The sequence below is a fragment of the Kitasatospora sp. NPDC036993 genome (assembly GCF_055607525.1).
Map to the genome: position 1 here is coordinate 1 of NZ_JBVJRP010000013.1, position 113,165 is coordinate 113,165.

100 protein-coding genes and 3 pseudogenes (1 of these 103 running past the window's edge) are annotated in these 113,165 nt (G+C 72.9%); 37 read left to right on the forward strand and 66 right to left on the reverse strand.

What is annotated here, in order from left to right; all coding sequences use genetic code 11:
- Positions 1-625: 625 nt before the first annotated feature.
- Positions 626-1,102: a hypothetical protein gene (locus tag ACZ7C5_RS26265; protein ID WP_401088882.1), complete on the forward strand. Its 477-nt coding sequence runs from the start codon at positions 626-628 to the stop codon at positions 1,100-1,102.
- Positions 1,103-1,211: 109 nt separating this feature from the next.
- Here the strand turns inward: ACZ7C5_RS26265 and ACZ7C5_RS26270 are convergent, their stop codons facing one another.
- Entirely contained in the window at positions 1,212-2,723 is a 1,512-nt protein-coding gene (locus ACZ7C5_RS26270; protein ID WP_401088880.1) for an AfsR/SARP family transcriptional regulator, read from the reverse strand.
- A 133-nt stretch (positions 2,724-2,856) separates the two neighbouring features.
- On the opposite strand from ACZ7C5_RS26270, the gene ACZ7C5_RS26275 reads away from it, so the two are divergent.
- The 3 genes from ACZ7C5_RS26275 to ACZ7C5_RS26285 all read left to right on the forward strand — a co-directional run bounded on the left by ACZ7C5_RS26275 (position 2,857) and on the right by ACZ7C5_RS26285 (position 7,785).
- Positions 2,857-5,775, forward strand: a complete 2,919-nt coding sequence (locus tag ACZ7C5_RS26275) for an AfsR/SARP family transcriptional regulator (protein ID WP_470323583.1) — start codon at positions 2,857-2,859, stop codon at positions 5,773-5,775.
- A 146-nt stretch (positions 5,776-5,921) separates the two neighbouring features.
- Complete coding sequence (locus ACZ7C5_RS26280; protein ID WP_401088876.1) at positions 5,922-6,806, forward strand: CAP domain-containing protein; 885 nt, start codon at positions 5,922-5,924, stop codon at positions 6,804-6,806.
- Between the two features lie 277 nt (positions 6,807-7,083).
- Positions 7,084-7,785 (forward strand): hypothetical protein, encoded by a 702-nt coding sequence (locus ACZ7C5_RS26285; RefSeq protein WP_401088874.1) that lies wholly within the window; start codon positions 7,084-7,086, stop codon positions 7,783-7,785.
- Positions 7,786-7,855: 70 nt separating this feature from the next.
- Here the strand turns inward: ACZ7C5_RS26285 and ACZ7C5_RS26290 are convergent, their stop codons facing one another.
- Positions 7,856-8,506, reverse strand: coding sequence for a TetR/AcrR family transcriptional regulator (locus tag ACZ7C5_RS26290; RefSeq protein ID WP_401088872.1), 651 nt, complete (start codon positions 8,504-8,506; stop codon positions 7,856-7,858).
- A 349-nt stretch (positions 8,507-8,855) separates the two neighbouring features.
- Here ACZ7C5_RS26290 and ACZ7C5_RS26295 point away from each other — a divergent pair, with 349 nt between their 5' ends.
- The gene (locus ACZ7C5_RS26295; protein WP_470323584.1) at positions 8,856-9,326 is read left to right on the forward strand and encodes a DUF6542 domain-containing protein; all 471 of its coding nucleotides are present in this window, start codon (positions 8,856-8,858) and stop codon (positions 9,324-9,326) included.
- A complete protein-coding gene (locus ACZ7C5_RS26300; protein WP_401088869.1) occupies positions 9,319-10,956 on the forward strand; it encodes an LCP family protein in 1,638 nt (545 codons plus the stop codon). Before ACZ7C5_RS26295 ends, ACZ7C5_RS26300 begins: the two co-directional genes overlap by 8 nt.
- A gap of 99 nt (positions 10,957-11,055) precedes the next feature.
- Here ACZ7C5_RS26300 and ACZ7C5_RS26305 read toward each other — a convergent pair whose 3' ends face one another.
- The 20 genes from ACZ7C5_RS26305 to ACZ7C5_RS26400 all read right to left on the reverse strand — a co-directional run bounded on the left by ACZ7C5_RS26305 (position 11,056) and on the right by ACZ7C5_RS26400 (position 35,246).
- Complete coding sequence (locus ACZ7C5_RS26305) at positions 11,056-12,120, reverse strand: 2-oxoacid:ferredoxin oxidoreductase subunit beta (RefSeq protein WP_470323585.1); 1,065 nt, start codon at positions 12,118-12,120, stop codon at positions 11,056-11,058.
- Positions 12,117-14,114, reverse strand: a complete 1,998-nt coding sequence (locus ACZ7C5_RS26310; RefSeq protein WP_401088867.1) for a 2-oxoacid:acceptor oxidoreductase subunit alpha — start codon at positions 14,112-14,114, stop codon at positions 12,117-12,119. Before ACZ7C5_RS26310 ends, ACZ7C5_RS26305 begins: the two co-directional genes overlap by 4 nt.
- Before the next feature lie 351 nt (positions 14,115-14,465).
- A complete protein-coding gene (locus ACZ7C5_RS26315) occupies positions 14,466-15,128 on the reverse strand; it encodes a response regulator (RefSeq protein WP_401088866.1) in 663 nt (220 codons plus the stop codon).
- 122 nt (positions 15,129-15,250) lie between these two features.
- Complete coding sequence (locus ACZ7C5_RS26320) at positions 15,251-16,261, reverse strand: polyprenyl synthetase family protein (protein ID WP_401088863.1); 1,011 nt, start codon at positions 16,259-16,261, stop codon at positions 15,251-15,253.
- 311 nt (positions 16,262-16,572) lie between these two features.
- Positions 16,573-18,210: an NADH-quinone oxidoreductase subunit NuoN gene (nuoN, locus tag ACZ7C5_RS26325; RefSeq protein ID WP_470323586.1), complete on the reverse strand. Its 1,638-nt coding sequence runs from the start codon at positions 18,208-18,210 to the stop codon at positions 16,573-16,575.
- Positions 18,207-19,850: an NADH-quinone oxidoreductase subunit M gene (locus ACZ7C5_RS26330; RefSeq protein WP_470323587.1), complete on the reverse strand. Its 1,644-nt coding sequence runs from the start codon at positions 19,848-19,850 to the stop codon at positions 18,207-18,209. The genes nuoN and ACZ7C5_RS26330 overlap by 4 nt, the downstream gene beginning before the upstream one ends.
- Positions 19,851-19,884: 34 nt before the next feature.
- Positions 19,885-21,798, reverse strand: a complete 1,914-nt coding sequence (gene nuoL, locus ACZ7C5_RS26335) for an NADH-quinone oxidoreductase subunit L (RefSeq protein ID WP_401088857.1) — start codon at positions 21,796-21,798, stop codon at positions 19,885-19,887.
- 14 nt (positions 21,799-21,812) lie between these two features.
- Positions 21,813-22,112, reverse strand: a complete 300-nt coding sequence (gene nuoK, locus ACZ7C5_RS26340) for an NADH-quinone oxidoreductase subunit NuoK (protein ID WP_035798594.1) — start codon at positions 22,110-22,112, stop codon at positions 21,813-21,815.
- A complete protein-coding gene (locus tag ACZ7C5_RS26345; protein WP_401088906.1) occupies positions 22,109-23,053 on the reverse strand; it encodes an NADH-quinone oxidoreductase subunit J in 945 nt (314 codons plus the stop codon). The genes nuoK and ACZ7C5_RS26345 overlap by 4 nt, the downstream gene beginning before the upstream one ends.
- Positions 23,053-23,661: an NADH-quinone oxidoreductase subunit NuoI gene (gene nuoI, locus ACZ7C5_RS26350; protein ID WP_188297703.1), complete on the reverse strand. Its 609-nt coding sequence runs from the start codon at positions 23,659-23,661 to the stop codon at positions 23,053-23,055. The genes ACZ7C5_RS26345 and nuoI overlap by 1 nt, the downstream gene beginning before the upstream one ends.
- Before the next feature lie 6 nt (positions 23,662-23,667).
- Positions 23,668-24,999 (reverse strand): NADH-quinone oxidoreductase subunit NuoH, encoded by a 1,332-nt coding sequence (nuoH, locus tag ACZ7C5_RS26355; RefSeq protein WP_401088854.1) that lies wholly within the window; start codon positions 24,997-24,999, stop codon positions 23,668-23,670.
- The gene (locus ACZ7C5_RS26360) at positions 24,996-27,578 is read right to left on the reverse strand and encodes an NADH-quinone oxidoreductase subunit G (RefSeq protein ID WP_401088852.1); all 2,583 of its coding nucleotides are present in this window, start codon (positions 27,576-27,578) and stop codon (positions 24,996-24,998) included. The genes nuoH and ACZ7C5_RS26360 overlap by 4 nt, the downstream gene beginning before the upstream one ends.
- The gene (gene nuoF, locus ACZ7C5_RS26365) at positions 27,575-28,936 is read right to left on the reverse strand and encodes an NADH-quinone oxidoreductase subunit NuoF (RefSeq protein WP_470323588.1); all 1,362 of its coding nucleotides are present in this window, start codon (positions 28,934-28,936) and stop codon (positions 27,575-27,577) included. Before nuoF ends, ACZ7C5_RS26360 begins: the two co-directional genes overlap by 4 nt.
- Positions 28,936-29,706, reverse strand: a complete 771-nt coding sequence (gene nuoE / locus ACZ7C5_RS26370) for an NADH-quinone oxidoreductase subunit NuoE (protein WP_470323589.1) — start codon at positions 29,704-29,706, stop codon at positions 28,936-28,938. Before nuoE ends, nuoF begins: the two co-directional genes overlap by 1 nt.
- Positions 29,703-31,043, reverse strand: a complete 1,341-nt coding sequence (locus ACZ7C5_RS26375) for an NADH-quinone oxidoreductase subunit D (protein ID WP_188301232.1) — start codon at positions 31,041-31,043, stop codon at positions 29,703-29,705. The genes nuoE and ACZ7C5_RS26375 overlap by 4 nt, the downstream gene beginning before the upstream one ends.
- Positions 31,043-31,828 (reverse strand): NADH-quinone oxidoreductase subunit C, encoded by a 786-nt coding sequence (locus ACZ7C5_RS26380; RefSeq protein WP_401088846.1) that lies wholly within the window; start codon positions 31,826-31,828, stop codon positions 31,043-31,045. Before ACZ7C5_RS26380 ends, ACZ7C5_RS26375 begins: the two co-directional genes overlap by 1 nt.
- Positions 31,825-32,379: a NuoB/complex I 20 kDa subunit family protein gene (locus tag ACZ7C5_RS26385; protein ID WP_188301234.1), complete on the reverse strand. Its 555-nt coding sequence runs from the start codon at positions 32,377-32,379 to the stop codon at positions 31,825-31,827. The genes ACZ7C5_RS26380 and ACZ7C5_RS26385 overlap by 4 nt, the downstream gene beginning before the upstream one ends.
- A gap of 128 nt (positions 32,380-32,507) precedes the next feature.
- Positions 32,508-32,867, reverse strand: a complete 360-nt coding sequence (locus tag ACZ7C5_RS26390; RefSeq protein WP_030060100.1) for an NADH-quinone oxidoreductase subunit A — start codon at positions 32,865-32,867, stop codon at positions 32,508-32,510.
- Between the two features lie 571 nt (positions 32,868-33,438).
- Positions 33,439-34,131, reverse strand: a complete 693-nt coding sequence (locus ACZ7C5_RS26395) for a response regulator (protein WP_401088844.1) — start codon at positions 34,129-34,131, stop codon at positions 33,439-33,441.
- A gap of 35 nt (positions 34,132-34,166) precedes the next feature.
- Positions 34,167-35,246 (reverse strand): sensor histidine kinase, encoded by a 1,080-nt coding sequence (locus tag ACZ7C5_RS26400; RefSeq protein WP_470323640.1) that lies wholly within the window; start codon positions 35,244-35,246, stop codon positions 34,167-34,169.
- Positions 35,247-35,449: 203 nt separating this feature from the next.
- On the opposite strand from ACZ7C5_RS26400, the gene ACZ7C5_RS26405 reads away from it, so the two are divergent.
- The gene (locus ACZ7C5_RS26405) at positions 35,450-36,025 is read left to right on the forward strand and encodes a hypothetical protein (protein ID WP_401088842.1); all 576 of its coding nucleotides are present in this window, start codon (positions 35,450-35,452) and stop codon (positions 36,023-36,025) included.
- 13 nt (positions 36,026-36,038) lie between these two features.
- Here ACZ7C5_RS26405 and ACZ7C5_RS26410 read toward each other — a convergent pair whose 3' ends face one another.
- Positions 36,039-37,025 (reverse strand): DMT family transporter, encoded by a 987-nt coding sequence (locus ACZ7C5_RS26410; RefSeq protein ID WP_470323590.1) that lies wholly within the window; start codon positions 37,023-37,025, stop codon positions 36,039-36,041.
- A gap of 176 nt (positions 37,026-37,201) precedes the next feature.
- A complete protein-coding gene (locus ACZ7C5_RS26415; RefSeq protein ID WP_470323591.1) occupies positions 37,202-37,867 on the reverse strand; it encodes a CatB-related O-acetyltransferase in 666 nt (221 codons plus the stop codon).
- 49 nt (positions 37,868-37,916) lie between these two features.
- Between ACZ7C5_RS26415 and ACZ7C5_RS26420 the strand changes: the two genes are divergently transcribed.
- The 3 genes from ACZ7C5_RS26420 to ACZ7C5_RS26430 all read left to right on the forward strand — a co-directional run bounded on the left by ACZ7C5_RS26420 (position 37,917) and on the right by ACZ7C5_RS26430 (position 39,974).
- Positions 37,917-38,612: a TetR/AcrR family transcriptional regulator gene (locus tag ACZ7C5_RS26420; RefSeq protein WP_470323592.1), complete on the forward strand. Its 696-nt coding sequence runs from the start codon at positions 37,917-37,919 to the stop codon at positions 38,610-38,612.
- Positions 38,613-38,697: 85 nt separating this feature from the next.
- Positions 38,698-39,405 (forward strand): peptidylprolyl isomerase, encoded by a 708-nt coding sequence (locus ACZ7C5_RS26425; RefSeq protein ID WP_470323593.1) that lies wholly within the window; start codon positions 38,698-38,700, stop codon positions 39,403-39,405.
- Between the two features lie 197 nt (positions 39,406-39,602).
- Positions 39,603-39,974 (forward strand): MazG-like family protein, encoded by a 372-nt coding sequence (locus ACZ7C5_RS26430; RefSeq protein WP_470323594.1) that lies wholly within the window; start codon positions 39,603-39,605, stop codon positions 39,972-39,974.
- Here ACZ7C5_RS26430 and ACZ7C5_RS26435 read toward each other — a convergent pair.
- The 6 genes from ACZ7C5_RS26435 to ACZ7C5_RS26460 form a co-directional block, all read right to left on the reverse strand.
- A complete protein-coding gene (locus ACZ7C5_RS26435) occupies positions 39,971-41,281 on the reverse strand; it encodes a geranylgeranyl reductase family protein (protein ID WP_401088831.1) in 1,311 nt (436 codons plus the stop codon). The genes ACZ7C5_RS26430 and ACZ7C5_RS26435 overlap by 4 nt on opposite strands.
- Before the next feature lie 272 nt (positions 41,282-41,553).
- Positions 41,554-42,249 (reverse strand): demethylmenaquinone methyltransferase, encoded by a 696-nt coding sequence (locus ACZ7C5_RS26440; RefSeq protein WP_188301242.1) that lies wholly within the window; start codon positions 42,247-42,249, stop codon positions 41,554-41,556.
- A gap of 139 nt (positions 42,250-42,388) precedes the next feature.
- Entirely contained in the window at positions 42,389-42,976 is a 588-nt protein-coding gene (locus tag ACZ7C5_RS26445; protein WP_188301243.1) for a hypothetical protein, read from the reverse strand.
- 250 nt (positions 42,977-43,226) lie between these two features.
- A complete protein-coding gene (locus ACZ7C5_RS26450) occupies positions 43,227-43,952 on the reverse strand; it encodes an amidohydrolase family protein (RefSeq protein WP_470323595.1) in 726 nt (241 codons plus the stop codon).
- 116 nt (positions 43,953-44,068) lie between these two features.
- Positions 44,069-45,289 (reverse strand): cyclic dehypoxanthinyl futalosine synthase, encoded by a 1,221-nt coding sequence (mqnC, locus tag ACZ7C5_RS26455; RefSeq protein ID WP_188301245.1) that lies wholly within the window; start codon positions 45,287-45,289, stop codon positions 44,069-44,071.
- A gap of 198 nt (positions 45,290-45,487) precedes the next feature.
- Entirely contained in the window at positions 45,488-46,324 is an 837-nt protein-coding gene (locus ACZ7C5_RS26460; protein ID WP_317620486.1) for a menaquinone biosynthetic enzyme MqnA/MqnD family protein, read from the reverse strand.
- A gap of 477 nt (positions 46,325-46,801) precedes the next feature.
- Here ACZ7C5_RS26460 and ACZ7C5_RS26465 point away from each other — a divergent pair, with 477 nt between their 5' ends.
- Entirely contained in the window at positions 46,802-47,005 is a 204-nt protein-coding gene (locus ACZ7C5_RS26465; protein ID WP_188301247.1) for a cold-shock protein, read from the forward strand.
- 340 nt (positions 47,006-47,345) lie between these two features.
- On the opposite strand, the gene ACZ7C5_RS26470 is transcribed toward ACZ7C5_RS26465, so the two are convergent.
- The gene (locus tag ACZ7C5_RS26470; protein WP_401088827.1) at positions 47,346-48,689 is read right to left on the reverse strand and encodes a dicarboxylate/amino acid:cation symporter; all 1,344 of its coding nucleotides are present in this window, start codon (positions 48,687-48,689) and stop codon (positions 47,346-47,348) included.
- Between the two features lie 470 nt (positions 48,690-49,159).
- Between ACZ7C5_RS26470 and ACZ7C5_RS26475 the strand changes: the two genes are divergently transcribed.
- Complete coding sequence (locus tag ACZ7C5_RS26475) at positions 49,160-50,368, forward strand: MFS transporter (protein WP_401088825.1); 1,209 nt, start codon at positions 49,160-49,162, stop codon at positions 50,366-50,368.
- Positions 50,369-50,442: 74 nt separating this feature from the next.
- On the opposite strand, the gene ACZ7C5_RS26480 is transcribed toward ACZ7C5_RS26475, so the two are convergent.
- The 4 genes from ACZ7C5_RS26480 to ACZ7C5_RS26495 form a co-directional block, all read right to left on the reverse strand.
- Complete coding sequence (locus ACZ7C5_RS26480; protein WP_401088824.1) at positions 50,443-51,450, reverse strand: LacI family DNA-binding transcriptional regulator; 1,008 nt, start codon at positions 51,448-51,450, stop codon at positions 50,443-50,445.
- 212 nt (positions 51,451-51,662) lie between these two features.
- The gene (locus tag ACZ7C5_RS26485; protein WP_188301251.1) at positions 51,663-52,007 is read right to left on the reverse strand and encodes a DUF4229 domain-containing protein; all 345 of its coding nucleotides are present in this window, start codon (positions 52,005-52,007) and stop codon (positions 51,663-51,665) included.
- A 114-nt stretch (positions 52,008-52,121) separates the two neighbouring features.
- A complete protein-coding gene (locus ACZ7C5_RS26490) occupies positions 52,122-52,649 on the reverse strand; it encodes a GNAT family N-acetyltransferase (RefSeq protein ID WP_188301252.1) in 528 nt (175 codons plus the stop codon).
- Positions 52,650-52,792: 143 nt separating this feature from the next.
- Complete coding sequence (locus ACZ7C5_RS26495) at positions 52,793-54,109, reverse strand: MFS transporter (protein WP_470323596.1); 1,317 nt, start codon at positions 54,107-54,109, stop codon at positions 52,793-52,795.
- A gap of 121 nt (positions 54,110-54,230) precedes the next feature.
- Here ACZ7C5_RS26495 and ACZ7C5_RS26500 point away from each other — a divergent pair, with 121 nt between their 5' ends.
- On the forward strand, positions 54,231-55,286 hold the full coding sequence (locus tag ACZ7C5_RS26500; RefSeq protein ID WP_401088819.1) for a GlxA family transcriptional regulator: 1,056 nt from the start codon (positions 54,231-54,233) through the stop codon (positions 55,284-55,286).
- Between the two features lie 404 nt (positions 55,287-55,690).
- On the opposite strand, the gene ACZ7C5_RS26505 is transcribed toward ACZ7C5_RS26500, so the two are convergent.
- Complete coding sequence (locus ACZ7C5_RS26505; protein ID WP_401088817.1) at positions 55,691-56,164, reverse strand: ATP-binding protein; 474 nt, start codon at positions 56,162-56,164, stop codon at positions 55,691-55,693.
- A gap of 643 nt (positions 56,165-56,807) precedes the next feature.
- Between ACZ7C5_RS26505 and ACZ7C5_RS26510 the strand changes: the two genes are divergently transcribed.
- Both ACZ7C5_RS26510 and ACZ7C5_RS26515 read left to right on the forward strand, forming a co-directional pair.
- A complete protein-coding gene (locus tag ACZ7C5_RS26510) occupies positions 56,808-57,392 on the forward strand; it encodes a sigma-70 family RNA polymerase sigma factor (RefSeq protein WP_470323597.1) in 585 nt (194 codons plus the stop codon).
- Positions 57,389-58,609, forward strand: a complete 1,221-nt coding sequence (locus tag ACZ7C5_RS26515) for an MDMPI N domain containing protein (protein ID WP_401088813.1) — start codon at positions 57,389-57,391, stop codon at positions 58,607-58,609. Before ACZ7C5_RS26510 ends, ACZ7C5_RS26515 begins: the two co-directional genes overlap by 4 nt.
- A gap of 55 nt (positions 58,610-58,664) precedes the next feature.
- Here ACZ7C5_RS26515 and purU read toward each other — a convergent pair whose 3' ends face one another.
- Both purU and ACZ7C5_RS26525 read right to left on the reverse strand, forming a co-directional pair.
- Positions 58,665-59,531: a formyltetrahydrofolate deformylase gene (purU, locus tag ACZ7C5_RS26520; protein WP_401088811.1), complete on the reverse strand. Its 867-nt coding sequence runs from the start codon at positions 59,529-59,531 to the stop codon at positions 58,665-58,667.
- A gap of 128 nt (positions 59,532-59,659) precedes the next feature.
- On the reverse strand, positions 59,660-60,094 hold the full coding sequence (locus tag ACZ7C5_RS26525; RefSeq protein WP_470323598.1) for an SCO4402 family protein: 435 nt from the start codon (positions 60,092-60,094) through the stop codon (positions 59,660-59,662).
- A gap of 254 nt (positions 60,095-60,348) precedes the next feature.
- Between ACZ7C5_RS26525 and ACZ7C5_RS26530 the strand changes: the two genes are divergently transcribed.
- Positions 60,349-61,644 (forward strand): ABC transporter substrate-binding protein, encoded by a 1,296-nt coding sequence (locus ACZ7C5_RS26530; RefSeq protein ID WP_401088807.1) that lies wholly within the window; start codon positions 60,349-60,351, stop codon positions 61,642-61,644.
- Between the two features lie 61 nt (positions 61,645-61,705).
- Here the strand turns inward: ACZ7C5_RS26530 and ACZ7C5_RS26535 are convergent, their stop codons facing one another.
- Positions 61,706-62,932 carry a hypothetical protein gene (locus ACZ7C5_RS26535; protein WP_401088805.1) on the reverse strand — a complete coding sequence of 409 codons (1,227 nt, stop codon included), beginning with the start codon at positions 62,930-62,932 and terminating at the stop codon, positions 61,706-61,708.
- Positions 62,933-63,138: 206 nt separating this feature from the next.
- Positions 63,139-64,515, reverse strand: a complete 1,377-nt coding sequence (locus tag ACZ7C5_RS26540; RefSeq protein WP_188295709.1) for a tetratricopeptide repeat protein — start codon at positions 64,513-64,515, stop codon at positions 63,139-63,141.
- A gap of 306 nt (positions 64,516-64,821) precedes the next feature.
- Between ACZ7C5_RS26540 and ACZ7C5_RS26545 the strand changes: the two genes are divergently transcribed.
- Positions 64,822-65,523 carry a bifunctional DNA primase/polymerase gene (locus tag ACZ7C5_RS26545; protein ID WP_401088802.1) on the forward strand — a complete coding sequence of 234 codons (702 nt, stop codon included), beginning with the start codon at positions 64,822-64,824 and terminating at the stop codon, positions 65,521-65,523.
- 419 nt (positions 65,524-65,942) lie between these two features.
- On the opposite strand, the gene ACZ7C5_RS26550 is transcribed toward ACZ7C5_RS26545, so the two are convergent.
- Positions 65,943-66,635 (reverse strand): metal-dependent transcriptional regulator, encoded by a 693-nt coding sequence (locus tag ACZ7C5_RS26550; RefSeq protein WP_401088800.1) that lies wholly within the window; start codon positions 66,633-66,635, stop codon positions 65,943-65,945.
- A gap of 221 nt (positions 66,636-66,856) precedes the next feature.
- Here ACZ7C5_RS26550 and ACZ7C5_RS26555 point away from each other — a divergent pair, with 221 nt between their 5' ends.
- The 3 genes from ACZ7C5_RS26555 (at position 66,857) to ACZ7C5_RS26565 (ending at position 69,670) form a co-directional block, all read left to right on the forward strand.
- On the forward strand, positions 66,857-67,621 hold the full coding sequence (locus tag ACZ7C5_RS26555; RefSeq protein ID WP_401088798.1) for a sugar isomerase domain-containing protein: 765 nt from the start codon (positions 66,857-66,859) through the stop codon (positions 67,619-67,621).
- Positions 67,622-67,874: 253 nt separating this feature from the next.
- Positions 67,875-68,792 carry a DUF4231 domain-containing protein gene (locus ACZ7C5_RS26560; RefSeq protein ID WP_401088796.1) on the forward strand — a complete coding sequence of 306 codons (918 nt, stop codon included), beginning with the start codon at positions 67,875-67,877 and terminating at the stop codon, positions 68,790-68,792.
- A 23-nt stretch (positions 68,793-68,815) separates the two neighbouring features.
- On the forward strand, positions 68,816-69,670 hold the full coding sequence (locus ACZ7C5_RS26565) for an alpha/beta fold hydrolase (RefSeq protein WP_401088902.1): 855 nt from the start codon (positions 68,816-68,818) through the stop codon (positions 69,668-69,670).
- A gap of 30 nt (positions 69,671-69,700) precedes the next feature.
- Here ACZ7C5_RS26565 and ACZ7C5_RS26570 read toward each other — a convergent pair whose 3' ends face one another.
- From ACZ7C5_RS26570 to ACZ7C5_RS26580, 3 genes are all read right to left on the reverse strand, one after another.
- Positions 69,701-70,675 carry a 2-hydroxyacid dehydrogenase gene (locus ACZ7C5_RS26570; RefSeq protein ID WP_401088794.1) on the reverse strand — a complete coding sequence of 325 codons (975 nt, stop codon included), beginning with the start codon at positions 70,673-70,675 and terminating at the stop codon, positions 69,701-69,703.
- A gap of 31 nt (positions 70,676-70,706) precedes the next feature.
- On the reverse strand, positions 70,707-74,714 hold the full coding sequence (gene fxsT, locus ACZ7C5_RS26575; RefSeq protein WP_401088793.1) for an FxSxx-COOH system tetratricopeptide repeat protein: 4,008 nt from the start codon (positions 74,712-74,714) through the stop codon (positions 70,707-70,709).
- Between the two features lie 73 nt (positions 74,715-74,787).
- A complete protein-coding gene (locus tag ACZ7C5_RS26580) occupies positions 74,788-76,347 on the reverse strand; it encodes a TIR-like protein FxsC (protein WP_401088791.1) in 1,560 nt (519 codons plus the stop codon).
- A 198-nt stretch (positions 76,348-76,545) separates the two neighbouring features.
- On the opposite strand from ACZ7C5_RS26580, the gene ACZ7C5_RS26585 reads away from it, so the two are divergent.
- Complete coding sequence (locus ACZ7C5_RS26585) at positions 76,546-76,740, forward strand: DUF397 domain-containing protein (RefSeq protein ID WP_188295700.1); 195 nt, start codon at positions 76,546-76,548, stop codon at positions 76,738-76,740.
- A gap of 3 nt (positions 76,741-76,743) precedes the next feature.
- Here the strand turns inward: ACZ7C5_RS26585 and ACZ7C5_RS26590 are convergent, their stop codons facing one another.
- Positions 76,744-77,544 carry a helix-turn-helix transcriptional regulator gene (locus ACZ7C5_RS26590; RefSeq protein WP_470323599.1) on the reverse strand — a complete coding sequence of 267 codons (801 nt, stop codon included), beginning with the start codon at positions 77,542-77,544 and terminating at the stop codon, positions 76,744-76,746.
- Positions 77,545-77,551: 7 nt separating this feature from the next.
- Here ACZ7C5_RS26590 and ACZ7C5_RS26595 point away from each other — a divergent pair, with 7 nt between their 5' ends.
- A complete protein-coding gene (locus ACZ7C5_RS26595; RefSeq protein WP_401088787.1) occupies positions 77,552-77,854 on the forward strand; it encodes a hypothetical protein in 303 nt (100 codons plus the stop codon).
- 54 nt (positions 77,855-77,908) lie between these two features.
- Here the strand turns inward: ACZ7C5_RS26595 and ACZ7C5_RS26600 are convergent, their stop codons facing one another.
- Positions 77,909-79,423, reverse strand: coding sequence for an MBL fold metallo-hydrolase (locus ACZ7C5_RS26600; protein ID WP_470323600.1), 1,515 nt, complete (start codon positions 79,421-79,423; stop codon positions 77,909-77,911).
- 77 nt (positions 79,424-79,500) lie between these two features.
- On the opposite strand from ACZ7C5_RS26600, the gene ACZ7C5_RS26605 reads away from it, so the two are divergent.
- On the forward strand, positions 79,501-80,058 hold the full coding sequence (locus ACZ7C5_RS26605) for a TetR/AcrR family transcriptional regulator (RefSeq protein ID WP_401088783.1): 558 nt from the start codon (positions 79,501-79,503) through the stop codon (positions 80,056-80,058).
- Positions 80,059-80,063: 5 nt separating this feature from the next.
- On the opposite strand, the gene ACZ7C5_RS26610 is transcribed toward ACZ7C5_RS26605, so the two are convergent.
- Together ACZ7C5_RS26610 and ACZ7C5_RS26615 are read right to left on the reverse strand one after the other, a co-directional pair.
- On the reverse strand, positions 80,064-80,306 hold the full coding sequence (locus tag ACZ7C5_RS26610) for a hypothetical protein (protein WP_401088781.1): 243 nt from the start codon (positions 80,304-80,306) through the stop codon (positions 80,064-80,066).
- Positions 80,303-80,671 carry an ATP-binding protein gene (locus ACZ7C5_RS26615; RefSeq protein ID WP_401088779.1) on the reverse strand — a complete coding sequence of 123 codons (369 nt, stop codon included), beginning with the start codon at positions 80,669-80,671 and terminating at the stop codon, positions 80,303-80,305. Before ACZ7C5_RS26615 ends, ACZ7C5_RS26610 begins: the two co-directional genes overlap by 4 nt.
- Before the next feature lie 138 nt (positions 80,672-80,809).
- On the opposite strand from ACZ7C5_RS26615, the gene ACZ7C5_RS26620 reads away from it, so the two are divergent.
- The 3 genes from ACZ7C5_RS26620 (at position 80,810) to ACZ7C5_RS26630 (ending at position 82,230) form a co-directional block, all read left to right on the forward strand.
- Positions 80,810-81,706: a helix-turn-helix domain-containing protein gene (locus ACZ7C5_RS26620; RefSeq protein ID WP_470323601.1), complete on the forward strand. Its 897-nt coding sequence runs from the start codon at positions 80,810-80,812 to the stop codon at positions 81,704-81,706.
- A 2-nt stretch (positions 81,707-81,708) separates the two neighbouring features.
- The gene (locus ACZ7C5_RS26625) at positions 81,709-81,906 is read left to right on the forward strand and encodes a DUF397 domain-containing protein (protein WP_401088776.1); all 198 of its coding nucleotides are present in this window, start codon (positions 81,709-81,711) and stop codon (positions 81,904-81,906) included.
- Positions 81,907-82,029: 123 nt separating this feature from the next.
- Positions 82,030-82,230 (forward strand): DUF397 domain-containing protein, encoded by a 201-nt coding sequence (locus ACZ7C5_RS26630; RefSeq protein ID WP_470323602.1) that lies wholly within the window; start codon positions 82,030-82,032, stop codon positions 82,228-82,230.
- 34 nt (positions 82,231-82,264) lie between these two features.
- Here ACZ7C5_RS26630 and ACZ7C5_RS26635 read toward each other — a convergent pair whose 3' ends face one another.
- Positions 82,265-82,768 carry a GNAT family N-acetyltransferase gene (locus ACZ7C5_RS26635; protein WP_401088773.1) on the reverse strand — a complete coding sequence of 168 codons (504 nt, stop codon included), beginning with the start codon at positions 82,766-82,768 and terminating at the stop codon, positions 82,265-82,267.
- A gap of 194 nt (positions 82,769-82,962) precedes the next feature.
- Here ACZ7C5_RS26635 and ACZ7C5_RS26640 point away from each other — a divergent pair, with 194 nt between their 5' ends.
- The 3 genes and pseudogenes from ACZ7C5_RS26640 to ACZ7C5_RS26650 form a co-directional block, all read left to right on the forward strand.
- Positions 82,963-83,211, forward strand: coding sequence for a hypothetical protein (locus tag ACZ7C5_RS26640; protein ID WP_470323603.1), 249 nt, complete (start codon positions 82,963-82,965; stop codon positions 83,209-83,211).
- Positions 83,212-83,213: 2 nt separating this feature from the next.
- A complete protein-coding gene (locus ACZ7C5_RS26645) occupies positions 83,214-84,257 on the forward strand; it encodes a serine hydrolase domain-containing protein (RefSeq protein WP_470323604.1) in 1,044 nt (347 codons plus the stop codon).
- 236 nt (positions 84,258-84,493) lie between these two features.
- Positions 84,494-84,805: pseudogene (locus ACZ7C5_RS26650) on the forward strand (hypothetical protein); the annotation flags it as partial.
- A gap of 404 nt (positions 84,806-85,209) precedes the next feature.
- Here ACZ7C5_RS26650 and ACZ7C5_RS26655 read toward each other — a convergent pair.
- The 12 genes and pseudogenes from ACZ7C5_RS26655 to pdxH form a co-directional block, all read right to left on the reverse strand.
- Positions 85,210-85,620, reverse strand: a complete 411-nt coding sequence (locus ACZ7C5_RS26655; protein WP_470323605.1) for an NUDIX hydrolase — start codon at positions 85,618-85,620, stop codon at positions 85,210-85,212.
- A pseudogene (locus tag ACZ7C5_RS26660) lies at positions 85,617-85,727 on the reverse strand (NUDIX hydrolase); the annotation flags it as partial. The gene ACZ7C5_RS26655 and the pseudogene ACZ7C5_RS26660, both read right to left, overlap by 4 nt.
- 234 nt (positions 85,728-85,961) lie before the next feature.
- Positions 85,962-86,155 (reverse strand): annotated as a pseudogene (locus tag ACZ7C5_RS26665) (hypothetical protein); the annotation flags it as partial.
- Between the two features lie 246 nt (positions 86,156-86,401).
- Positions 86,402-87,220 (reverse strand): AAC(3) family N-acetyltransferase, encoded by an 819-nt coding sequence (locus tag ACZ7C5_RS26670; RefSeq protein WP_470323606.1) that lies wholly within the window; start codon positions 87,218-87,220, stop codon positions 86,402-86,404.
- A 112-nt stretch (positions 87,221-87,332) separates the two neighbouring features.
- Complete coding sequence (locus ACZ7C5_RS26675; RefSeq protein ID WP_470323607.1) at positions 87,333-89,750, reverse strand: FxsB family cyclophane-forming radical SAM/SPASM peptide maturase; 2,418 nt, start codon at positions 89,748-89,750, stop codon at positions 87,333-87,335.
- A gap of 61 nt (positions 89,751-89,811) precedes the next feature.
- A complete protein-coding gene (locus ACZ7C5_RS26680; RefSeq protein WP_188300997.1) occupies positions 89,812-89,997 on the reverse strand; it encodes a hypothetical protein in 186 nt (61 codons plus the stop codon).
- A gap of 437 nt (positions 89,998-90,434) precedes the next feature.
- Positions 90,435-91,493, reverse strand: coding sequence for an aKG-HExxH-type peptide beta-hydroxylase (locus tag ACZ7C5_RS26685; RefSeq protein WP_470323608.1), 1,059 nt, complete (start codon positions 91,491-91,493; stop codon positions 90,435-90,437).
- A 186-nt stretch (positions 91,494-91,679) separates the two neighbouring features.
- Positions 91,680-92,873, reverse strand: a complete 1,194-nt coding sequence (locus ACZ7C5_RS26690) for an FxsB family cyclophane-forming radical SAM/SPASM peptide maturase (RefSeq protein WP_401088761.1) — start codon at positions 92,871-92,873, stop codon at positions 91,680-91,682.
- Between the two features lie 37 nt (positions 92,874-92,910).
- Positions 92,911-96,924, reverse strand: a complete 4,014-nt coding sequence (gene fxsT, locus ACZ7C5_RS26695; protein WP_401088759.1) for an FxSxx-COOH system tetratricopeptide repeat protein — start codon at positions 96,922-96,924, stop codon at positions 92,911-92,913.
- On the reverse strand, positions 96,914-98,344 hold the full coding sequence (locus ACZ7C5_RS26700; protein ID WP_401088757.1) for a TIR-like protein FxsC: 1,431 nt from the start codon (positions 98,342-98,344) through the stop codon (positions 96,914-96,916). The genes fxsT (ACZ7C5_RS26695) and ACZ7C5_RS26700 overlap by 11 nt, the downstream gene beginning before the upstream one ends.
- Before the next feature lie 228 nt (positions 98,345-98,572).
- Positions 98,573-98,764 carry an FxSxx-COOH cyclophane-containing RiPP peptide gene (gene fxsA / locus ACZ7C5_RS26705; protein WP_049656076.1) on the reverse strand — a complete coding sequence of 64 codons (192 nt, stop codon included), beginning with the start codon at positions 98,762-98,764 and terminating at the stop codon, positions 98,573-98,575.
- Positions 98,765-98,907: 143 nt separating this feature from the next.
- Complete coding sequence (gene pdxH / locus ACZ7C5_RS26710) at positions 98,908-99,540, reverse strand: pyridoxamine 5'-phosphate oxidase (RefSeq protein ID WP_401088900.1); 633 nt, start codon at positions 99,538-99,540, stop codon at positions 98,908-98,910.
- Between the two features lie 440 nt (positions 99,541-99,980).
- Between pdxH and ACZ7C5_RS26715 the strand changes: the two genes are divergently transcribed.
- The 3 genes from ACZ7C5_RS26715 (at position 99,981) to ACZ7C5_RS26725 (ending at position 104,049) form a co-directional block, all read left to right on the forward strand.
- Positions 99,981-101,081 (forward strand): citrate synthase 2, encoded by a 1,101-nt coding sequence (locus ACZ7C5_RS26715; protein ID WP_401088754.1) that lies wholly within the window; start codon positions 99,981-99,983, stop codon positions 101,079-101,081.
- Positions 101,082-101,255: 174 nt separating this feature from the next.
- Positions 101,256-102,374 (forward strand): phosphoserine transaminase, encoded by a 1,119-nt coding sequence (serC, locus tag ACZ7C5_RS26720; protein WP_401088752.1) that lies wholly within the window; start codon positions 101,256-101,258, stop codon positions 102,372-102,374.
- A 394-nt stretch (positions 102,375-102,768) separates the two neighbouring features.
- The gene (locus tag ACZ7C5_RS26725; RefSeq protein ID WP_401088750.1) at positions 102,769-104,049 is read left to right on the forward strand and encodes a hypothetical protein; all 1,281 of its coding nucleotides are present in this window, start codon (positions 102,769-102,771) and stop codon (positions 104,047-104,049) included.
- 73 nt (positions 104,050-104,122) lie between these two features.
- Here the strand turns inward: ACZ7C5_RS26725 and thpR are convergent, their stop codons facing one another.
- Positions 104,123-104,710, reverse strand: coding sequence for an RNA 2',3'-cyclic phosphodiesterase (thpR, locus tag ACZ7C5_RS26730; RefSeq protein WP_470323609.1), 588 nt, complete (start codon positions 104,708-104,710; stop codon positions 104,123-104,125).
- A 65-nt stretch (positions 104,711-104,775) separates the two neighbouring features.
- Here thpR and ACZ7C5_RS26735 point away from each other — a divergent pair, with 65 nt between their 5' ends.
- Entirely contained in the window at positions 104,776-105,312 is a 537-nt protein-coding gene (locus tag ACZ7C5_RS26735) for a GNAT family N-acetyltransferase (RefSeq protein WP_401088746.1), read from the forward strand.
- Positions 105,313-105,366: 54 nt separating this feature from the next.
- On the opposite strand, the gene ACZ7C5_RS26740 is transcribed toward ACZ7C5_RS26735, so the two are convergent.
- Together ACZ7C5_RS26740 and ACZ7C5_RS26745 are read right to left on the reverse strand one after the other, a co-directional pair.
- Positions 105,367-106,920 (reverse strand): MFS transporter, encoded by a 1,554-nt coding sequence (locus tag ACZ7C5_RS26740; RefSeq protein ID WP_470323610.1) that lies wholly within the window; start codon positions 106,918-106,920, stop codon positions 105,367-105,369.
- Positions 106,921-107,068: 148 nt separating this feature from the next.
- Complete coding sequence (locus tag ACZ7C5_RS26745; protein ID WP_188301008.1) at positions 107,069-107,503, reverse strand: MarR family winged helix-turn-helix transcriptional regulator; 435 nt, start codon at positions 107,501-107,503, stop codon at positions 107,069-107,071.
- 124 nt (positions 107,504-107,627) lie between these two features.
- On the opposite strand from ACZ7C5_RS26745, the gene ACZ7C5_RS26750 reads away from it, so the two are divergent.
- On the forward strand, positions 107,628-108,086 hold the full coding sequence (locus ACZ7C5_RS26750) for a VOC family protein (protein ID WP_401088742.1): 459 nt from the start codon (positions 107,628-107,630) through the stop codon (positions 108,084-108,086).
- 130 nt (positions 108,087-108,216) lie between these two features.
- Here the strand turns inward: ACZ7C5_RS26750 and ACZ7C5_RS26755 are convergent, their stop codons facing one another.
- Positions 108,217-109,143, reverse strand: a complete 927-nt coding sequence (locus ACZ7C5_RS26755) for a DUF4231 domain-containing protein (protein ID WP_470323611.1) — start codon at positions 109,141-109,143, stop codon at positions 108,217-108,219.
- Positions 109,144-109,273: 130 nt separating this feature from the next.
- Here ACZ7C5_RS26755 and ACZ7C5_RS26760 point away from each other — a divergent pair, with 130 nt between their 5' ends.
- Entirely contained in the window at positions 109,274-109,723 is a 450-nt protein-coding gene (locus ACZ7C5_RS26760; RefSeq protein WP_401088738.1) for a VOC family protein, read from the forward strand.
- Between the two features lie 73 nt (positions 109,724-109,796).
- Here ACZ7C5_RS26760 and ACZ7C5_RS26765 read toward each other — a convergent pair whose 3' ends face one another.
- Entirely contained in the window at positions 109,797-111,257 is a 1,461-nt protein-coding gene (locus tag ACZ7C5_RS26765) for an NCS2 family permease (RefSeq protein ID WP_401088736.1), read from the reverse strand.
- A 176-nt stretch (positions 111,258-111,433) separates the two neighbouring features.
- On the opposite strand from ACZ7C5_RS26765, the gene ACZ7C5_RS26770 reads away from it, so the two are divergent.
- Positions 111,434-111,760: a DUF2530 domain-containing protein gene (locus tag ACZ7C5_RS26770; protein WP_401088734.1), complete on the forward strand. Its 327-nt coding sequence runs from the start codon at positions 111,434-111,436 to the stop codon at positions 111,758-111,760.
- A 52-nt stretch (positions 111,761-111,812) separates the two neighbouring features.
- Positions 111,813-113,165: the 5' portion of an HAD-IC family P-type ATPase gene (locus tag ACZ7C5_RS26775; RefSeq protein WP_401088732.1), read on the forward strand. It continues 1,110 nt past the right edge of the window; 1,353 of the gene's 2,463 nt are visible here — the first part of the coding sequence; the start codon lies at positions 111,813-111,815; the stop codon falls past the right edge of the window.

Here is a 113,165-nt window from a genome sequence, read left to right on the forward strand (position 1 = left end):
CTGAGGCCGGGGATGTCAACATATCTGGCGTTGACTTTTGGCACGCTGTTGAGTTCTCAAGGAACGGACGCTTCCTTCGGACTGCCTTCCAGCAGGCCCTCCGGGCTTCGTTCTTTCGTGTTTCAAGCTTATCAGATGTTTTCCGCTCCGTTTCCGGGGCTTCGTTCATCCAACTCGCCGGTGTCTTCGGGGCTTTGACGCCCTGTCCGACGTTTCAAACTCTAGCCGATCCCCGCTCCGAAAAGCGAATCCGACCGCAACCCAATAAAACGTGCACGCCGAATGCGCACCAGGCCGCGACGCGAAAACGACGAAGCGACCCGGCCCGAACCGGGAGGTGGTGTTTCAGAGGATTGGCCGCCCCGGGACCGTCCGCGCAAACGCGTGTCCGGTGCTCCCTGTCAGGCGACTAGAGGACAGTACTCCTCCTCCGCTCCCAAGCCAAATGGCCCCGGGCCGCCGTCGCCCCGGCCATCGGCGGCCGGCCCGGCACCCTCACCCCGGACGCCCGTAAACGGCGGCGTTCATCGTTTGTCTACCGCCTTCTCCCAGGATCGTGCCCAACGGCGCCCCGAGGACCTCGCGGGTGCAAACGGGACGAGAGAACCACGAGGTACACGGGGACATGAAGGCAACGAAGGCACTCCGACGCACGGCCGTCGTGGCAGCGACCGCCGCACTGGCACTGACCGGGACGCTGATGGGGGCGGGCAGCGCGCAGGCCGCGTACGACCCGAACACCCACACCATCTGGGACGACGAGCCGCTCTACCAGGGCTGGCACGTCGACTCCTCGACCACCCGCCTGATCATGCAGACCGACGGCAACCTGGTCGTCTACCAGATGGGCAAGCCGGTCTGGGCCAGCAACACCAACAACTGCGGTTACAAGGCCGTCATGCAGAGCGACGGCAACCTGGTCGTCTACTCCGCCAACGGCGGCGTCTGCTGGAACCTCGGGACGTACGGCCACCCGCACGCCAAGCTGATGGTCAACGACAACGGCACCGTCGCCGTCTACTGGGGCGGTGACCGGGTGCCCCACTCCAACGACCCCCAGGCCGTGATCCTGGCCTCCGACCTGTACGCCCCGCGGCCGTAGGCCCCGTCGGAGACCCGCGCCGGGGCACAGGAGAACCAGAGCACAGGAGAACCGGGGTACAGGAGCACCGGGGCAACGAAGCCGGGCCGCCCACACGGCGGCCCGGTCGTCAGCCCCGCTCCGCGAGCCACCTGACCAGCTCGGCCACCGACCACTGTGGCCGCGCTGCCAGCCGTTCCGCCGCCGTCCGCAGCAGCGCCGGCAGGTGGCCGCAGAGCGCGGCCACCTCGGCCACCGCCTCCGGCTCCTGCCGGATCCGATCCGTGCCGACGATCCGGGCCAGCAGTTCGCGGGCGTCCTGCGGCTCCAGTGGTCCCACCACCAGCCGTACGGCGTCGCCGGGCAGGGTGCCGGGCTCCGCGCCCGCCACCACCGCGGCGCAGCCGGGCACCGACGGCAGCAGCGGCCCCGGTTCGGCCACCCCGTCGAGCAGCACCAGGACCCGCCGCCCGGCGAGCGCGGCGCGGTAGCGCGCGGACAACTCGTCGAGGCCGGCCGAGGCGTCCGCCCGCTCCCCCAGCGCCCGCAGGAAACCTGCCAGCACCGCGCCGGGGCCGCCGCCACTCGCGTACAGCTGACCGTCCGGAAAGGCGTCCTGGACGGCGTGCGCCACGTGCACCGCCAGCGCCGACGCCCCGCTGCCCGCCGGCCCGGACAACCCCAGCACCGGCGTCCCCTTTACAGGCGTCCCCTCCGCAGGCCCCTCTACGACCAGCCCCTCTTCCACAGGCGTCCCGGTGACAGCCGCCCCCGGCACCGGCGCCCCGTTCGCCCGCAGCACCCGCTGCGCCTCCCGCAGCTGCGCCGCCCGCCCGACCAGGTCCGGGATGTCCGGCGGCAGCTGGCACGGCCTCGGCAGCCGCCGCAGCAGCACCGGTGCCTCCCCGCACCTGATCTGCCCGGCCAGCTCGACCAGCGCCGGGGCGGGTTCCAGCCCGAGCTCCCCGTCCAGCCGCTCGCGCAGCGCCTCGTACACCGCCAGCGCCTCCGCCGGCCGCCCGCAGCGGTGCAGGGCCAGCAGGTGCAGCCGGTGCACCTCCTCGTCCTGCGGGTGCGCGGTCGCCAGAGCGGCCAGCGGCTCCAGCGCCTCGGCGTGCCGGCCGAGCGCCAGGTCCAGGCCCGACAGCGCCTTCACCGCCGCGAAGCGTCCTGCCGCCAGCCGCTCCCTGACCCGCTCGGCGAACGCCCCGGGCACGCCGTCCAGCGCCCGCTGCCCCTCCCAGGACCCCAGCGCCCGCGCCAGCGACTCGCGGGCCCGCGGCGGATCCTGGTGACGCAGTGCGACGGCCTCTTCCACCGCGGCCTCGTAGGTGAAGAGGTCCACCGCCGCCCGCGGCGCCTCCAGCCGGTAGCCGCCCGCCGCCCCGACCAGCAGCCCGGGCGTGCCCAGGGCACGGCGCAGGCGGTGGACGTGGGTGCCGATCTGCCCCACCGGATCCTTCGGCCAGCGGCTGTCGTCCGCGCCCCACAGGTCTTCGACCAGCCGGTCCGTGGGCACCAACTGCCCCGGCGGGATCAGCAGGGCCGCGAGCACGGCCCGCTGCTGCGGTCGCCCGAGGTCGAGCTCCCGGCCGTCGCACCGGGCCCGCAGCGGCCCAAGCAGGCTGAAAACGAGCCCCACAGCCCACCCCTCGAAAACTCTGTCCATGCACAATCAGTGACAGAGCATAGGCCGCCGGGACACGGGGGCGCCGCTATCCGGACGGAAGTGGCGGGATCCCGGCGCAGAACGACTTTCGGGGACGGGACGTGACATGGGGGAATCCGGGCTGCGGTTCGGACTGCTGGGACCGCTGCGGGCCTGGCACGGGGAGAGGGAGCTCGATCTGGGCCGGCCACAGCAGCGGGCCGTGCTCGCGGCCCTGCTGACCGCCGCCGGGCGGACGGTGGCGGTCCCGGTGCTGGTCGAGGGGGTGTGGGGCGGGGCCGCGCCGGCCGATCCGCGCAAGGCCGTCCAGCTCGCCGTCTCCCGGCTGCGCGCCGTGTTCCGGCCGTACGCCGGGGACGACCCGCAGCGGATGCCGCTGGTCCGGGTCGGCGACGGCTACGCGCTCAGACTCCCGGCGGCCGAGGTGGACACGGCCGTCTGGGAGGCGCTGCTGGCCGAGGCCGGACGGCTGCGCCGGGCGGACGCGCCGCCCCACCAGGTGCGGGAGGTACTGCGGCGCGCCCACCGGCTGTGGGTCGGCGAGGCACTGGCCGGACTGCCCGGTTCGCACGCCGAAGCCGTCCGCTCCCGCCTCACCGAGCAGCGGATCTCGGCCAAAGAGACGGAACTCGAACTGGACGCCGAACTCGGCGACCGCACCGGCCTCACCGCCGCGGCCGCCTCCCTCGCCCTGGAGCATCCCGGCCGGCCCCGGCTCACCGCCGTCCTGATGCGCGCCCTCTACCAGGCGGGGCGCAAGGCCGAGGCGCTCGCCGTCTACGAGGACGCCCGCGCCTCGCTCCCGCCGGGCGAGGAGGGCCCGGCCGCCGTCCAGCTGCGCATCCTGCGCGACGACGCCGCCCTGCTGCCCGCGAACGCCACCACGGGCCAGGCCGAACCGGCCGCCGACCCCGCAGGCTGGCAGGCGCCCGACCAACTCCCCTCCGGCCTGCCCGACTTCACCGGCCGCGCCGAGGAGGCCGAGCTCCTCGCCGACCGCCTCGCCGACGCCGGCGGACGGGCCGTCGTGGTCTCCGCCCTGGACGGCATGGGCGGCGTCGGCAAGACCACCCTCGCCGTGCACGTGGCCCGGCGGGTACGCGACCGCTTTCCCGACGGACAGCTCTTCGCCGACCTGCGCGGCGCCGACCGCACCCCGCCCGACCCGGGCACGGTGCTCGCCGGCTTCCTGCGGGACCTCGGCGTCGCCCCGGGCGAGATCCCGCCGGACACCGGCGAGCGCAGCGCGCTCTACCGCTCGGCCCTGGCCGGGCGGCGCGTCCTGGTCGTGCTCGACAACGCGGCCGGCCCCGGCCACGTCGAACCGCTGCTGCCCGGCTCACCCGGCTGCGCCGTCCTGGTCACCAGCCGCCACCGGCTGACCGGCCTCGCCGGGGCCCACCAGCTGCGGCTGGACACCCTGCCGCCCGGGCAGGCCCTGGACCTGCTCACCCGCATCGTCGGCGCCGAACGCGTCGCCGCCGAACCCGGGGCCGCCGAGGAGGTCGTCCTGGCCTGCGGACTGCTGCCGCTCGCCGTCCGCATCGTCGCCTCCCGGCTCGCCGCCGACCCCGCGCTCACCCTCGCCGCCCTCGCCGACGGGCTGCGCCACGAACACCGGCTGGCCGAACTCAGCGACGGCGAAAGGACCGTGGAGGCCAGCTTCGCGCTCTCCTACCACCGCCTCGACACCGAACTCGCCCGCGCCTTCCGGCTGCTCTCCCTGCCCGACACCCCCGACGTCCCGCTGCCCTGCGCCGCCGCCCTGCTCGACCGCACCGAGGCCGAGACCGGCGACCTGCTCGAAAGCCTCGTCGACCTCAACCTCCTGCACTCCCCCCGGTTCGGCCGGTACGGCTTCCACGACCTCGTCCGCGCCTACGCCCGCGCCCGGCTCGCCGCCGAGGACGGCGCCGCCGAACGCACCGCGGCCACCGACCGGCTGCTCGACTTCTGCCTCGCCACCGCCCGCAACGCCGACCTCGCCGCCCGCAAGGCCGACCAGGCCGAACTCAGCCTGCTCGACGCGCCCGTGCGCCACCCCGGCCGACCGATCGCCGACGGCACCGAGGCGGTCCGCTGGATGCGCGACCAGGCCGAGGTGCACGCCGCCGCCATCGCCCTGAGCTGCGCCGAACCGGCCCTGCCCCTCGACCGCGCCGCCGAACTCGCCGACCGGATGGGCTCGGTGCTCGCCGAACGCGCCCACACCACCGTCATCGCCGACCTCGCCGAACGCCTCGCCGGTGAAGCCGGAACACGCGGCGAGCACGGCCCGCTCGCCCTCGCCCGGTACCTGCGCGGCTCCATGCTCTGGCACGTCAACCGCTACGCCGAGTCGGAGCGGGAGATCCGCCGGGCCGTCGACCTCTGCACCTCGCCGGCCGGCGAACGGGTGCTCGCCAAGGCCCTGCTCACCCTCGGCGGCAACGCCCGCATCCACGGCCGCTACGCCGAGGCCGCCGAACACGCGGGCCGGGCCGCCGAGTTGTTCCGCCACCTCGGCGCCGGGCGCTCCGAGGGCAGCGCGCTCGGCGAGTTCGCGTTCAGCTGCGCCCAGACCGGCCGGCTCGACGAGGCCAGGGAGGCCGCCGAACGCGGCGCCCACCTGATGAGCGCCTCGGGACCGGTCTCCGCCGCGACCGGCCGCTACTACCTCGCCCGGGTGCTGCGGCTGTGCGGCGACCCGGAGGCCGCGCTCGCCCACGCCGCCGGCGCCCGCGAGGAGTTCACCGCCCTCCAGGTCACCGTCTTCGCCGCCGCGTCCGGGGACCTCGCCGCCCGCATCCACGCCGAGGCCGGCCGCTGGCTGCTCGCCGTCGACGCCGCCGAAGCCGTCCTCCCGCTCGCCCGCCGCACCAGCGCCGCCCTGGAGGCGGCCCTGCTGCGCACCCTCGGCACCGCGCTCACCGGCCTCGGCCGCCCGAGCCAGGCCAGGGCCTGCCTGACGGACGCCCTGGAGGTGTACGAGCGGCTGGGGCTCGCGGAGGACTCGGCGCAGGTGAGGGAGCTGCTGGCGCGGTAGCGGCGCGTTGACCGCGCGGCATCAACGACCGTACGGACTACGCGCGTTGACCACACGTCTACCCGGGTGCGGCAGCGTCTCTCCCCTCAGGCTCCGGGCCGCAGCCGCTGCGGCCCGGAGCGACATCACAGACGAGAGGCGCAACCATGCCCACGCTCGTGCGGAACGGCCAGGTGTGGACCCTCAGGTCGGCGAACGGAACGGTCGCCGACCTGAGCCCCGGCCGCCCCGACCGAGGCACCCCGATCCGGTCCCGGGAACCCAACGGCACCTCCACCCAGGGCTGGGTCTTCTGGGCCATGGAGGACAACTGGGTGCTGGAGACCCAGCTGACCCGGGGGATGTACGCCCCCGGCCAGGCCATGGTCATGCGCCACGACCGCGGCACCGGCCGGACCTCGCTGTCCGACCTGGACGGACAGCCCGACCAGCGCTGGTGCCTGGAGGTCGTCGGCGGCGACTGGCTGCGCATCCGGACGATGCGCACCGACGCGGGCAGCCTCTTCCTCACCGCGTCCCTCCCCGGCTCCCCGCTCACGCTGGCCAGGCGGGACCACACCGACCCGGCGCAGCGCTGGCGGCTCGTCCCGGCCGACCGGACCGGCGCGGGCCGGCAGCAGTCCGCGGTACGGCCATGGCCCGCCGGCGGTGACGTCCACCTCGACATGCTGACCGCCGTCAACGCCGAACGCGCCCGCTCCGGCTCGCGACCGGTCCGCCTGGGCGACCGGTTGAGCGCCGCCGCCCAGCGCCACGCCGACGACCTGGCCGCGCACGACCTCACCCAGCAGGACGGCACCGACGGCAGCACCCCATGGCGCCGGGTGCGCTCCGCCGGCTTCGCCTTCCGCTTCTCCGCCGAGAACGTCGCCCCGGCCGACGACGTGCCGGAGGCCATGGGGATGTGGATGAACGGTCCGCGGCAGCGCGAGATCGTCCTCGACCCGCGCTTCAACCACATCGGCGTCGGCTGCGCGCCCCGCCGACGCGGAACCCGGGGCCGCTACGTCCAGACCTTCGGCCAGGTCTGACCCGCGCTCCCGGCGACCCGCCGGACCCGGTTCCCCCGCCGGCGCCGGGCCCGGTCCTGCCGCCGGCACCGGGTCCCCGCCGGTCCGTGCGGGGGTGCCACCCCTCGGACTGGCGGCTGATCACGACTCGATCTCCCTTGTCACGGCCGCGCGGGGAATTCGTCACGACCCTGTCAGGGCGGCACCGTCACCATGGCTCCGGACGTTCGCGCTGCGCTATGAACGTCCCTCAGGAGGATCGCCGGCACCGGGGGTCCGCAAGTACGGGGGACCTCACGTGAAGCCCATCCGCAGCAGTCGCCGCGCCCTGGCCCTGGCCTCGATGGCCGCGGTCGGCGCGCTCACCCTGACCGCCTGCAACGACGACGCCGGGGCGGCCGACACCCCGACGACCCCGTCGGCGACCACCGCGCCCGCCGGCCAGACCGCCGCCCCGAGCACCGCGGCCATCACCCCGGCGGCCACCACCCCGGCCGCCCCGAGCGGCGGCGCTTCCGGCACGGGCGCCGCACCCGCGCCGGCCGGCAGCGCCCCGGCGGCCGGGACCACGCTGAAGCTCGGCGAGGCCGCCACCATCCCGTTCAGCTCGGGCAGCACCAAGGGCACCATCGCGCTCGCGGTCACCTCGATCGAGAAGGGCGACCCGGCCGACCTCGCCGACCTCAAGCTCGGCGACAAGGCCAAGGGCCTGGTGCCGTACTACATCCACTACAAGATCACCAACGCCGGCGGCACCGACCTGTCCTACACCAGCGTCAGCCACATGAAGGGCCTGCTGGCGGACGGCACCGAGGCGCAGGAGCTGACGGTCATCGGCTCCTTCGCCAAGTGCAAGAGCGCGTCGCTGCCCAAGGGGTTCACCAACGGCCAGTCGTCCACCTCCTGCGCGGTGGCGATGTCCCCGGAGGCCTCCAAGATCGCGGGCGCCGAGTACTGGGGCGAGCCGTACACCCTCGGCAAGGGCCTCAACTGGAAGTGATCCGCACGGCCGGGGTGGGGGGCGCGCTGCCCCCACCCCGGCGTCCGGCCCCTGTGTCCAGTCCCTCTTCTCAGTCCCGTGCCGCCGACGGCGACGCGCCGTGGAGCCGCAGGAACGCGTCCACGCCGGCCGCCGCGATCCGCCGGACCTCCTCGTCCGCCACCGGGAGCGCGCCCCAGAAGGAGCGCTCGGCGATGCCGTGGAAGGTCAGCAGCGTGAACTGTTCGGCAGCCGGCGCGGCGTCCTCGACCACGAGCAGCCCGCGCCCGGCGAGCGCCTCGAAGCGGGCCGCGAGCCCTCGCTGGGAGGCCACAGGACCGGCCTCCAGCCAGGCCTCCAGGACGTCCGCCGGAATGTTGGCCACCTCGGCCCGGATCGCCCGGCCGAGCGCACCGTGTTCCCCCGCGGACAGCACCGCGTGGGCCCGCTCGACGGCGAAGTCGGTCAGGTCCTGGCGCAGGTCCACCACCCGGTCGAGGTACTTCGCCATCAACTCGTCGATCCGCTCGGTCAGTTCCGCCGAGTTCCGCAGGGCCACCGACAGGAAGAGGGTCTCCTTGTCGGCGAAGTGGTTGTAGACCGTCCGCTTGGACACCCCGGCCTCTGCCGCGATCGCGTCCATGCTGGCCCGGACGTACCCCTCGCGCCCGAACACCACCGTCGCGGCCTGCGTGATCGCCTTGCGCTTCTCCGGACGCCCCGCTCCACTCGCCGTCGCCACGACCCTCTCCTCCTCCGCCGGCCCATCGGCCGGCCCTCGCGGAAACTACCCGGTGCAGTTTATCCGGGCCGCGGCGAACCCGGGGTTGCCGTCGAACGGGCGTGCTCTATGCTGCGTACGACTTCTACACCGCTGTAGAAGTCACACGGGAGCGCCCACCCCGATCCCGGACAGCCGGACCCTCCAGGGAACCGGCCGACCGGCACCGGCGTCCGGAACTGGCAGCGCCACGAACAGACTTCCGGACCACCCGGACGACCCGGGCGTCCGAACGCATCGGACGTACGGGGACGGTGAGCGGCGCACGCGCCACCGTGGCGCACGGAGCACGGAACACCGGGGTGAGGGCGTGACGGGGCAGCGAGGACGGTCGGCCGACCGGGTGGCACGGCGGCGCGCGGCGCGCAGACCCGCCCTCCCCGCCGGCCACGGACGCCCCCTGCCCGGCGGGCCCGCGCTGCCGGCCGCCCTCGCCCTCGGGCTGCCGCTCGCCGGCGCCGCCGCCAGCGAACTCTCCGGCTCCGGCACCGGCGGCCCGGTCTTCGCACTGGCCGCGGTGCTCGGCACCGGCCTGGCGGTGGCGCTGAGCGCCCGCAACGGCTGGTGGTGGGTGCTCGCCGCCTCGCCGCTGGTCGTCCTGGGTGCGACGGCCGCCGTCGAACTGACCGCCCACCGCGACCGCTACCAGGGCAAGGGCCTGGCCACCGGCGCCGCGAAATGGGTGGTGCACGGCTTTCCCGTGATGGCCGGAGCCGCCGCCGCGGCCGTCACCGTGATCGCGGTCCGGCTGGTCCGGGCGCGGAGGAGGCAGCATGGCTGAGCACCGGACCGACGACCGGACCGGAGATGCCGCCCCGCCGCCGGCACGCCGCCGGCCCTCCTCGCTGCTGATCGCGAGCCGGGTGCTGGCCTGCACCGTCGGTCTGGCGGTGTTCGCCGCCAGCGGGGTGGTCTGGTACGAGTACAAGCAGCTCACCGACGGGATGACCACCTCCGACGCGATCGCCCAGACCAAGAAGGACGCGCCCAAGCACCTGGACAACTCGGTCAACCTGCTGCTGATCGGCCTGGACAGCCGCAAGAACATGGACGGCACCGACCTCCCGCCCGAGTTCGTCCAGGACGAGCTGCACGCCGGCCACAGCTCCGACATCGGCGGCTACAACACCAACTCCCTGATCCTGCTGCACATCCCGGCCAACGGCGGCAAGGTGCAGGCCGTCTCGATACCCCGCGACGACTACGTCATGACCTACAGCGGCGACGGCAAGCAGGCCGGCATGCGCAAGATCAAGGAGGCGTACGGCGAGGCCAAGGACAAGGCCACGCCGGCCCTCCAGGCCAAGGGACTCAAGGGCGCCGACCTGGAGAAGGCCGGACGCGACGCCGGGCGCGCGGCCACCATCCAGACCGTGCAGAAGTTCCTCGACCAGCCCGTCGACCACATCGCCGAGGTCAACCTGATGGGCTTCTACGACATCGCCAAGGCCCTCCAGCCGATCGAGGTCTGCCTCACCCACGACACCAAGGACCCGGCCATGGAGGGCCAGGGCTCCGGTGCCGACTTCCACAAGGGCATCAACAAGCTCAACGCCTCCCAGGCGCTCTCCTTCGTCCGCCAGCGCCACAACCTCGACGGCGGCGACGGCAACGACAGCGACTTCGCCCGCACCCACCGCCAGCAGGCCTTCATCTCCTCGGTCGTGCACAACCTGAAGCAGAAGGGCGTCCTCGGCGACCTCGGCAAGATGCAGGAGCTGATGGGCGTGGTGCAGAAGGACCTCGTCATCGACAACGAGTGGAACGTCCTGGACTTCGCCCAGCAGGCCCCCAACCTCACCGGCGGCAACGCGGAGTTCCGCACCCTCCCGGTCGCCGACCTCAGGAAGGTCAACGGCCAGGACGTCAACATCGTCAGCCCGCCGCAGGTCCAGAAGATCGTCAAGCAGCTCTTCGGCTACGCCGACACCAGTCCGGCCCCGGCGCCGACCGACGAGGGCGCCACCCCGACCGCCGCGCCCGCCCAGCCGGTCGCGACCACGCCCCCGGCAGCCGCCAAGGCCGTCACCGTGGACGTCTTCAACGCCTCCTCGGCCCCCGGCGTCACCTCCGGCGCCGAGTCCAAGGCCCTGGCCGCCATGGGATTCAAGGAGGGCCGCACCGGCCCTGCGGGCACCAAGCCGAAGACCACCACCGTCACCTACGGCAAGGGCGCCAAGGAGGCGGCCGACCGGATCGCCGCCCGCTACGGCGTGACCGCCACCGAATCCGCCTCCACCGCCGCCGACCACGTCACCGTCACCCTCGGCACCGCCTTCACCGGCGTCGCCGCCGACAAGTCCGCCGCCCCCGGCCCCACCGGCACCCCGGCCGATCCGGGCACCAACGTGCCCCAGCAGGGCCCCATGGTCGACGCGGAGTCCGACGGCGGCATCCCCTGCGTCTTCTGACGCGCCACTCCCCGCGGGGCCCCGCTCAGGACCACTCGAACCACGACGGCGCCCCCTGTCCCGGCCGGGACAGGGGGCGCGGCTCGCTCCGCCGGAAGGTCAGTCGACCGTCCAGGTGTCGCCGCCGACGAGCAGCCCGGCCAGGTCGCCGGGGCCGCTCCGGTCGACGGCGGTGGCCAGCTGGTCCGCCATCAGCTCGTCGTACACCGGCCGTTGGACGCTGCGCAGCACACCGATCGGGGTGTGGTGCAGGGTGTCCGCGTCGGCGATCCTGGAGAGCGCGAAGGCGGTGGCGGGGCCGGCCGCGTGCGCGTCGTGGACCAGGACGTCGGCCTCGTTGGCCGCCGTGACCGGGGCGGTGGTCAACTCGCCGCCGGGGCCGCGGAAGACGCCGTTCGCCAGGTCGGTGCCGAACCGGATCGGCTGCCCGTGTTCGAGCCGGATCAGTGCCTCGTCCCGGCTGCCGGGATCCTTCAGCACCTCGAAGGCGCCGTCGTTGAAGATGTTGCAGTTCTGGTAGATCTCCACCAGCGCCGTGCCCCGGTGCTCGGCGGCCGCCCGCAGCACCGACTGGAGGTGCCGGCGGTCGGAGTCGATGGTGCGCGCGACGAAGGTGGCCTCGGCGCCGATCGCCAGCGACAGCGGGTTGAACGGCGCGTCCAGCGAGCCCATCGGGGTGGACTTGGTGATCTTGCCGACCTCGCTGGTGGGCGAGTACTGGCCCTTGGTGAGGCCGTAGATCCGATTGTTGAACAGCAGGATCTTCAGATTGACGTTCCGCCGCAGGGCGTGGATCAGGTGGTTGCCGCCGATCGACAGCGCGTCGCCGTCACCGGTCACCACCCAGACGCTCAGGTCCTGGCGCGCGGTGGCCAGGCCGGTCGCGATCGCCGGCGCCCGGCCGTGGATCGAGTGCACCCCGTAGGTGTTCATGTAGTACGGGAAGCGCGAGGAGCAGCCGATGCCGGAGACGAACACCGTGTTCTCGCGCCGGATGCCCAGCTCCGGCATGAAGGACTGCACCGCCGCCAGGATCGCGTAGTCCCCGCAGCCCGGGCACCAGCGCACCTCCTGGTCGGTCTTGAAGTCCCGGGCGCTCTGCGGGCCTTCGGCCTTGGGCACCAGCCGCAGGGACGGGAAGGCGTGCTCGCTTCGCTCGCTCATCGGTGGTCCTCCTCGTCCAGGGTGCCGATCGCGGCCGACAGCACGTCCGCCAACTGGGCCGCCTTGAAGGGCAGTCCGCGCACCTGGTTGTAGGACTCGGCGTCCACCAGGTACTTCGCCCGCAGCAGCAGGGCCAGCTGCCCCAGGTTCATCTCGGGCACGATGACCTTCTCGTAACTGCGCAGCACCGACCCCAGGTTGGCCGGGAACGGGTTGAGGTTGCGCAGGTGCGCCTGGGCGACCTCGCCGCCGTCCGCGCGCACCCGGCGCACCGCGGCGGTGATGGGCCCGTACGTCGAGCCCCAGCCGAGCACCAGCACCCGGGCGTCGCCGGTCGGGTCGTCCACCTCGACCGGCTTCACGGTGATGCCGTCGATCTTGGCCTGCCGGGTGCGGACCATGAAGTCGTGGTTGGCCGGGTCGTAGGAGATGTTGCCCGTGCCGTCCTGCTTCTCGATGCCGCCGATCCGGTGCTCCAGACCGGGCGTGCCGGGCACCGCCCAGGGCCTGGCCAGCGTCCGCGGATCGCGCAGGTACGGCCAGAAGGCGCCGTCCTCGCGGTTCGGCCCGGTGGCGAACCGCGGGTCGATCTCCGGCAGTTCGTCGACCGCGGGGATCCGCCAGGGCTCCGAGCCGTTGGCCAGGTAGCCGTCCGAGAGCAGGAAGACCGGGGTGCGGTAGGTGACCGCGATCCTGGCCGCCTCCAGCGCCGCGTCGAAGCACTCCGCGGGCGTGGCCGGGGCGACGATCGGCACCGGGGCCTCTCCGTTGCGGCCGAACATCGCCTGGAGCAGGTCGGCCTGCTCGGTCTTGGTCGGCAGTCCGGTGGACGGGCCGCCGCGCTGGATGTCCACGACCAGCAGCGGCAGTTCGAGCGAGACCGCCAGGCCGATCGTCTCGCTCTTGAGCGCCACGCCGGGGCCGGAGGTGGTGGTCACGCCGAGCGCCCCGCCGAAGGCCGCGCCGAGCGCCGCGCCGATGCCGGCGATCTCGTCCTCGGCCTGGAAGGTGCGGATCCCGAAGTTCTTGTGCCTGCTCAGCTCGTGCAGGATGTCCGAGGCCGGGGTGATCGGGTACGAGCCCAGGTACAGCGGCAGCCCGGAGCGCTGCCCGGCGGCGATCAGCCCGTAGGACAGCGCGAGGTTGCCGGAGATGTTGCGGTAGCGCCCGGCCGGGAGCCTGGCCGGCGGCACCTCGTAGGAGACCGCGAAGGACTCCGTGGTCTCGCCGAAGTTCCAGCCCGCCCGGAAGGCGCTGATGTTGGCCTCGGCGATCTCCGGCTTCTTCGCGAACTTGGTGCGCAGGAACGACTCCGTTCCGTGCGTGGGCCGGTGGTACATCCAGGACAGCAGGCCCAGGGCGAACATGTTCTTCGCCCGCTCGGCGTCCTTGCGGGCCAGGCCGCTGTCCTTGAGCGCCTCCAGGGTCAGCGTGGTCAGCGGCACCTTGTGCAGGTGGAAGCCGTCCAGCGAACCGTCGGTCAGCGGGTCCGCCGGGTAGTCGACCTTGGCCAGCGCGCGCTTGGTGAACTCGTCGGTGTTGACGATGATCTCGGCGCCGCGCGGCAGGTCGGGCAGGTTCGCCTTCAGCGCGGCCGGGTTCATCGCGACCAGCACGTTCGGGGCGTCGCCCGGGGTCAGGATGTCGTGGTCGGCGAAGTGCAGCTGGAAGGACGAGACGCCGGGCAGGGTGCCGGCGGGGGCCCGGATCTCGGCCGGGAAGTTCGGCAGCGTGGAGAGGTCGTTGCCGAAGGACGCCGTCTCCGAGGTGAACCGGTCACCGGTGAGCTGCATGCCGTCACCGGAGTCCCCGGCGAAGCGGATGATCACCCGATCGAGTCTGCGGATGGGCTTGCCAGGCTTCACCGGTGGGTCGCCCGGTGCGGGAGGGCCGGCGGGTACGGCCGGGCCGGGCCGTGCGTCGCCGCTCCCGGAACGGGCCTCGTCGCCGTCCGGGCCGTCCACTGCCTCTGACTGATCGACCTGACTGGTCACTGCCGCGGACCTCCTCGTGGGCACACCACCGCGGGCGCGGCCCCGTGCCCCGTCCGCCTGGTGCACCTCTCGCATCCTATGCGGGCCGACACGACTGCGGCCGGAACCACGGCAGTGAATTCACCGGCCCGCGGCTGCACCGCACATGAGCGTCAACGCCCTCCTGTGGGAGATCATTCCGGCTCCGGTGGGCGGGCGCGAGCACGTGGCCGAGATTGCGCCCCCGGTCCGCGCCCCGCGCGCCGGGGCGCGGATTCGGGAGTCGGGGCGCGGACCTCGGGAGTCGCGACGGGGGCCCCGAAAAGGCGGTCGCGGCGTCAGGGGTTTCCCGGGGTCCGCGCGAGGAATTTCTCAGGAGTTGAGGTAGGTGAGCACGGCCAGCACCCGGCGGTGGTCCTCCGAGCTCTGGGCGAGCCCGAGCTTGAGGAAGATGTTGCTGACGTGCTTCTCCACCGCGCCGTCGGAGACCACCAGCTGCCTGGCCACCGCGGCGTTGGTGCGGCCCTCCGCCATCAGTCCGAGCACCTCGCGCTCGCGCGGCGTGAGATTGGCCAGAACGTCGCCCTTGCGGCTGCGGCTGAGGAGCTGCTGCACCACCTCGGGGTCCAGCGCGGTGCCGCCCTCGGCGACCCGGACCACCGCGTCGGCGAACTCGCGCACCTCGGCGACCCGGTCCTTCAGCAGGTAGCCGACGCCCCGGGTGGACCCGGCCAGCAGCTCCGAGGCGTAGCGCTCCTCCACGAACTGCGACAGCACCAGCACGCCCAGCTGCGGGTAGCGGCCGCGCAGCTCGACGCAGGCGCGCAGGCCCTCGTCGGTGTGGGTCGGGGGCATCCGCACGTCGGAGACCACGACGTCCGGCAGCCGGTCCGCCGCGGCCAGGTCGTGGATGGTCTTCACCAGGGCCTCGCCGTCCCCGACTCCCGCGACGACCTCCAGGCCGCGGTCGGTGAGCAGCCGGGTCAGTCCCTCCCTCAGCAGTACGGAGTCCTCGGCTATGACGACGCGACGCATGGCGACCTTCCCGCAGGCGTGTGCTGACGGGAGCCAGTCTCCCCCATCCGGGGGCGTGGCGCGGGCCCGGGCCCGGACGTACCGGAACCGGGCCCGAAGGGGCGGGAACGACCCCGCCCGACTCACATGGTGCGGATCGCCACCGCGTCGCAGAGGCCCTCCAGGGCCGCCTTCGCCGGGCAGGCCGGCAGCGGGGCGAGCAGCGCCCTGGCCTCCTCGGCCCGGCGCAGGGTCTCGGCGCGGGCGCGCTCCAGCGCGGGGTGGGCGCGCAGCAGTCGCAGCGCCTCGGCGTGCGGGCCGTCGTCGGAGAGGTCCTGGTCGAGCAGTTCGCGCAGCCGGGTGTCGTCCGGGTCGGACGGGTCGGCGGGCATCTGCCGCAGCAGCAGGGTGGGCAGGGTCGGCACGCCCTCGCGCAGGTCGGTGCCGGGGGTCTTGCCGGACTCGTGGCCGTCGCTGGCGATGTCGAGCACGTCGTCGGCCAGCTGGAAGGCGATGCCGATCCGCTCGCCGAACTCGCCGAGGGTCTCCACCAGCTCGCGCTCGGCACCGGCCATCAGCGCTCCTATCCGGCAGGAGACGGCGATCAGCGAGCCGGTCTTGCCCTCCAGGACGTCCAGGTAGTGCAGCAGCGGGTCCATGTCCTGGCCGGGGCCGCGGGTCTCCAGGATCTGACCGGTGACCAGCCGCTCGAAGGCCTCGGCCTGCATCCGCACGGCCTCGGGGCCGAGGTCGGCGAGCACCTGGGAGGCACGGGAGAACAGGAAGTCGCCGGTGAGGATGGCGACCGAGTTGTCCCAGCGGGAGTTGGCGCTCGGGGCGCCGCGGCGCACCGGCGCCTCGTCCATGACGTCGTCGTGGTACAGCGTGGCCAGGTGGGTCAGCTCGACGACCACGGCCGCGGGCACCACGCCGGGCGCCCCCGGGTCGCCGAACTGGGCGGCCAGCAGCAGGAGCAGCGGGCGGAAGCGCTTGCCGCCGGCTTCGAGGAGGTGGCTGGCGGTGACGGTGATGAACGGGACGTCGCTCTTGACGGCCTCGCCGAGCGCCGCCTCCACCGCGTCCAGTCCGGCCTGGACGTCCCGGGTCAGGTCGCGGTCCTGCACGCTGAGCCCGAAGGGTTCCACGACGGTCACGAAGACCACTCCTCTGTCCCTGGTCGATCTAGCGGCCTGGTCCCTGAGTGCCGCCGCTGGCCATACAGGCAGGGTATCCGGTCGCGAGTGGATCACTGCACGGGCGTGCGGATCCTGTCATGATCGGGCTTGATGCCCTGGTCAGGGCGGCTGCGCGGGCCGGACGGCGGTGGGGGCGAATTCGGCTGGAAATAAAGGCGGGAGGGCCTCGGAACGCCTCCGGCCCCGGTTCCCGACAAAGAGCCGTCCGGGCCGCGCGGACGGGGCGCGGCCCGGACGGGGCCCTGGTCGGGAACGGCGGACGAACAAGGTCAGCGCACGAACAGCGAGGCCTTCGAGGCGAGGTCGAGGAAGTACTGCGGCAGCAGTCCGAGCCCCAGGGTGACCAGCACTCCCACCCCGATCGCGGTCGCCGTGAAGGCGCTCGGGATCGCCACCGTGGGACCGCCCGGCTGCGGGTCCGAGAAGAACATCAGCACGATGACCCGGATGTAGAAGAAGGCGGCCACCGCCGAACTCAGCACACCGACGACCACCAGCGGGGTTGCCCCACCGCTGGCCGCGGCCTGGAAGACCGCGAACTTCCCGGTGAAACCGGAGGTCAGCGGAATCCCGGCGAAGGCCAGCAGGAACAGCGCGAACACCGCCGCCAGCAGCGGCGAGCGCCGCCCGAGCCCGGCCCAGCTGGACAGGTGGGTCGCCTCGCCCTTGGAGTCGCGCACCAGGGTGACCACGGCGAACGCGCCGAGCGTCACGAAGGAGTACGCCAGCAGGTAGAACAGCACCGAGGAGATGCCCTGCTTGTTGACGGCGATCACGCCGGTCAGGATGAACCCGGCGTGCGCGATCGAGGAGTACGCCAGCAGGCGCTTGACGTCCTGCTGGGTCACCGCGAGCACCGCGCCCACCACCATGGTGAGGATCGCCACGCCCCACATCACCGGCCGCCAGTCCAGCCGCAGGGCGGGGAAGGCCACGTAGAACAGCCGCAGGAAGGCGCCGAAGGCCGCGACCTTGGTGGCCGCCGCCATGAAGCCGGTCACCGGGGTCGGCGCGCCCTGGTAGACGTCCGGAGTCCAGGAGTGGAAGGGCACCGCGGCGACCTTGAACAGCAGGCCGACCGCCAGCAGCGCCAGACCGGTCAGCACCAGCGCGTCGCTCTGGGTGGTGCTCAGCTGCGCGGGGGTGGTCATCGCCTTGCCGGAGATGACGTCCCCGATGTCGCCGAGCCGCACGCTGCCCGCGTAGCCGTACAGCAGCGCGGTGCCGAACAGGAAGAACGCCGAGGCGAAGGCGCCGAGCAGGAAGTACTTGAGCGCCGCCTCCTGGGAGAGCAGCCGGCGGCGCCGGGCCAGCGCGCACAGCAGGTACAGCGGCAGCGAGAAGACCTCCAGCGCCACGAACATGGTCAGCAGGTCGTTGGCGGCGGGGAACAGCAGCATGCCGCCGACCGCGAACATGGTGAGCGGGAAGACCTCGGTGGTGGCGAAGCCGGCCCGGACCGCCGCCCGCTCCTGCTCGCCGCCGGGGGTGGCGGCGGCCTGGGCGGCGAAGGCGTCGGCGGGCAGGCCGCCCGCCTTGGGCTCCAGCCTCCGCTCGGCGTAGGTGAGAACCGCGACCACGGAGGCCAGCAGGATCACGCCCTGGAGGAACAGCGCGGGGCCGTCCATCGCGACCGCTTCCATGGCCAGCAGGTCGACCCGGGTGAAGCCGTCGCTCTGCACGGCCAGCACCACCACCGCCACGAAGGCGCCGGCCAGCCCGGTCAGGGCGAGCGTCACCTGGGTCCAGTGCCGGTACCGGCGGGGCACGAAGGCCTCCACCAGGATGCCGGCCACTGCGACGCCGAACACCACGAGCATCGGGGAGAGTCGGCCGTACTCGATGTGCGGCGCCGGGATGCTGGGGGTGTTGCCGCCGACGGCGGCGAGCACTGCGGTCGCGCTCACTTCTGCTCACCTCCTGAGGTGGCGGCGACCGGGTGGGCCGGCGCCGGGTCGGTCTCGTGCACCTGCGAGAGCGTCGCGTTCACCGAGGGATTGACCAGGTCGGTGAGCGGCTTGGGGTAGACGCCGAGCAGGATGGTCAGCGCCACCAGCGGGGCGACCACGGCGAGTTCGCGGGCCTTGAGGTCGGGAATCGAACGCACCCCCTCCTTCACCGGGCCGGTCATGGTGCGCTGGTACAGCAGCAGGGCGTACAGGGCGGCCAGCACGATGCCGGAGGTGGCCGCGATGCCGATCACCGGGTACCGGGTGAAGGTGCCCACCAGCACCAGGAACTCGCTGACGAACGGGGCGAGCCCGGGCAGCGACAGGGTGGCCAGGCTGCCGATCAGGAACGTCCCGGCGAGCACCGGGGCGACCTTCTGCACGCCGCCGTAGTCGGCGATCAGCCGCGAGCCGCGGCGGGAGATCAGGAAGCCGGCCACCAGCATCCACGCCGCCGTGGACAGCCCGTGGTTGACCATGTACAGGGTGGCACCGCTCTGGCCCTGGCTGGTCAGGGCGAAGACGCCCATGATGATGAAGCCGAAGTGCGAGATCGAGGCGTACGCCACCAGGCGCTTGATGTCCTTCTGGCCGATCGCCAGCAGCGCGCCGTAGACGATCCCGATCAGCGCCAGGACCAGGATCGCCGGGGCGAAGGTCTTCGAGGCGTCCGGGAACAGCCCGAGGCAGAAGCGCAGCATCGCGAAGGTGCCGACCTTGTCCACCACCGCGGTGATCAGCACGGCGGTGCCGGCGGTGGACTCCCCCATCGCGTTCGGCAGCCAGGTGTGCAGCGGCCACAGCGGGGCCTTCACCGCGAAGGCGAAGAAGAAGCCCAGGAACAGCGCCTTCTCGGCGGCGCCGGACAGTTGGAGCCGGCCGTCCGCGATCGCCGAGGTGAGGGTCGACAGGTCGAAGGTGGCGAAGCCCTGCTCCTGCGCGATCACGTACAGGCCGATCACGGCGGCCAGCATCACCAGGCCGCCGAGCAGGTTGTAGAGGAGGAACTTCACGGCCGCGTAGGAGCGCTGGCGCGCCGACTCGGGGCCGCCGGCCCGGTCGCCGAAGCCGCCGATCAGGAAGTACATCGGGATCAGCATGGCTTCGAAGAACACGTAGAACACGAAGACGTCGGTGGCGTAGAAGGAGACGACCACCATCGCCTCCACCGCCAGGATCAGGGCGAAGAAGGCCTGGGTGCGGCGGCTGTTCTCGAAGGTGCCGTCCGGCCCGGCCTGGCTGGGCGCCCCTCCCCCGGCGGCGGGCGGGTCGGCGTCGTGCCAGGAGGCGAGGATCACCATCGGCACCAGCACCGCGGTGAGCAGGGCGAGCACCGCGCCGATGCCGTCCACGCCGAGCGAGAAGGTGATGCCGAAGGACCGGATCCAGCTGTACGACTCGTTCAGCTGGAAGCGGGCGCCGTGCGGGTCGAACCTGGCCGCCACCACGGCGGCCAGCACCAGGGTGACGCCCGAGGCGCCCAGCGCGACGACCTTGGTGGTCCTGCGCCGGCTCTCGGAGGACCCGGCGGGCAGGGCGGCGGTCAGCACCGCGCCGACCGCGGGGACGGCGCAGGTGGCGGTCAGAAGAGCACCCATGGCCTGACCTCCCAACGCATATCAGGACGAGTCATCAGACGGACCTCATCAGGAGAGTCATGGCGACCAGCACCAGCGTGCCGCCGAACATGGAGAGCGCGTACGAACGGACGAAGCCGGTCTGGACCCGCCGCAGCCGGCCGGACAGGCCGCCGATCGCGGCGGCCAGGCCGTTGACCACGCCGTCCAGGCCGCGGCTGTCGAAGAACACCAGCGTCGCGGTGAGCGCCGACCCCGGCCGCACCAGCACCGCGTGGTTGAAGTCGTCCTGGAGCAGGTCGCGGCGGGCGGCCCGGGTGAGCGGGGAGCCCACCGGCGGCACCACGGGAACCGGCGAGCGCCCGTACATCAGGTACGCCAGGCCGACGCCGGCCAGCATGCAGCCCGTGGTCAGCAGGGTGACGGTCAGCGGGGCGAGCGGGGAGTTGCCCTCCTCGTGCCCGGTGACCGGCTCCAGCCACTTCAGGAAGGAGTCGTTGAAGGCGAACAGCCCGCCCGCGAAGACCGAGCCGACGGCCAGCAGGACCATCGGGATCGTCATGGTCCTCGGCGACTCGTGCGGGTACGGGGTGTTGCCCTGGGCGTCGGACTGCCAGCGCTTCTCACCGAAGAAGGTCAGCACCATCACCCGGGTCATGTAGAACGCGGTGACCGCCGCGCCGACCAGCGCGCACATGCCCAGGATCCAGCCCTCGGTGCCGCCCTTGGCGAAGGCCGCCTCGATGATCTTGTCCTTGGAGAAGAAGCCGGACAGGCCGGGGAAGCCGATGATCGCCAGGTAGCCGAGGCCGAAGGTGACGAAGGTGACCGGCATGTACCTGCGCAGGCCGCCGTAGTGACGCATGTTCACCTCGTCGTTCATGCCGTGCATGACCGACCCGGCGCCGAGGAACAGCCCGGCCTTGAAGAAGCCGTGGGTCACCAGGTGCATGATCGCGAAGGCGTAGCCGATCGGGCCGAGCCCGGCCGCCAGCACCATGTAGCCGATCTGCGACATGGTCGAGCCGGCCAGCGCCTTCTTGATGTCGTCCTTGGCGCAACCGACGATCGCACCGAACAGCAGCGTGACCGCGCCGACCACCACCACGGCGGTCTGCGCGTCCGGCGCCAGGTCGAAGACCGCGGCGGAGCGGGTGATCAGGTAGACGCCCGCCGTCACCATGGTGGCCGCGTGGATCAGCGCCGACACCGGGGTCGGGCCCTCCATCGCGTCCCCGAGCCAGGACTGCAACGGCACCTGCGCCGACTTGCCGCAGGCCGCCAGCAGCAGCATCAGGCCGATCGCGGTCAGCTTGCCCTCGCTCGCCTGCGCCACCGCCCCGGCCGTGCCGTCCGAGCCGAGGACCGGCCCGAAGGCGAAGGAGCCGAACTCGGCGAACATCAGCATGATCGCGATGGACAGGCCCAGGTCGCCGACCCGGTTGACGAGGAAGGCCTTCTTCGCCGCCGTCGCCGCGCTCGGCTTGTGCTGCCAGAAGCCGATCAGGAGGTACGAGGCCAGGCCCACGCCCTCCCAGCCGAAGTACAGCAGCAGGTAGTTGTCCGCGACCACCAGCAGCAGCATGGCGGCCAGGAACAGGTTCAGGTACGCGAAGAACCGGCGCCGGCGCTCGTCGTGCGCCATGTAGCCGACCGAGTAGAGGTGGATCAGCGTGCCGACGCCGGTGATCAGCAGGACGAAGGTCATCGACAGCTGGTCGAGCCGGAACGCGACGTCGGCCTGGAAGCCGTTCACCGGGATCCAGCTGAACAGGCGCGTGGTGACCGCCCGGTGCTCGGCCTCGCGGCCGAGCATGCCGGAGAACAGGACCAGGCCGAAGCCGAACGAGAGCGCCGCGAGGGCGGTGGCCAGCCAGTGGCCGAACCGGTCCAGCGCCCGGCCGCCGAGCAGCAGCAGGGCGGCGCCGGCCAGTGGAGCCGCCACCAGCAGCGGAATGAGAGAGTTCACCGAGGGCCCTCCGCCTACAGCTTCATCAGGTTGCTGTCGTCGACCGAAGCGGAGTGCCTGGTCCGGAAGATGGAGACGATGATGGCGAGGCCGACCACGACCTCGGCCGCCGCGACCACCATCGTGAAGAACGCGATGATCTGGCCGTCCAGGTTCCCGTGCAGCCGGGAGAAGGTCACCAGGGCGAGGTTCGAGGCGTTCAGCATCAGCTCCACGCACATGAACAGCACGATCGCGTTGCGCCGGATCAGCACCCCGGACGCACCGATGGTGAACAACAGGGCCGCCAGGTAGAGGTAGTTGACCGGGTTCACTCCGCGCCCTCCTCGGCGGCCGGGTGGTTCACGTTGTTCGCCGGCACCGGCTCACCGTTCGCCGGAACGGGTCCGCCGTCCGCCGGCACGGGCACCGGCTCCAGCGACTTGCGCGGGACGGCCACCGCCGGACGCTCCGAGGACGGACGGCCCAGCCAGTCCGCCGTGGAGTTCTCCAGCTCCGCCATCCGTTGCAGCATCGCCTGGCTGACGTCCCTGACCTGGCCGCGCTCGCGCAGCGTCGCCATCACCGAGTCCTCGGCGACGGTGCCGTCCGGCAGCAGCGCCGGGACGTCCACCGCGTTGTGCCGCGCGTACACACCCGGCGCCGGCATCGGCGGCACCTGGATGTTGTCCCTGACCCGCTGATCCGCCAGCTCGCGCTGCGTCTTCGGCGCCTTCACGTGCTCCCGGTGGGTCAGCACCATCGCGCCGATCGCCGCGGTGATCAGCAGCGCGCCGGTGACCTCGAAGGCCCAGACGTACCGGGTGAAGATCAGCCGGGCCAGGCCGGGCACGTTGCCCTCGGCGTTCGCCTCGGCCAGCCCGGTGAAGTGGTTCAGCTTCGCGTTGGCGATCCCGGCGATCAGCAGCACGCCGAAGCCCAGCCCGCACACCGCCGCGGCGAACCGCTGGCCCTTCAGCTGCTCCTTCAGGGAGTCCTCGCTGGTGACGCCGACCAGCATCACCACGAACAGGAACAGCATCATGATCGCGCCGGTGTAGACCACGATCTGCACCACGCCCAGGAACACCGCGCCCTGGGCCATGTAGCAGAGCGCCAGCGCCAGCATGGTGGCCGCCAGGCAGAGCGCGCTGTGCACGGCCTTGCGCATCAGCACCATGCCGAGCGCACCGCCCACCGCGATCACCGCGAGCACCCAGAACTGGACGGCCTCACCCGTGGAGGTCGTCCCGGTCGCTTCCGCCAGCCGCGCGATCACTGCTGCACCTCCCGGTCCCGGTCGGTGCGCTCCTGCCGGACCGTCCCCGGCGCCGCCGCGGTGATCTCGCCCCGGTAGTACGCGCCCTCGTCGGTGCCGGGGAAGATCGCGTGCGGGGTGTCGACCATGCCCTCGGACAGCCCCACCAGCAGCTGCTCCTTGGTGAAGATCAGGTCCTGCCGGGAGGAGTCGGCCAGCTCGTACTCGTTGGTCATGGTCAGCGCCCTGGTCGGGCAGGCCTCGATGCACAGCCCGCACAGGATGCAGCGGGCGTAGTTGATCTGGTAGACCGCGCCGTAGCGCTCGCCCGGGGAGTAGCGCTCCTCGTCCCGGTTGTCGGCGCCCTCCACGTAGATCGCGTCGGCCGGGCAGGCCCACGCGCACAGCTCGCAGCCGACGCACTTCTCCAGGCCGTCCGGGTGCCGGTTCAGCTGGTGGCGGCCGTGGAAGCGTGGAGCGGTGGGCTTCTTCTGCTCCGGGTACTGCTCGGTGAGCCGCTTCTTGAACATGGCCTTGAAGGTCACGCCGAAGCCGGCGGCCGGGCCGAGGATCGACGGACGGTCGGCCCGCTCGGGTCGGTCCGTACGATCGGACTGGTCGGACATCTCGGTTCAGCTCCCTTCGGAATGGTCGGCCCCGTTGAGGGCGTCCTGGAGTTGCTTCGGGGCGCGGCTGCGCCGGCGCGGCACCGGCGGGAGCGCCTGACCGGGCAGCGGCGGGACCGGGTAGCCGCCCGCCATCGGGTCGAACTCGCCCTTGGGCGGCGTGACTTCGCCGGGCTCGGGCTCCTTCTTCAGGAAGTCCCGCAGCAGCGCCAGCAGCAGCACCACCCCGACCGGGGCACCCACGTACAGCACCACCTGGCCGAAGCCGTAGCCCTCGTTGCGCAGCGCCCGCACGCTCGCGATCAGCACCAGCCACACCAGCGAGACCGGGATCAGCACCTTCCAGCCCAGCTTCATGAACTGGTCGTAGCGGAACCGGGGCAGCGTGCCGCGCAGCCAGATGAAGAGGAACAGCAGCAGCTGGATCTTCAGCGTGATCCACAGCATCGGCCACCAGCCGTGGTTGGCGCCCTCCCAGAACGTCGACACCGGCCACGGGGCCCGCCAGCCGCCCAGGAAGAGGGTCGAGGCCACCGCCGAGACCGTCACCATGTTCACGTACTCGGCCAGCATGAACATCGCGAACTTCAGCGAGGAGTACTCGGTGTTGAAGCCGCCGACCAGCTCGCCCTCGGCCTCCGGCAGGTCGAACGGCGCCCGGTTCGTCTCGCCGACCATCGCGATGACGTACACGATGAACGACACCGGCAGCAGTGCCGCGAACCAGGTCGGCTGCTGGTGCGCCACGATCTCCGAGGTCGACATCGAACCCGAGTAGATGAACACCGCCGCGAAGGACAGGCCCATCGCGATCTCGTAGCTGACCATCTGCGCGGCCGAGCGCAGCCCGCCGAGCAGCGGGTACGTCGAACCCGAGGACCAGCCGGCCAGCACGATGCCGTAGATGCCCACCGAGGCCGTCGCCAGGACGTACAGCAGCGCCACCGGGAAGTCGGTCAGCTGGAGCGGCGTGCGGGTGCCGAAGACCGACACCTCGTTGCCGGCCGGGCCGAACGGGATCACCGCGAAGGCCATGAACGCGGGGATGGCGCAGACGATCGGGGCCAGGATGTAGACCACCTTGTCCGAGCCCTTGACCACCAGGTCTTCCTTCAGCGCCAGCTTCACGCCGTCCGCCAGCGACTGCAGCAGGCCCCAGGGGCCGTGCCGGTTGGGGCCGATGCGCAGCTGCATCCAGGCCACCACCTTGCGCTCCCAGACGATCGCGATCAGCACCGTCAGGACGAGGAAGGCGAAGCAGAACACCGCCTTCAGCAGCACCAGCCACCACGGGTCCTGCCCGAAGAAGTGGAGCGTCTCGTACGGCTGCGGAGTCATCGGTCCTCCCCTTCGCCCGCGGTCTCGCCGGCGGTTCCGTCCGTGGTCGGCCCGGGTCCGGGCTCGGGCCGGGCGTCGGCGTCTGCTTCGGTCCCGGCCTCGATTGCGGTCGCCGCCTCGACTTCGGCCTCGGTTTCGGCCGCGGCGATCGTGACCAGGTGGCCGACGGTGGTGCCGAGCGCGCGGTGGGCGCCGCCCGGTGTGGAGTCGAGCGGGATCCAGACCGTGCGGTCCGGGATCGTGCCGGTGATCTCCAGCGGCAGGGTCAGCGACCCCGCCGGGCCGGTCAGCCGCAGCGCGGCGGCCGTCTCGGCGCCGACCTCCTTCGCCGTCTCCGCCGAGATCCGGGCCACCGCCCGGTGCCGGGTGCCCGCGAGGTGCGGGTCCCCCTGCTGGAGCACGCCGTTGTCCAGCAGCAGGCGCCAACCCGCCAGCACCGCCTGGCCGGCGGCCGGCCGGGGCAGCACATCCGGGTGCGCCGCCGGGCCGGACGTGCGCTCGCCCTCCCAGGGGGCGAACCGGTCCAGCTCCAGCCGGGCCGCCCGGACGTCCGGCAGGCCCAGCCGCTGCCCGAGCGCGTCCGCCAGCATGCTCAGCACCCTCAGGTCCGACTGGAGGTGACGGCCCATCTGCTGGTCCGGCTTGAGCGCGGCCTCGAACATCCGCACCCGGCCCTCCCAGTCCAGGAAGGTGCCCGCCTTCTCCGCCACCGCGGCGACCGGCAGCACCACGTCCGCGCGGGCCGTCACCGCCGAGGGGCGCAGCTCCAGCGACACCAGGAACGGCACCGCCGCCAGCGCCTCGTCGGCCAGCGCCGGATCCGGCAGGTCGTCCGGGTCCACGCCGCCGACCAGCAGCGCGTCCAGCTCGCCCGCCGCGGCCGCCGCCAGGATCCCGTCGGTGGCCCGGCCAGGACCGGACGGCAGCTCCGCCCCGCCCCACACCGCGGCCGCCTCCGCGCGGGCCGCGGGAACGGCCACCGGACGGCCACCGGGCAGCAGGCCCGGCAGCGCGCCCGCCTCCACGGCCCCGCGCTCACCGGCCCGGCGCGGCACCCAGGCGAGCTTCGCGCCGGTCGCGTGCGCCAGCCGCAGCACCGCCGTCAGCGCGCCGGGGACGGCGGCCAGCCGCTCGCCCGCCAGGATCACCGCGCCCGGCGTGCGCAGCAGTTCGGCCGCGCGGCCCGCCTCGTCGTCCAGCGGCTCGTCCGCCGCCAGCGCCGCGAACCACTCCGGCTCGGTGCCGGGAGCGGCCGGCAGCAGCGCGCCGCGCAGCTTGGCCAGGCCCCGGGAGCCGAACGCGGCCACCGAGAACACCTTCGGGCCCGCGGCGCGCGTCGCCTTGCGCAGCCGCAGGAAGACGACCGGCGACTCCTCCTCCGGCTCGAAGCCCGCCAGCAGCACCGCCGGCGCCCGGTCGAGGTCCTGGTACGCCACCCCGGTGCCGTCCACGTCGACGCCCCGCCCGGCCACCGCCGCGGCCAGGAAGTCCGCCTCCTCGGCACTGTGCGGGCGGGCCCGGAAGTCCACGTCGTTGGTGCCCAGCACCACCCGCGCGAACTTCCCGTACGCGTAGGCGTCCTCGACCGTCACCCGGCCGCCGGCGAGCACCCCGGTCCTGACCCCGCGCAGCCCCTCGGCCGCCCTGGCCAGCGCCTCCGGCCAGGAGGCCGGCACCAGCTCGCCGTCCACCCGCACCAGCGGGGTGGTCAGCCGGTCGCGCTGCTGGGCGTAGCGGAAGGCGAAGCGGCCCTTGTCGCAGTTCCACTCCTCGTTCACCGCCGGGTCCTCGCCCGCCAGCCTGCGCAGCACCTTGCCGCGCCGGTGGTCGGTGCGCTGCGCGCAGCCCGAGGCGCAGTGCTCGCACACGCTCGGCGAGGAGACCAGGTCGAAGGGGCGCGAGCGGAACCGGTACGCCGCCGAGGTCAGCGCGCCCACCGGACAGATCTGGATGGTGTTCCCGGAGAAGTACGACTCGAAGTCGTCCCCCTCGCCGGTGCCGACCTGCTGCAGCGCCCCGCGCTCCACCAGGTCGATGAACGGGTCCCCGGCGATCTGCTGCGAGAAGCGGGTGCAGCGCGCGCACAGGACGCAGCGCTCGCGGTCCAGCAGCACCTGGCTGCTGATCGGCACCGGCTTCTCGTAGGTGCGCTTCATGCCCTCGAAGCGGGAGTCGGCGGCGCCGCTGGTCATCGCCTGGTTCTGCAACGGGCACTCGCCGCCCTTGTCGCAGACCGGGCAGTCCAGCGGGTGGTTGATCAGCAGCAGCTCCATCACGCCGCGCTGCGCCTTCTCCGCCACCGGCGAGCTGAGCTGGGTGCGCACCACCATGCCCTCGGCCACCGGGATGGTGCAGGAGGCGACCGGCTTGCGCTGGCCCTCGATCTCGACGATGCACTGGCGGCAGGCGCCGGCCGGGTCGAGCAGCGGGTGGTCGCAGAAGCGCGGGATCTGGGTGCCGACGGTCTCGGCGGCCCGGATCACCAGCGTTCCCTTGGGGACCCGGACTTCGACGCCGTCGATGGTGAGCGTGACCAGTTCGACCGCGGTCTCGGAGGCGGTCGGCTCAGTGATCGTCACGCGTGCACCTCCCTTTCGGTGGCGGACTGGTGGCCGGGGCGGGGGCCGTCGGCCCAGACGGTGGAGGCGGCCGGGTCGAACGGGCAGCGGCGCTCGGCCAGGTGCTGCTCGTACTCGGCCCTGAAGTGCTGGAGCGAGGAGACGATCGGGCTGGCCGCGCCGTCTCCCAGGGCGCAGAAGGACTTGCCGTTGATGTTGTCGGCGATGTCGAGGAGCTTCTCCAGGTCCCCGTCGACGCCCTCGCCGGCCTCGATCCGCTTGAGCAGCTGGACCAGCCAGTAGGTGCCCTCGCGGCAGGGGGTGCACTTGCCGCAGGACTCGTGGGCGTAGAACTCCGTCCAGCGGGTGACCGCGCGCACCACGCAGGTGGTCTCGTCGAAGACCTGGAGCGCCTTGGTGCCGAGCATCGAGCCGGCCGCACCGACGCCCTCGTAGTCCAGCGGGACGTCGAGGTGCTCGTCGGTGAACATCGGGGTGGAGGAGCCGCCCGGGGTCCAGAACTTGAGCCGGTGCCCGGCGCGGACGCCGCCGCTGAGGTCGAGCAGCTGGCGCAGCGTGACGCCGAGCGGGGCCTCGTACTGGCCGGGGTTGGTGACGTGGCCGGAGAGCGAGTAGAGCGTGAAGCCGGGGGACTTCTCGGTGCCCAGGGCCTTGAACCACTCCTTGCCGCGGGCCAGGATCGGCGGCACCGAGGCGATCGACTCGACGTTGTTGACCACCGTCGGGCAGGCGTACAGGCCGGCGATCGCCGGGAACGGCGGGCGCAGCCTGGGCTGGCCGCGGCGGCCCTCCAGCGAGTCCAGCAGCGCCGTCTCCTCGCCGCAGATGTAGGCGCCGGCGCCGGCGTGCACGGTGACGTCCAGGTCGATGCCCGAGCCGAGGACGTTCCGGCCGAGCAGCCCCGCCGCGTACGCCTCGGCGACCGCCGCGTGCAGCCGGCGCAGCACCGGGACGACCTCGCCGCGCAGGTAGATGAAGGCGTGGTCGCAGCGGATCGCGTAGGAGGCGATGATCATGCCCTCGATCAGCGCGTGCGGGTTGGCGAACAGCAGCGGGATGTCCTTGCAGGTGCCCGGCTCGGACTCGTCGGCGTTGACCACCAGGTAGTGCGGCTTGCCGTCGTTCTGCGGGATGAACTGCCACTTCATGCCGGTCGGGAAGCCGGCGCCGCCGCGGCCGCGCAGGCCGGCGTCCTTGACCAGGGCGATCACGTCGTCCGGCGGCATGGCGAGGGCCGCCTTGAGGCCCTCGTAGCCGTGGTGGCGGCGGTAGGTGTCGAGCGTCCAGGGGTGGCTGTCGTCCCAGGAGTCGGACAGGACCGGGGTGAGCAGCTTCTCGGCCGGTTCGGCGGAGGTCATCACGCTTCGCTCCCTTCCTGGCCGTTGCCCGCCGGGCCGCGGCCCTCGTTGCGGGGGGAGACCACCTTGGTGCCGGGGGCGCCGGGCAGGGCCTCGCCGCGGGCCAGCCGCAGGCCGGCCAGGGAGGGCGCGCCGCCGGCGCCGGACTCGTCGTTGGCGCCGGGGCGCTCGTCGGGGAAGCCGGCCAGGATCCGGGCCGTCTCCTTGAAGCCGCACAGCTTGGCGCCGCGGGTGGGCCTGACCTCGCGGCCGGACCGCAGTTCGTCGACCAGCTGCCGGGCGCTCTCCGGGGTCTGGTTGTCGAAGAACTCCCAGTTGACCATCACCACGGGCGCGTAGTCGCAGGCCGCGTTGCACTCGATGTGCTCGATCGAGACCTCGCCGTCCCCGGTGGTCTCGTTGTTGCCGATGCCCAGGTGCTCCTGGAGCTCGGCGAAGATCTGGTCGCCGCCGAGCACCGCGCACAGGGTGTTGGTGCAGACCCCGACGTGGTACTTCCCGGCCGGGCGGCGCCGGTACATGGTGTAGAAAGTCGCGACCGCGGTGACCTCGGCGGTGGTGAGGTCCAACTGCTCGGCGCAGAAACGGATCCCGGTCGGGCTGACGAAGCCCTCCTCCGCCTGCACCAGGTGCAGCAGCGGCAGCAGCGCCGAGCGGGGCTGCGGGTAGCGGGCGATCAGCTCCGCGGCGTCGGCGGCCAGCCGGGCGCGCACCTCCTCGGGGTACGGTGCGGCCGGCAGTGCCGGCAGTCCGAGTTCGACGTTGGTCACCGGTCCACGCCTCCCATCACCGGGTCGATCCCGGCCACCGCGACGATCACGTCGGCCACCTGGCCGCCCTCGCACATCGCCGCCATCGTCTGCAGATTGGTGAACGACGGGTCCCGGAAGTGGACCCGGTACGGGCGCGTACCGCCGTCGCTGACCACGTGCACGCCCAGCTCGCCCTTGGGCGACTCGACCGCCGCGTACGCCTGGCCGACCGGGACCCGGAAGCCCTCGGTGACCAGCTTGAAGTGGTGGATCAGGGCCTCCATCGAGGTGCCCATGATCTTGCGGATGTGGTCGAGCGAGTTGCCCATCCCGTCCGGGCCCACGGCCAGTTGGGCGGGCCAGGCGATCTTCTTGTCGGCCACCATGACCGGGCCCGGGCGCAGCCGGTCCAGGCACTGCTCGACGATCCGCAGGGACTGCTTCATCTCCTCCAGCCGGATCAGGAAGCGGCCGTAGGAGTCGGCGCTCTCGGCGATCGCGACCTCGAAGTCGTAGTCCTCGTAACCGCAGTACGGGTCGGTCTTGCGCAGGTCGTGCGGCAGGCCGGTGGCGCGCAGGATCGGGCCGGTGGCGCCGAGGGCCAGGCAGCCGGGCAGGTCGAGGAAGCCGACGTCGACCAGGCGGGCCTTGAACACCGGGTTGCCGGTGGCGAGTTTGTCGTACTCGTGCATCCGGGAGCGGAAGACCTTGACCGCCTCGCGGATCTGGTCGACGGCGCCGGGCGGCAGGTCCTGGGCGAGGCCGCCGGGGCGCACGTACGCGTGGTTCATGCGCAGGCCGGTGACCAGCTCGAAGACGTCCAGGATCAGTTCGCGGTCCCGGAAGCCGTAGATCATCAGGGTGGTGGAGCCGATCTCCATGCCGCCGGTGGCCAGGCAGACCAGGTGCGAGGCGATCCGGTTGAGCTCCATCATCATCACGCGGATGACGGTGGCGCGGTCCGGGACGTCACCGGTGATGCCGAGCAGCTTCTCGACGGCCAGGCAGTAGGCGGTCTCGTTGAACAGCGGCGTCAGGTAGTCCATGCGGGTCACGAAGGTGGTGCCCTGGACCCAGTTGCGGAACTCCATGTTCTTCTCGATGCCGGTGTGGAGGTAGCCGATGCCGCAGCGGGCCTCCTTCACCGTCTCGCCGTCGATCTCCAGGATCAGCCGCAGCACGCCGTGGGTGGACGGGTGCTGGGGGCCCATGTTGACGATGATGCGCTCGTCGTCGGCCCGGCCGACCGCCTCGACCACCTCGCCCCAGTCGCCACCGGTGACGGTGAAGACCCGGCCCTCGGTGGTCTCCCGGGCATCCGCTTCCTCGGTCTCTCCATGGTGCTGGGTGTTCATCAGCTGTACGACCTCCGCTGGTCGGGAGCCGGGATCTGGGCGCCCTTGTACTCGACGGGGATGCCGCCGAGCGGGTAGTCCTTGCGCTGCGGGTGGCCCAGCCAGTCGTCCGGCATCATGATCCGGGTGAGCGCCGGGTGGTCCTCGAAGACGATGCCGAAGAAGTCGTAGGCCTCGCGCTCGTGCCAGTCGTTGGTCGGGTAGACGCTCACCACGGAGGGGATCCGCGGGTCGGCGTCGGGCGCGGTGACCTCCACCCGGATCAGCCGGCCGTGGGTGATCGAGCGCAGGTGGTAGACCGCGTGCAGCTCGCGGCCCTTGTCGCCGGGGTAGTGCACGCCGCTCACGCCCAGGCACAGTTCGAAGCGCAGCGCCGGGTCGTCGCGCAGGATGCGGGCCGTCCTCAGCAGGTGGGCGCGGTCGATGTGGAAGGTGAGCTCGCCGCGGTCGACCACGGTCTTCTCGATCACCTCGGCCGGGTCCAGGCCCTGCTCCTCCAGGGCGCCTTCGAGCTCGTCGGCGATCTCGTCGAAGATCCCGTGTCCTGCGGCCGCGCCGCTCTGGCCGGTCTGGCCGCCTGGGCCGCTCTGGCCCCCTGTGCCGCCCGGGCCGCCGTACGGGCGCTCGCTCGGGCCGGGCAGCGCGATCGGGGCGGCCAGGCCGCCGAAGCCGGAGGTGTCGCCGCTGTCCTTGGCGCCGAACATGCCCTGGCGGCGGCCGACCACCTCGACCGGGATCTCGCGGACCGGCTGTTCGCGGCGGGTCTCGGGTACCTGGTCGTTCATCGCAGCTGCCCCCGCATCTCGCTGATCGGGGTGGCCTGGAGGGCGAGTGCCTCGCCGAGCTCCTCGGCCCGGCGCTTGTTCACGCCCAGCGGCTCGTGCTGGATCTTGTCGTGCAGCTTCAGGATGGCGTCCATCAGCATCTCCGGACGGGGCGGACACCCGGGCAGGTAGATGTCCACCGGGACGATGTGATCGACGCCCTGGACGATCGCGTAGTTGTTGAACATCCCGCCGGAGGAGGCACAGACGCCCATCGAGATGACCCACTTGGGGTTGGGCATCTGGTCGTACACCTGGCGCAGCACCGGGGCCATCTTCTGGCTCACCCGGCCCGCCACGATCATCAGATCGGCCTGCCGGGGGGAGCCCCGGAAGACCTCCATGCCGAACCGGGCCAGGTCGTAACGGCCGGCTCCGGTGGTCATCATCTCGATCGCGCAGCAGGCCAGACCGAAGGTCGCCGGAAAGAGTGACGCCTTGCGCACCCAGCCGGCAGCCGTCTCCACGGTCGTGAGCAGAAAGCCGCTCGGCAGCTTCTCCTCGATTCCCATCAGATCCCTCTCAATGCCCTCGAGTCCGCTGATACGTGGGCCGGTTCTGGCTAGTCCGCTCGTTCACAAGCGGTCGCGCAGCCGGCGGACGGGTGGGGTCGCCACCCCGCGCTCGGACCACCCCGCGCTCAGTCCCACTCCAGGCCGCCGCGGCGCCACACGTAGGCGTACGCGACGAAGACGGTGGCGATGAACAGGAGCATCTCGACCAGCCCGAAGATCCCCAGGGCGTCGAAGGTCACCGCCCAGGGGTAGAGGAAGACGATCTCGATGTCGAAGACGATGAAGAGCATCGCCGTCAGGTAGTACTTGATCGGGAACCGACCACCGCCCACAGGCTGCGGGGTCGGTTCGATACCGCACTCGTACGCCTCCAACTTGGCCCGGTTGTAGCGCTTGGGGCCGGTGAGTGAGGCCATCACGACGGAGCCGACCGCGAACGCCGCCGCGATGGCACCGAGTACGAGGATCGGCGCGTAGGCATTCATAGCCCCCGCTCCCTCCGTCCAGTCGTCCTTGACTGCAGATCGGAACCGGCGGGTCACCGTGAGGTGAACCCGCGTTCCAGTTCCCGAGATCCACCCCATGTGAGGCAGTTCACAAAGCCTGGAACGAGCGCATCCTATGCCCGTCAGCTTGTGATCTGCGACACGCAGTTCACCGTCTTCTTTGTGATCTACGACACCTCGTGAATGGTGGCGAATGTGAACATGCCCAGATCTGTCGACGCAAAGCAGTCAAATGATCACAAGCAGTCGCATTTACTTGTGAAGAGGCTGGTCAGGGGCACATTCCTATATCAATCATGCGTCGGCCGAAGCAAATTTTCGGGCGTCATGTTGACGTGTTATAGCGGCTCACTCGGAGGGGTGGCGGGGGCCGAACGCTCGCTTGACCCTTCGTTCACAAGCGCGCGAGCTTGTCGTCGGGGTGGGTCCTCTCCCCCGCCGTCGACTCCGCGATAGGCAGCGCCGACCGGGCCGGGACCCGGTACGGCGGCGGATCGCCGTTCCCCGGACCGGGCTTTGCCCGGCCTCCGCCTTCGGTCCAGGGACCGGCCTACTGGCGGCCGGCCGCCTGCTCCCAGACCCAGGCCGCGATGCCCACCCGGTTGCGGGCACCGATCTTGCGCTGGACGTTGGCGAGGTGGTTCTTCACCGTCCCCGGTGAGATGAACAGCCCTGCGCCGATCTCGGCGTTGGTCGCGCCGTCCGCCACCAGCTCGGCGATCTCCCTTTCCCTCGCGGTCAGTTCCTCCGCCGGCCCGGCCGGCGGCTGCGCCGCGGCCTCCTTCGCGCCCGGTCCGGGCTTCGGCTCCGCGCCCGGAAGCGCCATGTGCCGCAGGAGCCGGACGGTGACCTGCGGACTGATCAACGCGTCCCCGGCCATCGCCGCCCGGACCGCCTCGATCAGCAGCACCGGCCCGGAGCGCTTCAGCAGGAACCCGGCCGCTCCGTGCCGCAGCGCCGTGTGCACGTATTCGTCCAGGTCGAAGGTGGTCACCACGATCACCTTGTACTGGTCGGCCAACTGCCGCGTGACCTCCAGGCCGTCGAGCTTCGGCATCCGGATGTCCGCGAGCACCACGTCCGGCCGCAGCCTCTTCGCCTCCGCCACCGCGGCGGCGCCGTCCGCCGCCTCCGCCACCACGACCATGTCCGGCTGGGCGTCCAGGATCATCCGGAACGCGCTGCGGACGTCCGCCTGGTCGTCCGCGACCAGGATCCGAACCGGTCTCGTGCCACTGCCCATATCCGTACCTCCCCGTTGCCGAACTCCGTCGGCTTCTACGCCCGCGCCGGCCCTGCGCCGACGTCCTCCAGAGGCAGCACCGCCGTCACCCGCCAGGCGTCCCGCTCGTACGGGCCGGCTTCCAGCGAACCGTCGAGGGCCTCCACCCGGGCCACCAGCCCCGGCAGTCCGCTGCCGCCGCCCCGACGCGGCCGCCCCGACGGAGCCGGCGCCCGACCGTCGTTGGTCACCGTCAGCTCCAGCCGTCCGCCGCTGCGACGGGCCCGGACCTCGACCGTCCGCGCTGCCGGAGCGTGCCGCCGGACGTTGGTCAGGGACTCGACCACGATCCGGTGGACGGTGCTCTCCACCTCGCGTGGCACCGGCCCCTCCGGCAACTCCAGCCGGACCTCGGCACCGCCCGTCGCGGTGAACCTCTCCGCCACCTCGGCCAGTGCGGCGAGGCCGGGCTGCGGCCCGCGCCCGGCACCCTCCTCACTGCGCAGCAGCTGCACCGTCCGGTCCAGCGAGGCCAGCGCCCGCTGCCCGGCCTGCTCTATTCGCTGGAACATCTCGGCCGCCCCGGCCGGGTCGATCCCGGCCAGATAGGCACCGGCCTGGGCCTGGGCGACCATGCCGCTGACGTCGTGCGCCACGAAGTCGTGCAGGTCGTGGGCCAGTTCCAGCCGCTGCGCCCGCTTGGCCTCGGCCACCGCTTTCCGGCGCCCTTCGTCCAGGCCCCGCAGGTAGAGCCCGGTCAGCACGGCCGGCAGGGAGAGCGACGATCCGAACCCGAAGAGCGTGAGCGTGTCCGCGGGCCCCGCGACGAACGCGAACCTGGTCAGCCAGAGGGCGACCGCTCCGCACGCCGTCCAGGCCGCCGCCGCGCACCGCGGGCCGTCCTCGGCGCGCAGGCTGACGACCACCGACAGCAGCAGGACGGCCAGCTCGACCAGCCCCAGCAGCCCCGGCCAGCGATCCCCCTCCACCCAGCGGCCGAGGAACCAGACGGCGACCGTGACCACGACCGACACCACCCCGAGCACCGTGGTCACGGCCACCGCCCCGTACCGGACCCGCACCGCCCAGGCCGCGGGCGCCAGGACCGGGACCACCCCGGACAGGATCTGATTCATCGTCACCGCCTCTCCCCGACTCTTCGACTGCCGTCACACTACGACGCCGCCCGGGCCGCGCACCTGTGCCGATCGGCATATTTCAAAGGGCGATTGAGCAGGGCGAACAGCCCGATCGGCATCTGCCGCGAACCCCCGGTGGGCCTCCAGTCTTGAGTCATCGCACCGGCCACGGAGGCCGGAGCCGGAAGGAGTCCAGCACCATGTCGAAGCTCGCGACCAACGCCCGCGGCACCTCCCACCGGGCCGGGGCGTCCGCCGCCAGCGTCCCGGCCGCCCCGCGCTGGGCCCGGTTCGCCGCCGGGGCCGCCGCCCTCACCGCCGTCCCCTCGGGGCTGTGGCGGATCGCCTTCGGCTTCGGCGTCCCGGTCGGCTTCACCGGCGCGACGGCCGCGACGTACGGCGCGCACCAGCCGGGCTGGGGCACGGCCTACTGCGTGGTGCTGAGCGCCCTGGCCGAGACGCTGGCCTTCCTGACCCTGGGCCTGGTCCGGCCCTGGGGGCTGGTGGTGCCCCGGTGGATCCCGCTGATAGGTGGCCGCCGGGTCCGGCCGCTCGCCGCGATCGTCCCGGCCCTGCTGGGCGCGGCGATGCTCACGGCCCTCGGCCTGGAGGGGCTGTCCGGCCGCTGGGCCGACAACCTGGCCGAGCCCGATTCTCCGCACGGCTTCGCCGCCGTGGTGATGACGCTCGCCTACCTGCCCCTGGTCGCCTGGGGCCCGCTGCTCGGCGCGGTCGCCATCGACTACGCCCGCCGGACGCTGCGGCGGCGCCGGTGACGAGCGTGGCGGATCACACCGGGGTCGGCTCCTGGCTCGCCCCCACCACAGCGGGCGCGTTCTCTCCCTCGCTCCCGTCCCCGGCCGGGCGCGGCACGGGGGCGGTGCGCCGGCCCCACTCGGTCGCGACCAGCACGAGGGCTCCGCCGAGCAGGGCGAGCGGGCCCATCCGGTTCCCGGCCAGGGTGATGCCGAAGACGGCGGCCCAGAGCGGTTCGGTGCCCAACAGCAGGCTCACCCGCGAGGGAGATGTGGCCCGCACGGCCCACATCTGGACGAAGAAGGCGAACAGCGTGCAGAACAAGGACAGATGCAGCAGCCAGGCCCACTGGGCGGGCCCGTACGAGCGTGCGACCGTCCAGGGCGCCGGCCCGACCGACAGCGCGACGACGGCGAACACCCCGGTGGCCACCGCGAGTTGTACCCAGGTGACGGCGAGCATGTCGGTGTCGCGGACGGCCCGGGTGCGGGCCATCGCGAGGACGTACGCCGACCGGACCAGGGCGGCGCCCAGCACCAGCAGATCACCGAGCGAGGGAGGTCGCAGCCCGCCGTCGCCGGTGAGCAGGGCGACGCCGAGGACGGCCAGCCCGGCAGCCGCGAGGAAGGCCTTCGGCGGTGCGGTCCGGCCGAGGGCGCTCTCGCCGAGTGGGGTGAGCACCATCGCGAGGCTGATGATCAGCCCGGCGTTGGTCGCGGAGGTGTGCACGGCGCCGTAGGTCTCCAGCAGGAAGACCCCGCTGAGCACCAGCCCCAGTGCGGCGCCGCCCAGCCATTCGGCGCGGCTCAACCTCCGCAGGGCGCGCCAGGCGACCACCCCGAGCAGCGGCAGCACCAGCCCGAATCGCAGCACCAGCATCGCCACGACCGTCCCGGGCTCGGCCACCCGCTGGACGGCGAGGAAGCTCGACCCCCACACCACGGCCACGAGCAGGACCGGAAGATCACGAAGGGCCGACGAGGATGATCCCTCGGACAGGCCGGACAAGGAGGCTGACATGCGGAAGATCCCTCCGAACGAACGGAACCGGCGGGCGCGAGTACCGTACGGCGGCGGACGGACCCAGGAGCTGGACGGAAGGCCCAGCAGTGGACGGGGTGGGGCGTGGAGCGGCGGCGCGCCATCTTCGCGCACCGGGCCACCAGCGATCAATGCCCGGCCCGGAAACGGGTGGGTCAGACGGCGAGCAGACCGTTCGCAGCGGCGATCGCCTCGATGTCGGCAGGGGTCCCGGACATGATGGCGCGGACGTGCTCGGTGACCAGCCCGGCCGGCCAGTCCCACCAGGCCGCGCGGAGCAGGCGTTCGATGTCGGTGTCGGCGAAGCGGCGGCGGATCGGACGGGCGGGGTTGCCGCCGACGACGGTGTAGGGCTCGACGTCGGCGGTGACCATCGCTCCGGCCGCGATGATCGCGCCGTCGCCGATCCGGACACCGGGCAGGACGGTGGCCCCGTGGCCGAACCAGACGTCGTTGCCCACCACCGTGTCACCCCCGCTGGGCAGGCCCGTGACGATGTCGAGGGTCCGCTCGGTCCAGCTTCCGCCGAACATCGTGAAGGGAAAGGTGGAGACGCCGACGGTCGGGTGGGCGGCGCCGGCCATCAGGAAGCGGGTGCCGGTGGCGATCGCGCAGTACTTGCCGATCACCAGCCGCTCGGGGCCGTACGCATAGAGGACGTTGCGCTCCTCGAAGCGGGTGGCTCCGTCGGGGTCGTCGAAGTAGGTGTACTCGCCGACCTCGATCCGGGGGTCGGTGACGAGCGGGCGCAGCAGGACGACCCGGTCGTGGCCGGCGAGCGGGTGGAGGGCGGTGGGGTCGGGGATGGCGGTGTCGGGCACACAGGCTCCTCTCGTAATGCGATTTGAGTCGCATTACGATGAGCATGGCATGACCGCCACCCACCAGCAAGCCTTAATGCGACTGGAGTCGACTTTGCCCGGAGCCACCCACCCCGCACCGGAGCCCCGCACCCCTGCCTCCCGCCCGGGCGGCCGCAGCGCCCGGGTCCGGGCGGAAGTGGTCGCCGCCACTCTGGCCGAGGTCACCGAGAAGGGGTACGACGGCCTCACCGTCGAAGCGGTCGCCACCCGCTCCGGCGTCCACAAGGCGACCCTCTACCGGCGATGGGGCGGGGTGGACGGCCTGGTCGCCGACGCCCTGACCGCCTCCGCCGACCAGCCCTGGCCCCTGCCCGACACCGGAGACCTCCAGCAGGACCTCCGCCGCATCACCCAGGAGGTGTTCAGCGTCTTCACCGATCCCGAACTCGGCCCCACGCCCACCGCGCTGATCTCCGCCGCCCAGCGCTCGGACGCCGGCGCGGCCGCCCTGCGCGCCTTCTTCGCGGCCCGTCACCGCCAGGCCGCCGAGGTGGCCGAACGGGCCGTCGCCCGCGGGGAGTTGCCCGCAGGCACCGAAGGCGCCGAGATGGTCAGGGCCGCCACCGCGCCGCTCTACTTCCGCCTGTTCGTCTCCGGCGAACCGCTGGACGCCCGCACCGCCGAGCGGGCCGCCGACGCCGCCGCCCTGGCCGCCCGCGCCGGACTCTTCACCTTCACCCCGGCCACCCCGGGGCCGAACTGACAAAGCATCACCACCCTGTCGCCCAAGGAGCCCCAGCCGTCCCGACCCCCTACCGCATCCCCACCCGGCCGTGGATGATGCCCACATGACAATCCAGCCGTCCACCACCCCCCGGAAGGCCCGTCACGTGAAGCGCAAGCACTGGGCGCTGGTCGCCGCCGCCACCATCCTCCCGCTCGTGGCGAGCACCGGCACCGCCATCGCGGACGCCCCCGCGGCCGGCGCCCCCGCCGCCGGCTGCACCTACACACCGGCCGTCCCGGCCGACAACTTCAAGGGCATCCCGGTGTTCGACGCCAAGAAGGCGGCGAAGCCCTACCGCGCCACCCTGCGGACCACCCAGGGCCAGATCACCTTCGAGGCACTGACCGACAAGGCGCCCTGCACCACCTTCTCGTTCCGCTTCCTGGCCGAACACGACTACTTCGACCGCAGCCACTGCCACCGCCTCACCACCCAGCGGATCTACGTCCTCCAGTGCGGCGACCCGACGGGCACGGGCAGCGGCGGGCCCGGCTACTCGTTCCCGGACGAGAACCTGACCGGCGCCACCTACCCGGCCGGCACCGTGGCCATGGCCAACGCCGGCCCGAACACCAACGGCAGTCAGTTCTTCTTCGTCTGGAAGGACACCAAGCTCTCCCCCGCCTACACCCCGTTCGGCCGGATCACCGCGGGCCTGGACGTCCTCCAGAAGATCGCCGCCGGCGGCGAGGACGACCAGAACAACCCGGGCGACGGCTTCCCCACCCTCCCGGTGAAAATCCGCAACGTGAAGATCAGCACCCGCTGACCCGGCGGGCCGGACAGCCCCGGCCCGCCCCGCCCACCACCCGGCGCCCACCACCCGGCGCCCACCACCCACAGCCGCCGCCCGACCAGCCGCGCAGCCAACCGACCGACCGGCCCGACCAGCCGACCGACCACCCACCGCCACTCCCGTACGGTGGCAACACCGACCACACCGCACGGGAGCAGGAGCAACGCCGCATGGACAGCCGGATCTGGGAGAGCGTCGACCACCTGGTGGCCTGGCTGGACGAGCAGGGCACCCAGTCGCCCCAGGAGGAACGCCTGCTGCGGATCCTCAAGCTCTCCGAGGAGATCGGCGAGGTCGGCGCGGCGGTGATCGGCGCCACCGGCCAGAACCCGCGCAAGGGGGTCACCCACTCCTGGGAGGACGTCCAGCACGAACTCTGCGACGTCGTCTTCGCCGCCCTCGTCGCCCTGAGGACGCTCACCCCCGACGCGGCCCGCGTCTTCGCCGAGCGCCTCACCTACGTCGAGCAGCGCTCCGCCGCCTCCCGCCGGGACCCCGACGGTCGGCAGCAGGAGACGGCGGCGACACCCGAACCCGACTAGGCGTTCGGCGCGACCTTGGCGAGGCCGTTGATCAGGCGGTCCATCGCGTCGCCGCCCTGCGGGTCGGTGAGGTTGGCGAGCAGCTTGAGGGTGAAGCGCATCAGCATCGGGTGGGTGAGGCCGCGCTGGGTGGCGATCTGCATCACCTTCGGGTTTCCGATGAGCTTCACGAAGGCGCGGCCCAGCGTGTAGTAGCCGCCGTACACGTCCTTGAGGATGCGCGGGTAGGCCTGGAGGGCGCGCTCGCGGCCGCCGTCGGTGACCCGGGCGAGGGCCTGCACGATGACCCCGGCGGCGATCTGGCCGGATTCCATCGCGTAGGCGATGCCCTCACCGTTGAACGGGTTGACCATGCCGCCGGCGTCACCGACGAGCAGCAGACCGCGGGTGTAGTGCGGCTGCCGGTTGAAGGCCATCGGCAGCGCAGCGCCGCGGATCGGCTCGGTCATGTTCTCGGGGGTGTACCCCCACTCCTCCGGCATGCTGGCGCACCAGGCCTTGAGCACCTCGCGCCAGTCCAGTTCGCCGAACGCGGGCGAGGAGTTGAGGATGCCGAGGCCGACGTTGGAGGTGCCGTCGCCCATGCCGAAGACCCAGCCGTACCCGGGCAGCAGCTTGCGCTGGCCTTCGCGGGTGTCCCACAGCTCCAGCCAGGACTCCAGGTAGTCGTCGTCGTGGCGCGGCGAGGTGAAGTAGGTGCGGTAGGCGACGCCCATCGGGCGGTCCTCGCGCCGGTGCAGGCCCATGGCGAGCGAGAGCCGGGTGGAGTTGCCGTCGGCGGCGACCACCAGCGGGGCCCGGAAGGTGACCGGCCGCTTCTCGTCGCCGAGCTTGGCGGTGACGCCGACGATCCGCCCGGTGCGCTCGTCCAGGACCGGCCCGCTGACGTTGCAGCGCTCGTAGAGCCGCGCGCCCGCCTTCTCGGCCTGGCGGGCCAGCAGCTCGTCGAAGTCGGCGCGCTTGCGGACCAGTCCGTAGTCGGGGAAGGAGGACAGCTCGGGCCAGTCCAGCTCCAGCCGGACGCCGCCGCCGATGATCCGCAGACCCTTGTTGTGCAGCCAGCCGTTCTCGGTGGAGACGTCGATGCCCATGTCCACCAGCTGCTTGGTGGCGCGCGGGGTCAGGCCGTCGCCGCACACCTTCTCGCGCGGGAAGGCGGTCTTCTCCAGCAGCAGGACGTCCAGCCCGGCCTGGGCCAGGTAGTACGCGGTGGCGGAGCCGGCCGGGCCCGCGCCGACCACGATGACGTCGGCCGTGCTCTCCACGGGGCTGTCCGGCTTCGTCAGATCGGCTGCGGTCTCGGACACGTGGACACACTCCTGGAACTGCGGCTGGGGGACGGCGGCTTTGCCTCCGGCAGTCTAGTTCCGCTCACGCCACCGGCTGCGCCCCCGCCCACCCCGACCACGGACATCCCGGCCACGGGCCCTCAGGCCCGCAGGCCACGCCTCCCCGACACGACCCCACGGCCCCACAACCCCACAGGCCCACAACCCCACAGGCCCACAACCCCTCAGGCCCGCGGGCCCCGCCCCGGCCACACGCCCCGAGGCGTGCGACCGGAACCGGCCGGGCCCGACTACGCGATCTTGTAGGCCCGGTGAAGCGACACGATCCCACCGGTCAGGTTCCGCCAGGCGACCTTCGACCAGCCGTTGTCCTGGAGCTTGGCGGCCAGCCCCGGCTGGTCCGGCCAGGCCCGGATGGACTCGGCGAGGTAGACGTACGCCTCCGGGTTGCTGCTGACGGCGGTGGCCACCGGCGGCAGCGCGCGCATCAGGTACTCGGTGTAGACCGTCCGGAACGGCGTCCAGGTCGGGGTGGAGAACTCGCAGATCACCAGCTTGCCGCCGGGCTTGGTGACCCGCAGCATCTCGCTCAGCGCCTCGTCGGTGTCCTGGACGTTGCGCAGCGCGAAGGAGATCGTCACCGAGTCGAAGGTGTCGTCCGCGAACGGCAGCCGGGTGGCGTCACCGGCGGTGAGCGCCAGCTCGGGGTGACGGTGCTTGCCCTCGGTGAGCATGCCGACCGAGAAGTCGCACGGGACGACCTGCGCCCCGGCCTCGGCGAAGGGCAGCGACGAGGTGCCGGTGCCGGCCCCGAGGTCGAGCACGAGGTCCCCCGGTCCGGCGGCCACCGTCTCGGCCACCGCCCGGCGCCAGGCGCGGGCCTGGCCGAGGGAGAGCACGTCGTTGGTGCGGTCGTACTTGGCCGCGACGTCGTCGAACATGGCGGCGACTTCGTGCGGCTGCTTGTCCAGAGAGGCTCGGGTCACGCCCCCATTGTTCACCCTCGCACGGACACCCCGACCAACGGGGCACACCGACCCATGACCGCACGCCCGGTCCGCGCCCCCGGACCGCACCCGCAGGCCACGTCCCGGGCCGCACCCGCAGGCCGCACCCGCAGGCACGTCAGTGCTGGGCGCGCCGCCCGCCCGCACGGCGGCGTCGCCGGGACCGCTTGCCCTGCGTTATCGCGGGCATCCCGTCCGCCAGCGCCCCCGTCGCCAGCGCCAGGTTGGCGGCCAGCTTCCCCTGCCCGCTGCGGACCGCGACGGCCTTGTGGTGCCGCCGGATGCGCAGTACGCAGATCACGAAGAACGCGATGGCCACCGGCACGCTGAACCGGGCCAGGCCGACGCCGACCGGCTGCGGGTAGGTGTCGCCGCAGATCCGCACCGCGCCCGGGTCGTCGGCGGCGTGCTCCAGGCAGATCGTGTCGCCGAGCCTGGCACCGTCCGCGAGCGGCAGCGCGGCCGCGGTGTGCGGCTGTCCGCCCGCCCGGTAGCTGACGGCGCTGTAGGTGCCACCGCCGGTCGGGAGCTGGGTGACGACCCCCTCGACTCTCACCGGGTGCGCTTCGATCCGGTCGGCCTGGTCGGCCTGACGCCATCCGAGCAGGCACATGCCGACGGCCAGCACGGCGCTGAGCACGGCGGCGAGGTACCAACCACGGCCCAACCGCGGGATGCGCGGCGGGGGAACGGTCGCGGTCTGCATGGTTCCTGTCCTGGCTTGCCTTCGGGGCCGGGGACACGGCCCTGCCGCCCGCGGGCACGGGCGGTGGTGTGGTGAGGGTACGGAGTGAGCTGTCCGGGATCGTATCCGCTGGCGGGCCCTCAGGTCACGACGAAGGGGCAATCACTCTCCGGTACCGGCAGCCGAGTTCGGGTGCACACGAAGGAAGTCCCGTGCGCCACAGGGGAATCCGCCTACCGGCGAGTACGCGACGCGCGACGTGACGGCCGTCTCATCGACGGCGGTACACCAACCGTCCGCCCAGCACCGTGGCCAGGCACCCGCCCGCCACCGGCTCGGTGCTCCCGTCCCCCGCGACCGCGAACACCGCGAGGTCGGCCCGGCCCCCGGCCGCCACCCGCCCGTACGAGGCCTCTTCGAACGACAGTACGGCCAGCGGATCCAGCGGCCCGGCACCCCCGCCGCCCGGCCGACCGGACACCCCCGACGCGTCAGGCACCCCGGACGCGTCAGACAGATCAGACGCATCAGAAGAACCGGAAGAACTGGAAGAACTGGAAGAACCTGGCAGCCCCACGACCCCCGACCGTGCCACCGCCGTCCGCACCGAGGCCCGCTCGAAGGGGCCGGCCACCGCCGTCACCCCGTACCCGAGCATCCGCTGCAGCCCGCGCCGCGCACTGGCCCCGCACCGCGTCTCGTCCGTGCACCCGGCCAGCCCGTCCGCGACCGGCTCGACACCGACCTCCTCCCGCGGGTCCGGGTGGTACGCGCGCTCCAACAGCCAGTGCCCGTACGGATTGCGCAGCCCCGGGGCGAGCACGGCGGCGCCCCAGTCCCGTACCCGCGCGCCCGGGTGCGCGACCGCCAGCTCCGCGTACGGCCCGACCGCCTCGACCAGCCCGCCACGCACGACCACCGCCCCGTCGGCGATGGACGGGGCGGTGGGATCGGCCGGGTCGGGCAGCACGAACGCCGCCCGGTGCAGAGTCAGCACAACAGCACCTTCGACTTCGACGGCAGACACCGACGGCAACACCACCAGCGCTGGCACCGGCACCGGCACCGGCACCGGCAGGAGAGGAGACGGGAGAAGGAGAGGGAGAGGCGGACTCAGTTGTCCAGGATCTTCAGCTCCGGGTGCGCCGTGCCCCCCGCCAGCGCCGTGGAGGCGATGTGCGAGGCGACCCGCGGGTCGACCGGGTCGTTGGCCGGGTCGTCCAGCACCCGCAGGTGCTCGTACGTGGTGGAGCGCTGCGCCGGGACGCGGTCGGCGGCCCGGATCAGGTGGATCAGCTCGGTGAGGTTGGAGCGGTGCTTGGCACCCGCCGCCGAGACCACGTTCTCCTCCAGCATCACGGAGCCGAGGTCGTCCGCGCCGTAGTGCAGCGACAGCTGGCCCGCCTCCTTGCCGGTGGTGAGCCAGGAGCCCTGGATGTGGGCGATGTTGTCGAGGAACAGGCGGGCGATCGCGATCATCCGCAGGTACTCGAAGACGGTGGCCTGGGTCGAGCCCTTGAGGTGGTTGTTCTGCGGCTGGTAGGTGTACGGGATGAAGGCCCGGAAGCCGCCGGTGCGGTCCTGCACGTCGCGGATCATCCGCAGGTGCTCGATCCGCTCGGCGTTGGTCTCGCCGGTGCCCATCAGCATGGTGGAGGTGGACTCCACGCCGAGGCCGTGGGCGACCTCCATGATCTCCAGCCAGCGCTCGCCGGACTCCTTCAGCGGGGCGATCGCCTTGCGCGGGCGCTCCGGCAGCAGCTCGGCGCCGGCGCCGGCGAAGGAGTCCAGGCCCGCCTTGTGGATCCGGGTGACGGCCTCCTCGATGGAGACGCCCGAGATCCGCGACATGTGCTCGACCTCGGAGGCGCCCAGCGAGTGGATCACCAGCTGCGGGAACTCGGCCTTGATCGCCGAGAAGGCGCGCTCGTAGTACTCCACGCCGTAGTCCGGGTGGTGGCCGCCCTGGAACATGATCTGGGTGCCGCCCAGCTCGACCGTCTCGGCGCAGCGGCGCAGGATCTCGTCGAGCTCCCGGGACCAGCCCTTGTCGCTCTTCGGCGGCACGTAGAAGGCGCAGAACTTGCACGCCGTCACGCAGACGTTGGTGTAGTTGATGTTGCGCTCGATGATGTACGTCGCGATGTGCTCGGTACCCGCGTAGCGGCGGCGGCGCACCGTGTCGGCGGCGGCGCCGAGGGCGTGCAGCGGCGCCGAGCGGTAGAGCTCCAGCGCCTCCTCCGGAGTGATCCGGCCGCCGGCGGCGGCCCGGTCGAGCACGGCCTTCAGGTCGGTGCTGGACGCATCGAGGGTGGTCGCTGCGAGCTCGGTCACCTGGCGGCCTTCTCTCTCTCAAGTGCTACTGGGGTACGGCCGAACCAGCCTACGCCAGCACATTCCGCGCCCCGCGTCAGCCCGCTGGACCAGGTCCGGAGCCGGTCCCGGCCCGGGCCCCGGCCCGAGGCTCGGTCCCGGCCCGGACAGGCCCCGGACCGGGCAGGCGGCCCGGGCCGTCGGCCGCGGGAGCCCCGCCTACGGCCCCAGCGGCAGCGCGACCGGCTCCAGCAGCCGCACCGCGACGTCGGGGGCGAACCCGCTGTCGTGCGCGACCCGCCGGGCGAACTCGGCGACGCCGGTCAGCTGCCGCTCGCCGAGCGAGAAGTCGAGCGCCTCGCCGAAGTACCGCTCCAGCACGTCGGCCCCGAAGGTCTCCCAGCGGGCGGCCTGCTCGGCGACCTTGGCGGCCTCCACCAGCGACAGGTCGCGGGACTCCAGGAAGGCCCGGTGCACCGCGGCGGTCAGCTCCGGGGCGCGCTCGGCGAACTCGCGCCGCACCGCCCAGACCGCGAAGACGAACGGCAGGCCGGTCCATTCCTTCCACATCTCGCCGAGGTCGTGGACGGTCAGCCCGAGGTCGGCGGCCTGGCCGAGGTAGGCGCGCAGCGCCGGGTCGCCGATCAGGACGGCGGCGTCGGCCTCGGCGAGCATCGCGCTGAGGTCGGGCGGACAGCTGAAGTACTCCGGGCGCACGCCCTCGCGCTCCTCCAGGAGCAGCCGGGCGAGCCGGACGGAGGTGCGGCTGGTGGAGCCGAGGGCGACCCGGCGCCCGTCGAGGTCGGCGAGCGGCACCTTGCTCACGATCAGGCAGGACATCACCGGGCCGTCGCTGCCGACCGCGATGTCCGGCAGGACCAGCAGGTCGTCCGCGTTGCGCAGGTACTCCACGCAGGTGATGGGGCCGATGTCCAGGGCGCCGTCGACGAGCTGGTCGCTCAGCTTCTCCGGGGTGTCCTTGGTGAGGTCCAGATCGAGCAGGTTGCCGGTCCTGGCGAGCCCCCAGTAGAGGGGGACGCAGTTCAGGAACTGGATGTGGCCGACCCGCGGCCTGACCGGGGTGTCCGCCGGCCCGGCCGGTCCGTTCCCCTGGGGCTCCCGCGTCCGCGCGTCCGGTGTTGGTGCTTCCGGTGCTGCCACTGCGCCGCTCCCTTGCTGTTCGTACCTCCCCGCAGCGTATGCCTGCTGTTCCCGGTGGTTCGCACCGGCCACCCGACACGCCCTCACGCGTCCGGGACCGGCCTTTCCACACCCGCTTCCGCCCTTACGACACGCGGCTTCCACGCCTCAAGTGACCTCTGGTCGTCACAGCTGCCGCATGCTAGCGTTGCCCTCAGTTGCAGTTTGATTCCCCTTGCAGTACTTGAAGCCTGCGGAGCATGTAACCGCAGGCTTTTTGTAGTTTTTCAGCAATATCGAAAAATTTCGGACTCGTCCGGAGGCAGGGCGATCAGCGCAGCGGACCGGGTGTCACACAGTGTGGCCCCCGACACGCATCGCAAGGAGAACGGCATGGCTCAGGGAACCGTCAAGTGGTTCAACGCTGAGAAGGGCTTCGGCTTCATCGCCCAGGATGGCGGCGGCCCCGACGTCTTCGTTCACTACTCCGCCATCAACGCGAACGGCTTCCGTTCGCTGGAGGAGAACCAGACGGTCACCTTCGACGTCACCCAGGGCCCGAAGGGCCCGCAGGCGGAGAACGTCACCGCTGTCTGACCATCCTCTGATGATCTGATCGCTCGGGACCCGACCGGGTCCGTCGGCGGCTCCCGACAGCCGCCACCATGAGCACAGGAGCAGTACCCAAGGGGGCCCGCCCATCCGGCGGGCCCCCTGCCTTTTCGAAAGCCGTGCCGGAACGTGAGCCCGCCCGGAACGTGAACCCGGGGCATGAGCCCGGGGCATGAGCCCGGGCATGAACCCGGGCCTGAGTCCGAAACATGAGTTCGGACACGGATTAAAGGAAATGCGGAAAGGGCCCCTCCCGTCACCGGGAGAGGCCCTTTTCCTCATGTCGGTCGAACGCCCCCTCAGACGCGCGACCGCACGTTCACCTTCAGGCCACGGCCGGAGCCGCTCCGCCCTTCCCGCCGGCAGCCGGCTTCACGTCCTCGTCGTACAGGTCCGCGGAGGGGTTGTTGTACGCGGCGACGTCCAGGATCTTCTCCCGGGCGGCGACCACGATCGGCACGACGACCTGGCCGGCGACGTTGGTCGCGGTGCGCATCATGTCCAGGATCGGGTCGATGGCGAGCAGCAGGCCGACGCCCTCCAGCGGCAGGCCCAGGGTGGACAGGGTCAGCGTCAGCATGACGATCGCACCGGTGAGCCCCGCGGTGGCGGCCGAGCCGACCACCGAGACGAACGCGATCAGGATGTAGTCCTTGACGCCCAGCTCGATGCCGAAGACCTGGGCGACGAAGATCGCGGCGATGGCCGGGTAGATCGAGGCGCAGCCGTCCATCTTGGTGGTGGAGCCGAACGGCACCGAGAAGGACGCGTACTCGCTCGGGACGCCGAGGCGCTCGGTGACGCGGCGGGTGACCGGCAGGGTGCCGACCGAGGAGCGCGACACGAAGGCCAGCTGGATCGCGGGCCAGGCGCCCTTGAAGAAGTGCAGCGGGTTGAGCCCGGCGGCGAAGCGCAGCACCAGCGAGTAGACGACGAACATGACCAGCGCGCAGCCGAGGTAGATGTCCAGGGTCAGCGTGGCGAAGGGCTTGAGCAGGTCCCACCCGTACTTGGCGACGGACTTGCCGATCAGGCCGAGGGTGCCGAGCGGGGAGAGCCGGATGATCCACCACAGCGCGGTCTGGGTCAGCTCCAGCACGGACTCGCTGAGCTTGAGGACCGGCTCGGCCTTGGCGCCGAGCTTGATGATCGCCGCACCGACCACGACCGCCAGGAAGACGATCTGGAGCACGTTCACCTTGGCGAAGGCGTCGACGATGTTGGTCGGGAAGATGCCGGTCAGGAAGTCGATCCAGCTGCCCTTGGAGTCGAGCGCCTTCAGGCCCTCGGTCTTCAGGTTGGTGCCCTTGCCCGGGTTGGTCAGCAGGCCCAGGCCGATACCGATGCCGACCGCGATCAGCGAGGTGATCATGAACCAGAGCAGCGTGCGGGTGGCCAGCCGGGCCGCGTTGGTCACGTTGCGCAGGTTGGCGACGCTCACCACGATCGCGGTGAACACCAGCGGCGGGACGGCCAGCTTGAGCAGCTGGACGAAGATCTTGCCGATGGTCTCCAGGGTGGTGGCCAGCCAGGAGATGTCGGCGGCGCGGGCCAGGTAGCCGAGGCCGACGCCGAGCACGAGGCCGGCGACGATCTGCACCCAGAAGGGCGTCTTGCGGATGCGGGCGAGCACGGACGGCGACGAGGTCGCCTCGGGCGCTGTGGACATGGGGGAGCGTCTCCGGGGGAGGGCGTTGCTGACGGTGAGGTGTGGGGCGGAGCGGGCGGCACGGCGCGGGGCCGGACGGGAAGGGTCCGACCCCCGGTCAGGGGCGTGCCGCCGCGGTACAGCTCAGGGGAGTACAGCTCATGGCGCGACAACGGCGCGGGCTGTCCACAGCACCGGCCAGAGCACACGGGCGGGCGGCGCCGGGCAGTGGGCCCGGGCCGTTCATCCGCAGTGCGTCCGAGGCTGTCATGGCCGATACGTTAGCAGCAAAGGTTTGAGATGTTCAAAGTACTTGTTTGAGTTCACGCGGAATCCCTGCCCGCCCGGGCTGTGCCCCGAACCTGCGGTCCGGACACGAACGAAGCTGACGCACCATCAGATCGACTCGGCGACCCGATTGACCGCTGAGCAGTTATACGTATAACTTTGACGGCGTCCCCGCCCCCGCCTGCCCACTCCGGAGAACGCCGATGGGCTACCTCGCCCTGCTCCGTGCCCCGCACGTCACCCGTCTACTGCTCGGCACCCTGCTCGGCCGGCTGCCCGCCGGCATGACCGCCCTCGTCATCGCCCTCGCCCTGCGCGACGCCGGGGTGGCGTACGGACGGGTCGGGCTGGCCACCTCCGCCTACGCGATCGCCGCCGCCGTCGGCGGTCCCGTGCTCGGCCGGATCGTGGACCGCACCGGACAGCCGCGCGTCCTGATCGCCTCCGCCGTGGTGGCCGGCGGCGGGTACGCGCTGCTCGCCCTCGCCCCCGGCTCCGCGATCGCCGCGCCGGTCGGGGCCGCGATCGCCGGCCTCGCGATGCCTCCGCTGGAACCCTGCCTGCGCTCGCTCTGGCCGGACGTGGTCGAGGAGAAGCAGCTCGACACCGCGTACGCCTTCGACTCCGCGTCCCAGCAGACCCTCTACGTGGCCGGGCCGCTGGCCGTGGCCGCCATCTCCGGACTGTTCAGCCCGGTCGCCGCGCTCTGGGTGGCCGCCGGCCTCGGACTGGCCGGCGCACTGATCGTGGCCACCACCGGGCCGGCCCGGTCCTGGCGCGCCCCGGCCCAGGAGCAGTCCGCCGGACTGCTCGGACCGCTCCGCTCCCCAGGCCTGGTGCTGCTGCTGGTCGGACTGGCCGGGGCCGGTTGGGCGGTCGGCGCCCAGAACGTGCTGTTCATCGCCTACGCCGAACAGCACACCGGCGCGCTGCCGGGCGGCGGGGGCACCCTGCTGGCACTGGCGGCGCTCGGCGGCCTGCTCGGCGCGCTCGCCTACGGCGTGATCAAGTGGCGGCAGAACACCGCCACCCGCACCTGGATGATGGCCCTCGCGATGGCCGCCTGCTACCTGCCGCTGGTCGCCCTGCCCGGGCCGTACCCGATGGCCGCGCTGGCCTTCCTCTCCGGGATCATGCTGGCCCCGCTGCTGGCGGCGGCGTTCGTGCTGGTCGCCGAACTGGCGCCGACCGGCACCGTCACCGAGGCCTTCGCCTGGCTGGTGACGCTGTTCGCCACCGGCAATTCGCTGGGCTACGCCGTCTCCGGCAAGCTCGCCGAGGACTCACTGCGCCCGGTGGCGCTGTGCGCGGCCGGCGGGATCGCACTCGGCGCGCTGCTGCTGTTCGGTGCCCGGCGCTGGTTCCATCCGGCGCCGCTCGTCCCCGCCGCGCAGCCCGTCCCGGTGGGCTGACCCACCCCCACGAACGACCGCGCCCACCGGTGGTCTGGCCGGCGGGCGCGGTCTTCTCATTCACTCACGGGTGATCAGCGCTGCGAGGCCGCGCCCGCCGGCGCCGTCGAGGCGCGCAGCACCAGTGAGGTGGCCAGCGGCGCGACCGGCGCCACCCGCTCCCCGCGCAGCAGCGCCGCCAGCGCGGCCGCGCCCGCCCGGCCCAGCTCCTCGCCCGGCAGGTCGACGGTGGTCAGCGGCGGGGCGAGCAGCGCCGCCACCGCGACGTTGTCCATGCCGACCACGGACAGGTCCTCCGGGACCCGCAGCCCCAGCTCGGCGGCGGCCTGGTAGACCCCGGAGGCGACCACGTCGTCGTCGCAGATCACCGCGCGCGGCCGGTCGGCCCGCTCCAGCAGCCGGCCCGCCACCGTCCGCGCGGCCCGATGGCCGTCGTTCAGGCTCACGCCCAACTCCACGACGTCCAGGTCGAGTTCACGGACGGCCTGCTCGAAGGCGGCCTGCCGGACGCGGAAGGTGTACGCGGCGTGGCTGGAGCGCAGCCGGCCGATCCTGCGGTGGCCCAGCGCGGCCAGGTGCTCGACCGCGGCGCGCATCCCGCCGGCCACGTCGAGCTCGACGGTGGGACGCGCCCGGTCGGTGCCCGGGTCGGCGTCCAGGAAGACGGCGGGGGTGTCGGCGGGCAGCTCACCGAGCTGGCTGTCGTCCGGGGAGCAGATCAGCAGGCCGTCGAAGCGGCCGGCGGTGGCGGCCTCGGCGAGGGTGGCCCGGCCCCAGCCGGAACTGACCACGACGGCCAGGCCGTTGCGTCCGGCCTCCTCGTGGACGCCTTCCAGCACCCGGCCGAAGAACGGCCCCTGGAGGTTCGGCACGGCCAGCAGGACCATCCCGCTGCGGCCGAGCCGCAGCTGGCGGCCGGCCGCCTGGGGGCGGTAGCCGAGGCTGCGGGCGGCCTCCCTGACCCGTTCCCGGGTGGCCTCGGAGACCCGCCGGCCGGCCTCGGCGCCGGAGAAGACCAGGGAGACGGTGGCCTGGGAGACCCCGGCGAGCCGGGCCACGTCCCGTCCGGTGGGCCGGCGCACGGGGGCCGGCCAGGTGCCGGACGCCCCCTCGGCGGGAGGCGGCCCGGACGACGGACCGGACGACGGACCGGTCGGCGAACCGGTCGGCGAACCGGACGACGGTCCGGAGGGCAGCTCGGCGGGCGGTTCCGAAGGCGGCTCGGACGGCGCGGAGTCTCGGGTGGCGGGCACGGCGGCTGGAGTCGGCGCTGGTGTCGGCGGTGGTACCGGGCTCAGCTCTGGCCGGCGGCGGCCGCGCGGGCGGCGTCGTCGGCGGCGTCCTCCTCGGCGTTCTGGGTGGCGATCCGCTCGGCGGTGCGGTTGCGCATCCCGGAGACCTTGCCGCTGATCTGGGCGGACATCTCGTCGCGCTGCCTGCCCAGCAGCGCGTAGCTGAGCGGCGCGGAGGCGAACGCGGCCAGCAGGAACAGGAAGATCACGCCGGCGTCGCCGCTGACCGGGATGATCCCGAAGTGCCCGAGCAGCAGGGCCACCAGCAGGCAGCCGAGGAAGATGCTGACCCGCAGCGAGGTGTAGCGGAGCGTGGCGTGCGACTTCTCCGGGCCGTTGCTGGGCACTGGACACTTCCTTCTTCGTTGCGCCGGGGCGGGTTCTCCAGTCAAGCATGCCTGACGGCCGGGGCGGGGCACGGGGCACCGGATCCGGCCCGCCCCGCCCGTCCGGGGCCGTCGTCAGCGCAGGTCGAGCCACATGGTGATGTCGTCCCGGTCGTCCCCCGGGGCGACCCGGATCGCGGCCGGCACCCGGCCGACCTCCCGGTAGCCGCTGCGGGCGTAGAACCGCTCCAGCCCCTGGCCGCCGCGCGCGGTGAGCCGCAGCGACTCCAGGCCCCACTCCCGCGCCACCCGCTCGGCCTCGGCGAGCAGCCGGGCACCGTGGCCGTGGCCCTGGAAGTCGGGGTGCACCATGACCCGCTTGAGCATGCGCCAGTGCTCCATCAGGCCGAAGCGCATCGACTCGAAGAACAGCACGCCGACCAGTCGGCCCGTCCCGCTCTCGTGGGCGACCAGCAGCCGGTCCGGGCCGTCCGGCTCGACCCCGGCGAACTGGTGGTCGGCGGTGTCCCAGACCTCCTCCTCGGTGACCGGTGCCACGAACCCGACCGCACCGCCGGCGTTGGTGACGTCGGCCCACAGCCGGACGACGTCCGTCCGCAGGTCGGGGTCGAGCTTCGGGTCCAGGGTGAAGATGAGCGCCATGGGGCGGAGCCTAGGGCGTGTCTGACAATTCCCGCCGGGTGCGCGACGCCAATTGTCAGACACGCCCAGGACCTCCGGTACGACGGCCCCTCCGGAAGCCCCGGGACCGCGCTCCCGTGACGGCCGCCCCGGCTGTGCCGCCGTCACCGGAGCGCCGGCGCCGGCCCCTCGGAACGCGCGGTCCGCAGCGCCAGGCAGAGCCCGACCGCGACCGCGCACAGCGCGCCGGCGCCGTACCAGGTGACGTCGTAGTTGCCGAGCGCGTCGCGGGCCAGCCCGGCCAGCCCGGCGACGACGGCCGCGCCGATCTGGTGGGCGGCGAGCACCCAGCCGAAGACGATCGGGGCGTCCTCGCCGAAGTGCCGGCGGCAGAGCGCGACGGTCGGCGGCACGGTGGCCACCCAGTCCAGGCCGTAGAAGACCACGAAGGCGAGGATCGGCGGCTGGAGCGAGCCGGCCAGCAGCTGCGGCAGCAGGAGCAGGGACAGCCCGCGCAGCCCGTAGTAGACGGTCAGCAGCAGCCGGGAGTCGACCCGGTCGGTGAGCCAGCCGCTGAAGACGGTGCCGAGCACGTCGAACACACCGATCAGGGCGAGCAGGCTCGCGGCGGTGGTGACCGGCATGCCGTGGTCGTGCGCGGCCGGGATGAAGTGGGTGCCGACCAGGCCGGCGGTGGTGGCGCCGCAGATCGCGAAGGAGCCGGCCAGCAGCCAGAACGCCCGGACCCTGGCGGCGTCCCGCAGCACCCGCAGCGAGCGGGCCAGGGCCCGGCCTCCGGCGGCCGGCGCGGGAGGGGCCTCGGTCGCGCCGTACGGGAGCAGGCCGAGGTCGGCCGGGCGCTCGCGCATCAGCAGCAGGACCGGGACGGCGACGGCACTGGCGGCGAGCGAGACCACGACCACGGCCGAGCGCCAGCCGTGCTGCTCGACCAGCCAGGCGCCGACCGGCAGGAAGACCAGGTTCCCGGCCGCTCCGGCGGCGGTGAGCACCCCCGTGACCAGGCCCTGACGGGCCTGGAACCAGCGGCCGGTGATGGTGGTGGCGAAGGCCCCGGCCATCGAGCCGCTGCCGAGGCCGACCAGCACGCCCCAGCAGAGCACCAGTTGCCAGGGCTCGCGCATCAGCATGGTCAGTCCGGCGCCGACCGAGATGGTCAGCAGCGCGCAGACCACCACCAGGCGCACCCCGAACCGGTCCATCAGGGCGGCGGCGAAGGGGGCGGTGAGGCCGTAGAGGGTGAGGTTGACGGAGGTGGCGACGGAGATCGTCCCGAGCGACCAGCCGAACTCGTTGTGCAGGGCGTCCATCATCAGGCTCGGCGTGGAGCGGAAGCCGGCCGAGCCGAGCAGGACGAGCAGGGAGACGGCGGCCACCACCCAGGCGTAGTGCACCCGGGGGTGCCCGGACGGGGCGGTCGGTTCGGAGAGGGGCGTGGGGACGAGGGCGCTGCGTTCGGTCACGCGGACGAGTGTCCCGGGGCCGCCCCGGGCCGGACGAGTGGCCTGAATGACAGCTTTCGCAAGAATCGGGCCAGGGCCCGCGGTAGCCTGGCCCGGACCCACCGGCACCCGAGGGGACGACATGGCACACCTGGTCGCGGTACTCGCCCTGGAGGGCGTCATCGCCTTCGAACTCGGCATCCCCGCCCGCATCTTCGGCGGCGCCAAGGACCCGGCCGGACGGCCGCTGTACGAGGTGGCCACCTGCACCCTGGACGGACGGCCCGTCACCACCAGCGCCGACTTCCGGATCACCGTCGACCACGGCCCCGAACTGCTGGAGCGGGCCGACACGGTGCTGATCCCGGCCTCGGCCGTCTCCGCTCCGGCGGTCGCCGACACCTGCTTCACCCCGGCGCTGGCCGCCGCACTGGCCCGGATCCGGCCCGGCACCCGGCTGATGTCGATCTGCACCGGCTCCTTCGTCCTGGCCGCCGCCGGCCTGCTGGACGGCCGCCCGGCCACCACCCACTGGCGCTACACCGAGCGCTTCGCCCGGCTGTTCCCCCGGGTGCTGCTGGACCCCGACGTGCTCTACACCGACGACGGCGACGTCCTCACCTCCGGCGGGGTGGCCGCCGGGGTGGACCTGTGCCTGCACGTGGTGCGCCGCGACCACGGCAGCGCGGTGGCCAACGCGGTGGCCCGCAACTGCCTGGTGCCGCCGTGGCGCGAGGGCGGCCAGAAGCAGTACGTGGAGGCCCCCAGCCCGGTGGACTCCGGCGGCAGCGGCACCGCCGCGGTGCGCGCCTGGGCCGTGGAGCACCTGGACCGGCCGCTGGCGCTGCGGGAGCTCGCCGACCGGGCGGGGATGAGCGTACGGACCTTCACCCGGCGCTTCCGGGAGGAGACCGGCGCCAGCCCGGGGCAGTGGATCACCACCCAGCGCACCGAAAGGGCGCGGCAGTTGCTGGAGCGGACCGATCTGACGGTCGACCAGGTCGCCCGGGAGTCCGGCTTCGGCACCGCCGCCTCGCTGCGGCTGCGGCTGCGCGGCCGGCTCGACGTCGCGCCGAGCGCCTACCGGCGCACCTTCCGCGCCCTCCCGGAGCACCCCGTCGCCGCGGAGAACCCCACCGCCGGAAACCCCACCGCCGCCGAACTCCCTGCCGAACTCCCTGCCGGGCGCGCTTCCTGAGCACACCCTGGGAATCGACCTGCCGGTGGCCGGATCCCGCCGCTCCCCGGCGACGCATTGGATGGCGGCACACCGCGCGCACCCCGAGCGCAGCACGGCAAGCCGCCATCCAACCGCGGCGCGCGAGCCCTGAACCCGCGCCGCACCCTCCGCACTCGCCAAGGAGCAGGCCTCGCCCGGCTGCCGACGGTCCCCCTCGCTGGCGCGAACTTCCCTGGACAGCAACACCGCGGCGGTGGACGGACATCCCCTCGGCGTCCCCTCGCGACGGAGCGCCGCACCCAAGCGTGATCAGTCGGATACGTCACGTCAATGGGTAGTCCGAAATTCGGAATGGTTGCGTCACCTTTCGGCCGGTGATCGGCGCGGGTGTTCGACCCACCCGACGGCCGCCGCGAAAGCCGCTATTGCGCCAAAGCCGCCCAGTCGGCGTCGGCCAGCGGATCGGCCGGGCGGGCGTCGCTGCCGATCTCGCACCAGACCCGCTTGCCCGAACCGTCCGGGTACCAGCCCCAGCGCTCGCAGAGCAGCTCGACCAGCTCCAGGCCGCGCCCGTTGGTCGCGTCCTCGTCCGCGCCGGTGTGCCGCGGGGCGGGGGCGGCCCGGCTCGCGTCGGCGACCTCCACCCGCAGCGGAGCGGCCGGGCCGCCCTCCTGCGGGCCCCCGGCCACCGGCAGGCAGAGCCTCAGCACCGCCGGACAGCCGGTGTGCACCACGGCGTTGGTGACCAGCTCCGAGACCACCAGCACCACCGTCTCGGCCATCGGCGCGTCCGGGTCCACCCCGTGGTTCAACAGCCGCGAGCGCACCCACCGGCGGGCCCGGCCGACCTCGGCGGGGTCAGCCTGCACCGCCAGCTGTACCTGAAGAACCTGCACCGCTCCACCACCCGCACTCGCAGTTCGGCCATAGTCCCGATCGGGCCGGCGGCCGGCGGGCCCTCGCACGTCGCCCGGCGCCACCCGGGCCGTACCCGGGCGACCGCCCGATCCGTCCGCCCGCGCCCACTCGTCCGCGCCGTCCCGTCGGTCGGGCACCGGCCGCGACACGAATACGCCTCAGGATGGGCGGGGGCACGGACCGCAGCAAGCGCTTCGGGCATATTCCGGCGATCGGGCGACAGCGCGGTGCATACTGTCCCGCTCACTCTCGCGAGCCTCGTACCGGTGATCGTCCGGCCCGGGCCGACCCTCCGGTCCCGCAGTCGGGAACCTACCTCCGCGCGCCCCCGCCGCCCCGCCCGCCACTCGCGAACCACCCGTGCGACATATGTCCAGCGCCCTCGAACAGCGGCCTCGCCGGGCGGTCCCACCAGCCGACCGTCGCACCATCGGACGATCCGGTCCCGGGCGGACCTGCCGAGCCGTGCGGCGCGACCAAGGAGCCCGGCGGGGAGGGGTGTTCACAAGGACGCGGATCCGCGAGGAAGGGTTCCGTTCTTGCCGGAATCGGCCCCGGCGCCGCCCGGCCGCAAGATACCGTTGGGTACGCCAGCGAACCCGGTCAGGAGGGTGGTTCCCGATGGCCACCCCGGAGCAGGCCCCGCGCTGGGACGAGCAGGTGCAGCGCCGCCTCGCCCGCGGCGAGGAGACCGCGCTCGGCGAGCTCTACGACCGGCTCGCACCGATGGTGCACGGCCTGGCCGGACGGATACTGGGCGACCAGGCCGCCGCCGCCCAGCTCACCCGGGAGATATTCGCCCATGCCTGGGAGCACCCCGGGGACTTCGACCCCGACCGGGGCACGCTCCGCTCCTGGCTCGGCGCCCTGACCCACCACCGCGCGGTCGAACGGCTGCGGGCCCGGCGGGCCGCCGAACGGGCACCGGGCGCCGAGGCGGAGATCCGCGCCGTGGCCACCGCCGCGCGGGTGCAGTACGTGGTCGACTCCCTGCCCCAACCCCTGCGTGAGACCATCGCGGTGACCTACTACGACGGCCGCACCTACCGCGAGACGGCCCGCCTGCTCGGCATCAGCGAGCAGGCCGCCAAGCAGCGGATGCGGCTCGGTCTGGAGCTGCTGGCCACCGAACTGGCCGACGAACGCGCCCGCCAGGACGGCGCCGGGAACGGACACGGGAGCGGAAACGGGAGCGGGGAGACGTGAGCAGCACTGAGGAGCAGCACGACGCCCTGCGCTCGCTGCTCGGCGCGTGGGCCCTCGGCGCCTGCCAGGACCGCGAGGCCCGCGAGTTGGAGCAGCACCTGCACGACTGCCGGGAGTGCGCCGAGGAGGCGGCCCGGCTGCGCGAGGCGGCCGGCTGGCTCTCCCTGGACGAGCCGCTGGACCAGCCCGGTTCGCTGCGCCAGCAGGTGCTCGACTGGTGCCTGACCCGCCGTCCCGCCGAACTGCCCGTCCCCGCCTGGGGCATGCCGTACACGGCGGAGACCGCCAAGCTCGACGCGCTGCTGCGCGACCTCGGCCCCGAGGAGTGGCACGAGGTGGCCGAACTGCCGTGGCACGGCGGCACCGAGCGGCTGCGGCCGGCCGAGGTGCTCGGCCACCTGACCGCGGTGGACGGCTTCCTGGCGGTCGCCCTCGGCCTGCCCGACCCGGTGCCGGCCGCTCCCGGCGTGCCCGCGGCGCCGGCCGGGCGACGGGTGCCGCCGCAGGAGCCGGCCGCGGGGCCCGCGGTGCCGCGCGTCCCGCAGCAGGGCGGCCGGTACGCCGCGATCACCGCGCGCACCGCCCGGCTGATCGCCGGCCAGCGCGCGCTGGCGCCGCAGTCGGTGCGCTCCCACTGGCGGCGGCAGGCCCACGACCTGGTGCGCAGCGCCGCACTCGTCCCGCAGGGCAACACCCCGGTCGACTACGGCTTCGCGGTGCTGCCGCTGCGCGACGCCTTCGTGGACCGCGCCTTCGAGTGCTTCGTGCACGGCGAGGACGTGGCCCGGGCGGTCGCCTACCCCTACGATCCGCCGGCGCCGCAGCACCTGCGGCAGATGGTGGAGCTGGTGGTCCGGCTGCTCCCCCGGGCGCTGGCCGGGCTGCGCGCGGCGCGCCCCGAACCCGCCGGGGCGCCGGGCGCACCCGGGGACGGGGCCGGGACCGCCCGGCGGGTGCGGCTGATGGTCGACGGACCGGCGGGCGGCGAGTGGCTGATCACCCTGGACGGCGACGGCGGCAGCAGCCGGGTCCGCGCCGGCGGCGCCGAGCCGCCGCCGGGACCCGAGCCGGTGGCCTCGATGGTGCTGGACGGCCTGGAGCTGTGCCAGCTGGCCGCCGCGCACCGCGACCCGGACCGGCTGCCGGTCGGCGAGCACGGCGACCGCGCCGCGGTCCGCGAGGTGCTGCACGCGCTCCCGCTGCTCTCCCGGCCCTGAGACCCGGCCCCGGGACGCGGACCTGAGGCGCGAGCCGCGGGGCCCGGGCCCCGGTCTAGGCGAAGACGACCGTACGGGTCCCGTCCAGCAGCACCCGGTGCTCGCTGTGCCACTTGACCGCGCGGGCCAGCGCCTGGCACTCCACGTCCCGGCCGAGCGCGACCAGCTGGTCCGGGCTGACGTCGTGGGTGACCCGGGCCACCTCCTGCTCGATGATCGGGCCCTCGTCCAGGTCGGCGGTGACGTAGTGCGCGGTGGCGCCGATCAGCTTCACGCCGCGCGCGTGCGCCTGGTGGTACGGCTTGGCGCCCTTGAAGCTCGGCAGGAAGGAGTGGTGGATGTTGATCACCCGGCCGGACAGCTCGGTGCACAGCCGGTCGGAGAGCACCTGCATGTAGCGGGCCAGCACGACCAGTTCGACGTTCTCCTCGGCGACCAGGTCGAGCAGCCGCTGCTCGGCCTCGGCCTTGGTGTCCTTGGTGACCGGGATGTGGTGGAAGGGGACGCCGTAGCTCTCGGTCAGGTCCCGCAGGTCGGTGTGGTTGGAGACCACCGCGGCGATCTCCACCGGCAGGGCGCCGATCCGGGTGCGGTAGAGCAGGTCGTTCAGGCAGTGCCCGAACTTGCTGACCATGAGCACGATCCGCATCCGCTGCTCGGTCGGGTGGATCTGCCAGTCCATCCCGAAGGACGCCCCGATCGCGGCGAAACTGGCCCGCAGCTTGTCCGCGGTGACCGGCTCGGCGGCGGAGAAGTGCACCCGCATGAAGAAGAGCCCGCTGTCGCCGTCCCCGAACTGCTGGCTGTCGATGATGTTGCAGCCGGTCATGAAGAGGTAGCTGGAGACAGCGTGGACGATGCCCTGCTTGTCGGGGCAGGACAGCGTGAGGACGTACTGGGCGCTGGCCGGCTGCTGTTCCACTGGGGGTATCCGTCCTGGGTCGTGGCGTGGGTGGACGGTCCAGCGTGTCACATCCCGGACAACCGTCGCCCCGCTGCCCGTACTGCGGGACGGCCGCGACCGGCCGCCGTCCCGCCCGGCGCCGGGCCTCAGACCCGGGTGAGGATGCGCAGCACGTCCAGCGACTTGGGTGCCGCGTCCGGGTCCTCCCCGTCGCCCGCGGCCAGCGTCACGTGCGCCTCCCGGGCGGCCCGGACGGTCTCCGGCCAGCCGGGGTGGCCGAGGTAGGCGGAGGCGGGGGCGTCCGCACCGACCTCGTGCAGCATCTGCACGGCCCGCAGCACCGCGACGTCCACCAGCGCGGCCTCGGCGGAGTCCCGGAGGATCGTGCCGATGTACTTCTCGGCGGACCAGCGGTCCAGCCAGGTGTCCTCGACCAGCCGGTACACGGCGTCGGTCACGTCCCCGTAGCCCTCCCGTCCGGTCAGCCAGGTCTCCTGCTGGAAAGCGGGGTCGGACAGCATGTGCAGCGCCGAGCGCAGTCGGGCTCGCCAGCGCCACCAGGGCAGGTCGTTGAGCGGCATGCCGCCCATCGTGCTGGAGCGGTGGCCCGGACGAGAAGGGTTTCGGGCGGACCGGTGCGAAGAATCTGTGCTGGCGGACATGGTGAACGATCGTACGTTCCCCGTCCGTTCGTACTCCACTCGCGATCTACACGCGTCCCCCGCCGGAGTTCGGCGTCCGTTCGCCGTCCGTTCGCACTTCGGCCCTCTCGGCTTGCGGCGCCGGGGCTTGGCTGTCTCCGGTGCGCCGGAGTGCGCCCAGAGAGGGAATACCGATGACCACCCGAAGGGACTCGTTCCAGGGCCGTCCCCAGCTCGGGCGACGCCGTCGCCCGATCGCAGCCGCCGCCACCGCCGCGGTGCTGCTCCCCACCCTCTTCTCGGCCTCCGCGTGCGGCGGACCGGCCGATGCCTCCACCAGCGGCAGCGAGATCGCCGTGATGACCTGGGCCCCGGCCGGCACCGGCAGCGCCGACCGGCCGGGCATGACCGCGCTCGCCTCCGCCATCAGCCAGGACGTCAACACCAAGGGCGGCCTGAACGGCCACCGGCTGCGAGTGATCACCTGCAACGAGCACAACACCGCGGACGGTGCCCGCGCCTGCGCCCAGCAGGCGGTGGACTCCAAGGTGTCCGCCGTGATCGGCTCCTACAGCCAGTGGGGCGAGGCGTTCATGCCGGTGCTGGAGCGCGCCGGCATCCCGCTGATCGGCGGCTACGGGCTCTCCCAGCCGGAGTTCTCCAGCCCGCTGTCCTACCCGGTGTCCGGCGGCATGCCCGCCCTGATCGCGGGCAACGGCCGCCAACTGGTGGACGCCGGCTGCAAGTCCGTCGCCCTGGTCCGGCCCGACACCCCGGCCGGCGACAACCTGCTCGGCTACCTGGGCACCGCGCTGCGGCCGGCCGGGATCAGGCTGACGGACGTCAAGGCTCCCGAGCAGTCCTCCGACTACAGCCCGGTGGCCCGCAAGGCGATCGGCAAGGACGAGCCGGGCAACTGCGTCACCAGCGCCCTGGCCGCCGAGCCGACCGGCAACCTGCTGGACTCCTACCGCCGGCTGAACCCGAAGAACACCCGGATCGCCTCGGTGATCGGCAGCGTCCAGCAGTCGGTGGTGGACTCCACCGGCGGCGACACCGGCCCGCTCGGCGGCGCCTACGTCACCAGCTGGTACCCGCCGGAGTCGGCGAAGATCTGGGACGGGCTGCGCGCGGTGGTGCGCACCGACACCACCGGCGGGCACCCCATCGACGTCGCCGACCCGGGCGTGCAGACCACCTGGGTCGCGTACGAGGTGTTCAGGACAGTGGTGCAGAAGCTGGCGGAGGGCGGCAAGCCGGTCACCCCGAAGGCGGTCTCCTCGATGCTGGACAGCGGCGAGGGCATCGACGTCGGGATCACCCCGCCGCTGAACTGGGGCACCACCAACATGCTGCCCAGTGGCGGCTCGCCGCGGCTGGTCAACACCTGGGTCACCTACCAGGTGGTCAGGAACGGCCGGATGACCTTGCAGCAGCCGGGCTTCGTGGACATCCGCTGGGCGCTCACCGGGGGCCGTCCGCCGGCCTGACGCGGAACGCCCGGCGGAGGGGGGACGGGCCGCGCGGCCCGTCCCCCCTCCGTCCCGTCGCTCACAGGTCGCCGTCGCTCCGGTTGGGCAGTCCACTCTGGGCTGCGATCGTGTTCCAGAGGGTGGAGGCCTGCTTCTTCGCGGTGGTCGCGGTGCCGCTGGCCTGCACGGCGTTCTTGTAGTGCGGGTTGTCCTGCTTCTTGGCGTCGCAGGAGCCCTGCGCGTCCTGCGCCCAGGCCGCGTACTCGTCGTCGGCCTGGGCCGAGGCCGTCCAGGCCGCGTTGAGCTGCTCCACCAGCTGCTGACCGCCGGGCAGCTTGTCGGTCTTCAGCTGGCCGAGCTTGCCCTGGAGCTCGCGCCGCTTGCCGGCCGCGGCGGTCAGGGCCTGCTGGGACTCGGGCAGCTTGTCGCACTTCTGCACCGAGGCGACCGCGGAGACCACCGAGCTGCGGCTGTCGCTCGCGGTGCCCAGCAGGTCCGACAGCGGCTGCGCCTGGGCCTTGACGTCCGGGTCGACGGCCGCGCCGGAGCCGCTGGCGCTCGCCTTCGCGGGGGTGGTGGCGCCGGTGCTCGCGGCGGCCACCGGGGTGGTCTTGTCGTCCTTGGCGGGCTCGTCGCCGCCCATCAGGACGGCGACCAGGATGCCGGCCGCCGCACAGCCCGCCACCACGCCGCCGATGACCAGCTTGGTGGACCGGCTTCCGCCGCGCCCGGACCCGCCCGCCCTGGTCGTGTCGTACCCCTGGTCGTATCCCTGGCCGGCGCCCTGGCCGTAGTCCTGCCCCTGCTCCGGGGCATAGCCCTGGTGGTAGTCCTGGGCCGGGTAGGCCTGCTGCGGCTGCGCGGCCTGCGGATAGGCCTGGTAGCCGGGCGCGGGCTGCTGCTGGTAGCCGGGCTGGGCCGGCGCGGGCGGGTAGCCGTACCGGGGCTGCGCCGCGGGGTGGCCGGCCGCCTGCGGGTCGCCGCCCGGGTACGGCGGCAGGTGCTGGGTCTCCGGGGCCTGGTCGGGCTGCGGAGCGCCGTACCCCGGCTGCGGAGCGCCGTACCCGGGCTGCGGAGCGCCCCACGGGGCCGGCTGGGCGGGCATGGCCTGGGTCGGCAGCGCGGGCCCGCCCTCACCGAGGTACTCCGGCTGCCCGGACGGCTGTCCCACCGGCGGCACGGCCGAGTGGCCCTGCGGCTGGCCCTGCTGCTGGCCTGGCTGCCCCTGCGGGCCGGCGGGCTCGGGGCGGAACAGGTCGTCCAGGTTGAAGTCACCGGAGTTCGGGTACGAGCGGCGCTGACTCAACGCGATTCCTCACCTGTGCAGGACCGCGCACTGACGGCGGACCACATCTCGTCGGTTCTTGGGAGCATCACAGTTCCTTGGACGTCGCGCCCACGCTACCGGTTCGCCTCGCCGGGTGACCACGTGGGCGGGACATCCGTCACGCTCCCTGCACAGACGATCCGCGGCCGCCCCGGGTCCTGGCCGGGCCCGGGCCGCCCCCGGACCTACGCCGCCTCGGCGTCCGCTCTGGCGTGGAACTCCCGGACCACCCGCTGCTCCCGGTACGGCTCCAGCCGGCGGCGGAACTCGTCCAGGTACTCCACGCCCCGGTTGGAGCGCAGCCCGCTCAGCAGCCGGACCGCCTGGGCGCCCGTCTCGCAGGCGCGTTCCAGGTCCCGCTGCTGGAGCTGGGCGGTGGCCAGCAGCACCAGGTCCACCGCGCGGCGCCGGACCCGGGTCGGCGGGTGCAGGTCGAGCGCCCGCCGGGCGTAGTGCTCGGCCTGGCCCGCCTGTTCCAGGTCCCGGTGGCAGTGGGCCAGCTCGTCCGCGAGGTAGGCGTCGTCGAAGTGGGCGATCCAGTCCGGGTCGTCCTCCGGGCGGCGCTTCTCCATCATCTCCAGGGCCCTGGCCGACACCGCCTCGCAGGAGCGGGCGTCGCCGAGCAGGGCGTGGCCGCGGGCCTCGGCGGCGTAGAACATCGCCATCGCCGTCGGGGTGGCCACCGACCGGGCGCCTTCCTGGGCGGCGCGGGCGAGTTGGGCGATCTCGCGCGGGTTGCCGAGGGTGGCGGCCAGGTGGCTCATCGAGGCGGCCAGCACGTAGCCGCCGTAGCCGCGGTCGTCGGCGGCCTGGGCGAGCCGCAGCGCCTGGATGTAGTAGCGCTGGGCGAGCCCCGGCTGCCCGGTGTCCACCGCCATGTAGCCGGCCAGTTCGGTCAACCTGGCCACCGCGGCGAAGAGTTGGCGGCCGGTCTCCTCCCGGTAGGCGCCGCCGAGCAGGCCGGAGACCACCGAGTTGAGGTAGTGCACCACCACCGGGCGCACATGGCCGCTGCCGAAGCGGTGGTCCAGGTCGACCAGCATCGCGGTGGTCGCCCTGATCGCGGCCACGTCGGTCGGACCGACCCTGGGGCCGCCGGCCCGCGCCACCACCGGGTCCGGCGGGGTGATCAGCCAGTCCCGGCTGGGCTCCACCAGCGCGGAGGCGGCGACCGTCGCCCCGGTCAGGAAGTCCCGCCGGCCGACGTCGCTGCGCCACAGCTCGCAAACCTGCTCCAGGGCGGCGCCGATGGTCGGCGCGAACTGGAGCCCGATGCCGGAGCTCAGGTTCTTGCCGTCCGCCATGCCGATCTCCTCGACCGACACGCTGCGGCCGAGCTTGCGGCCCAGGGCCTCGGCGATCACGGCCGGCGCCTGCCCGCGCGGCTGCTGCCCGCGCAGCCAGCGGGCCACCGAGGTCTTGTCGTACCGAAGGTCCAGCCCGTGCTCGGCGCCACAGAGGTTGACCCTCCTGGCCAGGCCGGCGTTGGAGCAGCTGGCCTCCTGGATCAGTTGCTGCAGACGCTCGTTGGGCTGTCGTGCGACGAGTGGTCTCGCGGCCATTGGGCTTCGCCTCCCCACACCCTCCGGCCCCGGCCGGCGGGCGACGATTCTGCTGATCTGTTGCCGACTGTCCGACCGTCCAAGGAATCTGACACCAGGTTAGCGATCAGCAACGCCAGCGGGATACCCACGGTGACGAACCGCACCCCCCTTGCGCCCTGGGAAATGCTCCCGTGCGCCCCCGCTGCGCCTGCCCTCGACCCCACCAACTCGGTCGACTAACCGGAACGGGTGACATCCCCCGGATACACCCGACCGGGCGTCATCGGGCCGTAACCAGCCTCACACACGGTAGTTGAGCACCCCGTGGAAAACATCCCCGAAGCCTCGGGCCGGAACGAGAAGGCCACCCCGCCCCCCTTACTCGCCGAAGCCGTCGGCTACGCCGCGCACCGCCACTGGGAGGTGGCGCCCGGCACCTGGCCGGTCGACGGCGACGGGGGCGTCCGCTGCTCCTGCGGCGACCCGCGCTGCACGCTGCCCGGCGCCCACCCGCTGGACCCGGACTGGGCGCGGCAGGCCAGCGCCGGCCCCGGTGCGGTGCGGCACTGGTGGACCGAGCGGCCGCAGGCGTCGATCCTGCTGCCCACCGGGCGGTCGTTCGACGTCCTGGACGTCCCGGAGGCGGCCGGCTGCCTGGCGCTCGCCCGGATGGAGCGGATGGACCTCCAGCTCGGCCCGGTGGCGGTCCAGCCCGCCGCGCCCGGGCGGATCGGGCGGCGGCTGCACTTCCTGGTGCTGCCCGGGGCCGCGGCCAGGCTCCCCGAGATGCTCCGCAGGCTCGGCCGGTCGGCCGGCCGGCTGGACCTGGTCGCCCGCGGCGAGGGGGACTGGACGGTCGCCCCGCCGTCCCGGATCGGCTCCCTGGGGTACGCCCAGTGGGCCCGCTCCCCCTCCGCGCTCAACCGCTGGCTGCCGGACGCCGCCGAACTGATCGGTCCGCTCGCGTACGCCTGCGGCCGCGAGGCGCCCTCGTTCCGGGCCGCCCGGCCGGCCCCGGTGGGCTGAGCCGGGCCGGCCCCGGCCGGCCCCCACAACGGCGCCCTCCGCCGATCGGGTGAGGGCGCGCTCCGCGCGACACCACGCGCGTGCGTGACGGGCCTTGTCCCCCACCGGAGACGGGGCCCGTCACACGCATGTCCGGATAAGGCCTCCGTGTACCCGCTGGTCAGACGGAGAAGCCCCTCGTACGAGTGACAGCACTCAAGGATTGCCATGATCGGCCGAGGGGAGGAATTGCGATGTGTGGGGACGCCGACAGGGACGCTCGGACGGGGAAGCCGGGCGGCGGCGACGGAGGGGAAGCGGGAGGGGCGGAGGGGAACGGGAGGGAACGGGGAGGACGAAGGGGCCCGCGCCACGGGGACGCGGGCCCCTTCGCCGTACCGGTTCGCCCTACCGGTTCGCCGTACCGGCGAGGTGCGGGCTCAGGCCTGGGCGACGAAGACGTGCTGGGCGATGTCCTTGCCCAGCTCCGCCGCGTTCTCCCCGGTGCCGACCAGCACGCCGCCGACCCCGGCGCTCACCTTGACCGTGGAGCCCGGCCGGACCCCGGCCCGGCGCAGGGTGCTCATCAGCGCGCTGTCGGTCTGGATCGGCTCGCCGATCCGGCGGACCACCACGTCGGCCCCGGCGTCGCCCGGCTTGACGGTGTCCAGCGGGACGAGCCCGGCGTCGAAGCCCTCGCCCTCGGCCTTGGTGTCGCCCAGCTCGTCCAGGCCCGGGATCGGGTTGCCGTACGGCGACTGGGTGGGGTGGCCGAGCATGGCGAGCACCTTGCGCTCGACCGTCTCGCTCATCACGTGCTCCCAGCGGCAGGCCTCCTCGTGCACCTGCTCCCACTCCAGGCCGATCACGTCGACGAGCAGGCACTCGGCGATGCGGTGCTTGCGCATGACGCGCACCGCGAGCCGGCGGCCCTCCTCGGTCAGTTCGAGGTGGCGGTCCCCCGCGACCTGGAGCAGCCCGTCGCGTTCCATCCGGCCTACCGTCTGGCTGACCGTGGGACCGCTCTGTTCCAGGCGCTCCGCGATGCGGGCGCGCATCGGGACGATGCCTTCCTCCTCCAGCTCCAGGATGGTGCGGAGGTACATCTCAGTGGTGTCGATCAGCCCAGACATCGCCGCTGGCTCCGTTCTTCGGTGTACTCACCGCCAATTCTGACGCACCGGACCGACAATCGGGCGCGCCCCCGGTCCGAGGGGTCCCGATTTTGTTCCTGTTGACAACGATGCCGCCGGGGCGCGACCGTGCTCGCCGAAGCTTTCTCCACCGGCGGTCTGGACCACCCGGACCACCCCACCCGGCCGGATCCCCCACCGGCAGAGAGCGAAGGCACCAGATGAACGACCTGGTCGGCAGGTACTTCGACGCCGCGATCGCCCACCTCCAGCGGGTCCGCGAGGAGGAGGCCGACACCATCGAAGCCGCCGCCGCGCTGCTCGCGGAGGCGATGGCCGAGGGCCGCCGGGTCTTCACCTTCGGCGCCGGACACTCCGCGCTGCCGGCCCAGGACGTGGTCTACCGGGCCGGCGGGCTGGTCCCGGTGAACCTGCTGAACGTCCCCGGGGTGGCCGGGGTGACGGTGATGCCCGCGCCGCTGTCCAGCGCCCTGGAGCGGGTCTCCGGGCTGGCCACCGCGACCCTGGACCTGACCCCGGCGACCACCGGGGACCTGCTGTTCGTGATCTCGCTCTCCGGCCGCCAGGTGATGCCGGTCGAGCTGGCCAGGTACGCCAGGGACCGCGGCCTCAAGGTGGTCGGCGTGACCTCGCTGGCGTACCCGGAGGAGGTGTCCTCGGCGCACCCGACCGGCACCTACCTGAAGGACCACTGCGACGTGGTGCTGGACAGCAAGATCGCGGTCGGCGACGGCGAGCTGACCCACCCGGGCGCCGAGACCACCTTCGGCCCGGTCTCCACCATCGTGACCAGCGCGCTGATGCAGGCCGTGGTCGCCTCCGCGGTCGGCCGGCTGGCCGACCGGGCGGCCGCCGGGGAGTGCCCCGCGCCGCCGCTGTTCCGCTCCGGCAACGTCCCCGGCGGCACCGAGTGGAACGCCAAGCAGATGGCCGAGAACGCCGAGCGGGTCTTCTACACCCACTGACCCGCCCCGGCCGGGCCCGCCGGCCGCCCGCGCACACCCGCCGGCCGCCGCACGCCCCCCACCACCACTCCGCACGCTGGGTACCGGACCGAACACGGGGAGTACCGGACAAACCACCGGGGCTTCCCGGCCACATCCGGCCGCCCCGGCCGTCCCCAGGCGTACCGGCGAGCCGCCGGGGGCAGGAGAGCGGTGCGACCGGAGCGACTGGTGGGGGCCGAACATGGCGTCTGTTGCGGGACGGACCGGGTGGGTGAACGAGCGGGCCCTGCTGCCCGAGTTCTTCTGGGCCGCCGACTCGGCCTCGCTGCGCGGACAGCGGCGTTCGGTCCTGCTCTCCGCCTGGGAGCTGGTCCTGCTGGTGGTCGCCGCCGCGACCGGCTCGGCCGACGGCGAGCCCTGGGCCTGGCCGGCGGCGGCGGCCTACCTCGGCGCGATCGCGCTGGCGGTGGTGGTCAGCCGGCAGAACCCGCAGGGCCTCTGGTACGAGGGCCGGGCGGCCGCCGAGTCGGTGAAGACGCTGGCCTGGAAGTACGCGGTCGGGGCCGACGCCTACCAGCCGCCGCCGCGCGCCCTGCCGGACGCCGAGGGCCTGTACCGCTTCCAGCTCGCCCGGGTGCTCGGCGCCTTCCGGGACAGCCCGGTGACCGTCCCCGAGGGCGGGGTGGAGATCACCCGGACCATGCGCGACCTGCGCGGGCAGCCGCTGGCGGTGCGCCGCGAGGTGTACCTGGCCGAGCGGATCCAGCTGCAGCACGACTGGTACCGCGCCAAGGCCCGCTACTGCGCCCGGGCCGGCCACTGGGCCGGGGTGCTGGGCGTGCTGCTGCCCGCGCTCGGCCTGGTGCTCGCCGTGCTGCGGGCGCTCGGCGCGTTCGGCTACGACGCGCTGGGCACGGTCTCGGCGGTGGCCGCCTCAGTCACCGCCTGGGCGCAGCTGCGCCAGTACCGGCCGCTGGCCGCCGCGTACGCCCTGGCCGCCGAGGAGCTGGCGCAGATCCAGCACCAGCTCGCCCGGCTGGACCTGGAGTCGCCGGAGGCCGAGGAGACCTGGGCCCGCCTGGCCCGGGACGCCGAGGACGCGATCTCCCGGGAGCACACCACCTGGCAGGCCCGCCGGGAGGTGCGCACCACCACCGACCGGGAGCACGCAACCGACCCGGAACCCTGAGGAGGCCGCAGGTGTCGTTACGGATGGTCAAAACGGCGGAGGACCGCACGCTCGCCGTCGAGTCCCTCGGCGACCCGCGCGGCCGGCCGGTGTTCCTGCTGCACGGCATGCCCGGCAGCCGGGTCGGCCCGCACCCGCGCAGCACCGTGCTGTACCGGCTGGGCGTCCGGCTGATCTCGTACGACCGGCCCGGTTACGGCGACTCGACCCGGCTGCTCGGCCGCCGGGTGAGCGCGGCCGCCGCGGACGTGCGGACCATCGCGGACGAGTTCGGGCTGGAGAGCTTCGCGGTGCTCGGCCGCTCCGGCGGCGGCCCGCACGCGCTGGCCTGCGCGGCGCTGCTGCCGGAGCGGGTCAGCCGGGCCGCGGTGCTGGTCGGCCTCGCGCCGCGCACCGCGGCCGGCCTGGACTGGTACGCGGGGATGACCCCGTCCAACGTCCGCGCGTACCGGGAGGCCGAGCGCGGGCACGGCCGGATCGCCGACGCGATGGAGTTCCGCTCCCGGCAGATCAAGGACGACCCGGTCCGGCTGCTGAACGGCCTGCGCACCGAACTCTCCGCCGCCGACCGGGAGGTGGTGGCCGACAGCGGGCTGCGGCGGATGCTCCAGAGCAACTACCGGGAGGCGTTCCGGCACGGCGCCGACGGCTGGATCGACGACGTGCTGGCCTTCACCGCCGACTGGGGGTTCGAGGTCGGCTCGGTCCGGGTGCCGACCTGGCTCTGGCACGGCGCGGACGACCAGTTCTCGCCGGTCGACCACTCCCGCTGGCTGGCCGACCACATCCCGGGCGCCGAGCTGTTCCTGGAGCCCGGCGCCGCGCACTTCGGGGCGTTCCGGGTGATGACCACCGCGCTGGCCTGGGCGGCGGGCTGAGCACGCCCCCGGGTCAGGGCTTCACCGGCGTCAGGGCTTCACCGGCGTCAGCGGCTCGCCGCCGTCCAGCACCGCCAGCACGTTGTCCACCGCCAGGCCGCCCATCGCCTGCCGGGTGCGGACGGTGGCGCTGCCCAGGTGCGGGGCGAGCACCGCGCGCTCCTGGGCGAGCAGCGCGGACGGGACGGCCGGCTCGTGCTCGAAGTTGTCCACGGCGGCGGCGAACAGCGCGCCGGACTCCAGCGCGGCGGCCAGCGCCTCCTCGTCCACCACGCCCGCGGTCATGCTGACCACCACCGCGCCGCGCGGCAGCAGGGCGAGCCTGCGGGCGTCCAGCAGGTGCCGGGTCTCCGCGCTGAACGGGCAGGTGACGACCAGCACGGTGGAGGTGGCGAGCAGTTCCTCCAGCGGCTTCCAGCCGGCGTCCCCGGCCTCCTCGGGCGGCAGCTCGCGGCGGTTGTGGTAGCTGACGGGCATGTCGAAGGCGCGGGCCCGGCGGGCCACCGCCTGCCCGATCCGGCCCATCCCGAGCACGCCCAGCGGGGTGCCGGCCAGCTCCAGGCCGAGCAGGAAGTTCGGCGCCCAGGTCCAGGGGGTGCCGGCGCGCAGCAGCCGCTCGCCCTCGCCGAGCCGGCGGGTGGCGGCCAGCAGCAGCGCCCAGGCCATGTCGGCGGTGGCGGTGGTGAGCACGCCGGGGGTGTTGGTGACCAGGACGCCGCGTTCGGCGCAGGCGGCCACGTCCACGTTGTGGTAGCCGACGGCGTGGTTGGCGACGACGGCCAGCCGCGGCCCGGCCGCGTCCAGGAACTCGGCGTCCACCCGGTCGTCCAGGGTGGTGATCACGGCCCGCCGGCCGCGGACGGCGGCCAGCAGCCCGGCCCGGTCCATCGCCAGGTCGGAGTCGTGACAGGTGACGGCGTGGTGCGCGGTGAGCCGTTCGACGACGCCGGGGGCGAGGCGCCGGGTGACCAGGACCGGGGGCGGGGGCGGGGTCTGCTCGATCATGGTTCCGCAGCGTACCTCCGCCCCTTCCCGGTCAGACCGGCTGCGGTTCCAGGTCCCGGTTGATCCGCTTCCAGCCGCGCGCGGAGACCGTGTTGGGGTGCTCCTCGCCGAACTGCCGGATCAGCTCGGAGATCGCCCTGGCCCGCAGTTCGGCGGCCTGGGTGTGCCGGCCCGCCGCCCGCAGGGTGATCGCCAGGTTGGCCTCGCAGGCCACCGCGTCCGGGTGCTCGGCGCTGTAGCGGCCGCACAGCCCCTGGTAGGCGGCCCGGCCGAGCCGTTCGGCGCGCTCCATCTGCCCGTCGTCCCCGTAGGCGTTGGCCAGGTTGATCATCGCGTTGAGGGTGTACGGGTGCTCCTGCCCGACCGAGCGGGTCAGCCCGTCGACGGTGAGCCGGCCGCGCTCGATGGCGCCCTGGACGTCGCCGCTGCCCCGCAGGTAGATGCCGAGGTTGTTGGCGCAGGCCAGGGTGAACGGGTGCTCGTCGCCGAACAGCCGCCGGTGGCCCTCGAACACGGTGGAGCAGAGGTCGCGGGCGGCCTCCTTGTCGCCGGAGGCGCTGTGGTCGGCGGCCAGGTTGAGCGCGCAGGCGAGCGCGTCGGGGGCGTCCGCGCCGTAGCGCTCCAGGTAGCGCTCGTAGGTCTCCTTGGTGATCCGGCGGGCCTCGGCGAGCTGGCCGATCCGGCGCAGCGAGACGGCGAGGGACTTGGCGTTGCGCAGGTTCTCGGGCAGGTCGGGGTCGAGGACGTCGCCGAGGTCGGAGGTGACTTCCTGGAGGAGGTTCACGGAGCCGCGGTAGTCGCCGAGTTCGCGCAGGTCGCGGGCGAGGTTGGACTTGGTGGAGAGGGTGTAGGGGTGTTTGGGGCCGAGGACGGCGGTGCGCCGGTCGAGGGTCTCCTGGTCGAGTTCGCGGGCGGCTTCGCTGTCACCGACGAGCCGGTGGTCGATGGCCAGGTTGTTCGCCATGGAGAGGGTGCGCGGGTTGTCGTCGCCGAACAGTTCGCGGAACTGGTCGAGGATCTCGCGGTCGAGGTCGAGGGCGGCCTGGAAGCGGCCGAGCGCGCGGCGGTCGGCGCCGAGCGAGCCGGCCGTCATCAGGGTGTACGGGTGGTGCTCGCCGAGCAGTGCCCGCTGGCGTTCCAGGGTGTCCTCGTCCAGGGCCAGCGCCTCGCCGTAGTTGCCCTGGGAGCGCAGCACGTTGGCGAGCTGGAAGCGCAGCAGCAGGGTCTGCCGGTCGTCCTCGCCGAGCTTGCCGGTCCACTCCACGTCCAGGGCGTGGCCGAGGTCGCGGGCGCGGTCGAGTTCGCCGCGCTTCCACAGGTAGCGGACCCGGTCGATGAGCAGCTGGCGGGTGTCCGCCTCGTCGCAGTTGTGCGCCTTGGAGGGCGACAGGTGCGGCCAGATCTCGTCGAAGGCGGGCCAGTTGGCCGGGTCGTCGGTGTCGCCGAGGACGGGCCTGGCGCCGGTGAGGATGCGATGCACCTCGTGGACGGCGATCTCCTGCTCGTCGTCGCTCATCCCGGCCCGGATCACCGCCTGGACGAGCCGGTGCACCTGGAAGCTGTTGCTGCCGGCGTCGACCTTGGCCAGCGCGTACCGGCCGATCGCCTGGATCACCTTGCCCAGCATGAACTTGTCGCTGAGGTCGGCGTCGAACTTCACCAGCGCCCGGATCATCTGGTCGCTGTAGAACAGGTTCATCGAGATCGGCTCGGGGGCGAAGAACGCGCAGAGCTGGAGCAGCCGGACGGCCGCCGGGGACTGCTGGCGCAGCCGTCCGATCGACACGTTCCAGGTCGCGGCGACCGGGGTCGGGTAGTCGGCCGGGCGGCCGACGGCCAGCGCGCGGGCGGCCTCGGCGTGCAGCTGGGTGACGTAGGTCTCCACCGGGGTGCCGGTGGTGTCCAGCCAGGCGGCGGCCACCTCGACGGCCAGCGGCAGGTCGCCGACGGCCTCGGCGACCCGGTCGGCGTCCGGGCGGGAGAGGCTGCGGGCGCGCCGGCACAGGTGCTCGACGCTCTCGCCGCGGGTGAAGACGTCGACCTCCAGCGCCTCGGCGTGCCCGGTCCAGGCCTGGTTGCGGGAGGTCACCAGGATGTGGCCGGAGCCGCCGGGGAAGAACCGGCGGATCTCGGCGGGCTCGTCGGCGTTGTCGAAGATCAGCAGCCAGCGCGAGGTCGGCACGCCGCGCCGCAGCGCCTCCCTGGCCGCCTCGGCGGCCTCGGTGACCGAGTCGCCGACCCGCAGGCCCAGCCGGCGGGCGAGTTCGGCGAGCGCCGGGGCGACCAGTTCGATCTGCTCGGCGTCGATCCACCAGACCAGGTCGTAGTCGGACATGAAGCGGTGGGCGTACTCCAGCGCCACCTGGGTCTTGCCGACGCCGCCGAGCCCGTACAGCGTCTGCGGGGTGGGCAGCACGGCCGCCATGCCGCCGCGCAGCTGGTTGCGCAGCTGCTCCAGGACGGCGGCGCGGCCGGTGAAGGAGGGGTTGCGCGGCGGGACGTCCCACACCGAGGGCTTGCTGCCGGGGAAGCGCGGGCCACCGCTGGGCGCGTCGCCGAGCGCCACGTCGCCGCGGTCCAGCGCGCGCAGCAGGCTCTGGACCGACTGCGCCTCGTCGCGGCCGACCAGGTCGACCGGGTTGCGGTTGCTGAACGGCGCCGTCAGGCGCACGTCGCCGACCCGGATGGGCAGCAGCTGGCGCCGGGTGCCGGAGGGGTCGGAGCTGACCACCGACTCCCACAGTGCCCTCGCCTGCGGGGAGCGCTGGTAGGCGGGCGAGAGCACGGCGACCGTCCGGTACGCGGAGTCGATGCCGCGCTCGGTCTCCTCGCGCGGGTCGGTGCCGGCGCTGAGGTCGCGCGGCAGCACCCGGAAGCCGGCCCTGGTCAGGACGGACTCGATCCAGTCCGCCCACATCCGGTCCTCGGGGACGTAGGAGAGGTAGAGGTCGGCGGGCACGGAGGGGCGGCGGCGGGTGAAGGCGTCCACGTAGCGCAGCCGCAGCTCCTCGTCCAGCACCGGCAGCGAGCGGGCCCGGCCCTCGGTGATCTTCGAGGTGAGCCGCTCGCAGGCGGCCAGCATCGAGGTGGGCGTGCCGGTCTGGTCGCCGAAGGTCGCGAGGATCTCCTCGTAGGCGTAGAACGGCCGGTACGGGATCTCCACCTGGCCCCAGTACTGGGCGAGTTCCTCGCCGTTCAGGCCGGAGGGCAGGCCGTCGAAGCGGACCCGGGCGAGGGCCCGGCCGGCGTCCGCCTTCTCCTTCTCGCCCTCGTCGATGCGCATCGGCACGGGCAGGATGCGGATGCCGCGCTCGCGGTAGCGGTCGTGGATGTGCTGGGCGATCCGGGAGGCCCCGTCGATGGACTGGTCGCTGAGGGTGAAGCAGACCACCAGGTCGTCGGGCATCTGGACGGTGCAGATCTCGGCGATGTCGGACAGGCCGGTGCGCGAGTCGATCAGCACGTAGTCGTACCGCTTGGTCATGTCGGCCTTGAGGGCGTCGAAGAACTGCCCGCCGTCGAAGCGGTCGTAGAAGATGTCCCAGTCGAGGTGGGTGACGGCCTCGGAGTAGTCGCGGTTGAACTGGCCCGCGGAGAGGAAGTCCAGGCTGCCGCCGGCCGGGAAGTGCTGCCAGGTGAGCGAGAGCGCGTGCGGGTGCACCCGGGCGAAGTCCAGGTGCCAGCCCTCGGCGTGCTCGACCGGGCGCAGCGCCTCCTCGCGGTACTCGGCGATCAGGTCCATCATGCCGGTGGTGCCGGCCAGCGAGGCCGGGTCGAGGAACGGGTGGAAGAACTTGGCGAGGCCGGGCGCCTCCAGGTCCCAGTCCACGGTGAGCACCCGGAAGCCGTTGGCGGCCAGGATCCAGGCGGTGTTGGCCAGCGCCATGGTGCGGCCGGTGCCGCCCTTGTACGAGTAGAAGGTGATGATCCGGCCGTTGCGGTCCTGCTCCGCCGCGCGCCGCTCGGTCTCCCGCTGGGCGGCGAGGTCGGCGGGGGTGATGCCGCCGAGGCGGAGGTTCCTGGTGCGGTTGTCGCTCATGCGGACACCTCGCTGCGCTCGGCGGTCGGTTCGTGAGACGCGCGCCCTTCGATGATTCGCCGGCTTCGCTCGCTCATCGCGGTCCTCTTCCTCCCAGGGGCGCCATCCCGTCATCGGGTTCATCGCCGTCGTCGCGGTACGGGGTCTGCTCGCGGTACGGGTCGTGCTCTCGGTGCGGGGCCTGCTCTCGGTGCGGGGCCTGCTCTCGGTGCGGGGCCTGCTCTCCGTACGGGTCGTCGCCGTTGGTCCGGCTCCGGCGGGTGGTGCGGCCGTTGCCGTTCCCGTTGCCGCTTCCGTTGCCGTTGGTTCTGCCGCTTCCGTCGGCGTCCTGGTCCTCGTCGAAGGGATCCACCGGGGCCCCGTCCGGTCCGTACCCGCCCCCTGCCCGCCGGAACGCGTCCCGCAGGCTCGGCCGGGGCGGCGGCGGTTCCTCCGGTTCGGCCCTGGTGCGGCCCTCGAAGGCGTACTTGGCCTTCATCGCCGCCCTGGGCAGCGCGTCGTCGAAGTCCTCCAGCGTGTGCAGCCCGCCGGTCGGGCCGATGGCGCCGAGGAAGCTCGGCCGGCTCGCCCGCCGGGTGATGCGCAGCGTCTCGTCGCTCAACTCTCCCAGTTCGTCCGCGCGTTCGCCGCACTCCGGGTCGTCGCCGTTGAACGGCTCCAGGATGCTCACCCAGGTGGCGTCCGAGCGGTCGAAGCGCCGGACCAGCTCGCGCCGGCGCGGGTCGCGCAGCGCCCACCGGTCGAGCAGCAGCAGGCCGGGCGCCTCGGCGCTGCCTCCGATGATCGACTCGACCTCCTCGTCGAACTCGTGCACGGTCGGCTGGAACCCCAGCTGCCTGGCCAGCCGGGCCGCGTGCTGCGCGATCGGCGAGCCGACCGGCCGGTACGGATGCCAGTCGGTGCGCCGCTCGCCGTAGTAGTCGGGGCTGCGGTCGTCCGGCAACTCGCCCCGGTGGTAGGCGAGTACCGAGATCCGCAGCTGTTTGGTCGGGGCGGTGACGTTGAACGCGCTGGGGAGCGTGTTGAATTCGAGGCGGCGCCCGACCGGGATCACCGTCTCCTCCGCGACCTGCACGATCCGGGCCGCCAGCCGGTGCACGGCCAGCTCGTAGGCGGCGCGGAAGTAGCTGAGCTTCATCAGCGCGTACAGGCCCTCGGTGGCGTACTCGGGTCCGAAACTCGCGTGGTTGAACTGGAGTTCACCGGCCACGTTCGGCAGCCGGTAGCGGCTCATCGGCGCCCACAGCACCGGGACGATGCCGCTGGTGCGCTCGGAGTCGAGGTTCGCCGGGTAGACCGGGCGACGGGTGAAGGCGTGCCATTCCTGGCCGCACGGAACGCTGTTGAAGTACCTCGGGGAGTAGAGGGGTACGAATACCCGGCACGAGGCCAACTCGTCGGACAGTCGTTCGGCCCACAGTTCGCCCTGGTGCATGGACTCGTCCATGAAGCCGACCGCGACCCCGTCCGGGACGGTGGTGAGCTGGAGCACCGCCTCGCAGAGGTCCCGGTACAGCTGCCTGACCCAGTGGTTCGGATCGCTCGCGCCCCGCGCGCCGGCCTTGGGGGTGTGCGCGTAGGAGAGGAAGAAGTACGGCCGGGCGTCGTCCTCGTCCCAGCCCCGGTCAGTCACACGCGCCTCCCCCGGGCCCGTCGGCAACCTGCCTCCCGCAGCCCCCGTGCGGCGGGGCTTCAGTGTAGGAACGACTGACACCCCAATGGAATAGCACAACGTCTCGCACGAATTGACATGACCGAAACGATGCCGCCACCCGTGCACAGGGAGCAGTACCCTCGTTCCGGCCGCCGCGCACCCCCCGGGAGGACATCCGTGAACCATCTCGACTGGCAGAGGTCCAGCACCAGCAGCGACAAGGACGACTGGATCGAGATCGCCTCCGAGGGCGACCACGTCTACATCCGCGAGTCCAACGACCCCACCCGCATCGTCACCACCACCCGGGTCAAGTTCAACGCCTGGGTCCTCGGGGCCAAGGCCGGCGAGTTCGACCACTTCGTCGCCTGAGGGTCACCCCGGGTAGCGGGCCGCCAGGGTCCGTACCGTCGCGGTGATGCGGTCACGGAGTTCGGCCGGTTCCAGCACCTCGACGTCGGCGCCGAGCCGCAGGAACTCCCCGTGGGCGTGGTCGACCGACTCGATCGGCACCCGGGCCCGCGTCCAGCCGTCGCCCCCGGGTGCCAGACCTAGGCATCGGGCGCCCTCCGGGGTGAGCCGGACCAGTGCCTCCCCGGTGTGCGACCGGGCCCGGAAGCCGGCGAGGTGGCCCGTCCAGTACGCGCCCAGGTCGAAGCCGGCCGCCGGCTCGAACTCCTCGGCCAGGTCGCGCAGTCCGATGATCTGATCGATTCGGTACGTGCGCATCCCGGACGGACCGGCGGCCACCAGGTACCAGCGCCCGGCCTTGAGCACCAGCCCGTACGGGTCCACCCGCCGCTCGATCTCCTCCGGCTCCCGCCGGCGCCGGTACCGCAGGACCGCCGACCGCCGCTCCCACACCGCGGCGGCGACGGCGGCGAGGTGCGGGGTGCCGTCCGCGTCGGCGTACCAGCCGGGCGCGTCGAGCAGGAGGCGCTCCTGGATCCGCCCGGCGCGCTCGCGCAGCTCCGCCGGAAGGGCCGCCGTCAGCTTGAGCCGGGCTGCGGCGAGCGCCTCGCCGAGGCCCAGCTCGGCGGCGGCACCCGGGAGTGCGGCGAGGGAGACGGCCTGCGCCTCGTCGGCGGTCAGCCCGGTGAGCCGGGTCCGGTAGCCGTCGACCAGCCGGTACCCACCGGCGTGCCCGGTGTGGCGGGAGCACCGCGACGCGGCCAACGCCACCATGCTCGACAGCGACGACGTCCTGCTGCTGCGCGGCCCGGGCTTCGCCCCGGAACCGGGTGCCCGCGAGGTGCTCGCCACCGTCTGCCACCCCACCGGGGCGGCCGCCTTCGACGTCCATGCCGGCCGCCACCTGGGCCCGGAGCACGCGGTGCACCGCACCGAGCACGCCGCGAACGACTTCCCCCGGCTGCCCGTCCGCACCGGCGAGGACGTCCGGGTCTGGTTCGGGCCCGCCGAGCCGCCGCCCTGGCCGTACCGGCGGCGGCGGCTTCAGCCGGTGACTGCGTGGGACGTCGGCTGAGCCGACTTCCCACGCAGCCGGGGTCCCGCGCAGTCGGCCTCCCCCGCAGCCGGCTTACGCGTCCACCCCGGCCAGCCAGGCGTCGACGGGCACCCCGCAGGAGTTGAGGATGCCCGCGATCGTCCCGTACGTCCCGACCAGGGCCAGGAGTTCCAGCACCTGCGCCTCGGAGTGCCGTTCGGCCAGGGACTGCCAGGTGTCCGGGGCGAGCGCGTGTCCGTCGTGCAGCTCGTCGACGGCCCGCAGCAGGGTGCGGTCGGCCTCGGTCCAGTCGGGGTGCTCCGGGCCGTCCGGCACCCGGGCGATCTCGGGCCCGGTCAGCCCGGCCGCGGCGCCGAGGCGGACGTGGTGCTCCCACTCGTACGCCGAACCGGTGCGGTGCGCGGTGCGGAGGACGGCCAGTTCCCGCTCACGGAACGGCAGCAGGCCCTGGTTGAGCTGGGCGAGCAGGGGCGCCAGGGCGACCAGCAGGTCGGGGTGGTGGCCGATGGTGGCCAGGACGTTGAGCACCGGGCGGCCCGCCAGCGGACCGGCGCCGTCGGTGAACAGGGCGGCCGCGGGGCCCTCCAGCCGTCCGGCGAGGGCGGCGATCTCGGCCGCGGGCCGCGGTGCCAGCCGGGGCGCCGGCCGGGGCGCCGGCCGGGCCCCTGCGGTGAACTCGTCCAGCCCGAACAGCAGTTCCTCCTCGACCGGGGTTCCGTCACCGTTCAGTTCGCGGTACACGGCACCGACGTTGAGCAGCAGCCGCTCGCGGTCGTCCCAGTCCGCGAAGCCGTCCAGGTCCATCTCCCGCGCGGCCCGCAGCACCGGGGTGCCCGCCCGGTGCGCGCGCGTGGCGTGGTCGCGGACCCGCTCCAGGTAGCCGCGGAAGGTGCGGACCTCGGGCTTGCCGACGACCGGGCCGTGCCCGGGCACGATCGTCTCGACGTCCAGGCCGAGGATCAGGTCGCAGGCGGCGATCCAGCGCTCCACCGGGCCGCTGTGGATCACCGGGTGGCCGCCGACGAACAGGATGTCCCCGGCGAACAGCACGCCGGCGTCGGGCACGTGGACCAGGACGTCGCCCCGGGTGTGGGCGGGTCCGACCTCGATCAGCCGGACGGTGCGCAGCCCGACGGCGACCTCCAGTTCGCCGCTGAAGGTCCGGTTCGGCAGGGCCGGGGCGATGCCGGTGAAGTCGAAGGCCTGCCGCATGTCCCGGACGACGCGCGGGAGCGGCACGTCGCCCGGCGCCGCGAGCAGTTCGTGGAGGTGGTCGCGGCCCATGTCGGCCGCGGCGGCCTCGGAGGCGATCACGGTGGCGTGCGGGAGCAGCTGGTTGCCCCACCAGTGGTCGCCGTCGCTGTGGCTGTTGACCAGGGTGTCGACGGTGACGGCGGGCAGCGTCCGCGAGACGGCGGCGAGCAGGTCCCGGGTCTGCGGGACGGTGAACAGCGTGTCGACGAGCAGCGCCTCACCGCCGGAGACGATCAGCCCGGCGTTGCTGAGGCCCCAGGAGCCGTTCGGCTGAAGGTAGGCGTAGGTGTCGTCGGCGATCTCGTGCAGGCCGAGGGTGTACGGGACGGTCATGGGTGACCTCCTCGCTAGATGTACTGGAGGCTTAACATGTACTCCAGTACACCAGTGGATTCAAGTACACTTTTCTCGTGACCTCGCCGAACCGACACGACCAGCGCCGCACCGCGACCCGGGAACGGCTGCTCAGCGCGGCCCTGGAGCTGTTCGCCACCCAGGGATACGCGGCCACCACCTACGACCACATCGCCGAACGCGCGGACGTGGGGCGACAGACGGCCTTCAACCACTTCCGCCGCAAGGAGGACTTCGTCACGGCCTGGGTCCGGCAGCGGCACGAGGCACTGGAGAGCGCGACCGGCGACGGCTCCGCCGTGGAGGCGCTCACGGACGCCCTGCGCACCCTCGCGCACCTCAACGAGCGGGAGTACGCGCTGGCGAAGGAGCTGCACGACAGCGGAGTGCTCCACGCCGCCTTCGCCCTCGGCGCCGCGACGCCCGCCGCGTTCACCACCGCCGCCCGCCGGGGCGGACTCCGCCTCGAAGTGGATCCCGAGGCGGTCGCCGACCTGCTGTTCGACACCTACATCACGACCCTGGGCCGCTGGCTCGCCGCCGACGCGGGCTACCCCCTCGCCGACGCCCTGCTCGCCCGGCTCGACCTGCTCGCCTCAGGCTTCAGCGCCTGAGCCTGTCACCGGTGGCGCTTGAACTCGCGAAGGAGTGCGAGGAGGTTGATCACGGTGCTGGCCGGAACATTGCCCAGGGAGACCAGGATCTGACCGTCCAGGATGGCCTCCCCGGACTGGGCGGAGGGCCACAGGAGGCCGAACTCGCGCCCTTCGGTGCGGAGTTCCACGATCAGCCCGCCGAGCTGCCGACTGGTGAGGTGACGGATCGCGGGATCGCCGGGCCGGATGGGGTAGAGCGCGTTCACGCGGCACCGTCCAACTCGAACCAGACCCGCTTCCCGAGCTTCTGGAGCTCCGCACCCCAGCGGTGGGTGAGACCCTCCACCAGCTGAAGGCCGCGACCCGACTCGGCGCGGAGGTCAGGCTTCTGACGCTGCGGCAGCTCGGAGCTGCGGTCCGCGACGGTGACGCGGAGGGTGTTGCCGGAGTAGACGACCGTGACGACGGGCGAGAGGGTCGCCCCGTGCCGCCAGGCGTTCACCACCAGCTCGATCATGGCGAGTTCGGCATCCCCGATGGAGGAGTCGGGGTACCCGGCGCGCGACATGGCGTCGCGCAACACCTCGCGGGACACGGTGAGGGAGGGGGAGTTGAGGCGGGGGTCACACATGGGGGATCTCCCATCAGCTCAAATGAGCTACGCACGGAGAGACCTGACGTCCCATCCGGCGAGCAGTGCAGTGAAACTTTAGTGGATTTCCATCAAAATTGGCAACACTCTCCGCGCATGCCTCTACACTTTCCGTAGGTGACGATCCGCGAGGAAGGTATGCCCATGGCATTCGGGAGTGGGATCAGCGAACGTCAGCGTCGTCTCGGCGAAGAGCTTCGCAGGAAACGCGATGCCGCTGGACGCTCAGCGGTGGAGATCGGGCAGGCAATCGGCGTGAAGGGTCCCGCCGTCAGCCACATCGAGTCCGGCAGGATGGGCCTAAATCTTCCACGACTGAACATCTGGCTCGACCGGTGCGACATCACGGACCCCGACTACCGGGCCGGCCTCGCCGCCATGAGTGAGAGTTCAGGCAAGGGCTGGTGGACCGAGTTCAAGACCCACGTCACACGAAGCTCGCTCGACCTGGCCGAGGCGGAGGCTCGCGCAACAGGCTTGGACAACTATGAATCCCTGCTGATCCCGGGCCTCTTGCAGACCAAGGCCTACAGCGAGGTCATCCAGGGATACACCGAGAAGAAGGTCGAGTTCCGCCACGAACGTCACAAGGTCCTGGCGGGCAAGAACGCCCCACCGTACCGGGCCGTGATCCACGAAGCAGCCCTGCACATGATGTACGGAGGAGCAACGGTCATGTGGGACCAGCTGAATCATCTGATCGAGATGAGCAAGCTGCCCAACGTGACGATCCAGATCCTCCCGTTCGACTGCACCACATTCGCGTCGAACGACACGCCCTTCCTACTGATCCGCGGCGCTCACACCCGGCTTGGCACGGTGCTCCTCGAACATCCACATGGATCCAACTTCCTCGGCGACCCCGAGGTCGTGACAACATTTGACCGGAAGTTCGACCGACTCAGGGGCTTGGCTCTCCCACCCTTGTCTGCGGCGACATCCGCGTCGTCACCCGCCGATCGGGACTCGTTGGGTTTGATCCAGCACATTCGCTACAAGGTCCAGGGAAGATAGCCATGCACCAGCTCAACTGGCAGAAGTCCAGCTTCAGCAGCGACCAGGCCAACTGTGTCGAGATCGCTTCCGCCGGCGAGTTGGTCTACATCCGCGAGTCCGACGACCCCACCACCATCGTCACCACCACCCGCACCAAGCTCCACGCCTGGCTGCACGGCGCCAAGGCCGGCGAGTTCGACCACCTCATCGAACCCTGACCGACATCCTCCGCGTGCCCCGGTCGGGGCACGCGGAGCCCCGGCCATCTCACCCGCCCCCCAAGTCTCGCGCAGAAAGTCGGCCCCACCGACCTTCCGTGCCTCGTGACAGGACAGGCAAGCATGACTCAACTCAACTGGCAGAAGTCGAGCTTCAGCGGCACCAACACCAACTGCCTTGAGATCGCCCCCTCCGCCGGCGAGCTGATCCACATCCGCGAGTCCGACGACCCCCCCACCGTCGTCACCACCACCCGCGCCAAGCTCCACGCCTGGATCCGCGGCGCCAAGGCCGGCGAGTTCGACCACCTCACTGAAGCCTGACCTCGTCCCCCGTGCCCCGGGGGACGAGGTCTCCTCACGCCTCGGGGTGCGCGGGCAGGGCGAGCCAGTCCGACCAGGAGATCCCCCGGCCGAGGAAGCGCGGCTGCTCGAACGGCCAGTCGGCGGCGATCCACCGCGGCACCAGCGCGTCAAACGCCTGCTCGACCTCTCCACCCACCAGCTCGTCCACCACCCACCAGGCGATCTCACCGTCCGCGCCGGCCTTCGCGGGCGGGTCGATGTAGACGCAGCCGAGCAGGGCCGTCTCCGCCGCGTCGAACAGCGCGTAGTTGAACGACTGGTGGGCGGCGATCTCCTTCTCGTGCCGCAACAGGTCGGCCTGGTTGGCCTCGTAGGTCATGGTGGCCGCCGGCCAGCCCCACGCCGGGCCGAAGATGGTGAACAGCCGCTCGCGCGAGCCCGTCACGGCCGGATAGTCGAGCGACGCATCCGCCTCCCGGACCGGCCGCAGGTGATGGGCCCCGCCCGGCAGCGGTACCTGGACGGGATGGACGAAGTCATCGGGAAGCCAGCTCATGGCGCCCGACCGTAGCACCGCCCGGGCGCCCGCTCCCCGACAATTTCCCGCACCGACGCCGCCCCACAGCCCCGCCTCAAGGGCGGCTGCGCGCGTCGGGAGCTGCCCGATGCCGTGATCGGCATCGGGAGGCGTGGTGGATCCGGATTCGAGGCCAAAGGTGCCTCCCGCATCGAAGAACGGATCTACGTCCAATGGGACACTCGTTCGGCGCGACCGTCAACGCGAGCGGGCCGGTGATCACCGTTCGGGGACGATCCGCGCTGAAGGCCACGGAGGTGGTCGGCGAGGACATCCGGGCGGCGACCGCGCTCGTGATCGCCGCCCTGGCCGCCGAGGGCACCTCTACGATCCGAGGGATGTACCACCTGCGGCGCGGATACGGCGGCCTGCTGCCGAAGTTGGCCGCACTCGGTGCCGGCCTGACGACCGACCAGGAGTAGCCGTGACCACCACCGTGCCGTGGACCCCGAACGCGCTCGCCGACCTGCGCGATTGCCTGGACCTGATGACCGCCGACGGCACCGTGCCCGGAGGCGTCATCGCCCACGGCACCGTCGACACCGCGCCCGGCTACCTGACCTCCGGCGTCGTCGCCCCCGAGTGCGGCGACGCCCGGCCGGGACCGGACACGGTGTACGACGTGGCGTCGCTGACGAAGGTGCTGGCCACCTGGTCGCTGATCGGCACCTCGCTCATCGGTGACTTCACCCTGGACACCCCGGTCCGCGAGCTGCTGTCCGGCATCGCGGCCGACGCGCCCGGCGGCCGGGTCACGGTGCGCCAGATCCTGGCCCACACCTCCGGCCTGCGCGCCGACACCCGCCTCGACCGGTACCGGCACCGTCCCGAACCGCTCGCCCAACTGATCTGCGCAGAGCCGCTGATCGCCGAGCCCGGCGCCGGCCACCAGTACGTCAACCGAGGCTTCATCCTCCTCGGCCTGGCCCTCGCCCACTACCGCTGCCGACGCCTGGACGAACTCGCGGCCGAGCTCTGGCAGCACCTCGGCATGACCGACACGACATACGGGCCGGTGCCCCGCTCCGCCCGTGTCGCCCCGACCGAGCAGCGACTGCAAGGCGGCCCCCGGCTGTGGGGCCTGCCGCACGACGACAACGCCGCCCTGCTCGGCGGAGTCGCCGGCCACGCCGGGGTGTTCACCACCCCCGCCGACCTCGCCACCTTCGCCACCCACCTGCTGACCTCCCACGCCACCGGCGGGGCCCTGGGCCGATGGCTGACCGCCGGCATGCAGCCGCAGGCCGAGATCGAGCCGGGCCTCGACCGTGGCCTGGCCTGGATCCTCGCCGACGAAGGCAGGGTCGCCTACCACCACGGCTTCACCGGCACCAGCCTCTACCTCGCCCCGGCCACCGGTCGCTACCTGGCCGTCTGCACCAACGCCGTCTACCACCACCAGGACAACCGCACCCGTCTGGCCCCGCTGCGGGCCCTGGCGCTGAAGGCCATCACAGCCGAACCCTAGGAGGCCCCGTGCCCCACTCCACGCTCGCGCCGCTCACCACCCCGGCCGCTGGACCATCCTCACCGCGACGTTCCACCTCACCCGCTCACCGGCTGCCCCGATCGCCTACCAGCCCCTCGCCGACGAACTCGGCGTCCGGCTGGGCGCCCGCCCACCCGTGGCCGAGGTGACCGCCGCCGTCCTCACCAACCGCTGCCGCCGGGGGCTCCTTCTCGACCCGCACGGACCCGACGCCCGCAGCCGGATCGGTCTTCCTCAACCCACCCGTCACCGCAGCCCAGGCCGCCGGATGCCCGGTCCACGCCGACAACGACGGACAGCCACGAGCGGGCGCCGGCTGGCTCCTGGAACACATCGGCTACCGCCCCGGCTACAAGATCGCCGCCGGCATCCACTGCTCGAATCGCCGCACCCTCACCCTCACCGCCCACGACCGCGCCACCGCAACAGGTTTCGCCCAAGCCCTCACCGATCTCTCGGCCCACGTCGAGATCGTGACCGGCATCAGGCTCCGACCCGAGCCGGTGCTGGTCGGCACCTGGCCATAGGCCGGGCGGTCCGGCCCGATCCCCCGGTCGGGCCGGACCACCGAGCCCCGGCCCGGGTGTCCGGGCCGCCTGCGGAGGCGCCCGGACCCGAACCGCGCCGCTGTGGCCAGCCGCTGCGCGACGAGTTCCGAGAGCCCCACTCGGAACAGGGCAGGGACCACCGCGGGAACCTCGTCCTCGGGCAGTACAGCAGCCTCACGCCTTCGACGCTGCGGGTCGGTCCGGGCCCTGCGCCCCGGGTGTCCTGGGGCGCAGGCCGTCACTGCCTCCGTACACCAGGCGGGCGGTCTTCGTACGTGGGAAGCGGGCCATCGGGACGCCGAGCATCAGCACTCGGCCGTCCAGCCCGTCGGAGCCCGCCCCGTCCCCTGTGCCCCGGCCGACCTCCGGGGCACAGGGGACGACTACTTGAGAGCAGAGTCCAGGTACCTCTGCACCGGCTCGAAGAGCCCGTACGGCACGTATTCGGGGATCTCGGCGAGAGCTACCCACGCGAGCTGGTCCAGCTCCTCCGTGTCGACCACCTCGGCGGTACCGCTGACGACCTCGCAGGCCGTGTAGGACATCAGCCGACCGGTCTTCGGATGAACCCGCTCGCCCAGGAGCTTGACGGCGGCCACTTCCAGTCCGGTCTCCTCCGCGGTCTCGCGGACGGCCGCCTCCTCCGACGACTCACCGGCCTCGATCTCACCAGCCGGGAACTGCCAGGAGAGTTGGCCCTCGCTGACCCTTCGCCGGACCATCAGGACGCGGCCTTCATCGACCACGATCGCGGCGGCAATGCCCGGGCGTTCGTCCGCACTCTGCTGTGTCACGTCTGCTCCTCCAGGGCGGCCAGGACGGGTGGGGAGATCGTATCGGCGTCGATGAATCGGGTCACCGAGTTCCGAGGAACCCACATCACGTCGACGTTCTCGACGGCGTACGCCGTGGATGGCACGGAAGACCTCATCATCCAGGGATATGTCGTGAACGACGTCGCTGCGCTGACGGCCATCCAGCTCCCCGACGGGGAGAGCGCGGTCGCGTTCCGGCTTCGCTGATTCGGAGGATTGTTCCGTGACCATCTCGGGTGAGGACTTCGAGAACCTCTTCTCGACGTTCCGGCGGGAGGCCTTCCGGCTGGAGGCACTGGACGACTACAACGGACCGTCGAAGCAGCGGTCTCACCGATGTCCTGGGCTCCACCGGGCAGGGCCACTGGCCGGTGTCGCGGCGGCGCTGCAACAGGATGGCACCGGAGTCGTCGACGACGAGCAGGTTGCTGGCGGGGATGAGGGTGTTGGCCTTGGGAGCGTCAGGGTCGTTGTAGTACTCAGTCCTACCCGTGTGCGGCGGCTTCCTCCTGATCGAGCGTCCAGGGTCGCGCTTGGGCCCAGACCACTTCGAAGCTCTGAACGTAGTTGTCGAAACGGGAGGATCCCGTCATGGGAAGTCGGGTCGGCCGACTTCCCACGCACGCGAGGGGCCCGACCCTGCCCGTTGCCGCTCCGGCGGAGCCGGAGCGGCAACGGTCGGGCGGGGTGGGGCGGCGGGGCGGGTGTGGGGGCGCGAGACGGCGGGAGGCGGAAGTACCGGTGGAAACCGGGGCGGGGTTCAGGGGCGGAGGCGCCGCAGGATGTGTTCGGCGAGGTCGACGGCCTCCCGGATCGGGACGAGGCGGCAGTCGGCGGTGCCGATCCGGCCGGTGGTGATGCCGCGGGCGGTGCGCAGGACCTCGGCGCCGAGCGGGCCGAAGTGGAGGTCGTCCAGGTCGGGGGCCCGGAAGGTGGTCCAGCCTTCGGGGCCGACGCAGCGGTACTCGCGCACCGGGACGTCGGGCATCCGCAGGTCGGCCAGGTGGAAGGCGGTCAAGCGGCTCATCGGGACGCCGAGCATCAGCACCCGGGCGTCCAGGTCGTAGAGCCGCCCCAGCGGCGACTCGGGGCCCAGGTGGGAGGTCAGCGGGTGCTGCTCGGTGACCTCCCGGGCGCGCCGGCCCACCGCTGCCCAGGAGGTCTGCGGGTGCCGGCTCCGCAGCGCCGCGGGGTGCGTGCGGACCGTTTCCGACAGCACCCCCACGGAGGGCGACGCCGGGGTGGTGGCCGGATCGAAGCGGGGCATCCCGGCCTGGTAGTCGGCCACCTCCGCCGGGGAGAGGCCGGCGGTGGCGGACTGGTGGACGCGGGAGGTGGCGGAGTTCTCGGGCGTGGCGGTGTAGGCGACCAGGGTGCCGTCGGGGCCCAGCACTTCGAGCAGGGCCCCGACCACGGCGGCCGCCCCGCCCGGCACCGGCCCGAGGGCGCGCAGGGACGCCTGGACGTGCAGCACCGTGCCCGGACGGACCCCGAGGCCGGCGAACGCGGGGACGAGCGGGTGGACAGCGGGGGCGACAGGTGCGACGGGGGTGGCGACGGGGGTGGCGACGGGAATCACGGGGGCGGCGACGGCGACGCCGCCGGCGCGGGTTTCGGTGAGGATGGCGATCCTCCGGGGGGATCGGGAGCCCCGGGCGAGGGAGGACCCGGGGCGGCGCGAGTGGGGAAGGTCAGACCCCGGCCCGGTCCCGCCGTGCCCGGTCGGCCGCCTGCTCGGCGGCGGCGGGCAGCGGCAGGGCGAGCCAGGGTGTCACGGTGGCACGCATGCCGTCGGCGAAGCGCAGGCCGGTCCCGGTCAGGGCCCCGGTCGACGCCAGCCGCTCCACCGCCTCGGCGGTGTACCGCCGCCAGAGCGCGAACTGTGCCCGCGCCCGGTCGGCGGCCTCTCCCGGCAGTCCGTCGTACGCGAGGGTGCGGGTGCCCCAGTACTCGGTGACGGCCAGGTGGGCGTACGTGCCCTGGAACAGCCCTTCGAGCGGCCGGGGGTCGGGCCGCCAGGGCGCGAAGTACAGCTCGGTGTCGGTGCGGTCGTACAGGTCCGTCAGGTCCAGTACGGCGCCGAGCTTGACGTGCTGGAACTCGTGGGCGAGCAGCAGTGCGAGGGTCGGCGCGGTGGCGGGCCTGGCGATGCCGACCGCGCCGTACGCCTGCCGGGCAGCCGAGCTGACGTCCCGGCCGACCGGTCCGGGACGCAACGGGGTGACCGTCGTCAGGCCGGCCCTGATGCCCTCCGCGTACCCGGGCAGGTCCCGCCCGAGCAGCTCCCAGGCCTCGCGCAACGCGCCCGTCCAGTCGAGCAGTTCGCTCTCGGAGAGGCGGTCGGCGACCGGGTGGTCGTGGCAGTCGCGCAGCGGATCGCCGTCCTCCAGGGCGACCGTCCAGCCGTCGGCCGGCCGGACCCGCCGCAGCGGTTCGTCGACACCGGTGCGCACCGAGCCGTCGGACGCCCGGACCTCGAAGCCGTCCGACCGTCCGGTGACCACGGCCTCGCCGTCGGGCACGGCGATCGTCCCGAGCGTCGGCAGGTGCAGCTGGCCGCCCCGGACGGGCACCGCCACCGCGTCGCCCCGGCCGGCCCGCACCGCGGCCGCCGCGGCGAGCGCGGCCAGCGGACCGAGCCCGACGGCGAGGTCCCCGGCGAGCCGGCGGGCCGCCCAGGCGCGGGCGTACGGGTGGGCGAGCACGGCGTCCACGGCGGCGGGGGCCGCCGTGTCGAGCTCCGCCAGCAGGGCCCACGCCTCGGCCCGCCCCTGTCCTGAGGCGTCCCAGGCGGCGGCCAGCATCGCCCGGGTGAGGGCGAGTTGGGAGCGGCCGAGCGCGGCGACGGTGTCCGCGCCCCCGTATCCGCGCGCGAGTTCGTCGATGTGCGACGGGCCGAGCGCGCCGGGCAGCAGCGGCCCGGCGCCCGGCACCGGGGCGGCGGCCCCCTGCGCCGGCACGGCGGCCGCCGGGTCCGCCGACCTCCCGCTCCCCGCAAGGCCGTTGATGAACGTCATGAGATCACCGCAGTAGACGGAGGGATGGTCGAAGCTGCCTCCTCCATCGTCGCTCCGATAGCGGTGGGCGTACAGACCGCCACCGCAGGAGCGGACCACGGAGCAGGCGCGGCAGGCCTCGCTCAGCCCGGCCAGGCCGGACTGCCGGGCGGCGATGCCGGGGTGGCGGGCGAGGTCGTCGAGGCTGTGCGCGAAGACGTTCATCCCCGTGACGGGCGCGCCGTCGTACGCGGTCTTCAGGCTGTCGGCCTGCTCGAAGGTCCCGTCCGTCTCCAGGACCGCAAGGTCGGAGGGCTCCAGCCCGAGCGACTCGGTGAGGCTGGAGAACCCCCGCAGGGTCCGGTGCACGGACTCGAAGGTCCGTACGGCGAACGGCCGCCCGTCCGCTTCCCACAGCCTGTGGACGGTCAGCAGCCAGTCGGCGTACGGGGTGGCACCCAGCGCGGCGGGGCGCCTGGGCGGCTCGTCCCAGGTGGCGTGCGGGAGCAGGAAGTCCACGGCGGGCGGGCGGAGTTCGGCCAGCGCCCGGTACACGGCCGCCGGGTCGTTCCCGACGTCCATCGTGCACAGCAGCCCGGCGAACAGGTGCCGGTACTCGGGCTCGTTCAGCAGCGCGACGGCCCGCAGCACCTGCGGATGGCTGCTGCGCCCGTCGGCGAACCGCCGGTGGCGGTCGTTGGCGGCCCTGTCGCCGTCCAGCGAGATGCCGACCTTGACGTCCTGCTCCGCGAACAGCGCGCAGAAGTCACGGCTCAGCAGCACACCGTTGGTGTGGATGCGCAGGTCGAGCGCGCAGCCGGGCGGGAGCGCCGCCCGGAGCGTCCGGGCGGCGCGCCGCAGGCGGTCCGGGCCGGCGAGCAGGGGTTCTCCCCCGTGCAGGACGACCCGGACGGCGGGCAGCCGGTGGGCGGCCGCGTGCTCGCCGATGCGTTCGGCGGCCTTGGCCAGGATCCCGTCCGCGATGACCTTCGGGCGGGTGCGCCAGCTGCTGTCCGCGTGCTCGTAGACGTAGCAGTGGTCGCAGGCAAGATCGCACCTGCTGTGCATCTTGACCACGAACTGCGTCAAAGGCAGCGGCATCGACGTCGTCATGGGGCTGTTCGGTTCGGCTCGTTCTGCTCGGTCCGGGTTCCGCTCGGAGGTCCGGGCGGGGTCAGATCGAGGAGTTGAAGGCGGCGACCGGTACGAGGCCGGAATCCGCGCTGGGCAGCGCGCGCTGGAGCCGGGAGGCGAGCTCCTCCGCGCCGAGCGCGGCGAGATCGGCGAGGGAGAGGTGTTCCGGCGTCTCCTGAGGGTCAGTGAGCTTGCCGGCCGGCCTGGTGCTGGTTACCGGAGTCATATTCGTTTCCTTAGGCGCGGTTAGGACCTGCCGAGGGTGGGTAAACCCACCCGGTTGCGACCAATGTAGTGCCCGCGAAGACTCCGCGCGGCACCTTGCGGACTCACGTTGGGCTCCCCGGGCGGCCGACGTCGCACGACAGCGCGTTGACCCCCCAGAAATCACCCGTTCAGCGGTCGCGCACTTCGCCGTGGCGCGCGCCGAAGCGTGTCGCCGGGACGGGCGGCAGGGCGGACAGCGGGACGAACCGCGGGACGGACACCGGAACGGGCCCGGAGACGAGAACCAGAGCCGGCCACTGAGCACACCCCGGGCGTGCCCCGCGAAGCACCCGGACAAGCGCGCCATCCGGCCAAGCATCCGGCGCCCCGGATTCATTCCCCCGGCGACCCCGGCACCCCCGGCACCCCCGAAGCACCCGGCGCACCCGACACCCCTCAAGCACCCGGCGCGCACACGGCACGCACCAGCTCCTCGGTGAACTCCACTCCGCCCGGAGTCAGTTCGCCACAGTCCAGGAGCGTCCGTGCCGCGGCCAGGGTGTGCTCCCGCCAGCGCACCGACTCCGCCCGCGCACGGGCGCCGTCGCCCGCCCCCGCGGCCGCCTCCGTCCGCCAGAAGTCCGCCACGCCCAGGTGCGCGTACGTCCCCTGGAGCAGCGCCCCGGCCGGGCGCGGATCGGGGCGCCAGGGGGCGTGGTAGACCGCCGCGCCGTTGGGGCGGTGCAGCGGCACCAGGTCCAGCAGGGCGCCGAGCTGGACGTGCAGGAACTCGTGCACCAGGGCCAGCGCCAGCAGCACCGGATCGCCCGGCAGCGAGGCCGCCACCGCGCCGTACGCCCGCCGGGCCGCGGCGCTGACCGCCTCCCCGCCGGGCGCGGGCCGCAGCGGCACGACGGTGGTCACACAGGCCGAGAGGGCAAGCGCGTGACGCCGGTGGCGGCGCACCAGGATGTTCCAGGCCTCGGCCAACCGCTCATCCCAGGCGGCGAGTTCGGGGGCCGTCAGCGGACCGGACGGCGGGCGCCCGTAGTCCACCCGGCGCGGCCCGGCGTGGTCCACCGACGGCGCCCAGCGCAGCCCGTCGCACTCCAGCGCGAGGGCCGGTCCAGGACCACCGCGCAGGAACTCGCCCAGTCCGTCCAGCGGAACGGCCTCCGCCGCCGCCGCGCCGCGCAGACAGTCGGCCGCCCAGGCGTCCAACTCGGGCCGCAGCAGCACCTCTTCCCACCGCGTCGGGTCGTCCCGTTGCAGCGCCCGCACCCGGGCGTACGCCTCCCGGTAGCCGCCGTGCTCCGGCGCCGCCCGGCGCAGTGCCAGCAGCAGCAGCGCCCGCTTGCTCAACTGCCCTGCACGCAGCAGCCGGACGGCCCCGGGGCCGCCGCGCGCGCCCGCGATCGCCAGGAACGTCTCCCGGTCCACGCCGTGCCGTGGAAACCCGTCCGCCCCGCGCGCTCCGGGCACCCCGGCCGCCACCACCTCGCCCGTTCCCGTCACCGGTCCTCCTCCTCGTCCGTCCGGCCGCCGGCCCGTCCGGCCGCCATCCCGTTCGGCCGGCCGGTCCATCGCCCGACCCGCCCGGTCCGCCCAACCCGCCCGGTCAACCTGCGGTCTTCCCGCACCGGGACGGATCAGCCGGACGGCGGCCGGGCATGACCCGGACGGGTGAGCCGACGGAGGCCGTCAACTCCCCGCACCCGCCCGCCCGGCTCCCGCCAGCCCCGTCACCCCCGACCGCAGGCGCCCCGCGATGTGCCGGATCAGCCGGTCCAGGTCCGCGCAGTACACCGACGGGTGCCCGAAGCCGTCCCCCGCGTACCGGTGCGCGTACAGTCCGCCGCCGCAGACCCGGGCCAGCGGGCAGCCGGCGCAGACCGGGCCGAGGCCGGCCAGGCCTCGCTGGCGGGCCCGGAAGGCCGGGTGCGCCGCCGCCTCCCCGAAGCCGTGCCGCCACACGTCCAGGCCCGTCCCCGGGGCGCCGTCGTAGGCCACCTTGAGGCTGTCCGCCTGCTCGATCGTCCCGTCCGCCTCGACCACCACCAGGTCGACGGGCGCCAGCCCGACCGCCTCGCTGGCCGCCCGGCCGCCGAGCAGCAGCACCGCCAGTTCCTCGAACAGCCGCACCCCGGTCTCCCGGCGCGGTGCCCCGTACCAGCGGTCGAAGGCGGCGATCAGCCACTCCCCGTACGGGGCGGGCGCCGAGCCCGACGGCGGCGCGTGCGGCACCGTCCGCGGCATGAGGCCCGGCATGAGGCCCGGCGGCGGCTCCCGCCAGGTGGCGTGCGGCAGCAGCAGGTCGATCCTGGGCGGTGCGAACTCCAGCAGCGCCTCGTAGGTGGCCACCGGGTCCGCGGCGAGGTCGACGACGCAGAGCAGGCCGGCGAACAGCTCCCGGTGCCGGTCCGAGCCGAGCAGCCGCACCGCCTCGGCGGTGCGCGCCCAGCTGCCCCCGCCGGAGGGCAGCAGGCGGTGCCGGTCGTGGTCGGCCCTGGTGCCGTCCAGCGAGACCCCGACCGCGACCCGGTGGCGGTGCAGCACGTCGAGCAGCTCAGGCTCGTCCGCCAGCCGCAGCCCGTTGGTCTGCACGGTGAACCGCACCCGGGGCCCGACCGCCGCCAACTCGCCCAGCAGCGCGTCCAGATGGGCCGCGCCGACGAGCAGCGGCTCACCGCCGTGCAGCACCACGGAGACCTCGTCCAGCCCGTGCTCGGCCGCGTGCTCGTCGATCCGCCGGGCGGTGCGGCGGACGGTCGCGAGCTCCATCCGCCGCGGCCGCCCGCGCCAGCTCTGGTCCGCGCCCTGGTACACGTAGCAGTAGTCGCAGGCCAGGTTGCACCGACTGTGGATCTTCAGCAGGAACTGCCGGAACGCCACCATGGCGCGAGCCTAGGCCACCCGGCCGACTGACGGTCCGTCACACGTGCGGCGGCTCCACGTCCGAGTCCAGCCGCGTCCCGGCCCGCACCGCGACGGTCGTCGGGTGCTCCTCCCCCAGGGTGACCCGGGACCGCCGGATGCACTCCGCCCGCAGCTCGGCGGCCCGCTCGGTGTACCCGAGCGCGGCCAGCGACAGCGAGAGGTTGGAGTTGAGGCCGATGGAGTCGTAGTGGTCCTGGCCGAGGGCGGCGGTCATCAGCGGCTCGGCCTCCAGCTCCAGTTCGAGCGCGGCCCGGAGTTCCCCGGCCAGCGCCAGGTCGTTCGCGTGGTTCATCATCGCGATCGGGATGTAGAGGTGGTGCGCGCCGAGGACGGTGCGGAACTGCGCCAGCGTACGGCCGGACAGCTCGCGCGCCTCCGTCGCGCGCCCCGCCAGCCGCAGGTACACCGAGAGGTTGTTGGCGCCGGCCAGCGTCACCGGGTGGTCCTCGCCCAGGTAGTCGCGGTACCTCCCGAGCGCCCGCTCGGCGAGCGGGATGGCCCGCGTGGTGTCGCCGAGCGCGTTGAGGTCGCTGGCCAGGTTGGTGGCGGCGGCCAGGGTGTCGGGGTGCTCGGCGCCGTTGATGTCCAGGTAGCGCTGGTAGATGTCCTCGTCGATCTCCAGGGCCTCGTGGTACCGGCCGGCCCGGCGCAGCGCCACGGCCAGGTTCTTGCGGGCGCGCAGGGTGTCGGTGTGGCCGTCGCCGATGGTCTGCTGGTAGATCCGGACGGTCTCCTCCAGCAGGTCCAGGGCCTCCCGCAGCCGTCCGGTCTCGCGCAGGTCGCGGGCGTAGTTGGAGGCCGAGGACAGCGCGTACAGGCTGTGCGCGCCGAGCGCGTCGCGCTGCTGGAGGTAGTTGCTGCGGTGCCGTTCCAGGGCGGCCCTGCGGTCGCCGGCCAGGTAGTCGGAGACGGCGAGGTTGTTGGTGATCATCAGGGTGCGCGGGTGGTCGGGGCCCAGGGTGCGCCGGGCGGCGTCCAGGGTGCGGCGGTCGAGCGCCCTGGCCTCGTCGTAGCGGCCGAGGAAGCGCAGGTCGGCGCCGAGGCTGTTGGCGACGGCGAGGGTGTGGGAGTGCTCGGGGCCCAGGGTCGCGGTGAAGCGGTCCAGGATGTCCCGGTCCATCTCGTACGCCTCCTGGAGGGCGCCCTGGGAGCGGCGGATGTTGCTCAGCTGGGTGCGCAGCATGAGCGTCTGGGCGTCGTTGTCGACGTCGAAGCCGGGCCCGCCGTAGCCGTCCTGGCGCCAGTGCTCCAGGGTCCGTCCGGCCAGGTCCCGGCCGGACTCGTGCAGGCTGCGCTTCCACTGGTAGCGGACCGAGTCGATGATCCACTGCCGGACGTCCTCGTCGGCGCTGTCGAGCGCCCCGGACGGCCAGAGGTGTGGCAGGAGTTCGGCGTACTCGGCCCAGTTGGCGGGCACGTCCGGGTCGCCGGGGTTGGCGGTGGCGAGCGCGGCGTGGACGACGCCGCGCAGTTCGGCCCGCCGCTCCTCCTCGACCTGGTCCCGCAGCACGGCCTGGACCAGCCGGTGCACGGTGATGGTCTCGCTGCCCTGGTCGGTGCGGGCGAGCCCGAACCGGTTGATGGCGCGCAGGAACTCGCCGATCGCGAGCTTGTCGCGGGGCGCGCGCGGGGGCAGCCGCAGGGCGCGGGTGACGGCCCGGCTGTAGAGCAGCCGCATCGGGATGGCGTCCGGGCCGAAGAACGCGCAGATCTCCAGGATCTGGGCGGCCGGGGCGTTCATCCGGCGCAGTTCCTCGACCGAGATGCGCCAGGTCGCGGCGGCCGAGTGCGGGTAGTCGGCGGCGCGCAGCCGGGTGCGCTCCAGCATCTCGGTGAGCTCTTCGTCGAGCAGTTCGAGGTAGGTGGCGATCGGCATCGACGTCTCCTGGAGCCAGACGGCGGCCTGCCCTACGGCGAGCGGCAGGTCGCCCAGGCGGTGCGCGACCTGGTCGGCGTCCTCCGGGTTGAGGCCGCTGTTGAAGCGGCGCAGCAGCCGGACGCTCTCCTCGCGGAGGAAGACGTCGACCTCCACCAGGCCGGCGTGCCTGGCCCAGCCCTGGTTGCGGGAGGTGATCAGCACGTGTCCGCCGGAGGAGCCGGCCGGCTGCCAGGGGGCGAGTTCCTCGGGGGTGCCGGCGTTGTCGAAGACGAGCAGCCATCGGCGGTACGGCTGGCCGCGGCGCAGCGCGTCCAGCACCGCGGCGGCGGTGTGGGCGACGTCGTCGCTGGTGGGCACGCCGAGCCGGGGCGCGAGTTCGGCGATCTTCTGCGGGATGTTGGCGGGTTCCTCGGCGGGCACCCACCAGACCACGTCGTACGCGGCCTTGAAGCGGTGCGCGTACTCGGCGGCTATCTGGGACTTGCCGGCGCCGCCGAAGCCGTAGAGCACCTGGCTGAGCACGGCGGCGGGCCCGCCGGTGAAGCGGTTGCGGAGCAGTTCCAGCAGTTTGCCGCGGCCGATGAAGGCGGCGTTGCGCGAGGGCGCCTCCTGCACCTGCGGGGCGGTGCCGGGGAAGCGGGCGGGAGCCGCGAACTCCCCGCTGTCAGTGTCGGGTTGGCGGCTGCTGCCGGGCGGGGGGCCGAGTTCGGCGTAGAGCTGGGACTCGGCGCCGACCGCGGAGGAGCGGACCAGCTCGGTCACGGGCTGTCCGGCGAACGGGCGGGGCACCGGGTCGTCCGGGTCCTGGAGCCGGAAGGCGACCAGCGCCGGGGAGCCCGAGACCAGTTCGCGCCCCTGGAGGAGCTGCCAGACCTCGGCGGCGCGGGGCAGCGCGGTGTACTCGGGGGAGAGCAGCGCGAGCAGCCGGCCCTGGCCGTCGACCGGCCCCGTGACCTCCGGCGGCCTGGCCCCGGTGTACGGCTCGGCGGCGCTGTGCAGGGAGGTCTGGTAGCCGAAGCGGGTGAGCGTCCCGGCGGCCCACTCGGCCCACATCCGGTCCTCGGGCGCGTAGCTGACGAACACCTGGCGCGGCACCGCGCGGGCTGAGCGCAGGTAGGCGCCCTGGAGCCGGCGGCGGGTCTCGGCAGTGAGCGGGCGCAGGGTGGTGACCCGGCCGTCGGTGACCCAACCCGCAAGCCGCTCGAAGGCGTTGAGCAGGCTGCGGGCCTCCTGCGGCCGGTCGGCGACGGTGGCCGGCACCTCCTCGTAGGCGTAGAAGGGCTTGTACGGCACCTCGACGTCGGCCCAGTAGCCGGCCCTGCGGTCGGCGGCCAGCCAGCGGCCGAGGTAGGGGGCGAACGCCTCGCGGGCGTAGTCGCGGCCGGCCTCCAGCCGCTCCTGCTCGGCGTCCTCGACCCGCATCGGCACCGGCAGGACCCGGATCGCCCGTTCCTCGGTCTCGGCGATGGCGCGGGCGGCGTCGACGCCGCCGCGGATGTTCTGGGCGCTGAAGGTGAAGCAGTCCACGACGCTGTCGGGCATCAGGACGGTGCAGATGCCGGAGGTGTCGCTGACGCCGGTGCGGCTGTCGATGAGCACGTAGTCGTAGCCGCGGGCCCAGCGTTCGCGCAGCTCGCGCAGGAACTCGCCGCCGCGGATGTCCCTGCCGTGGTAGAAGCTGCGCCAGTTGAAGCTGGTGACGGCGGCGGCGTAGGCGGCGTTCTGGCGGCCGGCCGGCAGGAAGTCGAGCCGGCCGCCGGGCGGCAGGTCGAGGGCGAGGCCGCAGACGTAGCCGTCCAGGCGCCCCGGCTCGTCCAGCCAGGCGGCCGGGGACTGCCCGACCGGCCCGGCGGTGGAGGGCAGTGCCTGCTTGACGTAGGAGCGCAGCAGGTCGATCAGGCCGTCGGTGGAGTGCAGTTCCGGGTCGACCAGCAGCGGGTGGTAGTAGCGGTGGAGGCCGGGCGCCTCCAGGTCCCAGTCGACGACCAGGACGCGCAGGCCGCGGCTGGCGAGGATCCAGCCGACGTTGGCGAGCGCCATGGTGCGGCCGGTGCCGCCCTTGAAGGAGTAGAACGTGACGACCGATCCCGGTCCGCCGCGCTCCGGCTCCGCACCTGGCTCAGTGGTCATCGTCCTGGTCTCCCCTCTGCGGGACAGCGTCGTCCTGGCCCCGGCGCGGGCCGGGCAGTTCCTTCGGAGCGGGATCCGGGTGGTGCTGCGCGGGCGGCCGGCCCCGGCGCCGGCCCGGCGGACCCGGCTGACGGGGCGGACCGGCCGGGATGGTCAGCCCGGGCATGTCCGGGCCGTCGCCGAACCCGAAGGTGTCGCCCCCGGAACCGAAGCCGAAGGCGTCCCCGCCATCGTCTCCCCAATCGAGGTTGTCGTCCATGAGCTTGTTCTGGGCGACCGTCACCATGATGGTGAGGTCGCTGTCGAAGCTCTCCTGGTTCACGCGCACCCGGAACAAGTGCTCCAGGTCGCGCCGGCGCAACCAGTTGCGGCGGAGCACGCCGCGTACGCCGGTCCACGGCGCTTCGCGCTCCCCGTCCGGGTCGTTGCCGCCGATCGGGACCACCACGCCGGTGACCGGGTGGTTCTGGTCGTCGTACTCGCTCAGCGCGGCCCGGTAGCGGTCTCCGGCCGCCACCCACGGGTCGATCAGGAGCACGCTGACCTGGCTGTCCTCGCGGGCCTGGTCGAGCTTCTCGCCGAGTCCGGGGCCGATCTCCTCCAGCGTGGTGGTGTGCCCGGCCGCGGTGATCACCTGCTGGGCGCGCGCCGCCAGGGACGGCCGGTTGGGCGGGTAGTAGGGCGCCCAGTGCCAGGGCTTGGCCCCGTACCAGCCGCCCGCGTACGAGCCGCCCTCGGCGGCGGCCTCGGAGGCGCGCCCGGCCGCGATGAACAGCCGCACCATCCCGGGGCTGGGGGCGGGCTCCGGCGCCGCCGGGGGCGGGAAGTAGCCGCGGACCGCGCCCAGGTCGAACTCGGGCAGCTCGCCGAGCCGCCGCGCGGCCGCGTCCCTGACCCGCTCCGCGACCACGCGGACGACCTGCTCGTACGCCTCGCCCTGCGCGGTGCGCAGCAGCGCCCGCAGGCCGTGCCGGGTGTAGGCGTCGCCCATGTCCGGCTGGGCCCACTGCACCTTGGTCACCTCGGCGGCCAGTTCACCCGGCCCGACGGGCTCCCAGAGCACCGGGATCAGTGCCGGGACGAGCTCCCCGGTGTCCTCGTGGTGGCGCCGCACCCGGCCCCGGAAGGCGGTCCACTCCTTGCCGCAGTACAGGCTGGCGAAGTAGGCCGGCGAGTAGAGCGCGATCATGGTCCGGCTGCGGCCCAGCATCGTCGCCAGCCGTTCGGCCCAGTCGTCGCCGAGGCGCAGCTGCTCGGTGTCGCGGAAGGCGAGTTCCTCGGCCCGGACGGCCACCCCGACCAGCCGGCCGAGTTCGTCCCGCAGGTCGTTGAAGAACTGGTTGACGAACGCGTCCTCGGCCTCGAAGTCCCGGCGCGCGTAGCTGAAGAAGAAGTACGGCCGTTGCTGTTCCTGCTCCACCACTCGTTCCCCCCGTGCCCGACGGTCCGCGACGGCGCTGGTTTCATACCCCAGCATGTCGTGAACTCCCCTTGCCCCGCTGGCGAGTTGGGGGATTCGGTACCTCGGGTGGTTTAGCCGGTGGTCAGGCGCACCCGGACAGCCGGGGGCACTCCGGCGCCCGGAGGCGCGCGGACGGGATCGCGGGGCGCGCCGACGGCCGCCACCGCTCGGACGCGCCGCGGAGTGCTACCGGTCGAGCGCCGACTGGAACGCCGCGAGCGGCTCCGCGCCCGGGGTCAGGGCGTCCGCGACCACCCGGCGCAGCAGGTCGCCGAGGACGGTGTCGGGCAGGGCGTCGAGTTCGTCGAGCGGCAGGGCGGCGACGTCGACCAGGTCAGAGCCGAGTCCAGCGGCGGTTTCCGCACCGGTGACGCCCATCAGTCCCTCACTCGATCGTGTCGGCACAGCGGGCTGCCGGCCGGATGTGCATCGGCCCAGGTCCGCGACGGGCATCCTACACCCGCGAGATGACGGTCCATCAGTTCCGCGGCGGCGGCGCGCGGAACCGTGGGCCGAACGGATCACGGGCAGAGCCGCTCCACCCGCCACCCCGTCGGGGCGGACGGGTCGGCGACGTAGCGGAGCCGGTCGTGCAGCCGGTTCTCCCGCCCCTGCCAGAACTCGACGCTCTCCGGGACCACCCGGTACCCGCCCCAGAACGGCGGGACGGGCACGCCCTCGCCCTCCGGGTAGCGGCGCTCCAGCTCGGCGTAGCGCTGTTCGAGGACCGCCCGGCCGCCGACCGGGCTGGACTGCTCGCTGGCCCAGGCGCCCAGCTGGGAGCCGTGCGGGCGGGTGCGGAAGTAGGCGGCGGTCTCGTCCCGGCCGACCTTCTCCACCCGGCCCTGGACGATCACCTGGCGGGCCAGCGCGATCCACGGGAACAGGAGCCCCGCGTACGGGTTGACGGCGAGCTCGGAGCCCTTGCGGGAGCCGTAGTTGGTGAAGAACACGAAGCCGCGCGGGTCGTAGCCCTTGAGCAGGACGGTGCGCGAGCTGGGCCGCCCCCCGGCGTCGGCGGTGGAGAGCACCATCGCGTTGGGCTCCACCACCCCGGCGTCGTCCGCCTCGTGGAACCAGCGGGTGAACTGGCCGATCGGCTCGGGCGCGAGCTGCTCCTCGACCAGGCCCTCGTGGCTGTAGTGCTTGCGCATCACGGTGAGGTCCGGGCCGGGGCGGGCCTCGTCGGCCAGGGTCCGGTTGGCGGGGCTCGGGGGCGTCGACTGGGCGCGATCCGGGGTCTGCACGCCAACATCATCCCGTACGACAAGCAACCGGCACCGCTACCTCCGGACAAACCCCGGTGGGAGATCAGGTGACCCGCCACCGCTTGACCGCCCGCCCTGCGGGGAATTGTCCGGTACCAGGCGTTTGGTTCCAGGGATTCCGGGGTCTCCGGGGTCTCCGCCGGGCACGGTCGGGCCCCCTGACGGGAGATCCGAGCGGGCCCGCGGGAAACATCACCACGGTGGTGTATGGCGCAATGCACCCCGTGCCTGTCACCCTGGCACCGAGTGCCAAACACCATTCGGTCACTGGTGCGCCGCCCCACCACGGCGGGGCGCCGATCGCAGAACACTGAAGGAGCCGTCGCATGTCCGATTTCGTACCCGGGCTTGAGGGAGTCGTCGCGTTCGAGAGTGAGATCGCCGAACCCGACCGTGAAGGCGGCGCCCTGCGGTACCGCGGTGTCGACATCGACGACCTGGTGGGCAGCGTCTCCTTCGGCCACGTCTGGGGCCTGCTGGTGGACGGCAAGTTCAACCCCGGCCTGCCGGCCGCCGAGCCGTTCCCGATCCCGGTGCACTCCGGCGACATCCGGGTCGACGTGCAGTCGGCGCTCGCCATGCTCGCCCCGGTCTGGGGCCTCAAGCCGCTGCTGGACATCGACGCCGACCAGGCCCGCGACGACCTCGCCAGGGCCGCCGTGATGGCACTGTCCTACGTCGCCCAGTCGGCCCGCGGCCAGGGCCTGCCGATGGTCCCGCAGAGCGAGATCGACAAGGCCGGGACGGTCGTCGAGCGGTTCATGATCCGCTGGCGCGGCGAGCCGGACCCGAAGCACGTCAAGGCCGTCGACGCCTACTGGACCTCGGCCGCCGAGCACGGCATGAACGCCTCCACCTTCACCGCCCGGGTCATCGCCTCCACCGGCGCCGACGTCGCGGCCGCGCTCTCCGGCGCGGTCGGCGCGATGTCCGGCCCGCTGCACGGCGGCGCGCCGTCCCGGGTGCTCGGCATGATCGAGGAGATCGAGCGCACCGGCGACGCGACCGCCTGGGTCAAGAACGCCCTGGACAAGGGCGAGCGCCTGATGGGCTTCGGCCACCGCGTCTACCGCGCCGAGGACCCGCGCGCCCGGGTGCTGCGCCGCACCGCCAAGGAGCTCGGCGCGCCGCGCTTCGAGGTCGCCGAGGCGCTGGAGAAGGCCGCGCTGGAGGAGCTGCACAACCGCCGCCCCGACCGCGTGCTGGCCACCAACGTCGAGTTCTGGGCCGCCATCATGCTGGACTTCGCCGAGGTCCCCGCGCACATGTTCACGTCGATGTTCACCTGCGCGCGCACCGCGGGCTGGTCGGCGCACATTCTGGAGCAGAAGCGCACGGGCCGGCTCGTGCGCCCCTCCGCGCGCTACATCGGCCCCGGTCCGCGCCGCCCCGAGGAGATCGAGGGCTGGGACGCCATCGCCCGCTGACGACGCGCCGGCGGATACCGGACGAGCGTCCGGTCAGTGCCCCTGAGCAGCGGGTCCGGCTCCGGCCGGGCCCGCTGCCGGGCGCCCGGGGGCGGCCTCCCTGCGGCCGCGATCACAGTCTCAGCGGGCGGACGGCCGTACCCCCGCCGGGCCCCCGGCCGGTAGGCTGCCCGGGTGGCTCAGATCCAGATCCCCGCTGACATCAAGCCCGCAGACGGCCGTTTCGGCTGCGGACCTTCCAAGGTGCGCCCCGAGGCCCTGAGTGCCCTCGCCGCCACCCAGACCTCCCTGCTCGGCACCTCGCACCGGCAGGCCCCGGTGAAGAACCTGGTCAAGCGCGTGCGCGAGGGCGTGAGCAGCCTGTTCTCGCTGCCCGATGGCTACCAGGTGGTCCTCGGCAACGGCGGCTCCACCGCCTTCTGGGACATCGCCGCCTTCGGCCTGGTGCGGGAGAAGTCCCAGCACCTGGACTTCGGCGAGTTCTCCTCGAAGTTCGCCTCCTCGGTCAAGGCCGCGCCGTGGCTCGGCGAGCCGAGCGTGATCAAGACCGCCCCCGGCACCCACCCGCTGCCGGTCGCCGAGGCCGGCGTGGACGTCTACGGGCTCACCCACAACGAGACCTCGACCGGCGTCGCGATGCCGATCAGGCGCCCGGTGGGCGCGGACGAGGGCTCGCTGGTCCTGGTGGACGCCACCTCGGGCGCCGGCGGCCTGCCGGTGGACATCACCGAGACGGACGTCTACTACTTCGCCCCGCAGAAGTCCTTCGCCTCCGAGGGCGGCCTGTGGCTGGCCACCTTCTCCCCGGCCGCCCTGGAGCGCGCCGCCGAGATCGCCGGCTCCGGCCGCTACATCCCGCCGTTCTTCTCGCTTCCGACGGCCATCGACAACTCGTCGAAGGACCAGACGTACAACACCCCGTCGCTGTCCACCCTCTTCCTGCTGGCCGACCAGCTGGAGTGGCTGAACGGCAACGGCGGGCTGGACTGGGCCGTCGCCCGCACCGCCGACTCCTCGTCCCGGCTGTACTCCTGGGCCGAGAAGTCCTCCTTCGCCACCCCGTTCGTGGCGAACCCGGCCGAGCGCTCCCAGGTGGTCGGCACCATCGACTTCGACGAGTCGGTGGACGCCGCCGCGGTGGCCAAGGCACTGCGTGCCAACGGCATCGTGGACACCGAGCCGTACCGCAAGCTGGGCCGCAACCAGCTGCGCGTCGCGATGTTCCCGGCGATCGACCCGGCGGACGTCGAGGCGCTCACCCACTGCATCGACTACGTGGTCGAGCAGCTCTGACCACCGTCCCGAGGACACCGGACCCGGCCCCCTGAGGGCCCGGGGACCGGTTCTCCGCAGGACACGGCCGAGGGCCACCGCCGACCGGCGGTGGCCCTCTCGCCGTTCCGGGCCTACCGGCCGACCAGTGAGCTGATCAGCACGACGACCAGCAGCAGCACCAGGGTGCCGGAGACGATGCGCATACGAGTCTTGGGATCCACGGTCAACGAGCGTACCTCCGGCCCACCCAGGACCGAAGCGGAGCCCCCCTCCGACCCCGCCGCGACCGGCTGCTCCGGACCCGAACTACCGTGTGCCGCACGGGAGTCAACCCCGTGGCCGCGGCCCGGGGCCCCCCACTACGATGTGCACAGCACGATCATATGATCGTCACAATCAGGGGGGAATTCTGATGCGCACGTCCCGCGCCGCGGCCCTCGCCGCCCTCGTCCTCACCGCCGGCACCGTGCTGCCGACCGCGCCGGCCGCCTTCGCCACCCCGAGCACCCCGGCCGCCGACCAGGTCGGCCCGGCCAGCGTCTGGTACTCGGCCTCGAACTGGCGCATCCTCGACACCCGGGTCGGCAACGGCGCGCCCAGCGGCAAGGTCGGCCCGGACGGTGTCGTCAGGCTCGACATCGCCAAGCTGCTCCAGGTCCCGGCCGACCGGCTGCCGAGCTCGGTGGTCATGAACGTCACCGCCGTCGACTCGACCGAGGACAGCTACATCACCGCCTACCCGGGCGGCGCCGCCCGCCCGGTGGTGTCCAACCTGAACGTCGACACCGAGCACAAGGTCACCAGCAACCGGGTGACCGTGCGGGTCGGCCCGGACGGCATCGTCAACCTGTACAACCACATCGGCCGGGTGCACCTGGTCGCCGACCTCCAGGGCTGGTACGTCCCCCGGAGCGCGGCCCCCGTGACGACCCCCGGCTTCACCTTCGAGCTCGGCGAGCCGCGGCGTCTCCTGGACACCCGCACGGACCTCGGCGGCCACCCCGGCAAGCTGCTCGGCGGCGCCGGGAACGTCTTCGACCTGGACATCTCCTCGGTCGGTTCGATCAGCGGCCTCCAGGTCGTCCAGGCGACCGTCACCGAGCCGACCGAGGACGCCCACCTGACCATGTACCCGGCGGGGCAGCAGCCCTGGTCGATCTCGGACGTCAACTTCTCGGCGGGCCAGACGGCCACCAACCTGTCGTACGCGTACACCGGACGGGAAGGGAAGCTCGCGCTCTACACCAACTCCGGTGCGGCCCACGTGGTGGTCGACTACCTCGGCAAGTTCGAGGGCAACGTGTCGGGCACCCCGGCCGGCCAGCACGGCCTGTTCGTCCCCGCCACCCCGACCCGGGTGCTCGACACCCGCGAGGGCCTGGGCGCCCCGCAGCACCAGGCCGGCCCGGGCTCCACCACCCGGGTGAAGGTCACCGGGCTGGGCGGCGTGCCGGACAACGTCGCGGCCGTCGTGCTCAACCTGACCGGCACCAACGCCGACCAGGCCGGCCACGTCACCGCGCACAAGGCCGGCACCCCGGTGCCCGCCACCTCCAACCTGAACTACACCGCCGGGCAGGACATCGCCTCCATGACGATCGTCCCGGTCAGCGCCGACGGCTTCATCGAGCTGTACAACCCGCACGGCAGCCTGGACCTGGTGGCCGACGTCCAGGGCTACTACACCAGCTGATCCACCGGGCCCGGGGAGCGGTCCGCCGTTCCCCGGGCTCCCCGGTCCCGGACTCCCGGGCCCGGGGCCGTCCTCAGCTCCAGTCCGCCAGCGCCCAGGAGCGCAGCGACTCGTAGTGCGCGAAGCCGCCGCCCAGGTCGCTGCGCACCAGGTGCAGCTCGGCGGCCTCCCACTCCGGCCCCCGGTAGTCGGCCAGCGCCGCCACCAGGACGTCCAGCTCGGCCGCGGCGACCCGCTGCACGGCCCGCCGTCGGCCTCGGTGGGAACCGGCCCTGGCGAGGGTGAGGTGCGGGTGGAAGGCGAAGCCGTCGGTGGCACCGGTCACGTCCGCGGTGGCCTCGGTGACGGCCTCGGCCAGCCGGCGCAGCGCCCGGCCCTGGCCCTCCACCCCGGCCCAGAGCACCCGGTCGCCGAACCGCCCGGCGCCCGCGATCCGCAGCCGGTGCACCGGCTGGACCCCGGCCACGGCGGCCAGGCCCTCCCCCAGTTCCGGCAGCCGCTCGGCCGGCACCTCGCCCAGGAAGGCCAGGGTCAGGTGCCAGCCCTCGACCCCGGTCCAGCGCAACCGGTCCGCCCCGGGCAGCCCGCGCACCGGCGCGACCGCGTCGGAGAGCCCCCGCAACGCCTCGGCCGGCGGGAGCACCGCCACGAACAACCTCATGCGCCCATCCTCCCGCGCGGGCGGACGCCTTCCCGCGCACCCCCGGTCCGGGATAGAACGGGTCCATGATCGATTCCAGCGGCGTGAAGATCCGCACCGGAGGCCCCGAGGACATCCCCGACGTCCTCGCCCTGCTCGACGGCGCCGTGGCCTGGCTGGCCGGGCAGGAGCGCACCGGCCAGTGGGGCGACCAGCCCTTCAGCACCGACCCGGCCAGGGTGGAGCACATCGGCAGGTACGGCGCCGAGCCGTTCCTGATCCGCCTCGCGGTGGACGGCCGGGGCCGTACGGTCGGCTCCTGCGTGCTGTCCGAGGAGCGCGGCACGTTCGTCCCCGCCGTGGACGAGCGCGAGCTGTTCGTCCGCAACCTGGTCACCGACCGCGGCCTCAAGGGCTCGGGCATCGGCGCCGCGCTGATCGCCGACGCGGTCGAGGAGGCCCGCCGGCGCGGCATCGGCCTGCTCCGGGTGGACTGCTACGCCGGCGCCGACCGCAGGCTGGTCGCCCAGTACCGGGCGCTCGGCTTCACCGAGACCGAGGGCTTCGAGGTCGAACGCCCGGACGGCGTCTGGCCCGGCCAGGTCCTCGCCATCCGGCTCTGACCCCACGGGTTTCCCCGAAGATCCCGTCGACCTCCAGGGAAACCGGACGGTCCGTCAGCAGGCCGTCGCCAGCTCCGACTTGCGCGCCGCACCGGTCCGCGGCACGAAGGCCACCACCCGGCCGCCGCGGCCCGGGTGCAGGTCGAAGCGCACCCGCAGGTCCGCGCTGCGGGCCAGCACCAGGCCGACCACACCGGCCGCCGCCGCGGACACCAGTCCACAGGCCAGCAGGCCGAGCCGGGGCCCGTACGAGGCGGTCACCCAGCCGACGATCGGGGCGCCGATCGGCGTGCCGCCGGTGAAGACCAGCACCAGCAGGCCCATCACCCGGCCGCGCATCGCGGGGTCGGTGGCCAGCTGCAACGAGGCGTTGACCGAGGTGTTGAAGCTCAGCCCGAAGACCCCGACCAGCATCAGCAGCAGCGCGAAGGTCCAGAAGTCGGGCGCGAACGCGGCGACCACCTCCAGCGTGCCGAAGGCCAGCGCCGCACCGACCAGCCGGCGCAGCCGCGGCACGCCCCGGCGGGCGGCGAGCAGCGCACCGGTCAGCGAGCCGACCGCCATCGCGGTGTTCAGCAGGCCGTACTGGCCGGCGCCCACCTTGAAGGTGTCGTACGCGAAACCGGCCAGCAGCGTCGGGAAGTTGAAGCCGAAGGTGCCGACGAACCCGGCCAGCACCATCGGCCAGAGCAGCTCGGGCCGCTCCCTGACGTACCGCAGCCCCTCGCGCAGCTGCCCCTTCTCCCGGGCGATCGGCTCGGTCGGGCGCAGTTCGCTCTCCCGCATCGCGAGCAGCCCGCCGATCACGGCGACGAAGGACAGCGCGTTGACGGCGAACGCCCAGCCGCTGCCGACCGCGGCGATCAGCAGACCCGCGACGGCGGGGCCGACCAGCCGGGCGGTCTGGAAGTTGGCCGCGTTCAGGCTGACCGCGTTGGCGAGGTCCTCGGGCCCGACCATCTCGGCGACGAAGGCCTGCCGGGCCGGGTTGTCCACCACGGTGACCAGGCCGAGCAGCAGCGCGAAGGCGTACACGTAGTACGGCGTCACCGCACCGCCGATGGTCAGCACCGCCAGGCCGACGGCCAGCAGGCCCATCGCGCCCTGGGTGTAGATCAGCAGCCGGCGCTTGGGCATCCGGTCGGCGAGCACGCCGCCGAACAGGCCGAGCAGCAGCATCGGCAGGAACTGCATGGCGGTGGTGATGCCGACCGCGAGCGGGCTGCCGGTGAGGCTCAGCACGAGCCAGTCCTGGGCGATCCGCTGCATCCAGGTACCGGTGTTGGACACCACCTGGCCGGCGAAGTAGTAGCGGTAGTTGCGAACGCGCAGGGAGGAGAACATCCCCCGGGGCCGGGTGAATTCGGCACCTGTGGGAGACGGGGCCGGCAGGTGGGCCCGGCCGGGAGCGGCGGGGTCCGCCGCGGTGCGTTCGTCGGGGTCGTCGTCGCCGTTGCCCGGCTGCCCCGTGGGGGCGGGTGCCTGGGCGTCGGCGGCCGCGGCACTGGCCGCGGCGGATTCGGTGGTCGGGTCGTCGGTGCGGATGGCGGCGGCGCTGGCTGCGGCCGGCGGTGTCACTGTGGTCTCCCCTCGCGGCGCGACGGCCATGGCGGTGGCCGTCGCGCTCCTGGTGTCCTTGGTCGGTCCTGCGGTGATGCGGTACTCCTTCTTCTCCCGGCGGCTCGCCGGATTCGGTGTGCCCAGGGCTTGTCTGACAATTCCAGTCGGGCTCGCGACGCGAATCGTCAGACGCGCCCTAGAGGTGTGCGAGCTTGTAGAGCACGGGCGCGGCCTCCCTGAGGACGGCCCACTCCTCCTCGTCGAGCCCCTGGGCGAGCTCGGCGAGCCAGGCGTTCCGGCGCCGGCGACTCTCCGCGAGGATCGTCTCGGCCTGCTCGGTGCTGCTGACGACCACCTGACGGCGGTCCTCGGGGTGCGGTTCGCGCCGCACCAGCCCCTTCTCCTCCAGCATCGCGACGATCCTGGTCATCGAAGGAGGCTGCACGTGCTCCTTCCGGGCGAGCTCACCCGGCGTCGCCTTCCCGCACCGGGCGAGGGTGCCCAGCACTCCCATCTCGGTGGGACTCAGCGACTCCTCCACCCGTTGGTGTTTGAGTCGTCGGGAGAGGCGCATCGTGGACGACCGCAGCTGACTGATCGCTGCGAAGTCCGGCTCGGACATCTCGGGCATCTCTTTAGCCTACGTCATTACTTACGCTAAGGAAAATGAGATCCGCCACCGTGCCGAGGGGTCACCCCGGTGCCATATTGGGTCTTGGGCCCCAGCTCTCGACTCCCAGAAGGGCCGACCAGTCATGTCCGACGTCGCCACCGAGCAGTCCCGGCAGTCCGAGCAGTCCGGACGGCCGCAGCCGTCCGAGCGGTCCGCGCAGGCGGGGTCCGGCGACACCGGCTTCGGCCGGCTCGCCATGGTCACCATCGACTGCGCCGACCCGGTCGCGCTGGCGTCGTTCTACGGCGAGCTGCTGGGGTGGGAGACCAGGCACACCGACGAGAACTTCGCGATCCTGGACAACCCCGAGGGTGGCAGTCCGCTCGGCTTCGGGCGGGTGACCGGGTACCGGCCCGAGCCGTGGACGGAGCCGGACGGCAGCAAGCACTTCCACCTCGACTTCTACGTCGACGACCTGGACGAGGCCACCGCGAAGGCCCTCGCACTCGGCGCCACCGAGCCCGCCTACCAGCACGGCCGCACCCTGCGGGTGCTGATCGATCCGGCCGGGCATCCGTTCGGTCTAGCCCCCCTGGAGTGACCCCCGCGTCTCGCCGGATCTCCCCGACTCCCCGCTCCCGCCGGGTACTCTCTCCCGTCGACCCCCGGTCCCGCCCGACCCCCGGTCCTGCCCGACCCCCGGTCCTGCCCGACCCCCGGTTCCGTACGGCTCAGCGCGGGAACGCCCGGCGGGCCCGCCAGATGGTGTGCTCCCGGGAGACCGCGTCCTCCGCCTCGGCGGCCAGCCTGGCCCAGCGGGCCTCGGCGTCCGGCACCTTGAGGTCCAGGTCGGACAGCTGGTTGCCGACGTTCTCCAGCTCCCGCGCGGCCAGCTGGTAGGCGGCGGCCAGCGGGCCGAGCTGCTTGAGCTGCGTCCAGGCGATGATCGCCGCGGCCGCGGCCGAGGTGGCGCCGAAGAGGTGCACCGACAGCGCGCCGGTGGCCTGGGCGATGGCCGCCGCCGCGCCGACGATGATCAGCACCGCGATGCCGAGCCCCCAGGAGACCGCCTGCGAGTCACAGGCCTCGGCCCTGGAGCGGTACCAGGTGCGCTGGCCCTCGACCCGGGTGCGCAGGTACAGGGTGCGCCGGCTGGACAGGCTCTCGGCGCGCTGCCGCCGCATCTCCGGGGTGATCTCGGCGACGCTGTCGGGCGGCACGATCTCCGGGTCCTCGAAGGCCCGCAGCACGTCCTCGACCTGGAGCAGGTAGCCGCGGTCGACGTCCGCGGACTCGGCCTCACCGTCGAACGGCCGGGCCCGGACGGTGTACTTCCAGGCCAGCGTCTTGACCGACTCGGCCGCCGCCCTGGCCTGGTACCAGCGCCCCTGCGGGTTGCTGCGGCGCAGCCGGGACCAGAAGTACCCGGCCACCAGGAAGGCGGCCACCGAGAGCATCGGCCACGGGTCGACGCCACTCCTGTCGTCGTCCGGGCCGGGGAACGACCCGATCACGGCGGCGACCACCAGCATCGCGATCAGCCCCCGGTACCAGCGCAGCGTCTCGCGCTGGCCGTCCAGCGAGGCCTTGTCCGTCGTCCGGAACAGCTCCGGCAGCAGCCGTGCCTCGACGCCCCCCGGCGGATCCTCTTGCACCATTGGTCGAGTCCCCTCCCCCTTCTCCGTCCAGCCAGTATTCCCTCCGCCAACTCGCCTACACGGGTGCCTTTTTGACAGCTTCCGACCGAGATCATTGCCCGGTGTTCGGGTAACCGATATAACCGGTTACATGCCGCTGCACTGGAAGCTCGTCATCGACTGCGCCGACCCGCACCGCCAGGCCGCCTTCTGGGCCGCCGCCCTGGAGTACGCGCCGGAGGACCACAGCACGCTGATCGCCCGGCTGCTCGCCGCCGGCGCCGTCGGCCCGGACGCCCTCACCGAGGTGGACGGCCACCCCGCCTGGCGGTCCCTGGCCGCCGTCCGCCACCCCGACGACCCGTTCGACCCGGCCTCCGACACCGGCCTCGGCCGGCGCGTCCTGTTCCAGGCCGTCCCCGAGCCCAAGCAGGGCAAGAACCGCCTGCACCTCGACGTCCACGCCGCCCCGGGCGAGCGGGAGGCCACCGTCACCCGCCTCGAATCCCTCGGCGCCACCGCGCTCCGGCACGTCGAGGAGCCCGGCGGCGCCTGGACGATCATGCAGGACCCGGAGGGCAACGAGTTCTGCGTCCACTGACCGGGCGGGCCCGCGGAGACGCCGACGGCCCCGCGCTCCGGGGAGCGCGGGGCCGTCGGGGGGCCGTACGGCGTCAGAGCAGGCCGAAGGCCGGCATCAGGTAGTAGAAGGCGAACACCGACGCCACCGCGTACATCGGGACCGGCACCTCGCGGCCGCGGCCGGCGGCGACGCGCAGGATGCAGAAGGCGACGAAGCCCAGGCCGATGCCGTTGGTGATGCTGTAGGTGAACGGCATCATCACGATGGTCAGGAAGGCCGGGATCGCGATCGTGTAGTCGGCCCAGTCGATCTCCTTGATCGAGTTGGCCAGGATCAGGAAGCCGACGGTGATCAGGGCCGGGGTGGCGGCCTGGGCCGGGACCATGGTGGCGAGCGGGGTGAGGAAGAGCGCCACCACGAAGAGCAGGCCGGTGACGATCGAGGCGAAGCCCGTCCGGGCGCCCTCGCCGACGCCGGCGGTCGACTCCACGAAGCAGGTGTTGGCGGAGGCCGAGGTGGCGCCGCCGGCCGCGGTGGCGATGCCGTCGACCATCAGCACCTTGTTGATGCCGGGCAGGTCGCCCTTCTCGTCCAGCAGGTGGGCCTCGTCGGCCACGCCGAGGATGGTGCCCATCGCGTCGAAGAAGCAGGACATCAGCACGGTGAAGACGAACAGCAGGCCGGTCAGCACGCCGACCTTCTCGAAGCCGCCGAACAGGCTGACCTTGCCGACCAGCCCGAAGTCCGGCGCGGAGACCGGGTTGCCCGGCCAGGTCGGGACGGTGAGGCCCCACTTGAGCGCCGGGATGTCGGCGACCTTGTCGATGATCGCGGCGAGCGCGGTGGAGACCGCGATGCTGATCAGGATGGCGCCGGGCACCTTGCGGATCAGCAGGATCAGGGTGAGCACCAGGCCGACCACGAAGATCAGCACCGGGAAGCCGAGCAGGTGCCCGTTGCCGCCGAGCTGGAGCGGGACGGTGGTGTGGGCGGCGTCCGGGATGCGGCTGACGAAGCCGGAGTCGACCAGGCCGACCAGGCTGATGAACAGACCGATGCCGATCGCGATGGCCTTGCGCAGGCCGAGCGGCACCGCGTTCATGACCCGCTCGCGCAGACCGGTGGCGACCAGCAGCATGATCGCGAAGCCGGCCAGCACGACCATGCCCATGGCGTCCGGCCAGGTCATCTTGGGGGCGAGCTGGAGCGCGACGATCGTGTTGACGCCGAGGCCGGCGGCCAGGCCGATCGGGACGTTGCCGATCACACCCATCAGCAGGGTGGTGAGGCCCGCGGTGAGGGCGGTGGCGGTGACCAGCTGGCCGCTGTCCAGGTGGGCCCCGGTGATGTCCGTACCGCTGGCCAGGATGATCGGGTTCAGCACCAGGATGTACGCCATGGTGAAGAAGGTGGCGACACCGCCGCGGATCTCGCGCGGCAGGGTGGAGCCTCGCTCGCTGATCCGGAAGAAGCGGTCGACGGCGCTCGTGGGGGGCTTCGGCGCGGCGTCGGCGGGTTCGGGCGACTCGGTGGTCGGCTGGACCACAGGCATGCGTGCGTCCTCTGTGGGGGAGCTGAGGAGAGGGAGGGGGACGCCCGGGGCGACGATGGCCGGGCGCAGATCTTTAAGTATGGTTTCCCGATCGCACACGCGCTATCTTCGCGCGTAGAGCCCGCACGGGGCCTCCGCGCCCGTCAAGGCGCCCCACCGCACCGTACGCTAGGCCCATGCCCAGGACGCCACTGCACCCCTCGCCCCCTCCGCTGGAGGCCAACGACGTCGCCATCGTCGGCGGCGGCACGGTGCTGTGGTTCGTCGCCTTCGTCGCCCTGCTGCCCTTCCAGGGCACCCTCTCGGACCACGGGCACGGCACCTGGCCCTGGATCTGCCTCTCCGGCGGCCTGCTCGGCCTGATCGGCCTCTGGTACTGCCGCGCCCGGCGGGACGCGATCGCCCGCGGCCGCGCCGCCGAGGCGGCCGCCGGCCCGGCCGGGCACACCGTCGAACGCGCCGCCGAGGACGACGGCCAGGACCCTGCCACCCGGTCGGACTGAATAGTCCTTTAGTAGCACGCACCGGACATAAGGCACCCGTAGAGTCGGTGCCATGACGCAGCCTGCCCAGCCCGCGGAAGAGCAGCCGGCCGACGGGGACCACCCGGACGGAGCACACCCGCTCGGCCTGCTGCCCGGGCGGCGCGGCGGCCTGACCGCCGCCGAGGTCGCGGAGCGGGTCGCGAAGGGCCAGGTCAACGACGTTCCGGTGCGGTCCAGCCGGTCCACCAGGGAGATCGTCCGGGCCAACGTCTTCACCCGGTTCAACGCGATCATCGGCGTGATGTTCGGGATCATCCTGATCGTCGGTCCGCTCCAGGACGGCCTGTTCGGCCTGGTCATCGTGGCCAACACCGCGATCGGCATCATCCAGGAGCTGCGCGCCAAGAAGACCCTGGACAGCCTGGCCCTGATCGGCGAGGCCCGCCCGCAGGTCCGCCGGGACGGCACCGTCCAGCAGATCGGCGTCTCCGGGATCGTCCTCGACGACACGGTGCTGCTCGGCATCGGCGACAAGGTGATCGTGGACGGCGAGGTCACCGAGGCGGACGGCCTGGAGATCGACGAGTCGCTGCTCACCGGCGAACCCGACCCGGTCCTCAAGCAGCCCGGCGACCAGGTGATGTCCGGCAGCTTCGTGGTGGCGGGCGCCGGCACGTTCACCGCCACCAAGGTCGGCCGCGAGGCCTACGCGGCCCGGCTCGCCGAGGAGGCCAGCAAGTTCACCCTGGTCAAGTCGGAGCTGCGCACCGGCATCGACAGCATCCTGCGGTTCATCACCTACCTGCTGATCCCCACCGCCCTCGGCCTGATCATCAGCCAGCTGGCCGTCGAGGGCAGGGACTGGCGCGAGGCCGTGCGGCGGATGGTGGCCGGCATCGTGCCGATGGTCCCCGAGGGACTGGTGCTGCTGACCTCGGTCGCCTTCGCGATCGGCGTGGTCAGGCTCGGCCGCAAGCAGTGCCTGGTCCAGGAGCTCCCGGCGATCGAGGGCCTGGCCCGGGTGGACACCGTCTGCCTGGACAAGACCGGCACCCTCACCGAGGGCGGCATGGACGTGGTCGACCTGCGGGTGCTCTCGAACGGGGAGCCCGCCGCCGTCGCCCCGGAGACCGTCAAGCACGCGCTGGCCGTGATGGCCGGCGCCGACGCCCGCCCCAACGCGTCCATGCAGGCGGTCATCGACGCGTACGGGCGCGGCGACGCCTCCGACGGTGCTCCGGGACGCGACGGCTGGCGGGTGATCGAGGCGATGCCCTTCTCCTCCGCCCGCAAGTGGAGCGGCGTGCAGCTGCTGGAGCCGCAGGGCGGCGAGGCCAGCTGGCTGCTCGGCGCGCCGGACGTGCTGCTGCCCGCCGGGCACCCCGCGCTGGCCGAGGTGGACGAGCTGGGCGCCCAGGGCCTG

What these genes read in the sequence shown, in the direction of transcription:
- ACZ7C5_RS26265 (WP_401088882.1), top strand. Translation starts at nt 626, where the DNA reads ATGAAGGCAACGAAGGCACTCCGACGCACGGCCGTCGTGGCAGCGACC.
- ACZ7C5_RS26275 (WP_470323583.1), top strand. Translation starts at nt 2,857, where the DNA reads ATGGGGGAATCCGGGCTGCGGTTCGGACTGCTGGGACCGCTGCGGGCC.
- ACZ7C5_RS26280 (WP_401088876.1), top strand. Translation starts at nt 5,922, where the DNA reads ATGCCCACGCTCGTGCGGAACGGCCAGGTGTGGACCCTCAGGTCGGCG.
- ACZ7C5_RS26300 (WP_401088869.1), top strand. Translation starts at nt 9,319, where the DNA reads ATGGCTGAGCACCGGACCGACGACCGGACCGGAGATGCCGCCCCGCCG.
- ACZ7C5_RS26305 (WP_470323585.1), bottom strand. Translation starts at nt 12,120, where the DNA reads ATGAGCGAGCGAAGCGAGCACGCCTTCCCGTCCCTGCGGCTGGTGCCC.
- ACZ7C5_RS26315 (WP_401088866.1), bottom strand. Translation starts at nt 15,128, where the DNA reads ATGCGTCGCGTCGTCATAGCCGAGGACTCCGTACTGCTGAGGGAGGGA.
- ACZ7C5_RS26330 (WP_470323587.1), bottom strand. Translation starts at nt 19,850, where the DNA reads ATGGGTGCTCTTCTGACCGCCACCTGCGCCGTCCCCGCGGTCGGCGCG.
- nuoI (WP_188297703.1), bottom strand. Translation starts at nt 23,661, where the DNA reads ATGTCCGACCAGTCCGATCGTACGGACCGACCCGAGCGGGCCGACCGT.
- nuoH (WP_401088854.1), bottom strand. Translation starts at nt 24,999, where the DNA reads ATGACTCCGCAGCCGTACGAGACGCTCCACTTCTTCGGGCAGGACCCG.
- nuoF (WP_470323588.1), bottom strand. Translation starts at nt 28,936, where the DNA reads ATGACCTCCGCCGAACCGGCCGAGAAGCTGCTCACCCCGGTCCTGTCC.
- ACZ7C5_RS26375 (WP_188301232.1), bottom strand. Translation starts at nt 31,043, where the DNA reads ATGAACACCCAGCACCATGGAGAGACCGAGGAAGCGGATGCCCGGGAG.
- ACZ7C5_RS26380 (WP_401088846.1), bottom strand. Translation starts at nt 31,828, where the DNA reads ATGAACGACCAGGTACCCGAGACCCGCCGCGAACAGCCGGTCCGCGAG.
- ACZ7C5_RS26385 (WP_188301234.1), bottom strand. Translation starts at nt 32,379, where the DNA reads ATGGGAATCGAGGAGAAGCTGCCGAGCGGCTTTCTGCTCACGACCGTG.
- ACZ7C5_RS26390 (WP_030060100.1), bottom strand. Translation starts at nt 32,867, where the DNA reads ATGAATGCCTACGCGCCGATCCTCGTACTCGGTGCCATCGCGGCGGCG.
- ACZ7C5_RS26395 (WP_401088844.1), bottom strand. Translation starts at nt 34,131, where the DNA reads ATGGGCAGTGGCACGAGACCGGTTCGGATCCTGGTCGCGGACGACCAG.
- ACZ7C5_RS26400 (WP_470323640.1), bottom strand. Translation starts at nt 35,246, where the DNA reads ATGAATCAGATCCTGTCCGGGGTGGTCCCGGTCCTGGCGCCCGCGGCC.
- ACZ7C5_RS26405 (WP_401088842.1), top strand. Translation starts at nt 35,450, where the DNA reads ATGTCGAAGCTCGCGACCAACGCCCGCGGCACCTCCCACCGGGCCGGG.
- ACZ7C5_RS26410 (WP_470323590.1), bottom strand. Translation starts at nt 37,025, where the DNA reads ATGTCAGCCTCCTTGTCCGGCCTGTCCGAGGGATCATCCTCGTCGGCC.
- ACZ7C5_RS26420 (WP_470323592.1), top strand. Translation starts at nt 37,917, where the DNA reads ATGACCGCCACCCACCAGCAAGCCTTAATGCGACTGGAGTCGACTTTG.
- ACZ7C5_RS26425 (WP_470323593.1), top strand. Translation starts at nt 38,698, where the DNA reads ATGACAATCCAGCCGTCCACCACCCCCCGGAAGGCCCGTCACGTGAAG.
- ACZ7C5_RS26430 (WP_470323594.1), top strand. Translation starts at nt 39,603, where the DNA reads ATGGACAGCCGGATCTGGGAGAGCGTCGACCACCTGGTGGCCTGGCTG.
- ACZ7C5_RS26445 (WP_188301243.1), bottom strand. Translation starts at nt 42,976, where the DNA reads ATGCAGACCGCGACCGTTCCCCCGCCGCGCATCCCGCGGTTGGGCCGT.
- ACZ7C5_RS26465 (WP_188301247.1), top strand. Translation starts at nt 46,802, where the DNA reads ATGGCTCAGGGAACCGTCAAGTGGTTCAACGCTGAGAAGGGCTTCGGC.
- ACZ7C5_RS26470 (WP_401088827.1), bottom strand. Translation starts at nt 48,689, where the DNA reads ATGTCCACAGCGCCCGAGGCGACCTCGTCGCCGTCCGTGCTCGCCCGC.
- ACZ7C5_RS26475 (WP_401088825.1), top strand. Translation starts at nt 49,160, where the DNA reads ATGGGCTACCTCGCCCTGCTCCGTGCCCCGCACGTCACCCGTCTACTG.
- ACZ7C5_RS26490 (WP_188301252.1), bottom strand. Translation starts at nt 52,649, where the DNA reads ATGGCGCTCATCTTCACCCTGGACCCGAAGCTCGACCCCGACCTGCGG.
- ACZ7C5_RS26500 (WP_401088819.1), top strand. Translation starts at nt 54,231, where the DNA reads ATGGCACACCTGGTCGCGGTACTCGCCCTGGAGGGCGTCATCGCCTTC.
- ACZ7C5_RS26510 (WP_470323597.1), top strand. Translation starts at nt 56,808, where the DNA reads ATGGCCACCCCGGAGCAGGCCCCGCGCTGGGACGAGCAGGTGCAGCGC.
- ACZ7C5_RS26525 (WP_470323598.1), bottom strand. Translation starts at nt 60,094, where the DNA reads ATGCCGCTCAACGACCTGCCCTGGTGGCGCTGGCGAGCCCGACTGCGC.
- ACZ7C5_RS26530 (WP_401088807.1), top strand. Translation starts at nt 60,349, where the DNA reads ATGACCACCCGAAGGGACTCGTTCCAGGGCCGTCCCCAGCTCGGGCGA.
- ACZ7C5_RS26540 (WP_188295709.1), bottom strand. Translation starts at nt 64,515, where the DNA reads ATGGCCGCGAGACCACTCGTCGCACGACAGCCCAACGAGCGTCTGCAG.
- ACZ7C5_RS26550 (WP_401088800.1), bottom strand. Translation starts at nt 66,635, where the DNA reads ATGTCTGGGCTGATCGACACCACTGAGATGTACCTCCGCACCATCCTG.
- ACZ7C5_RS26555 (WP_401088798.1), top strand. Translation starts at nt 66,857, where the DNA reads ATGAACGACCTGGTCGGCAGGTACTTCGACGCCGCGATCGCCCACCTC.
- ACZ7C5_RS26565 (WP_401088902.1), top strand. Translation starts at nt 68,816, where the DNA reads ATGGTCAAAACGGCGGAGGACCGCACGCTCGCCGTCGAGTCCCTCGGC.
- ACZ7C5_RS26570 (WP_401088794.1), bottom strand. Translation starts at nt 70,675, where the DNA reads ATGATCGAGCAGACCCCGCCCCCGCCCCCGGTCCTGGTCACCCGGCGC.
- fxsT (WP_401088793.1), bottom strand. Translation starts at nt 74,714, where the DNA reads ATGAGCGACAACCGCACCAGGAACCTCCGCCTCGGCGGCATCACCCCC.
- ACZ7C5_RS26595 (WP_401088787.1), top strand. Translation starts at nt 77,552, where the DNA reads ATGCTCGACAGCGACGACGTCCTGCTGCTGCGCGGCCCGGGCTTCGCC.
- ACZ7C5_RS26600 (WP_470323600.1), bottom strand. Translation starts at nt 79,423, where the DNA reads ATGACCGTCCCGTACACCCTCGGCCTGCACGAGATCGCCGACGACACC.
- ACZ7C5_RS26615 (WP_401088779.1), bottom strand. Translation starts at nt 80,671, where the DNA reads ATGTGTGACCCCCGCCTCAACTCCCCCTCCCTCACCGTGTCCCGCGAG.
- ACZ7C5_RS26625 (WP_401088776.1), top strand. Translation starts at nt 81,709, where the DNA reads ATGCACCAGCTCAACTGGCAGAAGTCCAGCTTCAGCAGCGACCAGGCC.
- ACZ7C5_RS26630 (WP_470323602.1), top strand. Translation starts at nt 82,030, where the DNA reads ATGACTCAACTCAACTGGCAGAAGTCGAGCTTCAGCGGCACCAACACC.
- ACZ7C5_RS26635 (WP_401088773.1), bottom strand. Translation starts at nt 82,768, where the DNA reads ATGAGCTGGCTTCCCGATGACTTCGTCCATCCCGTCCAGGTACCGCTG.
- ACZ7C5_RS26640 (WP_470323603.1), top strand. Translation starts at nt 82,963, where the DNA reads ATGGGACACTCGTTCGGCGCGACCGTCAACGCGAGCGGGCCGGTGATC.
- ACZ7C5_RS26675 (WP_470323607.1), bottom strand. Translation starts at nt 89,750, where the DNA reads ATGACGACGTCGATGCCGCTGCCTTTGACGCAGTTCGTGGTCAAGATG.
- ACZ7C5_RS26680 (WP_188300997.1), bottom strand. Translation starts at nt 89,997, where the DNA reads ATGACTCCGGTAACCAGCACCAGGCCGGCCGGCAAGCTCACTGACCCT.
- ACZ7C5_RS26690 (WP_401088761.1), bottom strand. Translation starts at nt 92,873, where the DNA reads ATGGTGGCGTTCCGGCAGTTCCTGCTGAAGATCCACAGTCGGTGCAAC.
- fxsT (WP_401088759.1), bottom strand. Translation starts at nt 96,924, where the DNA reads ATGACCACTGAGCCAGGTGCGGAGCCGGAGCGCGGCGGACCGGGATCG.
- fxsA (WP_049656076.1), bottom strand. Translation starts at nt 98,764, where the DNA reads ATGGGCGTCACCGGTGCGGAAACCGCCGCTGGACTCGGCTCTGACCTG.
- pdxH (WP_401088900.1), bottom strand. Translation starts at nt 99,540, where the DNA reads ATGCGCAAGCACTACAGCCACGAGGGCCTGGTCGAGGAGCAGCTCGCG.
- ACZ7C5_RS26715 (WP_401088754.1), top strand. Translation starts at nt 99,981, where the DNA reads ATGTCCGATTTCGTACCCGGGCTTGAGGGAGTCGTCGCGTTCGAGAGT.
- ACZ7C5_RS26725 (WP_401088750.1), top strand. Translation starts at nt 102,769, where the DNA reads ATGCGCACGTCCCGCGCCGCGGCCCTCGCCGCCCTCGTCCTCACCGCC.
- thpR (WP_470323609.1), bottom strand. Translation starts at nt 104,710, where the DNA reads ATGAGGTTGTTCGTGGCGGTGCTCCCGCCGGCCGAGGCGTTGCGGGGG.
- ACZ7C5_RS26735 (WP_401088746.1), top strand. Translation starts at nt 104,776, where the DNA reads ATGATCGATTCCAGCGGCGTGAAGATCCGCACCGGAGGCCCCGAGGAC.
- ACZ7C5_RS26740 (WP_470323610.1), bottom strand. Translation starts at nt 106,920, where the DNA reads ATGGCCGTCGCGCCGCGAGGGGAGACCACAGTGACACCGCCGGCCGCA.
- ACZ7C5_RS26745 (WP_188301008.1), bottom strand. Translation starts at nt 107,503, where the DNA reads ATGCCCGAGATGTCCGAGCCGGACTTCGCAGCGATCAGTCAGCTGCGG.
- ACZ7C5_RS26750 (WP_401088742.1), top strand. Translation starts at nt 107,628, where the DNA reads ATGTCCGACGTCGCCACCGAGCAGTCCCGGCAGTCCGAGCAGTCCGGA.
- ACZ7C5_RS26755 (WP_470323611.1), bottom strand. Translation starts at nt 109,143, where the DNA reads ATGGTGCAAGAGGATCCGCCGGGGGGCGTCGAGGCACGGCTGCTGCCG.
- ACZ7C5_RS26760 (WP_401088738.1), top strand. Translation starts at nt 109,274, where the DNA reads ATGCCGCTGCACTGGAAGCTCGTCATCGACTGCGCCGACCCGCACCGC.
- ACZ7C5_RS26765 (WP_401088736.1), bottom strand. Translation starts at nt 111,257, where the DNA reads ATGCCTGTGGTCCAGCCGACCACCGAGTCGCCCGAACCCGCCGACGCC.
- ACZ7C5_RS26770 (WP_401088734.1), top strand. Translation starts at nt 111,434, where the DNA reads ATGCCCAGGACGCCACTGCACCCCTCGCCCCCTCCGCTGGAGGCCAAC.